Source organism: Spartinivicinus ruber, from assembly GCF_011009015.1.
GTDB lineage: Bacteria > Pseudomonadota > Gammaproteobacteria > Pseudomonadales > Zooshikellaceae > Spartinivicinus > Spartinivicinus ruber.
This window is the reverse complement of sequence record NZ_CP048878.1, coordinates 1,525,001-1,640,343: the sequence shown is the minus strand read 5'-3', so window position 1 is coordinate 1,640,343 and position 115,343 is coordinate 1,525,001. Positions and strand designations below refer to the sequence as shown.

At 39.2% G+C, this 115,343-nt stretch carries 89 protein-coding genes, 3 tRNA genes, 2 rRNA genes and 1 pseudogene (1 of these 95 cut by a window edge); 52 read left to right on the top strand and 43 right to left on the bottom strand.

Going from position 1 to position 115,343, the window contains the following annotated elements; translation table 11 throughout:
- Positions 1-119 precede the first annotated feature (119 nt).
- A complete protein-coding gene (locus tag G4Y78_RS07825) occupies positions 120-995 on the bottom strand; it encodes a LysR family transcriptional regulator (protein WP_163832499.1) in 876 nt (291 codons plus the stop codon).
- Between the two features lie 201 nt (positions 996-1,196).
- On the opposite strand from G4Y78_RS07825, the gene G4Y78_RS07820 reads away from it, so the two are divergent.
- The 5 genes from G4Y78_RS07820 (at position 1,197) to G4Y78_RS07800 (ending at position 6,141) form a co-directional block, all read left to right on the top strand.
- On the top strand, positions 1,197-2,195 hold the full coding sequence (locus G4Y78_RS07820) for a YeiH family protein (protein ID WP_163832498.1): 999 nt from the start codon (positions 1,197-1,199) through the stop codon (positions 2,193-2,195).
- 220 nt (positions 2,196-2,415) lie between these two features.
- Complete coding sequence (locus G4Y78_RS07815; RefSeq protein WP_163832497.1) at positions 2,416-2,757, top strand: hypothetical protein; 342 nt, start codon at positions 2,416-2,418, stop codon at positions 2,755-2,757.
- 154 nt (positions 2,758-2,911) lie between these two features.
- Positions 2,912-3,232: a DUF3095 family protein gene (locus tag G4Y78_RS31650; RefSeq protein ID WP_163836407.1), complete on the top strand. Its 321-nt coding sequence runs from the start codon at positions 2,912-2,914 to the stop codon at positions 3,230-3,232.
- 303 nt (positions 3,233-3,535) lie between these two features.
- Positions 3,536-4,135, top strand: a complete 600-nt coding sequence (locus tag G4Y78_RS07805; RefSeq protein ID WP_163832496.1) for a hypothetical protein — start codon at positions 3,536-3,538, stop codon at positions 4,133-4,135.
- Between the two features lie 170 nt (positions 4,136-4,305).
- Entirely contained in the window at positions 4,306-6,141 is a 1,836-nt protein-coding gene (locus G4Y78_RS07800) for a GspE/PulE family protein (RefSeq protein ID WP_163832495.1), read from the top strand.
- Positions 6,142-6,248: 107 nt separating this feature from the next.
- Here the strand turns inward: G4Y78_RS07800 and G4Y78_RS07795 are convergent, their stop codons facing one another.
- Entirely contained in the window at positions 6,249-20,273 is a 14,025-nt protein-coding gene (locus G4Y78_RS07795; protein ID WP_163832494.1) for a non-ribosomal peptide synthetase, read from the bottom strand.
- A gap of 884 nt (positions 20,274-21,157) precedes the next feature.
- Between G4Y78_RS07795 and G4Y78_RS30780 the strand changes: the two genes are divergently transcribed.
- From G4Y78_RS30780 to cheD, 3 genes are read left to right on the top strand one after another with little or no spacing between them, the layout of a single operon-like run.
- Positions 21,158-21,454: a hypothetical protein gene (locus G4Y78_RS30780; RefSeq protein ID WP_222937660.1), complete on the top strand. Its 297-nt coding sequence runs from the start codon at positions 21,158-21,160 to the stop codon at positions 21,452-21,454.
- A 12-nt stretch (positions 21,455-21,466) separates the two neighbouring features.
- Positions 21,467-22,003: a CheR family methyltransferase gene (locus G4Y78_RS30775; RefSeq protein ID WP_222937726.1), complete on the top strand. Its 537-nt coding sequence runs from the start codon at positions 21,467-21,469 to the stop codon at positions 22,001-22,003.
- A 10-nt stretch (positions 22,004-22,013) separates the two neighbouring features.
- Positions 22,014-22,649: a chemoreceptor glutamine deamidase CheD gene (cheD, locus tag G4Y78_RS07785; protein ID WP_163832493.1), complete on the top strand. Its 636-nt coding sequence runs from the start codon at positions 22,014-22,016 to the stop codon at positions 22,647-22,649.
- Here the strand turns inward: cheD and G4Y78_RS31515 are convergent.
- Complete coding sequence (locus G4Y78_RS31515) at positions 22,646-23,293, bottom strand: CatB-related O-acetyltransferase (protein WP_408022093.1); 648 nt, start codon at positions 23,291-23,293, stop codon at positions 22,646-22,648. The two genes, cheD and G4Y78_RS31515, sit on opposite strands and share 4 nt — an antisense overlap.
- A gap of 129 nt (positions 23,294-23,422) precedes the next feature.
- On the opposite strand from G4Y78_RS31515, the gene G4Y78_RS07775 reads away from it, so the two are divergent.
- From G4Y78_RS07775 to G4Y78_RS07745, 7 genes are all read left to right on the top strand, one after another.
- On the top strand, positions 23,423-24,289 hold the full coding sequence (locus G4Y78_RS07775; RefSeq protein WP_163832491.1) for a DMT family transporter: 867 nt from the start codon (positions 23,423-23,425) through the stop codon (positions 24,287-24,289).
- A gap of 348 nt (positions 24,290-24,637) precedes the next feature.
- Entirely contained in the window at positions 24,638-25,012 is a 375-nt protein-coding gene (locus G4Y78_RS07770; protein ID WP_163832490.1) for a DUF2750 domain-containing protein, read from the top strand.
- A gap of 364 nt (positions 25,013-25,376) precedes the next feature.
- Positions 25,377-25,868: a formate dehydrogenase subunit gamma gene (locus G4Y78_RS07765; protein WP_163832489.1), complete on the top strand. Its 492-nt coding sequence runs from the start codon at positions 25,377-25,379 to the stop codon at positions 25,866-25,868.
- Entirely contained in the window at positions 25,865-27,478 is a 1,614-nt protein-coding gene (locus G4Y78_RS07760) for a formate dehydrogenase beta subunit (protein WP_163832488.1), read from the top strand. The genes G4Y78_RS07765 and G4Y78_RS07760 overlap by 4 nt, the downstream gene beginning before the upstream one ends.
- A 2-nt stretch (positions 27,479-27,480) precedes the next feature.
- A complete protein-coding gene (gene fdhF, locus G4Y78_RS07755) occupies positions 27,481-30,324 on the top strand; it encodes a formate dehydrogenase subunit alpha (RefSeq protein WP_163832487.1) in 2,844 nt (947 codons plus the stop codon).
- A 27-nt stretch (positions 30,325-30,351) separates the two neighbouring features.
- Positions 30,352-31,263, top strand: a complete 912-nt coding sequence (gene fdhD, locus G4Y78_RS07750; RefSeq protein ID WP_230425711.1) for a formate dehydrogenase accessory sulfurtransferase FdhD — start codon at positions 30,352-30,354, stop codon at positions 31,261-31,263.
- A 60-nt stretch (positions 31,264-31,323) separates the two neighbouring features.
- Positions 31,324-31,554 carry a formate dehydrogenase subunit delta gene (locus tag G4Y78_RS07745; protein WP_163832486.1) on the top strand — a complete coding sequence of 77 codons (231 nt, stop codon included), beginning with the start codon at positions 31,324-31,326 and terminating at the stop codon, positions 31,552-31,554.
- A gap of 244 nt (positions 31,555-31,798) precedes the next feature.
- Here the strand turns inward: G4Y78_RS07745 and G4Y78_RS30770 are convergent, their stop codons facing one another.
- Complete coding sequence (locus G4Y78_RS30770) at positions 31,799-31,960, bottom strand: RNA polymerase sigma factor (protein WP_222937659.1); 162 nt, start codon at positions 31,958-31,960, stop codon at positions 31,799-31,801.
- 545 nt (positions 31,961-32,505) lie between these two features.
- On the opposite strand from G4Y78_RS30770, the gene G4Y78_RS07740 reads away from it, so the two are divergent.
- Entirely contained in the window at positions 32,506-33,549 is a 1,044-nt protein-coding gene (locus G4Y78_RS07740; RefSeq protein WP_163832485.1) for a lipid A deacylase LpxR family protein, read from the top strand.
- A 55-nt stretch (positions 33,550-33,604) separates the two neighbouring features.
- Here G4Y78_RS07740 and G4Y78_RS07735 read toward each other — a convergent pair whose 3' ends face one another.
- The 3 genes from G4Y78_RS07735 to G4Y78_RS07725 form a co-directional block, all read right to left on the bottom strand.
- A complete protein-coding gene (locus tag G4Y78_RS07735) occupies positions 33,605-34,345 on the bottom strand; it encodes a substrate-binding periplasmic protein (protein ID WP_163832484.1) in 741 nt (246 codons plus the stop codon).
- A 93-nt stretch (positions 34,346-34,438) separates the two neighbouring features.
- Positions 34,439-35,584 carry an IS4 family transposase gene (locus G4Y78_RS07730; protein WP_163830996.1) on the bottom strand — a complete coding sequence of 382 codons (1,146 nt, stop codon included), beginning with the start codon at positions 35,582-35,584 and terminating at the stop codon, positions 34,439-34,441.
- Between the two features lie 197 nt (positions 35,585-35,781).
- On the bottom strand, positions 35,782-36,651 hold the full coding sequence (locus tag G4Y78_RS07725; protein ID WP_163832483.1) for a PEP-CTERM sorting domain-containing protein: 870 nt from the start codon (positions 36,649-36,651) through the stop codon (positions 35,782-35,784).
- 880 nt (positions 36,652-37,531) lie between these two features.
- On the opposite strand from G4Y78_RS07725, the gene G4Y78_RS07720 reads away from it, so the two are divergent.
- The 3 genes from G4Y78_RS07720 (at position 37,532) to G4Y78_RS07710 (ending at position 41,184) form a co-directional block, all read left to right on the top strand.
- The gene (locus G4Y78_RS07720) at positions 37,532-38,980 is read left to right on the top strand and encodes an FAD-dependent oxidoreductase (RefSeq protein WP_163832482.1); all 1,449 of its coding nucleotides are present in this window, start codon (positions 37,532-37,534) and stop codon (positions 38,978-38,980) included.
- Positions 38,981-39,144: 164 nt separating this feature from the next.
- Positions 39,145-39,585, top strand: coding sequence for a hypothetical protein (locus G4Y78_RS07715; RefSeq protein WP_163832481.1), 441 nt, complete (start codon positions 39,145-39,147; stop codon positions 39,583-39,585).
- A 21-nt stretch (positions 39,586-39,606) separates the two neighbouring features.
- On the top strand, positions 39,607-41,184 hold the full coding sequence (locus G4Y78_RS07710; RefSeq protein ID WP_163832480.1) for an aldehyde dehydrogenase family protein: 1,578 nt from the start codon (positions 39,607-39,609) through the stop codon (positions 41,182-41,184).
- 160 nt (positions 41,185-41,344) lie between these two features.
- Here G4Y78_RS07710 and upp read toward each other — a convergent pair whose 3' ends face one another.
- A complete protein-coding gene (upp, locus tag G4Y78_RS07705; protein WP_163832479.1) occupies positions 41,345-41,971 on the bottom strand; it encodes a uracil phosphoribosyltransferase in 627 nt (208 codons plus the stop codon).
- Between the two features lie 402 nt (positions 41,972-42,373).
- Between upp and G4Y78_RS07700 the strand changes: the two genes are divergently transcribed.
- The 6 genes from G4Y78_RS07700 (at position 42,374) to G4Y78_RS07675 (ending at position 48,462) form a co-directional block, all read left to right on the top strand.
- A complete protein-coding gene (locus G4Y78_RS07700) occupies positions 42,374-42,928 on the top strand; it encodes a hypoxanthine-guanine phosphoribosyltransferase (protein WP_163832478.1) in 555 nt (184 codons plus the stop codon).
- Positions 42,929-43,137: 209 nt separating this feature from the next.
- On the top strand, positions 43,138-43,428 hold the full coding sequence (locus G4Y78_RS07695; protein WP_163832477.1) for a PA4642 family protein: 291 nt from the start codon (positions 43,138-43,140) through the stop codon (positions 43,426-43,428).
- A gap of 223 nt (positions 43,429-43,651) precedes the next feature.
- A complete protein-coding gene (locus G4Y78_RS07690; RefSeq protein WP_163832476.1) occupies positions 43,652-45,187 on the top strand; it encodes a lipopolysaccharide biosynthesis protein in 1,536 nt (511 codons plus the stop codon).
- 4 nt (positions 45,188-45,191) lie between these two features.
- Positions 45,192-46,109: a hypothetical protein gene (locus G4Y78_RS07685; RefSeq protein WP_163832475.1), complete on the top strand. Its 918-nt coding sequence runs from the start codon at positions 45,192-45,194 to the stop codon at positions 46,107-46,109.
- Positions 46,110-46,207: 98 nt separating this feature from the next.
- Entirely contained in the window at positions 46,208-47,293 is a 1,086-nt protein-coding gene (locus G4Y78_RS07680) for a sugar-transfer associated ATP-grasp domain-containing protein (protein WP_163832474.1), read from the top strand.
- The gene (locus G4Y78_RS07675; protein WP_163832473.1) at positions 47,290-48,462 is read left to right on the top strand and encodes a hypothetical protein; all 1,173 of its coding nucleotides are present in this window, start codon (positions 47,290-47,292) and stop codon (positions 48,460-48,462) included. Before G4Y78_RS07680 ends, G4Y78_RS07675 begins: the two co-directional genes overlap by 4 nt.
- A 66-nt stretch (positions 48,463-48,528) precedes the next feature.
- On the opposite strand, the gene oppF is transcribed toward G4Y78_RS07675, so the two are convergent.
- From oppF to G4Y78_RS07635, 8 genes are all read right to left on the bottom strand, one after another.
- Positions 48,529-49,533 (bottom strand): murein tripeptide/oligopeptide ABC transporter ATP binding protein OppF, encoded by a 1,005-nt coding sequence (oppF, locus tag G4Y78_RS07670; protein ID WP_329604966.1) that lies wholly within the window; start codon positions 49,531-49,533, stop codon positions 48,529-48,531.
- On the bottom strand, positions 49,533-50,531 hold the full coding sequence (gene oppD, locus G4Y78_RS07665) for an oligopeptide ABC transporter ATP-binding protein OppD (RefSeq protein WP_163832471.1): 999 nt from the start codon (positions 50,529-50,531) through the stop codon (positions 49,533-49,535). The genes oppF and oppD overlap by 1 nt, the downstream gene beginning before the upstream one ends.
- A 102-nt stretch (positions 50,532-50,633) precedes the next feature.
- Positions 50,634-51,542, bottom strand: a complete 909-nt coding sequence (oppC, locus tag G4Y78_RS07660; protein WP_163832470.1) for an oligopeptide ABC transporter permease OppC — start codon at positions 51,540-51,542, stop codon at positions 50,634-50,636.
- Positions 51,543-51,569: 27 nt separating this feature from the next.
- Positions 51,570-52,493, bottom strand: a complete 924-nt coding sequence (gene oppB, locus G4Y78_RS07655) for an oligopeptide ABC transporter permease OppB (protein WP_163832469.1) — start codon at positions 52,491-52,493, stop codon at positions 51,570-51,572.
- Positions 52,494-52,573: 80 nt separating this feature from the next.
- Complete coding sequence (locus G4Y78_RS07650; RefSeq protein ID WP_163832468.1) at positions 52,574-54,202, bottom strand: ABC transporter substrate-binding protein; 1,629 nt, start codon at positions 54,200-54,202, stop codon at positions 52,574-52,576.
- A gap of 467 nt (positions 54,203-54,669) precedes the next feature.
- Positions 54,670-55,698: a sugar-transfer associated ATP-grasp domain-containing protein gene (locus tag G4Y78_RS07645; protein WP_163832467.1), complete on the bottom strand. Its 1,029-nt coding sequence runs from the start codon at positions 55,696-55,698 to the stop codon at positions 54,670-54,672.
- A gap of 72 nt (positions 55,699-55,770) precedes the next feature.
- Positions 55,771-57,588: a GNAT family N-acetyltransferase gene (locus G4Y78_RS07640; protein ID WP_163832466.1), complete on the bottom strand. Its 1,818-nt coding sequence runs from the start codon at positions 57,586-57,588 to the stop codon at positions 55,771-55,773.
- Positions 57,589-58,017: 429 nt separating this feature from the next.
- Positions 58,018-59,349, bottom strand: coding sequence for an FAD-dependent oxidoreductase (locus G4Y78_RS07635; protein ID WP_163832465.1), 1,332 nt, complete (start codon positions 59,347-59,349; stop codon positions 58,018-58,020).
- Between the two features lie 697 nt (positions 59,350-60,046).
- Between G4Y78_RS07635 and G4Y78_RS07630 the strand changes: the two genes are divergently transcribed.
- From G4Y78_RS07630 to G4Y78_RS07620, 3 genes are all read left to right on the top strand, one after another.
- On the top strand, positions 60,047-61,549 hold the full coding sequence (locus G4Y78_RS07630) for an adenylate/guanylate cyclase domain-containing protein (protein WP_163832464.1): 1,503 nt from the start codon (positions 60,047-60,049) through the stop codon (positions 61,547-61,549).
- Positions 61,549-62,631, top strand: coding sequence for a hypothetical protein (locus tag G4Y78_RS07625; protein WP_163832463.1), 1,083 nt, complete (start codon positions 61,549-61,551; stop codon positions 62,629-62,631). Before G4Y78_RS07630 ends, G4Y78_RS07625 begins: the two co-directional genes overlap by 1 nt.
- Positions 62,632-62,765: 134 nt before the next feature.
- Positions 62,766-63,347 (top strand): YajG family lipoprotein, encoded by a 582-nt coding sequence (locus G4Y78_RS07620; protein WP_163832462.1) that lies wholly within the window; start codon positions 62,766-62,768, stop codon positions 63,345-63,347.
- A gap of 102 nt (positions 63,348-63,449) precedes the next feature.
- Here the strand turns inward: G4Y78_RS07620 and hemH are convergent, their stop codons facing one another.
- From hemH to hemA, 6 genes are all read right to left on the bottom strand, one after another.
- Positions 63,450-64,487, bottom strand: coding sequence for a ferrochelatase (gene hemH / locus G4Y78_RS07615; protein ID WP_163832461.1), 1,038 nt, complete (start codon positions 64,485-64,487; stop codon positions 63,450-63,452).
- 20 nt (positions 64,488-64,507) lie between these two features.
- Positions 64,508-65,719 (bottom strand): Na+/H+ antiporter NhaA, encoded by a 1,212-nt coding sequence (nhaA, locus tag G4Y78_RS07610; protein WP_163832460.1) that lies wholly within the window; start codon positions 65,717-65,719, stop codon positions 64,508-64,510.
- A 214-nt stretch (positions 65,720-65,933) separates the two neighbouring features.
- Positions 65,934-66,707, bottom strand: a complete 774-nt coding sequence (locus G4Y78_RS07605; RefSeq protein WP_163832459.1) for a HesA/MoeB/ThiF family protein — start codon at positions 66,705-66,707, stop codon at positions 65,934-65,936.
- A 78-nt stretch (positions 66,708-66,785) separates the two neighbouring features.
- Entirely contained in the window at positions 66,786-67,643 is an 858-nt protein-coding gene (gene prmC / locus G4Y78_RS07600; RefSeq protein WP_163832458.1) for a peptide chain release factor N(5)-glutamine methyltransferase, read from the bottom strand.
- A 10-nt stretch (positions 67,644-67,653) separates the two neighbouring features.
- Positions 67,654-68,739 carry a peptide chain release factor 1 gene (gene prfA, locus G4Y78_RS07595; RefSeq protein WP_163832457.1) on the bottom strand — a complete coding sequence of 362 codons (1,086 nt, stop codon included), beginning with the start codon at positions 68,737-68,739 and terminating at the stop codon, positions 67,654-67,656.
- Positions 68,736-70,073 (bottom strand): glutamyl-tRNA reductase, encoded by a 1,338-nt coding sequence (gene hemA / locus G4Y78_RS07590; RefSeq protein WP_329604952.1) that lies wholly within the window; start codon positions 70,071-70,073, stop codon positions 68,736-68,738. The genes prfA and hemA overlap by 4 nt, the downstream gene beginning before the upstream one ends.
- A gap of 413 nt (positions 70,074-70,486) precedes the next feature.
- Between hemA and G4Y78_RS07585 the strand changes: the two genes are divergently transcribed.
- From G4Y78_RS07585 to G4Y78_RS07540, 10 genes are all read left to right on the top strand, one after another.
- Positions 70,487-72,211 carry a tetratricopeptide repeat protein gene (locus G4Y78_RS07585; RefSeq protein WP_163832456.1) on the top strand — a complete coding sequence of 575 codons (1,725 nt, stop codon included), beginning with the start codon at positions 70,487-70,489 and terminating at the stop codon, positions 72,209-72,211.
- 117 nt (positions 72,212-72,328) lie between these two features.
- Positions 72,329-72,955 carry a lipoprotein insertase outer membrane protein LolB gene (lolB, locus tag G4Y78_RS07580; protein ID WP_163832455.1) on the top strand — a complete coding sequence of 209 codons (627 nt, stop codon included), beginning with the start codon at positions 72,329-72,331 and terminating at the stop codon, positions 72,953-72,955.
- A complete protein-coding gene (gene ispE, locus G4Y78_RS07575) occupies positions 72,952-73,809 on the top strand; it encodes a 4-(cytidine 5'-diphospho)-2-C-methyl-D-erythritol kinase (protein ID WP_163832454.1) in 858 nt (285 codons plus the stop codon). Before lolB ends, ispE begins: the two co-directional genes overlap by 4 nt.
- A 33-nt stretch (positions 73,810-73,842) precedes the next feature.
- Positions 73,843-73,917, top strand: a tRNA-Gln gene (locus G4Y78_RS07570).
- Positions 73,918-73,982: 65 nt separating this feature from the next.
- A complete protein-coding gene (locus tag G4Y78_RS07565) occupies positions 73,983-74,924 on the top strand; it encodes a ribose-phosphate pyrophosphokinase (RefSeq protein WP_163832453.1) in 942 nt (313 codons plus the stop codon).
- A 186-nt stretch (positions 74,925-75,110) separates the two neighbouring features.
- Positions 75,111-75,734: a 50S ribosomal protein L25/general stress protein Ctc gene (locus G4Y78_RS07560; RefSeq protein WP_163832452.1), complete on the top strand. Its 624-nt coding sequence runs from the start codon at positions 75,111-75,113 to the stop codon at positions 75,732-75,734.
- Between the two features lie 30 nt (positions 75,735-75,764).
- A complete protein-coding gene (pth, locus tag G4Y78_RS07555) occupies positions 75,765-76,343 on the top strand; it encodes an aminoacyl-tRNA hydrolase (RefSeq protein WP_456242956.1) in 579 nt (192 codons plus the stop codon).
- Between the two features lie 21 nt (positions 76,344-76,364).
- Positions 76,365-77,456 (top strand): redox-regulated ATPase YchF, encoded by a 1,092-nt coding sequence (ychF, locus tag G4Y78_RS07550; protein ID WP_163832450.1) that lies wholly within the window; start codon positions 76,365-76,367, stop codon positions 77,454-77,456.
- 133 nt (positions 77,457-77,589) lie between these two features.
- Positions 77,590-77,666, top strand: a tRNA-Met gene (locus G4Y78_RS07545).
- Positions 77,667-77,705: 39 nt separating this feature from the next.
- Positions 77,706-77,780: transfer RNA gene (locus G4Y78_RS07540), tRNA-Gln, on the top strand.
- Between the two features lie 15 nt (positions 77,781-77,795).
- Here the strand turns inward: G4Y78_RS07540 and G4Y78_RS07535 are convergent.
- Together G4Y78_RS07535 and G4Y78_RS07530 are read right to left on the bottom strand one after the other, a co-directional pair.
- A complete protein-coding gene (locus G4Y78_RS07535; RefSeq protein WP_163832449.1) occupies positions 77,796-79,697 on the bottom strand; it encodes a PKD domain-containing protein in 1,902 nt (633 codons plus the stop codon).
- Positions 79,698-80,718: 1,021 nt separating this feature from the next.
- A complete protein-coding gene (locus G4Y78_RS07530) occupies positions 80,719-80,892 on the bottom strand; it encodes a hypothetical protein (protein ID WP_163832448.1) in 174 nt (57 codons plus the stop codon).
- Between the two features lie 611 nt (positions 80,893-81,503).
- Between G4Y78_RS07530 and G4Y78_RS07525 the strand changes: the two genes are divergently transcribed.
- From G4Y78_RS07525 to G4Y78_RS07505, 5 genes are all read left to right on the top strand, one after another.
- Positions 81,504-82,178 (top strand): UPF0149 family protein, encoded by a 675-nt coding sequence (locus G4Y78_RS07525; protein WP_268935059.1) that lies wholly within the window; start codon positions 81,504-81,506, stop codon positions 82,176-82,178.
- Positions 82,168-84,684, top strand: a complete 2,517-nt coding sequence (locus G4Y78_RS07520; RefSeq protein WP_163832446.1) for a YdbH domain-containing protein — start codon at positions 82,168-82,170, stop codon at positions 84,682-84,684. Before G4Y78_RS07525 ends, G4Y78_RS07520 begins: the two co-directional genes overlap by 11 nt.
- A 2-nt stretch (positions 84,685-84,686) precedes the next feature.
- Positions 84,687-84,875 (top strand): YnbE family lipoprotein, encoded by a 189-nt coding sequence (locus G4Y78_RS07515; protein WP_163832445.1) that lies wholly within the window; start codon positions 84,687-84,689, stop codon positions 84,873-84,875.
- A 9-nt stretch (positions 84,876-84,884) separates the two neighbouring features.
- Complete coding sequence (locus G4Y78_RS07510) at positions 84,885-85,220, top strand: YdbL family protein (RefSeq protein ID WP_230425710.1); 336 nt, start codon at positions 84,885-84,887, stop codon at positions 85,218-85,220.
- A 1,033-nt stretch (positions 85,221-86,253) separates the two neighbouring features.
- Positions 86,254-86,646: a hypothetical protein gene (locus tag G4Y78_RS07505; protein WP_163832444.1), complete on the top strand. Its 393-nt coding sequence runs from the start codon at positions 86,254-86,256 to the stop codon at positions 86,644-86,646.
- Between the two features lie 137 nt (positions 86,647-86,783).
- Here G4Y78_RS07505 and G4Y78_RS07500 read toward each other — a convergent pair whose 3' ends face one another.
- Positions 86,784-87,428 carry a hypothetical protein gene (locus tag G4Y78_RS07500; RefSeq protein WP_163832443.1) on the bottom strand — a complete coding sequence of 215 codons (645 nt, stop codon included), beginning with the start codon at positions 87,426-87,428 and terminating at the stop codon, positions 86,784-86,786.
- Between the two features lie 31 nt (positions 87,429-87,459).
- Positions 87,460-88,419 carry an LpxL/LpxP family Kdo(2)-lipid IV(A) lauroyl/palmitoleoyl acyltransferase gene (gene lpxL / locus G4Y78_RS07495; protein ID WP_163832442.1) on the bottom strand — a complete coding sequence of 320 codons (960 nt, stop codon included), beginning with the start codon at positions 88,417-88,419 and terminating at the stop codon, positions 87,460-87,462.
- A gap of 1,262 nt (positions 88,420-89,681) precedes the next feature.
- Here lpxL and G4Y78_RS07490 point away from each other — a divergent pair.
- On the top strand, positions 89,682-89,819 hold the full coding sequence (locus G4Y78_RS07490; RefSeq protein ID WP_163832441.1) for a hypothetical protein: 138 nt from the start codon (positions 89,682-89,684) through the stop codon (positions 89,817-89,819).
- 48 nt (positions 89,820-89,867) lie between these two features.
- Here the strand turns inward: G4Y78_RS07490 and G4Y78_RS07485 are convergent, their stop codons facing one another.
- From G4Y78_RS07485 to G4Y78_RS07475, 3 genes are read right to left on the bottom strand one after another with little or no spacing between them, the layout of a single operon-like run.
- The gene (locus G4Y78_RS07485) at positions 89,868-90,650 is read right to left on the bottom strand and encodes a TatD family hydrolase (protein ID WP_163832440.1); all 783 of its coding nucleotides are present in this window, start codon (positions 90,648-90,650) and stop codon (positions 89,868-89,870) included.
- Between the two features lie 5 nt (positions 90,651-90,655).
- Positions 90,656-90,913, bottom strand: coding sequence for a hypothetical protein (locus G4Y78_RS07480; RefSeq protein ID WP_163832439.1), 258 nt, complete (start codon positions 90,911-90,913; stop codon positions 90,656-90,658).
- A 12-nt stretch (positions 90,914-90,925) separates the two neighbouring features.
- Entirely contained in the window at positions 90,926-92,767 is a 1,842-nt protein-coding gene (locus G4Y78_RS07475) for a Na/Pi cotransporter family protein (protein WP_163832438.1), read from the bottom strand.
- A 254-nt stretch (positions 92,768-93,021) separates the two neighbouring features.
- On the opposite strand from G4Y78_RS07475, the gene ppk2 reads away from it, so the two are divergent.
- From ppk2 to G4Y78_RS07455, 4 genes are all read left to right on the top strand, one after another.
- Positions 93,022-93,891 carry a polyphosphate kinase 2 gene (gene ppk2, locus G4Y78_RS07470; protein WP_222937658.1) on the top strand — a complete coding sequence of 290 codons (870 nt, stop codon included), beginning with the start codon at positions 93,022-93,024 and terminating at the stop codon, positions 93,889-93,891.
- A gap of 125 nt (positions 93,892-94,016) precedes the next feature.
- A complete protein-coding gene (locus G4Y78_RS07465; RefSeq protein ID WP_163832437.1) occupies positions 94,017-94,478 on the top strand; it encodes a hypothetical protein in 462 nt (153 codons plus the stop codon).
- Entirely contained in the window at positions 94,468-95,076 is a 609-nt protein-coding gene (locus G4Y78_RS07460) for an SCO family protein (RefSeq protein ID WP_163832436.1), read from the top strand. Before G4Y78_RS07465 ends, G4Y78_RS07460 begins: the two co-directional genes overlap by 11 nt.
- On the top strand, positions 95,073-95,546 hold the full coding sequence (locus tag G4Y78_RS07455; RefSeq protein WP_163832435.1) for a copper chaperone PCu(A)C: 474 nt from the start codon (positions 95,073-95,075) through the stop codon (positions 95,544-95,546). Before G4Y78_RS07460 ends, G4Y78_RS07455 begins: the two co-directional genes overlap by 4 nt.
- A gap of 48 nt (positions 95,547-95,594) precedes the next feature.
- Here the strand turns inward: G4Y78_RS07455 and G4Y78_RS07450 are convergent, their stop codons facing one another.
- Both G4Y78_RS07450 and G4Y78_RS07445 read right to left on the bottom strand, forming a co-directional pair.
- Positions 95,595-96,341: a DUF975 family protein gene (locus tag G4Y78_RS07450; RefSeq protein ID WP_163832434.1), complete on the bottom strand. Its 747-nt coding sequence runs from the start codon at positions 96,339-96,341 to the stop codon at positions 95,595-95,597.
- Between the two features lie 89 nt (positions 96,342-96,430).
- Positions 96,431-98,014 (bottom strand): peptide chain release factor 3, encoded by a 1,584-nt coding sequence (locus tag G4Y78_RS07445; RefSeq protein WP_163832433.1) that lies wholly within the window; start codon positions 98,012-98,014, stop codon positions 96,431-96,433.
- Between the two features lie 1,142 nt (positions 98,015-99,156).
- Between G4Y78_RS07445 and G4Y78_RS07440 the strand changes: the two genes are divergently transcribed.
- A complete protein-coding gene (locus G4Y78_RS07440) occupies positions 99,157-100,056 on the top strand; it encodes a DUF2167 domain-containing protein (protein WP_163832432.1) in 900 nt (299 codons plus the stop codon).
- 170 nt (positions 100,057-100,226) lie between these two features.
- Here the strand turns inward: G4Y78_RS07440 and G4Y78_RS07435 are convergent.
- The 4 genes and pseudogenes from G4Y78_RS07435 to G4Y78_RS07420 form a co-directional block, all read right to left on the bottom strand.
- Positions 100,227-101,163 (bottom strand): annotated as a pseudogene (locus G4Y78_RS07435) (IS1595 family transposase).
- 219 nt (positions 101,164-101,382) lie between these two features.
- A complete protein-coding gene (locus G4Y78_RS07430) occupies positions 101,383-102,129 on the bottom strand; it encodes an ankyrin repeat domain-containing protein (RefSeq protein WP_163832431.1) in 747 nt (248 codons plus the stop codon).
- Between the two features lie 236 nt (positions 102,130-102,365).
- On the bottom strand, positions 102,366-102,686 hold the full coding sequence (locus G4Y78_RS07425; RefSeq protein ID WP_163832430.1) for a hypothetical protein: 321 nt from the start codon (positions 102,684-102,686) through the stop codon (positions 102,366-102,368).
- 141 nt (positions 102,687-102,827) lie between these two features.
- Entirely contained in the window at positions 102,828-103,700 is an 873-nt protein-coding gene (locus G4Y78_RS07420) for a sugar phosphate isomerase/epimerase family protein (protein ID WP_163832429.1), read from the bottom strand.
- Positions 103,701-104,169: 469 nt separating this feature from the next.
- Here G4Y78_RS07420 and G4Y78_RS07415 point away from each other — a divergent pair, with 469 nt between their 5' ends.
- Together G4Y78_RS07415 and G4Y78_RS07410 are read left to right on the top strand one after the other, a co-directional pair.
- Positions 104,170-105,276, top strand: coding sequence for an ATP-binding protein (locus tag G4Y78_RS07415; protein ID WP_163832428.1), 1,107 nt, complete (start codon positions 104,170-104,172; stop codon positions 105,274-105,276).
- A gap of 57 nt (positions 105,277-105,333) precedes the next feature.
- A complete protein-coding gene (locus G4Y78_RS07410; protein ID WP_163832427.1) occupies positions 105,334-105,900 on the top strand; it encodes a response regulator transcription factor in 567 nt (188 codons plus the stop codon).
- Here G4Y78_RS07410 and G4Y78_RS07405 read toward each other — a convergent pair.
- Positions 105,872-106,537, bottom strand: a complete 666-nt coding sequence (locus G4Y78_RS07405) for an energy-coupling factor ABC transporter permease (RefSeq protein WP_163832426.1) — start codon at positions 106,535-106,537, stop codon at positions 105,872-105,874. The genes G4Y78_RS07410 and G4Y78_RS07405 overlap by 29 nt on opposite strands.
- Before the next feature lie 228 nt (positions 106,538-106,765).
- On the opposite strand from G4Y78_RS07405, the gene G4Y78_RS07400 reads away from it, so the two are divergent.
- Positions 106,766-108,328, top strand: a complete 1,563-nt coding sequence (locus G4Y78_RS07400) for a SulP family inorganic anion transporter (protein WP_163832425.1) — start codon at positions 106,766-106,768, stop codon at positions 108,326-108,328.
- Positions 108,329-108,358: 30 nt separating this feature from the next.
- Here G4Y78_RS07400 and G4Y78_RS07395 read toward each other — a convergent pair whose 3' ends face one another.
- From G4Y78_RS07395 to G4Y78_RS07365, 7 genes are all read right to left on the bottom strand, one after another.
- Complete coding sequence (locus G4Y78_RS07395; protein ID WP_163832424.1) at positions 108,359-109,081, bottom strand: hypothetical protein; 723 nt, start codon at positions 109,079-109,081, stop codon at positions 108,359-108,361.
- Between the two features lie 106 nt (positions 109,082-109,187).
- A complete protein-coding gene (gene rimI / locus G4Y78_RS07390) occupies positions 109,188-109,637 on the bottom strand; it encodes a ribosomal protein S18-alanine N-acetyltransferase (protein ID WP_163832423.1) in 450 nt (149 codons plus the stop codon).
- 42 nt (positions 109,638-109,679) lie between these two features.
- Entirely contained in the window at positions 109,680-110,540 is an 861-nt protein-coding gene (locus G4Y78_RS07385; RefSeq protein WP_163832422.1) for a uracil-DNA glycosylase family protein, read from the bottom strand.
- Between the two features lie 21 nt (positions 110,541-110,561).
- Entirely contained in the window at positions 110,562-112,109 is a 1,548-nt protein-coding gene (locus tag G4Y78_RS07380) for a 2-isopropylmalate synthase (protein ID WP_163832421.1), read from the bottom strand.
- A gap of 386 nt (positions 112,110-112,495) precedes the next feature.
- Complete coding sequence (locus G4Y78_RS07375) at positions 112,496-112,753, bottom strand: hypothetical protein (protein WP_163832420.1); 258 nt, start codon at positions 112,751-112,753, stop codon at positions 112,496-112,498.
- A 169-nt stretch (positions 112,754-112,922) separates the two neighbouring features.
- Positions 112,923-113,038: ribosomal RNA gene (rrf, locus tag G4Y78_RS07370) — 5S ribosomal RNA — on the bottom strand.
- Between the two features lie 154 nt (positions 113,039-113,192).
- Positions 113,193-115,343, bottom strand: a 23S ribosomal RNA gene (locus G4Y78_RS07365); it runs 740 nt beyond the window's last position.

Here is a 115,343-nt window from a genome sequence, read left to right as displayed (position 1 = left end):
TTGTTGGGTTGGATTGATAATTGGCTTCCTAATGGTAAAACACTAAAACTTATCCATTCATACCGCCCCCTTTAAGGTGAACAAAGTTCATAAAGATATATAGATAACGTCACCATTAACTAAGCATTCTTTTCAAGAAACTTAATAAACCCCTGGGCAGGTGTATTTAAATAATTATTTTCGCTACTAAGTAATGAAAAACGTCGGGTTAAGTCCAGCGGTGTTTTTAGCACAACTAATTGCCCAGCAGCCACTTCATCCGCTATAGCCAATTGAGAAAGACAACCAAGCCCTAATCCTGCTTTAACTGATTGTTTAATTGCCTCATGCCGGGTAAGTTCTAGCCCTAGTGTTAGCTGTACACCAATTCGCTCAACTGCTGCATCAAATACTGCTCGCGTACCAGAACCTAGCTCGCGCAAAACCCACGGCTCACGTTGTATATTCTTAATAGTTAGTTTACCTTTTTTAGCTAGTGGGTGTTCCGGATGACAAAATACTGCCAGTTGATCCTGACGCCAGGGTTTTATTGTAAGACACTGATGAATAGCAGGCCCTTCAATTAAACCAATATGAGCCTGACCTTTATCTAATTTTTCAATCACATCCTGAGTATTGGCTATTTTCAGTTCAGGCTTAACCTGTTTATGAGTGGCTATAAATTCAGCTAGTAATTTAGGCATTAAAAACGAGGCAATGGTCTCGCTGGCTACTACCCGTAAAACCCCTGTTATTTCGCTGGTTGGTACCGTCTGCAACTCATTAACCATATCGGTAATTTGGCGGGCCTTGACTAACACATCCCGCCCAGCATCGGTAATCACCAGCTCCCTCCCTATCCGACTGAATAAGGGATAGCCCAACGACAGCTCTAGCTCTTTCAATGCTTGGCTAGCCGCAGATTGGCTCATGGCTTGCTCATCAGCCGCTGCCGTTAATCGGCCAAGTCGAGCAGTTGCCTCAAATAAACGCAGTTGTCTTAACGAAACACTCATAATGACTCTAGACTATAATTGTTCGGTTTATCTTATATATTATATTAAAAACATTCATTATTCTTATATTTATACAGAGCATAAAATCGTAGTTCAGTATTTAGCTAAACAGTAGAAACTTATCGCCCCTTAGATAGAAACTGTTGTGAAAGGTAAAGCGTCTAGTAATTTTATGACGCTCTCGATATTGAGGTTGTTACAATGCCAGTTGCTCTCCTACTCCCCTTACTTGCTATCACAGCAATTGGGCTTGCACAAACCAGTTTATTCAGCCAGCTTGGCTTAAGTGCCCTACCTTTAGCTATTATTTTAGGTACCACTATTGGCCATCTTCCCCAGCATCAGCCCAACTCACAAGCGTTATTATTTATTAAATTTTGCCAACAAAAATTGCTTCGATTAGGCATTATTTCATTTGGTTTCAGTTTAAGTTTTCAGCAAATTATTGCCGTTGGTTGGCAAGCATTACTATTGGATATATTTATTATTTTAATTATTTTCAGTATCGGCTCATTTATCGGTATCAAACTGTTTAAACTGCCCCGTGATATGGCAATTTTAACTTCTGTTGGCAGTGCCATTTGTGGTGCTGCCGCTATTCTGGCAACCGAAGCATCCATTAAAGCCCGACAGCAACACGTCACCATTGCGGTTGCCACTGTAGTTTTATTTGGCACCTTAGCCATGTTTAGCTACCCCATTATTTATCAATTTTCTGGCACATCAGAACAAGCATTTGGTATTTACATTGGCAGCACCGCCCATGAAGTAGCCCAAGCAGTAGCGGCTGGTCAAACCATTAGTCAAAATGCCATGCAAACAGCGGTTGTCGTCAAACTTATCCGGGTAATGCTACTGGCACCCTTTATCCTGATGCTAACTGTTATCTTAGGTAAGCTTGATAAAACAACAACTAATAATATGTCTAGTAAAACTAAAATTACCATCCCATGGTTTGTTTTAGGTTTTATTGTAACAGCAGGTATCAATTCTTATGCTACAATCCCACCATTCGTTCTTGGCACTTTCCAATTAACCAGTCAGTTTTTATTAGCAATAGCCATGGCAGCCTTAGGTATGCAAACCCACTGGAAAGCAATTAAATCCGCTGGTGCCAAGCCTATATTGTTAGCACTTATCTTATTTATATTATTATTAGTGGGAGGTTTTTACTTAAACCACATACTCATTGACAGCTAGAGATAACACCGTACTTACTACATCATCCTGACTACAGATAAACTAATATTTAATTATTCGCGATTAAGAAATAGAACATGGAGTAAAAGTGATACAGGTTACTTATACTCCATATTATTTATTCAAAGTTTGTCTAAAAACTGTGCACACTTCCTTTTAAAGATCAATCAATAAAGTACTATTAAAACCAAAAATAACAACTTCCAAAGGGACTAATGGAATGCACTTCCCCCCTACAAAAAGCCAATTACTCAAGAGAAAACCTAGTTTACTTAGAATTTTTATTTTAATTAGCTGCGCTTTTACTAATATAACTTCATTCTCATGCTTTGCCCAACCAGCTCTCGAATACACCTTCAACTCCGCTAAGGAGCAAGAAAATAAAGCCCCTACTAATGATAAGCTTCCCAAAAAGCCTAAAATCACCTTACAATTAGATAATTCTCCTATCGATATCAACGAGCCTTACTCATTAAAAATAGAAAGTGAACAAGCAAACAGAATAGAAAACAACCTTAAAGAGCCAGGCTTAAAGGTTAATATCACTATTTGGTTTGATTAAACCTAAGTATTCCATCCCATTATCCCATTCACACATAGACTTCCAATAGACTAAATTAAGTTATATATACCCATAGTGCGGTAATCGAGTGGCTTACCTGTTGAGAGGAATAACAATAAGTTAATATAAACTTAAACTAAATTGATAATAATCCATACAACCAGAATGCCAAAGTCATTACCTGACTTTTTATCAAGATTTACCTTCATTTACAAAGTTTTCTGATTTTATTAGTACCAACCATTTTTCACCAGCCCCCGATAACTGGCTGATTATAATCAGTGATGTTGTTGATTCATCTACTGTTATGACCAATGGACAGTATAAAGAAGTCAACATGGTGGGAGTCAGCTGTATTACTAGTGTGCATAACGCTCTGCTTACAAATAAAATTTGTGACAAATTGACAAAGATAATTCACCAGTTGCCTTATACTTGTCACATAACACCGATGGCAAATTACATAACTACTTGATAAAAATAGGGGTTTATCTTATGCAATCACTTTAGTAAGGGCTGTCTCACATCATGAAAACCAATCTATGGGCTTATCTGCATACCATAATAGATAAGAGCTTTGTTCTAAAACTAGTCGATATCAATACTTACCAGCACCTTCTGAAAACAGGTTAATTTCTTTCACTGAATGAAATTCAAGGTGTTGCTGATTCATATTACTATTCCTCTGTTATTGTATTAAGTATATACTCAAGCTAATACTCCTTAACTCAATAAAGGATATACAGCTAAGCGGCTGCTCAAGGTATAACTAAAGAACATGGATAGTCAATATAATACAAACTATTTTATAGACTACTGGTATAAGCAGTTTTATGTATCACAAAGAATAAAAAAAATTAACAAACTTGCAATATATTCAATAAAAAAGTCTCTCAAAAATTTATTTATATATAGCGACATTTACTTTGAAAGAATATCAACAAATCATTACAATATTTTTATTAGCCTTGTGGATAAAAATAATGAGTCAACGGAGCGACCAATCAAGTTTTCACTCTCTTTATTTGAAGAAATTAAAGTCAGCAAGTCTATTAATCAAAAGCCAATTAACTTAAACCCCGACCATGCTCTGCCCTCTACAGAATATTTTAACTTTGCCCAATTAGAAGACACTCTTTCTTCCAACTGCTGTTTACTCAAAGTTTATGCTAATGAACTGTGTGAAAATGCCATTGATGATCTGCATTATTTTTCATCGTTAAAATTCAACGATACCAAACAAATAGAAATAAAAATAGTTGACATGATTACCAAACAAATGTATGACTTTCTTAATGGAATAACCCCTCCAAGAGGTAAGGTGGAGTCTCCTGAAGTATTAAATGTATCTGCACTGCTTGATGAGGTTGAACTATAAAGTTATAAAAAACTAACTTATAGAAGCCCTGGTAATCAGAAAAGCAGCGTAAAATATCAAAGCAGGAATATAAGTTAAAAATAGAGGCTTTCAATATTAACTGCTATCTTTCTATTACTCATAATCTTTATCGCATCATAAGCAGTAGTATGTAGTTGGGGAGTGCAGTAATGACCAATGAAGAATTAGAAGCAGCCGTTATTGATTATATTACAAAAAATAATATGATATCCCCTTCCAAGCTTATTCAGGCAAAAATCATTACCAGCTATTCAGATAACTTGATTTATGAAGTACTTCATGATCTCAATTTGCTAACGGTTGAACAGCTAAATGAGGTACTATCTGAAGTGACTGGCTACCCTGTAACCGATCCTCTCTATGAGATTACACAACGCACTATTCCAGAAGAGTTATTTAATTTATTCTCCAATGAATTAGTACTTAAAAATATCGTATTTCCGTTTAAGCTTGAAGACGAACATGTCCATGTAGCCATGTCTAATCCAACAGATAATAAGCTGGTAGAAGAGTTAGAAAAAAGCTGTGGTAAAGCAATCAAGCGCCATGTCTGTTATTTTAAAACCATTCTTCGGGCCATTGTCAGACACTATCCTTATGCTGAAGGCAAAGATTTTAATGATGTTATTGAAGAAACAATTGACGAAGTGACAGGCAAAAAAGACATAGAGCCTCATGTGAGTATTTGGACTGAGCCTCTTGGCCAGGCACTACAACGAGAGATTTCACTTTTCACTAAACAGGCAGAAGTACCCAAAGTAGGTGAAATTGGTGTTTCTATTTTAATCCAAAAAATCTTTGACTATGCCATCTATATTGGGGCAACTGATATACATATTGAACCCTACGAAGATGCGATTAAGGTTAGGTTAAGAAAAGATGGTATTTTAGCAACGCAGTGGTATCTACCTAAAATCATTCAGTCACGTTTTTTTAATCGATTAAAGGTAATGGCCAAGCTACAACCAACATTAAAAACGCAAGCACAAAATGGCAGCTTCACCTATGAAAATGTCGTGGATACTGGAGTAGATATTCGAATTGCAACAGTGCCCAGCATCTATGGGGAAAGATTTGCACTGCGACTTTTAGACAAAAATAAGCGTATTCTGTCTCTAACTGACCTTGGTATGAGTGAGGAAGAATATGATAAACTCATTGTTCATTTAAACTCCAAACAAGGGCTAATTTTGGTTGTAGGTCCTACAGGGAGTGGTAAAACTACCACTATTTATGCTGCTTTAGAATATTTAAATAGAGATGACTGCTCAATAATGACCTTAGAATCACCTATTGAATACCAAATGCGCGGCATAAATCAAATTCATGTAGATTTTTTCAAAAACTATAGTTTTGACGATGCTTTTGAAGATGTGCTAAGACAGGATCCGGATATTATTCTATTAGGTGAAATTCTTGATCAAGCATCTGCAGAAACAGCTATTATGGCTGCAGCAACTGGTCACCTAATCTTTTCAACACTTCATGCCACCTGTTCAGCCTTCGCTGTACCACGTTTATTATCATTAGGTGCTACAGCATCTATTCTTTCAGATGTATTGCAAGTCGTACTAGCTCAGCGACTAATCCGTGTTTTATGTCCTCATTGCAAAAAGCGTGATTCTTTAAGCAAAAAACGACTCAAAGTATTAGGATTAACTGAAAGCCAACTAGGAGGTGGACGTTACTTCGTATCCAGCGGCTGCGAGAAATGTAATCACCGAGGTTATTATGGACAAGTAGGCGTCTTTGAGTTACTGATTGTAGATGAATACATTAGGGATATGATTTTAAAAGGAAATACGGGCATGGAAATTTATCACTATGCCATCAAACAAGGAATGACTCCTTTATTTACAGATGCAATGAATAAAGCCAAAGCAGGCATAACTTCTTTAGATGAGGTTGTCTATCGAATACCTACAGAGCCACGAGTCATTATAGATATCAATAAGCCAGCAAAAAGCCATTTGCGAAGGGCTTGACCTAAATATTTACCAGCATACCTTAAGCTTGATATTTGGAAATTATTTGGGCATAAAAGAAGTTGAAAATAACTTCCTTTATGCCCCGTATCTAGAGATTAGTTCACCTATTCATTAATAACGTCAATTACCTCTATAGTTTCAACCATTTCAGCTAATAAATTAATGTACTGGCTCAACATGGTATCCGTCACTCTTGAAATATTGACATCCTGTTCGATAAGTACTTTCTCAGTTAATTCCTGATTAATAGCAAAACCAACTGCTTTATTCGTACTATCAAAAATACCGTGTAAATAGGGTGCAACAGGTAAATGACTATTTTTATTAGCCGCCTCCTTAGCAATGGCTAACCATTGCTGCCAACTTACCTGACTTAGAGCCGTATTCTTAATTAGCACTTGGTTCCAATCAACTACTTGATTACCTATTAAATGAAAAATTCGTTGCTCTAACCTTTTCCTACTAACTAAATTAATGACTGCATCAGCTACTGTATCAACCGTAATTAAGGTTTCTTCAAATGAGCTATCAGGAACAACTGACAATAACATACAAGAGCGTAAATAACGGCCTATTACATCTTCAGGTGCACCTTGTCCAGTATTACTATCAGCTGCCACTCGACCTAATCTAAAAATCAATAAATCCAGTCCTTTTTGTTGAGCTGCAAGTAATAGATTTTCAGCTACCCATTTCGAAGCACCATATCCCGAGTGTGCTAACTGTCTTTCATTTTCAATAGAAGTTACTTCTGAAACCTGATCCCGACCTAGTTGGCTACTAAATACACCAGTTGTTGAGATATAAGTAAACCGAGTATGACACCCTTTACTAGCTAGCTCCATTAAAGATAACGTTGCATTAACATTAGCAGGTTTCAGCTGCTGGTAGGGCAATAAATGATTAACCCATGCACCATTATGAATAATTAAATCAATCTCTTCTACCAATGCTTCCCATAAGTGCTCCGCTAATCCTAACTTATCCTGATTAAGATCACCTAATATAACAGTAATTCGTTCATTATAGGCACTTTCCCATAATCCATATTTTTCTAGGTTTTGCTTAATCCTTATATAACCTACATTGATATCGCTAGCTCTTACTACACAATAACAGTTTGCCTGCGACCACTGAGTAAGTACTTTATTTAATAGATAGGCACCAACAAAGCCTGTCACACCAGTTAGCAAAACATGATTAAAATTACCAACTGAGTGATTAGGAAGAACAGTAAAATCTGGTACTGCTGCTACTAAATTATCCTCAATTTTTACCTGTTGATACTCAAGAGAATTTTTCCTATTTTCTTGATCTTTTTGCTGTTTGTTAGTGCCTTCAATAAAATAAGCTAATTCCCTAACCGAAGGGTTAGCAAATAATTGCTGAATAGTCAGTTTAAACAGTAACTGTTTATTAATTGCAGCAACCAGTCGCACAGCTAGAATTGAGTGGCCACCTAAAGAAAAGAAATCATCCGTAACACCAAATACTTTATTCACATCTAACACTGTTTGCCAGATCGTCAACAACTGTTGCTCTAAGCGTGATTCGGCACTTTCTATTACAAGCTGACTAATAGCAAAAACAGGATCAGGTAATGCTTTTCGATCAACCTTTTGGTTAGGAGTTAATGGTATCTGATCAATCACTAGAAAACAGCTAGGAATCATATAGTCCGGTAAGCGTTGTTTTAAATAAACTTCAAGCTCTCTTTGCAACATTTTCTGACAAGTTATTATCTGCTGATATGATTCATTATCAACAGCATCATTCATAACCAAGTAAGCAACTATTTTCTTTTCTTCACCTTCATTACCATGGATCACCACAACGGTATCTGTCACCCAGTCATGTAAATTAAGTTGAGTTTCTATTTCACCCAGCTCTATCCGGTAACCTCGTATTTTAACCTGATTATCTATTCGTCCTAAAAACTCTAAATTACCACCAGGTAACCAGCGCACCCTATCTCCAGCACGATACATTTTTGCATTTGAATTTCCATCAGGATCTGTGAACGGATCCATAACAAACTTTTCTGCTGTTAACTCTGACTTACCTAAGTATCCTCTTGCAACCCCTTTGCCACCAATATACAGCTCTCCTGGTACTCCAATAGGCACTAGTGATTGATATTGATCCAACACATACAACTTAGAGCCTGATGTATTAATACCAATAGGAACTGAATGATAATTTATATTATCTGGAACAACATAATAGGTCGATGCAATTGTTGCTTCAGTCGGTCCATAAATATTAATTAACTGGCAGTGTAAATTAGCTTTACTCGTTGCCCAGGCTCTAGCGAAATCAGCAGGTAAAACATCTCCTCCAACAATTACATTTCGTAGTTTGGATTGTTGCCAGAATTCAATATCATTAATATAAGGTAGTAATACTTCCTTTGCATATAACGGTGGCAAGTCAATATGAGTTAATTCATCCTGTAACAATAGCTTAGCAAACTCTTTATCAGTGATTAGCCCTTTATCATGTAGATACAATGTGGCACCAGATACGAGGCTTACAAAAAACTGCTCCGTTGCAGCATCAAAGCCAATATTAAAAAACTGTAATACCCGATCCTGTGGCCAAACCTGATAAACATTAATAACTTCCTGAATATGGTCAACTAACGAATGATGTTCCACCATCACACCTTTGGGTAAACCAGTAGAGCCAGAAGTATATATTAAATAAGCCAAGTGATTATTCGTTACATTAATAGTTTCAAGATTAATATTAGTTACCGGTAAAGCAACAACATGCTGCATGAGAAATTCTTCATCAATACATACCACGTTTTGACTATTACAACCAAGTTTCTTCGATAATAACTTAGTGGTAATCAACTGCTTTGCAGTTGAATCTTCTAACATATAATTTATACGATCATCGGGATAAGTAGGATCTAAAGGTAAATAAGCGCCACCAGCTTTCAACGTTGCGATAATTGCAATCATTAAATCAATTGATCGTTCCAAGCAAATAGCGACTATATCATCAGGTTTAACCTCTAGTTCCAGAAGATAATGAGCCAATTGATTAGCTTTGCTATTTAATACTGAGTAAGTTAATGTCTGACTTCCACAAACAATAGCTATTGACTGTGGATATTGGTCAGCTACTTGCTCGAATAGTTGATGAATACAAGCATTACTTTCATTGTTAGGCAACAGCGCTTGTTGCTGGTTAATATTAATGAGTTGCTGTTCTTCATAATTAGTCAGTATAGGTAACTTAAAAACTGCTTGACCTGGCTTTGTAGTAGCAAAGGTCATAATCTTTTCAAACCGGCGAGCTAAATTTTCAATAGTTTCGTCAAGAAATAGATCAGTATTATACTCCCAACATAAGATAAACTTGCCCTCTTTTTCTATTACATTTAACGTTAAGTCAAACAATGAGGTAGATAATGCCAATGGTTCACTAGTTATTGTTAATTGATTAAACTGTAATTCATTTCTATGATTGTTTTGCAACGCTAACATTACCTGAATAACAGGGTGATAACTCAAGCTTCGACTTGGCCGTAAAGTTTCAACTAAATGATCAAATGGTACTTGCTGATGAGCATAAGCTGCTAATGCTGTTTGTTTGCATTGACCTAACAACTCATTAAAACTGAGTTCTGCAGATACATTGCAACGCAAAACTAATGTATTGACAAAAAAACCAATTAATGCAGAGACTTCTGCCTGTTCACGATTAGCTACAGGCGTACCTATCACAATATCACTTTCACCACTATAACGACTTAGTAAAGTGGCTAATACAGCGTGAAGCCCCATAAACAATGTGGCGCCCTGCGTTTGACATAATGCTTTAAAACGCTTAGCCAACTCTGCATCTATCTCACAAAAATGGTGTTCACCATTAAATTGTTGAACAGCTGGTCGAGGCTTATCTAAAGGTAAACTATGTATTTCAGGAATACCCGACAGCTGCTGCTGCCAATAAGTCAGTTGTTTTTCAAGTACTTCGCCTTGTAACCATTGTCTCTGCCACACAGCATAGTCACCGTACTGAATGGCTAATTCAGATAATTCCATGGCCTTTTCTTGACTTAAATTATTATATTGCTGATTTAATTCATCAATTAAAACACCAACGGACCATCCATCAGACGCGATGTGATGCATCGTCATTAATAATAAATTTTCATCATTGGACACTCTGATTAGATGTACCCTTAACATTAAATCCTGGCTTAAATCAAATGGTGCTTTATGCAACTGCTCCTTTAATGAATTAATCTGTTTTTGTTGTAAATTTTTAGACTGATATCTCACATCCGTTATTGGTAAAGACCAGTCTTCCGCTAAAGTTAATACAACCTGTGCAGCTTTACCCTCATGTAAACGAATAACAGTTCTCAAGCTTTCATGGCGAGTTAACAATGCAATAAATGCCTGGGATAATGCATCACTATTCAAGTGGCCAGTGATCTGATAAATAAAGGGTATATGATACTGCTGACTGCCCTCTTCCATTTGGTCAATAAACCATAACCGTTGCTGGGCATAGGATAAAGGTAAAGGTTGTGACCGGTCGACAGGCTTAATAACTGGCTGCTCACTCACCTGTGCTTGTTCAATAGCTTTGACCAGTGATCCGAGTGTAGGGGTAGTAAATATATTTCTTACACTTATATCCACATTAAACATTTGACGTATTAAACCACTCAAACGAACAGCTAATAATGAATGACCACCTAACCCAAAGAAGTTATGGTTTAGACTGATTGTATCGTCAGTTCCTAATACCTTCTGCCACAAACCAGCTAGGGCAATCTCTAACTCAGTTGTCGGCTCAACAATAGAGGATTCACCCTGATAAACTGGGCTAGGTAAAGCTTTTCTATCAACTTTCCCATTAGGTGTTAGGGGTAGTGACATAACCTCCATTAAGGTTGCAGGCACCATATACTCAGGTAACTGCTCAGATAGCAACTGCATAATGTCAGGCTTAATCATTTCAAAACTATGAGAGGTATCAACAACAACGTACCCAACCAATCGTTTATCAACTAGCTGATCTTCACGAGCAATGACTACAGTTTCTTTTACTCCTTCATGGTTTAATATCAGGGCTTCAATTTCTTCCAACTCAATACGAAATCCGCGTATTTTTACCTGGTGATCAATTCTTCCCATGAAAGCAAGGTTGCCATCGGGTAGCCAACGCACTAAATCACCTGTTGCATATAATCGAGTTGATGGATCATTATTAAATGGATGCTGAATAAACTTTTCTGCTGTCAGCTCAGGTCTATTCAAATAACCTCTAGCAACCCCAACACCACCAATATAAAGCTCACCAGCAACACCAATTGGTACTGGTTGTTGAGCTTTATCCAGAACATAAGCCTCTACCCCAGTAAAAGGTTTGCCAATATGCATTACTGAATCATTTTCGGTAATTTGAGCAATCGTTGCGCAAATAGTTGCTTCAGTCGGTCCATAGGCATTAAGCAAAATGCGCTCTTTAGACCATTGTTTGGCTAAATCTAACGGACAACTATCCCCTCCAATAATTAAACATTTTAGCGACTGCCAATTATTTTCATTTAACAAAGGCAATACCGCTGGCGGTAATAAAGCATGGGTCAACTGAAAATTAGCGACTTGTTCAGATAGTGTCTCCAATGAAACAATCATCGCCTGTGGAAATAAATATAAGGTTGCACCCGACGTAAGCGCCATACTCCATTCCCAGGTAGCAGCATCAAAACTAATTGAAGCAAATTGTAATACCCGACTAGTGGTTGATAACTGCAAATTTTCCTTTTGGCTTTGGAGAATATTTACCAAACCTTTATGATTAACTAATGTACCTTTTGGTTTCCCTGTAGAGCCAGATGTATAAATCACATACGCCAAGTCAGCTGCAGCTACATTTACTTTTTCATCAGTAATGTTGGTAACAGGACATTTACCTAGTTGATCAGTAACTTGCAAATCGTCTATATAAATAATATTTGACTCACTAATTTGTATCTGATCAAGAGGTATAGCATCAGTTAACATTTTATTCATCAGAATAAACTTAACTTTACTATCTTCAACCATAAATGATAAGCGCTCGAGTGGATAGTTTGGATCTAGTGGGACATAAACACCACCCGCTTTTAAAATACCTAAAATCGTCGTAATCAAGTCTAAAGAACGGGTTAAACAAATCCCCACAAACGTACCAGGGGTAACACCTCTTGCCATTAAATAATGGGCTAGTTGATTGGCTTTTTCATTTAATTGCTGGTAGCTCAGCTGTTGAGCTTCAAACACCACTGCAGTTTGCGTTGGCGTATTATAAGCTTGCAGTTCAAAAAGATGATGTATACCATTATTGCCGCCCAAAATTTTGGTATTAACAGTCGTACAAACCGTTCTAGAATAGTCAGCCAGTAGCTGTTCAGTTTCCTGTTTAGATAATAATGGCAACTGCATTACTGGCATATCAGGTGTGATAATAGCCTGCTCTAATAACTTAACAAAATGCTTAGCAAACTGCTCAATAGTGCTACATTTAAAAATTGCTGTGTTATATTCCCAGGTTAAAACAAAGCTATGTTCTCTTTCCTCCGCTACTAACGTTAAGTCAAACTTAGCCACAGGAAAATCAGGTCTAATTAATTCTGCTGTAATGTTATCTAATTCCGGTGCTACCTGCTCATTATTCTGTAAAGCCAGCATTACTTGAAATATTGGGTGGTAACTTAAACTACGTGACGGTTTTAGTCGTTCCACTAAATGATCAAAGGGCACTTGCTGACGAGTATAGGCTGCTAATGCAGTCTGTTTAGATTGTATTAATAAATCATCAAAACTTATTTCATCAGACAAGTCACTACGCAATACTAGCGTATTAACAAAAAAACCAATCAGCGTAGCAACCTCTGATTGTTCCCGATTAGCTACCGGAGTACCAATAACAATATCCGTTTCACCACTGTAACGGCTAATCAAGGATGCCAATACTGCATGCAATCCCATAAATAGAGTAGCCCCCTTAGCCTGACATAAGGCCTTAAACTGCTTGATTAATATGGGGTCTAACTCATACACAAAATGGCTGCCACGATACTGCTGTACAGCTGGCCTTGGATTATCTAATGGTAAATTATGTACCTCAGGAATACCCTGTAACTGCTGTTGCAAATAGTCTAATTTTTCCTCTAACAATTGACCAGATAACCAGTTCCTTTGCCAAACAGCATAATCACCATATTGAATGGCTAATTCAGGTAAGTTTTTTTCTACTGAATTACCTTTGCAAATATTAGCATACAATTGATTAAGCTCATTCATTAGCACTCCCATTGACCAACCATCAGAAGCAATGTGATGCATATTAATTAACAGTAATGCTTCCTGGCTTTTTAGCTGTACCAAATGAGCACGCAACATTATATCATGACTTAAGTCATAGGGAGTTTTATGTATTTGTTGTTTGATTTTTTCAAGCTGCTTTTGTTGTAGCGCATACGATTGGTCTCGTAAATCCGAGCTCACCAGTTGCCAGTTTTCTGGTAATGCTTGCACATACTGTCGAGCCTCACCATTCATAAGTTTAAACACTGTTCTTAAACTTTCATGGCGCTGTAAAACCTTCCTAAATGCTAGTGATAATGCCTCTTTATTTAAAGGTCCAGTTAACCGGTATAAATAAGGCATATGATACTGATCACTGCCTTCTTCCATTTGATCTATAAACCACAACCGTTGTTGTGCATAAGATAGTGGTAATGGTTCCGACCGGTTAGTTTTATGAATAGTGACATGATTATCTGAATTAATTAATTGAGTTACGCTTCCCTGCTCAAGGCTCGTAGCTAATCCATCCAAAGTAGGAAATGCAAAAATATCTCTAACACTCACTTCCAGCTTAAACTGCTTGCGGATTAAACCTGCTAATTTTACAGCTAATAGCGAATGTCCGCCTAATCCAAAAAAGTTATCTATCAGACTCAACTCCTCATTTATACCAAGCACTTGTTTCCACAACTGTGCTAGTGCTATTTGTGTAGGACTAACTGGTTTAATAAATGCAGCATCATTACGATAATCTGGTTTAGGTAATGCTTTACGATTAACTTTTCCATTAGTAGTTAAAGGTAACTCTGTTAATGCCACCAATGCAGTAGGCACCATATATTCAGGTAATTGAGAGGCCATCTGTTTGCTTAACTGTCTTTTGAATACAGTAAAGTTGATGGTTGGCTCCGCTACAATATAAGCAACTAGTCGTTTATCTCCTGGTCGATCTTCCCTGGCAATCACTACAACTTCTTGTACTTGCTCACAAGCTGCAATTAATGCTTCAATTTCCCCTAACTCAATACGAAATCCACGTATTTTTACCTGGTGATCAGCTCGCCCAACAAAGGCTAAATTACCATCAGGCAGCCAGCGCACTAAATCACCTGTACGATATAACCAGGCATGAGGATCACTGTTAAATGGATGTCGTATAAATCTTTCTGCGGTTAATTCTGTCTGGTTTAAATAGCCTTTGGCCAATCCATCGCCCCCAACATAAAGCTCACCAATAGCCCCTGTGGGTAATAAATCAAGTGCATCATTTAATACATATACATGAGTGGCGCTAATCGGTTTGCCAATAGGCAATGCCTGGTTTTGATTAAAATCACGTGGCACCGAGTAGCAGCAAGTAAACGTGGTATTTTCTGTGGGACCATACCCATTTATCACCTGAATATTGGGATAAGCCTGATAAAGCTGATGAACCGACTCAGGTGAAAGCACATCCCCACCAGCCAGCAAATATTGCATTGAATTGAGTGGCGTATCTACCTGCTGAACAAAATGGTCAAATAAACCTGCTGTAAGCCACATAGTATTCACTTGATACTGGTTGATCATTGATTCTAACAGCTTAATATCAACCATCTCTTCACTATAAAGCACTACTCGACCACCGTTTAATAATGCCCCCCATAATTCAAATGTTGCTGCATCAAATGCGATTGAAGCACATTGCATGGTGACTGTTTCAGGAGATAAAAATGGCAATGCCTGGTTATTAATAACTAATCTAACCACCCCTTTATGTCTAACTAAGGTGCCTTTAGGCTTACCTGTTGAACCAGATGTGTAAATAACATAAGCAAGCTTGGTTATTTCCGAAATATTCGTCAGATTATGTCCAGTGTATGCTTGAATGATTGGCCAGTCTGTATCTATGTAAGTAATCAAACCAGTATAATCAGGAAAATGATTTAATAAATTACGTTGTGTAATCAATAAAAGTGGATTACTGTCTTCTAATATATAATCCAAACGTTCTTTAGGGTAACTGGGGTCAAGCGGAAGATAACTACCACCTGCTTTTAAAATAGCTAAAATACTGACTACCATATCAATAGAGCGTTCAACACATAGTCCTACTAAAGTTTCGGTATCAACACCGCTAGCCCGCAAATAATGAGCAAGTTGATTTGCCCTCTGGTTAAGTGCCTGATACGTTAATTGCTCACCTTCAGCAACAACCGCAATAGCTTCCGGCGTCTTTAATGCTTGCCGCTCAAATAAACGATGAATAGTTTCGCTTGCCTGACAAATAGACTGACTATTACTCCATTGTGTTAATAAACGTTGCTGTTCATCCTCGCTTAATAAGGACAACTCTTTAAATGGACGATCAGTCGATAATACTAGCTGTTCAATTAATTGATTAAAATGACTTGCTAGTTGCTCAACTGTATTATGATTAAATAAAGCTGTGTTATACTCCCACCATAAAGCAAACCCCGATGAGCTTTTTTCAACATTTAACATTAGATCAAATTTAGCCGTAAATAATTCAGGCTTGAGTAATTCTGCCTGTACCTCTGTTAACTGTAATTTGGCTTGTTGGTTATTTTGTAACGCTAAAACAATCTGAAATAATGGATGATAACCCAAGCTGCGAGCAGGCTGTATGTATTCTACAAGAGTGTCAAATGGCAATTGCTGGTGAGCATAAGCAGCTAATGCCGTTTTTTTAGTCTGATCCAATAATTGTTTAAAATTAATATCACCGGACAAATCTGCTCGTAATACCAGGGTATTAACAAAAAAACCGATTAATGGCGCAACTTCAGCTTGCTCCCGGTTAGCAGCAGGCGTACCAATTACAATATCCGATTCACCACTATAACGGTTAATTAATATGGACAATACCGCATGTAAGCCCATAAATAAGGTCGCTTCTTGATCTCGACAGATGGCTTCAAATTTGTCCGCTAAGGCAGCAGGAATAATCTGCTCAATTCGCTTCCCTTGATACTTTTGTACAGTAGGCCTTGGCTTATCTAATGGTAAGTTATGTACCTCTGGTACTCCTGCCAGCTGTTGTTGCCAATAAGCCAGCTCTTTTTTCAGTCGTTCTGCTTGCAACCACTCCCGCTGCCAAATAGCATAGTCCCCATATTGAACTGTCAGTTCTGGCAGGGGATTATTTTGGTTTTCTATAAAACTATTATAAAGGTGGTTTAATTCTTTAATTAAAATTTCTGCAGACCAACCATCAGATGCAATATGATGCATTGTTATTAACAACAGTGCTTCATCATTTATCAATCTAATTAAATGTGCCCGCAACATTAAGTCCTGACTTAAATCAAATGGTAGCTTATGCAACTGTTTCTTCAAAGTATCGAGCTGTTGTTGTTTTTCTTCAATGGTTGCCGTTCGTAAGTCAGTGACAGTTAACTGCCAATTTTCTGGTAATGTTTGCACATACTGTCGTGCTTCATCATCTAGCAGTTTAAAAACTGTTCTTAATGATTCATGGCGCTCAATTAACTTGATAAAAGCTTGAGATAATGCCTTTATATTTAAGTTGCCAGACAAATGATAGGTAATTGGTATATGATATTGCTGACTGCCCTTTTCCATTTGGTCAATAAACCATAAGCGTTGCTGCGCGTAGGACAAAGGCAAAGGAGCTAAACGATCAGTAGCATTAATTCTAGATAATACTGTTGTGTTTGTTGCTGTTATAATATTAGCCAAAGCACCAAGGGTTGGCTGGGCAAAGACTGTTTCAATGCCAATATCCACTTGGAACTGATGGCGTATTTGACTGGCTAGTTTTACTGCCAATAAAGAGTGCCCACCTAAATTAAAGAAATGATCATGTAAGCTAAGTGGTTGCTCAATACCCAATACCTGTTGCCAAATTAATGCCAGAGATTTCTCTACCTCACTACTTGGCGTCACCATATTATTAACTAAGTTGTAATCAGGCTTGGGAAGTGACTGATGATCAATCTTGCCATTTTCAGTTAGAGGAAACTCGGTTAAAGCGACAATAGCTGCAGGTACCATATATTCTGGCAATTGGTTTGCCAAATGCTGCAACAGTTCTGTTTCGAGGGAGCTATTTGTATTCGCCGTTACAACATAACCAGCTAAACGTTTATCCCCTGGCTGATCTTCGCGAACTAAGACAGTTGCTGTTTTGACCTGTTCATGTTGCTTTAATAAGCTTGCTATTTCATCAAGCTCAATTCTAAATCCACGGAGTTTTATTTGGTTATCAATACGTCCTAAGAACTCCAAATTACCATCTGGCAACCAACACACTAAATCCCCTGTTCTATACAGCCGCTCATTTTCCACAGAATTAAATGGGTTATTAATAAATTTTTCAGCAGTTAATTCTTGCCTGTTTAAATAACCTCGAGCAACTCCAAATCCACCAACCAACAATTCACCCGCAACTCCAACAGGGCAAAAATTATTGTGCTTATCTACCACGTAGGCGCTGGAATATGCCAAAGGTATACCAATAGGATATGACTGCTGCTGTCCCTGTATTTCATACCAAGTACTAAACGTTGTATTTTCTGTTGGGCCATATACATTTAATAAATGCGCTGGCTTACCATTATCTAGAACACGATTAACATGGGTGACTGAGGCCGCCTCACCACCAAATATTAAATATTTTAATTGGCTAAATGTATCAGGCTGTTGTTCGACCACTGCATTAAAAAGCGCCGTTGTCATAAAAAGAGTCGTAATATTATCCCGACTTAACTGTGCTTTAAGTGCTTCAGGTAGTAGTAACACAGACTTACTGATATATACCAATTTAGCTCCATTTAATAAAGCCCCCCAGATTTCGAAGGTGGCTGCATCAAAAGAATGGTTAGATGCTTGAGCAATAACATCTGTTGGTGATAGTGCTACATAGTTAGTTGCTTTCACCAGACGAATAATACCTGCTTGTTCAACACACACGCCTTTAGGCTTACCGGTAGAACCAGATGTATAAATGATGTAAGCAAGACTATTTAAACTATTAGAAACCTGTAGGTTAGTCTTGGCGTAATGCTTAAGTTTTGGCCACTCAATATCAAGACAACATATTCTGCCATTAAAACCAGGTAATTCCGCCAATAAGTTACTATGGGTGAGTATTAATATCGGCCGACTGTCTTCTAATAGATAGGCTTGTCTTTCTTTAGGATAACTAGGGTCAATTGGTAAATAAGCACCACCTGCTTTAATAATAGCCAACATTCCAATGACCATATCAATAGAGCGTTCAACACACAGCCCCACCAAAGTTTCGGCTTGAACCCCATGCTCAACTAAATAGTGAGCCAACTGGTTAGCTTTAGAGTTGAGCTCATAATAAGTCAGTTGTTGTTGACCAAATACAACAGCTATTGAGTCAGGTTGTTTATCAACCTGCTCTTCAAATAAAGTCTGAATCTGCTTATTATTAAAAATACTTTGTTCTTCACTCAAAACTTGTTTTGGTTGAGTCCAAGATTGGATTAATTGCAGCTCAGAGGCACTAATCACTTCAATATCACTAGTAAGGCAATCAGTTTTAGTAACTAGCTGCTGTAAAATATGGATAACTCTCTGAGCAAAAAGTGTTGCTTCCTGCTCATCCATATAATCATTCCGGTAGATAATTTTTAGCGTTAACGGTTGGTGTTGACCAAAGTCACACCAAAAAACATGTAGAGGCAATGATTTTTTTCGACTAATTACTTGTTGAACAGTCGATTCAAGTCCATCAAACTCTAATTGATAATCAAACTTGCCGTAGTTTACTGCAACGTCAAATAACTCATAACTTTGACCAAATTTTTCAATCATCTGTCTTTTTAAATGAGCTAATGGGTAGCGTTGATGAGGAAAGTCTTGTTTTCGGGTGTTTTTTATTTCTGCTAATAAAGCATCTATTGGTTTTGAATCACCCATTTGGTAGCAAAAAGGTACCAACGAAGTAAACATGCCTACTGTTTTTTGTTGCTTTTTACTCAGTCTGTTATGTAATGGTATACCAAATACCAGTGGCTGTTGAGCTGTTATACGATCGAAATAAATAACCAACGCAGCAAGCGTCATTTGCAATAAACTGATATTAGCTGTGCTTCTAAATTGCTCCAGTTGCTCTCTATCCTGCTTAGCTATTTCAATATCAATCGTTTCACTAATAAACAATTGTTGACTATATTTTTTCGCAAGCAACTTCTCGGGAACAGTATTAAACTTATTCCTCCAATAAACTGTATCCTGCTGATATTGACTAGAATTATAATAAAAATGGGACTCTTTGATTGAATCCAAGTATGCAAACAGATTATGCTGTAGATCGCCGGCAGGCTTGCCTTGTACAAGACTTGTATAGAGTTTAGCCACTGTTTTACAAAAAATAGCTATACCAAAACCATCGATTAAAATATGATGAAAACGTGAGCACCACCAATATTCCTGATCAGATAGCTTCAATAAATAAAACTCATATAAATTACCGGAAAGCAGTTCAAAATTGGTATCAAACTCGTCTCGAATAAACTGTTTAGCCTTATCTTCTGGGAATTTTTCTCTACTAAAGTCTAATTGATTACGATAATCTATATTAATCAAAGGATCTTTATATAAATATGGGTTTCCCTCATCCTCGCTAACTTTAAACTTAAATATATCTAAACTCTCAACTACGAAAGTTATTGCTTGCATTAAAAATTCAGGCTTAAGTTGACCATTTATTTTTACATTACTACCAATATTCCATTGAGTAGTCTTGGGGTTTGCAATTTGATCAAAAAATACTTCTTCTTGAGAAAGGTGTAAATTAATACAAGCAACCATTTCATTTCCTTGATTTATACTAACACTACAACAGGTTTTAAACTGGATTTCTTTGCAATAGTTTCTTAGTGACTATTTACATAGAAATACACAAAGCCTCCACTTCACTTGATAGCAAAGATGACTCCATGACTTACCAGACAATTGTCTAACAGTGAGGTTTTTGTCTATTTTCGGCTTTATTCGACAATTAGTAAATTGATTTATTCAATATTATTTAAAAAAATATGTATTGCTCAACATCAATAGCAAACATTTACTTTTGGCCTTGGTTATGACAATCCTATAAAACAACAAAAGAAAATTTTCTTTTTTAGGAAAAACCACAAACAAATATATCAATTAAGTTGTTAATTTCCTGATATTTAACTAAAAAATATCGTATATTAGCTATTAAGCTAAGCTTTGACACAAATTAAATGACTATTTATCATAAATTGGTTTTATGTTGATTTAATAAGCTATTGTTACACTATTGTGATCAATCGTCATTAACTGTGCAACTCTACAACCTATTAAATATACCCAAGTGAGGAAGCCTTTAAGTGACGACACCCCCATAACCCTATAGATAATAGGCAGACAGGGTGACAGTTAAATGATCCTCGGCAATTGCCCCGCATTGCGCTAATATATGACATCCATGTCATAATACTTTTAACTGCATTCTCATTATCCTTGGTAATCAGAAATGAAGATAACAAAGCCTAAGAATCATTCTTGAATGGGTATACCCCACTTATAATATCTGACTAATATTCATACCTATAAATATACTGTCATAAAGATACTACACTACATGCTATATCTTAACTTTATAACCTATACTCAAAAAACCTAGATATAATGCCCTATCATCGCCATTGTTATTACGTTGCAACAACATGACAATTAACACTAAAAATGATTATTTAAGCCGCGAATTTCCTATGAGCGATAATGACTTCGCTTTCATTCAGACAATCGCTTATAATATTACTGGGATTAAATTGCGTGAGCATAAAAGAGACATGATTTATGGTCGTCTTGTTCGACGTTTACGCTCCCTAAAGTTACAAACATTTTCGCAATACTGTGACTTACTTAAGAAAGAAAACAATACAGAGCATAAAGAGTTTGTCAACGCCATTACCACTAATTTAACTTCTTTTTTCCGTGAGCCACATCATTTTGAATTTTAAAAAAAAACAGCAATTCCTGAAGTCATTCGTCAACACCAGCATGACAAGCGAGTTCGTATCTGGTCTGCAGGGTGCTCCACCGGTGAGGAACCATACTCCATTGCTATCATTATGCGAGAAATGATCAACCCTAACTGGAATACTAAACTTTTAGCTTCGGATTTAGATTCAAATGTACTTAATCATGCTAAATCAGGTATTTACCGGAAAGACCAACTTAAAACGGTTAGCGAACCAAGGTTGAAAAAGTGGTTCTGTGATAGAACTAATGATAACCAAGTAAAAGTGAAAGATTCTTTAAAAAAAATAATAACATTTAACCAATTAAACCTACTTCACGAATGGCCAATGCGTGGCAAATTCGACATTATATTTTGCCGTAATGTCATGATTTATTTTGATCAGGAAATCCGCAAAAGGCTAATTAATCGATATGCAAAAATACTACAATCTAATGGTTACCTTTTTATTGGACACTCTGAAAATTTACATAACAATAATAGGTACTTTAAACCATTAGGCCGCACTATATACCAACAGATCAACTAGAGATAGTAGTATGAATATGCAGCCTCAATTACCTAATCCTTTAATAGGGTTTGAAAATATTAACCGATATTGGGACAAACGCTGGAATATCCCAACAGCAAAAATATTACCCGGACAATTTTATGTTAGCACGCATGGTGAAATGATTTGTACAGTACTTGGTTCTTGTATTTCTGCCTGTATACGGGATATAAATATCAAAGTTGGAGGTATGAATCATTTTATGCTACCGTCACCAGGTGATTTAAGTGGTGAAACATCCAATGCGACTGAGACTAACTCATCAATGCGTTATGGTAATTGGGCAATGGAATATTTAATTAATGAAATTCTCAAGCATGGTGGCAGTAAACGAAATTTGGAGATTAAGCTTTTTGGTGGTGGACAAGTTTTGCAAAATATGACCAATATTGGTAAACGCAATATAGACTTTGTTAAAAGTTATCTCAGCAATGAAAATCTCCAAGTCATTGCTGAAGATTTGGGGGATATATATCCGAGAAAAGTCTTGTATTTTTCAGACTCTGGCTCTGTCAAAATGAAAAAGCTGCGCTCCTTACACAACAATACTATTCAACAGCGTGAAGCTGAGTATATTCAATCAATAAACTGTAAACCTACACAAGGTGATGTAGAACTGTTTTAACCCTCTATACTTTTCTCTTTCTCATAAGCTATCAAAGCAGATTCAAGTTGCTCAATATTATCAGCACATATCCATTGCTGCACTGCATTAAATTTTTCTTCAGGCCAGTCATAAATTTTTAAGGCTAACAGGCGTTCGATAATAACTTGAGGAAAGCGCATCTTAATGACTTTAGCTGGGTTGCCTGCCACTATAGAGTATGGAGATACATCTTTTGTCACCACTGCATTAGATGCAATAACAGCCCCTTCACTAATTTTCACACCAGGCATAATCATAGCACGCATGCCAATCCATACACCATCAGCTATTTTTGTATCACCTTTTCCTTGGTAAGCATCAATAATATTGTCACCAAAAGGATACAGGCTAAACCAATCCACTCTATGGGTATGATTTCCTCCCATCAAGATAACCGCTTCTGCACCAATACAAACATAGTCACCAATATATAGTTGATCATTTTTCCACTGAGGTTTCCAAGTAGCCCGACTATATGCATCACCGTACAAATAACGTACAGCAGACTCTTCAAAACCACCCGTCCAGGCGTCACTATAGTAACTGTGTGTTCCTTTAATATGAATATTTGGGTTTGTCACTGATTGGTGGAGATATTCAACTTTTGACCAGTGTTTTCCCATTGGTATTTTATTAGTCATAGAATTAACCCTTATTAATGTTTGTTAGCTTTTCAGGCAAAGCTATGTCTTAAACAGACATGCACTATACCTTTGTTTTCGTATAGAAAGCTTTTCATTTTAAGTGAGCTTATGAAAACCAGATCATGGCCATTAGGGGCCTTTTACATCTTATTTGCTGCAATCACATTTGCCTTTCAACCAGTGTTTGCTTCAGTAATATATACAACAGGAGCAAACCCGACAGGGCTCTTATGGATAAGATTTATAGGTGCAGCCGCCTGCTTACTAATGGTTCTTCACCTACAAAAAAAACCTATGAACAAGCTTTGCTGGCCAAGTATATGCCTTGGCTTTGTCTATGCTACAATTGCATTATGTTACTTCTCAGCCATGCAATACGCTTCAGCAAGTTTAGTGGCTATTCTACTATATCTATTTCCAGTTTTTGTAATAGTAATCGCTAGGTTTTTGTTCAAAGAACTACTAACAAAACTAAAAGTCACAGCTTTAGCCATTGCTCTTATAGGGGTGTTTTTTGCAGTAGGTAGAGTGCCAGAAGGAAGCCTATTAGGTATTTTACTAAGTTTAGCTGCTGCGCTTGGCTATGCAGTTTATATTATATTATCCAATCACTATTTAACCAACAAAGATGTTATCACTAGTACTACTTACATTTTTATCGGTGCAGCATTAACGTACACCATTACAGCCTTAATAACCAGCGAGGTTAAACTACCTCAACAAAGCAGTGGCTGGCTAGCAACAGCAGGTTTGATTATTTTTAGTACAGTCATTCCCATTCTTGCACTTAATTTAGGTAATATGATAATTGGCGCTTCAGATACTGCTATCCTATCTACGCTAGAACCTATAGTCACTATTATCCTTGCAGTATTAATCTTAAATGAAGAGCTGAACTTATATCGAGTGGCTGGAGGCCTTATGGTCGTAACAGCAGTGGTGATTATTAGTCGAGAGAAATTAGCAACTATGTAACCCTCCGTCAGCCCGACAACCATACACCCAATATATGAATATTTTTCATAATATTTATGTATTGCCTGAGACTACTATACCAATTTATAGTGAACACACGACAGGTAATGTTATTAGCAAGTACTGTCGGCATTTAACAGCATTTATAGCAGCACTAATCATTCACTTCAACATTAGTTTTGCGTTGTTTAAAGCCAACTGACTAACCAAATCTGTTGTATTAACTCAATAGTTTCTTTGAGTTATTTTATTTCTATTAATCGGCTGTAAAGTGTTTCTATATATTAGTCCTCTAACTTTATGGGGCTGACATGCTCCATTTTTTAAATTGTATAAATGGGGTTATCTATGCGGTCTCCATTAACTGATGAGTTAAATAAAATAACAACCTTATCTCGCTTGAGACGATATCAATATTTCATGAAGGAGGTAGCGATCAATAAAGAAGTTTGGACTTTATACAAAGGCCATTGGGCTATAAACTATGCCAGCGGTTATCAATTATTTCCGCTTTGGCCAAATGAATCTTTTGCACTTGCTTGTGCTATTCAAAATTGGCAACAATTTAAACCTATTAAATTTAGCTTAGATATATTACTAACTGATGTAATTGAAATGCTTGACAAACACTTATTATTTCCATGTATTTTTGACACTCCCTTTGAGCAAGGCAGCGTTATTAATACACAATTATTAAAAGACGACTTACTCAATGTTCCATAAAAAACTGTTTAAATATAAAAATAAACTAAAATTCAGCCTAATATAGGTCGCCCATTATCTGTTATTTTTAAGTTTAACAACGATATTGTTCTAGTAATTGCTATTTTTATTTTAGGTCGTTTCAATTGGTATGTTTTTCATTATCACCCAATAAATGCAAATGATTATCAAATCAAACTATCACCAAACGTCAGGTTAAATAAACAAATCATAAGTGTCTTAATTAACTATTGTCATGTCTTAAACGGCTATGCAGGTTTGCATAGTTGCCGTTTACCCTTCCAAGATTGAAAAACAATAACAAACCCTTGAGTATCAATGGGTATGCACCAATGAACGTGGTTTAACCAAGGTGAGGAACAGAATGCAGGGTAACTCTAGCTGGGACCGGCAATTAGTTGAAAAGTCGATTGACTCATTAAAAGACAAACCCGGTGCGTTGCTACCTATTTTGCATAGCATCCAGGATCAATTGGGCTATATTCCTTCCGATGCCGTGCCACTGATTGCTGACAAGCTTAATCTATCTCAGGCGGATGTCCATGGAGTGATTAGCTTTTATCACCACTTCCGATCCAAGCCTTGTGGCGAGTATGTTATTCAGGTTTGTCGTGCTGAAGCCTGCCAGGCCATGGGTAGCCGACAACTAGAACAAACCATCAAGCAAACCCTAGGTATTAATTATCACCAAACCACACTAGATGGCGTTTTCACACTAGAGCCAGTTTATTGCCTGGGTAACTGTGCTTGCTCTCCATCAGTCAGGGTGAATAATGATATCCATGGCCGAATGACAGCCACTAAGTTCAACCAGTTAGTTGATAAAATGCAAACCGTTGCTGTGGAGGTCCAATGACCACATTAACTCAAACAACTACAGCAACTTCGCAACCAACTGGTCAGCCCTCCTCTATTAGAGTATTTGTGCCCTGTGACTCTACTGCAGTTTCTGTTGGTGCCGATCAGGTAGCTGCAACTATTCAAGCACAAGCTGAGGAATATCAATCTAATTTTCAGTTAATACGTAATGGTTCCAGAGGGTTATTTTGGCTAGAACCTTTAGTTGAAGTGGAAACCGCTGATGGCCGAGTAGCCTATGGCCCAGTTCAACCAGAAGATGTTACTTCATTATTTGAGTGCAATTTTTTATCAGGTGATCCACAACACCCTTTGTATTTAGGCTTAACTGAAAAAATTCCTTATCTATCAAAACAGCAGCGATTAACCTTTCAGCGCGCAGGCATAATCAAACCCGCCTCCATTGAAGATTATACAGCTCATCAAGGCTATATCGGTTTAAAAAAAGCTTTGGAAGTTGGCCCACAAGCCATTGTTGATGAGGTAAAACAGTCAGGTTTACGTGGGCGTGGCGGTGCTGCCTTCCCTACAGGCATTAAATGGCAAACGGTATTAGACACCCCCGCTGAGCAAAAATATATTGTCTGTAATGCTGATGAGGGTGATTCTGGCAGCTTTGCAGACCGACTAATCATGGAAGCAGATCCATTTTCATTAATCGAAGGGATGACCATTGCTGGTATCGCCGCAGGGGCAAGCCAAGGCTATATCTATTTACGTTCAGAATACCCCCATGCCAACCAAATGTTGAATAAAGCAATAGCTGTGGCCTATCAACACGGCTATCTTGGAAGCAATATTTTAGGCAGTGATTTCAGCTTTGATTTAGAAGTACGCTTAGGCGCAGGTGCCTATATTTGTGGTGAAGAAACCTCGCTACTGGAAAGCTTAGAAGGCAAGCGTGGTTTAGTCAGAGCCAAGCCCCCTATTCCTGCTATTGAAGGTTTATTTGGCCAACCCACTATTGTTAACAACGTGTTATCCCTCGCGACTGTGCCTATTATTTTAGAAAAGGGGGCAGCTTATTATGAGCATTTCGGTATGGGCCGCTCTCGCGGTACGCTAGCTTTTCAATTAGCAGGCAATATCAAGCAAGGTGGCCTGATAGAGCTAGCTTTCGGCATCAGTTTACGTGAGTTACTGGAAGAGTACGGTGCTGGCACATTAACTGGTCGCCCGATAAAAGCCGTACAAGTAGGTGGACCATTAGGTGCCTATTTGCCTGAGCATCAATGGGATACCCCTTTAGATTACGAAGCTTTTATGGAAATTGATGCAATGGTAGGTCATGGTGGCATTGTCGCATTCGATGACACAGTTGATATGCTAGAACAAGCCCGTTTTGCCATGGAATTTTGTGTAGAGGAATCCTGCGGCAAGTGTACACCTTGCCGAATAGGCTCCACCCGTGGTGTAGAAGTCATCGATAAAATTCGTGCAGGTGACAATACCCAGGCCAATGCCGTATTACTGACAGACTTATGCGATACCATGACCCATGCCTCACTCTGTGCCATGGGTGGAATGACCCCTTACCCAGTAATGAGCGCGCTTAATCATTTCCCCGACGATTTTCAGCCGACTAATACCAAAACGGGAGGCTGCTGAACATGTTAGAATATTTTGATCCCAATAAAGATTATGGCACTCCCCCCAAGCTATCCGAAAAACGAGTTAGTTTGGTGGTAGATGGCGTTTCTGTTACCGTACCTGAAGGCACATCCATACTAAGAGCAGCTGCTGAAGTTGATATTAATATCCCAAAATTATGTGCTACCGATTCACTGGAAGCATTCGGCTCTTGCCGTTTATGCGCTGTGGAAATTGAAGGCCGTCGTGGTTACCCAGCCTCTTGTACAACACCTGTAGCCGAAGGTATGGTGGTTAACACCCAAACGCAAAAGCTCGCTAAATTACGCCGTAACGTGATGGAGCTGTATATCTCTGATCATCCCCTCGACTGCCTCACTTGTCCCAGTAATGGTGACTGTGAATTACAGGATATGGCAGGGGATGTTGGATTACGAGAAGTGCGTTACGGGTTTGATGGCGATAATCACTTAGCTGCCGAAAAGGACACTTCTAACCCTTATTTCACCTTTGATCCCAGCAAATGTATTGTCTGCTCTCGTTGTGTCAGAGCTTGTAGCGAAGTGCAAGGTACTTTTGCCCTAACTATTCAAGGCCGCGGCTTTGAATCAAAAGTCTCACCTGGGCAAAACCAGGCCTTTATGGATTCAGAATGTGTCTCCTGCGGCGCTTGTGTGCAAGCCTGTCCCACTGCTACCTTAATGGACAACAGTGTTATTGAGCATGGTCAGCCAGAACACAGTGTAGTGACAACCTGTGCCTATTGTGGTGTCGGCTGCAGCTTTAAAGCCGAAATGAAAGGTACCCAAGTTATCCGGATGATGCCGTATAAGGGGGGCCAAGCCAACCAGGGGCACTCTTGTGTTAAAGGTCGTTTTGCCTTTGGTTATGCTACCCATAAAGACCGCATAACTACCCCAATGATTCGCGAGTCAATCGACCAGCCATGGCAGCAGGTCAGCTGGGAAGAGGCACTGCAATTTGCAGCTGACAAACTGTCTTCCATTCAACATACATACGGTCGCGGTAGTATAGGGGCCATCACCTCCTCTCGTTGTACTAACGAAGAAACCTTCTTAGTCCAGAAGTTAGTGCGTGCCGTATTTGGCAACAACAATGTGGATACCTGTGCCCGGGTTTGTCACTCCCCAACTGGTTATGGGTTAAAAATGACCTTAGGGGAATCTGCCGGTACCCAAACCTTTGCTTCAGTTAAATATGCCGATGTTGTCATGGTAATTGGGGCTAACCCCACAGATGGCCACCCTGTATTTGGCTCGCAACTGAAAAAACGGTTAAGGGAAGGCGCAAAGTTAATTGTAGTGGACCCGCGTCAGATTGATTTGGTAAAAAGCCCCCATATCCAAGCAGCCCATCACCTAAAACTAAGGCCTGGCACAAATGTAGCGTTTATTAATGCAATGGCCCATATCATTTGCACAGAAGGACTACATAACCCATCGTTTATTGCTAAGCGCTGTGATACAGAGGCATTTAAACAGTGGCAAACATTTATTAGTAATGAGCGCCACTCACCAGAAAACACCCAGGATATTACCGGCATTCCCGCCGAAGAATTGCGTCAGGCTGCGCGGCTTTATGCAAAGGCCAATAATGGTGCGATTTATTATGGGTTAGGGGTTACCGAGCATAGCCAAGGCTCTACCATGGTAATGGGCATTGCCAACCTGGCAATGTTAACAGGTAATGTAGGCCGTGAAGGAGTGGGGGTTAACCCATTAAGAGGCCAAAACAACGTGCAGGGCTCCTGCGATATGGGCAGTTTCCCTCACGAATTACCCGGCTATCAACATGTATCAGATAATACAGTTAGACAACAGTTTGAGCAGGTCTGGGGGGTTACTCTCGATAATGAGCCGGGCTTACGCATCCCTAATATGTTTGACGCCTCAATTAATGGTGAATTTAAAGCCCTTTATTGCCAGGGAGAAGATATTGCTCAGTCTGACCCCAATACCCACCATGTAGAGGCTGCATTAAAAGGCTTAGAGTGTCTGATAGTGCAGGATATTTTCCTAAATGAAACCGCCAAGTTTGCCCATGTATTTTTACCCGGTGCATCTTTCTTAGAAAAAAACGGTACCTTCACTAATGCCGAGAGACGGATATCAAGGGTACGTAAAGTCATGCCACCTTTAGCGGGTAAAGAAGACTGGGAGGTCACTGTAGCATTAGCCAAAGCACTTGGTTATGAGATGCAGTATAACCACCCATCAGAAATAATGGATGAGATTGCCTCACTCACGCCAACTTTTACTGGTGTTAACTATGAAAAGCTCGACAAGCTGGGCAGCATTCAGTGGCCATGTAATGAGTCCGCGCCCACTGGTACTCCAATTATGCATACTGATGCCTTTGTGAGAGGTAAAGGCTGGTTCGCTATCACTGAATATGTGGCCACTGAAGAACGTGCTAGCCGGAAGTTTCCTTTATTGCTCACTACTGGTCGTATTCTTAGCCAATACAATGTTGGCGCACAAACCCGTCGCACAGAAAATGTCTCCTGGCACCAGGAAGACCTGTTAGAAATACATCCACATGATGCCGAAGATCGTGGTATTAATGAGGGTGACTGGGTAGGCATCAAAAGTCGTGCAGGTGAGACAGTATTACGTGCCAAAATCACTCAGCGCGTTCAACCTGGTGTGGTGTACACTACTTTCCACCATCCAGCCAGTGGTGCCAATGTAGTAACCACAGATAACTCAGACTGGGCCACCAACTGCCCAGAGTATAAGGTAACTGCGGTGCAAGTTAGCAAAGTAGCCAAGCCATCTAACTGGCAGCAGCAGTTTCAACGTTTTACTGAACAACAACTGGAGTTTTTACCAACAAATTCATAAAAGTAAGGCTTTAAGTGGTGTTTTAATTTGAGCAACTTGAATAATAAATTATCTGTTGTAAGTTTGAGCAAAGTCAACAAAGCCTTGGAAAGCCAATGGCAAGATGATTTTTCACTGGATAGCAGTTTGATAAACAGTGAGCTAACAGACTACACTCTCAGCCACCAGACAATGGAAATTACTGAGTGGCAGCAGGGCTGTATACAACAGTTTGAAGATGAAGTTGCGGCGGAAATCCCCATTGCCATGAGCTACAATGGGATATCTCATGCAGTAATGATGGTAACACCACAAGATTTAGAAGATTTTGCTTTAGGCTTTAGCCTGTCTGAAGGGATTGCAGACAAAGTTGAAGCTATATACGACATTAACATTATTAACCACTCACAGGGACTTGAAGTGGCGATAAACCTTGCCTCACAATGCTTTAACCAATTAAAGCACAAACGTCGCCAACTTGCCGGCAGAACCAGTTGTGGGCTTTGCGGTGTTGAGTCACTAGACCAAGCTATACAGCAAGTTAAGCCTCTTACTCCCCAACCATTACCAACACATAATTCAATACAAGTTGGTTTAAATACTTTAGCCCAACATCAACATTTACGTACTTTAACAGGTGCTGTTCATGCCGCAGCCTGGTGTGACCTTACTGGAAACATACAGCTGGTGAAAGAGGATGTTGGTCGACATAATGCTTTAGATAAGTTATTAGGTGCACTAGCACGGTCCAGTATTAATACCACCACAGGTTTCGTACTTGTTTCTAGCCGTGCCAGTTATGAAATGGTTCACAAAGCTTGTCAGCTTGGTGTTTGTACGTTAGTTGCTGCCTCTGCTCCTACATATTTAGCCGTTCGTCAGGCAAAGTACGCAGGATTGAATTTAATTGCTTTCGCTCGCGGCAATCGGCATGTAATCTATAACCAAGCATATAAATAAAAATAACAACTACAAATTAAATTGCTAAATAATACTTAAATCAATTATGGAGCACTATCAATGAGTAACACTCATCTCGAAAAGCTAATTAATATGGCCAACCATATTGCTGCCAATTTGTCTCACCAGCATGCCCCAGAACAGGCAGCAGCTGCCGTGGCTAACCACATCAACCGGTTCTGGGCAAGACCAATGAAAGACCAAATCATTCAAGGTTTGCAAGAGCGTCAGTCAGAGCTTGAGCCCATAGCCTTAAAAGCAGTAAGACAACTGGCAGAACAAGTGAATTAACATCAAAAAGCAACTAATATAAAAGAAAACAGATCCATTTATGGTTGCAGTAACCCACTAGCTTGCTGTCCCAAGTCGCCTACATACTAAATGGAATTAAGGGCAGCAAGTTAGCCTGTTTAGTCCCTCCCCTTCCCACTTACTTGAAAGCAGTCACGCTACCGCAAGCTGCTTGAGTTTACTCAGCCCAAGCTGAATATGTTTTCTTACTGTAGGCTGGGCAGGGTTAAGCCGAAAGGCAATTTCAGGGTACCTCCCCTTCAATAAACCGATAGACAAGGACTGACTTTAAGTTTTCTGGTAACCTATTAAGACATTGCATAACTTGTTCATAGTTATCATTTTGAATAGTAAAATCTTCTAAATCCTCACTGCTATTGGTAACAAAGAGCAGCATGTCTGGCAAACATAATACCTGTTTAACTAATGTCGATTGGCGTTGATTGTTTCTATATAGGTCAATACATTAAAACTCAACCAAGGACGGATATTTTTAATATTACAGCTTATAACATTTTTTTGTGATTATGAGTTTATACTCTTCCCATAATTTCAAAAAAGTATTCAATGATAGACAAAAATTGAATTCACTTGCAGTTGCTACATACTTATTACTCACAATGAATACCATTTTTTTGGCATCAAATTATTCACGCAAATAAACACGACAACTTTAGTATTTTTCGAACAACATTCAATTATTTTTTATTCAAATACATAAGCTTAGCAACAAAATAAAGTAGCGATATATCACATTAACAGTCACTAGCACCACAAACATTATCTCACTGGATTATCTTACCAATAAGTGACGACTATACAAAAAATAGTTTATGTAACAGAAACATCCATATAATATCTATCGAATATAGTTTCTCATCTACTTATAGTATTTATATAACGAGCTTCTCTACTATACTAGTTAGGATTTTAACAACAGAAGATTTAAGTATGCCTTTCTGTAACATTAATAAAATATTACTGGTAACAGTCACTCTATATTTATGCTTTTTTTCAAAAAAAAATTATGCAGAGTCAGAAAAACTATGGACGGGCAACTTTTATTTTGAAAATGACTTATTTGCTGAAACAGATCAAAACTATACCAACGGCACCAGATTTTCTTTAGTTTCTCCTAATTTAAAAAGTTTCGAGGAAGATGAACAATTTCCTGACTGGTTTAGTTACATCAACCAGCAACTAACTTTCTTTCACCCTAAAATGAAAGTTAATCATAATATTGTATTATCTTTTGCCCAAGTCATGTATACCCCTGAAGATATAGCGCGAAAAGACCTAATCAACGATCAGCGTCCTTATGCAGGGTGGCTTTATTTTGGTGCCGCTTATCACGCTCGTTCAGAATATCAATTAGATACTATTGAACTGAATTTTGGTGTTGTTGGCCCACTTTCTTTTGCCCAAGAAACTCAAGACTTTATCCATGATTTAAGAGGATTTGACAAGTTTAATGGTTGGGATAATCAGTTAAAAAATGAACCAGGCTTTATTGCGCTTTATGAACATAAGCATAAATTTATTTCACAAACAGCTAATTATGGTATAGGTTACGACGCGGTATTACACGCTGGTGGTGCTTTAGGTAATGTATCAACCTATTTAAATGCTGGTTTTGAGGTTCGTGGTGGTTGGAAAATTCCTGATGACTTTGGCACTTCGTCAGTACGACCTGGAGGAGATAATAGTGCTCCAGGTAAAGGCTGGAAATTAACAGATGGATTCGGCATCCATCTATTTGCTTCCGTTGACTCTCGCCTGGTAGGTAGAGATATTTTTCTTGATGGCAATACCTTCAGAGATAGCCATTCTGTTGACAAAGAGCCATGGGTTGCGGATGCTTCTATTGGGCTCAGTGTTACTATAAAGAATGTAAAATTATCTTTTGCCAAAGTATTTCGCACTAGAGAGTTTAAAAAACAACCACACTCTCACAGCTATGGTTCTTTATCAGTATCTTTTTGGCAACTATTTTAATTGTTAGTTTAAAGCTTCACTAATCTAATAAAGCCCTTTGAACCAAAGGCTAGTATTATCTAATACTATTAAGAATTTCTTTATAACGTCCCTTTTCTTTCAACATACTTAGGCCTTTATTAAAGTCATTAACAATTTTTTTGGCTTTTTCCTCACCTAACTTCTTAGGGACTATCAAGTATGTAGGGCTTGTATTTAGTATTTTGGGATGATGTTTTATTTTAGCTGCTTTATCAGCTGGAAAGTTGGACTTTATGATTGAGTAGCCTACATTGATTTCAATTGGAAAAACCTCTATACGACCGGCTAATAGTTTCTTAATATTTTGCAAGTCACTCGTGATAGTACTTACTGAAAATACAGAGTTCTTAACTGCAGTATCAAATTCTTGGCCATAACTATATCCTGTTGTAATTCCTACTTTATATTTTTTTAAGTCAGCTAGTGTTTCCCAATTAAACACTGTTCCTTCTAAATACAGAAAGACAGTCTCATTATCTATGACAGGATCAGAGTAATAAAAATCTACTGTTCGATCATCATTCTTTGCCCAAATAGCACTGGCTTGATATTCAGCGTCTTTAGCAACTGAGTATGCTCTTTTCCAAGGAAAAAATTTAAATGTCACATCATGCCCTACATTACCAAATGACTCTTTAACAATTTGGAGGCCTATTCCATGGTTATTAGCTTTCGAGTCTGTGAAAGGTGGCCACTCTCCTGTAGATATAGAAATCGGTTCAGCTGAAGTTAAAACTGGTAAAAAAATTAGCCAGGTCAATAATATTTTATACATTTTAGTAGCCTAATGAAAGTAATTAGCTTATCTTACAGTTTAATTTACCGCTGATAATATTCAAATATATGTGCTATCACTGCTGTCCCACATTTACAGCATCCTCATTTGCTTATGATCATCTGTATTATTCGGTGGTGAGGGTGTAAATAATGCTTTAAGCTCTCTACGCTCAAACAAAGTGAGTTGCATGAGTCGAGCTATTTGAGTGATCGATAGTGTTATTCCATGAGAAAATTTTAGATAAGCGACGAGCAAATAAGCACACATGGCTACCCATATCTGGGTTAACACGGCATTTTTAGAGGTACCGACAAACGATTTTATCTTTAGGTTTTGCTTTATCCACTTAAAAAATAGCTCTATTTTCCAGCGTTCTTTGTAAATAGCTGCAATGGTGCTGGCTGCGAGCTTACTATTATTAGTTAAAAAGTAATATTGGTTGCCAGTCTCTGGGCATTTAAAACCGATACGACGTAAATGACCTTTATAAACAGCCCCTTGTTGGCTAGTCAACTGAATGTGCTGATCAGAAGTGACTGTACTGCTATTGTCGGTAGGCTGGCGCTTTAGTACACGGTATTTGGCTTGCTTTTTTAGTCGGGTTACAAAGAAGATTCCTTGCTCATTTAAAGTATTAAACCAGCGATAATCAGTGTAGCCACGGTCTACAGCAAGAATACTCCCCTTGGGGAGATCAAGGCTGCGTGCTATCTGTATTTCATGACATTTCCCTTCAGTAATACTCATAAATGCAGGCAAGTAGCCATTATGATCAAACCCAACATGTAACTTGATAGCACCTTTACTTTTTCGAAAATCTGCCCAAGGAAACATGGATAAACACAAGTCGATCACTGATGCATCAAGAGAATACAATGGATTTTTAAAACGAAACTTATGCCCTGGCCGATGATGATGACATTTATTTAATAACTTATAAAACAAGGCTTCATAAAGCGTAGCGGGTTGCTGTTCATTGACACGGGCCAAACTACTTCTGGTGATATTTCCAATACCATGGTGATAGCGTTTATGCTGCTGAATCGATAGGTGATCAATGATGTCACGCAAACTATTGCGACCTGAGAGTTGACCAAATAATAGCGCAACAAACTGCCCCCACCGAGTCATTTTACGTAGCCGTTGACCCGTATGATGCTGATTGGCTAGTGATTCAAACTCATGTCTAGAAAGCAACTGAAGTATTTGGTGCAAGATTGTGTTACGATGAGCCAAGGCTTAAATCCTCTGGTTTTGCAGTGTTTGGTTGCACTCTCATTGTAACAACTTATGGGGACTTAAGCCTTTTTTGTTTCAATCTTATGGGACAGCAGTGATGTGCTATCTACTTTCTACAAACTCTTAAATTCAACTTCACAAACAAAAAAGCGCAGCGTAAGCTGCGCTTTGAGTAGTTAACTTCTGCTTTGAAGCTAGCTTAACAATCTTCTCCTTGCTGCCATGCCTAACAACCCTAGTCCTAATATACCTAAGCTGGCAGGCTCAGGGACATACATCAACTGAGCAAAGGTATATAGAACTGTTTCTTCACCTTCCATTGTAATAAACATTTGATCCATTATAGCATTAGCAAAATCACCAGTAGGATCATTTATGGTATTAAAGATCGTCAGCATATAAGCTTCGCTATCAATAATCAGTTTAATTTGAATGGGTAGTGGAATATCTCCTAATAAAAATGCTGTGAATGCATCATCACATGGGTTTGGATCTCCATAGGGACATGGAGATGCATTATTGAGTGTTTCATCAAAGACGAAATTAAATAAGCTCAAGATAGAGTTGGGTATGTCTGCACCCGGCAACATTGCTGGTGTATCAGGGCTAGCCAATACCATTTCAGCTACTTCACCTAATGTAGGGCTACCAGGCAGTTCTTTATATCTTCCCTCACCAAGCGAGAACATACTACTTAAATTCAAACCACCAAATATTTGCCCACTAGCCAAAGTTGCTACTGGTGTTTGCAGCACCATATTGTTATGGGTAATAGTTGACAGTAATGCTGGGCTACCTGCAGTAGTAATATCCACTGATTTAATAGTATTTAGGGTTAAACTACTGGAAGTACCCCCTTCATCAGACCAGACTAACTCACTTTCAAAAGAAGCGCCTAAGTCTGTATTAGTAGCTACAATAGGAGCACCATCAGTGTCTAATACATTTTGAAAAATACCAGTGCTAGGAATTAAGTCAAAATGCAATAAAGATGCAGAAGCTGTGAAAGGTGCTAACAAAGTAGCTGAAAATAAAGCTGTTTTAGCAAAAGATTTCAAGTTCATTAGGGTTTCCCTCAAGGATATTAACGATAGCTTTTCAAGCCGCCTACGTGCATTCCTTATTGCATGTAGGGTACCAACCCTAAAAACTCGTGTTATTTCAACACATTATATTGATTTAATTCACAAGCATTACATTGCATGTAAAATATATAAACAAGATTTATAGTGATACAAAACAGTTGGTGGCTGTTTTATCAGTCTCACTACTTACTCTTGTTAGCACTGGAAGCTACTACACCAGACCAAGTGTTTTGACTAACAGTTACTTTTTAGTTATCAAGCAATGTATCTTGACTTTTCCTGCTGATGCTGCCAGGAAGTTATTCTCTTAAACTTCAAAAATCTCGCCCCAGAACCATCATGCTAAAAACTGCAACAATAATATAACATATTGGCGATTAATAATTTATCAGTGACAACTAAGATGGATGGATAGTTATTTGGTTTTCAGATATTTATTTTTTGAGAAAGTATAACTTAACCCAAGATATAGTTTTACCAATATCCTATTTTCCTTATATAAAAACAGGGTTTTAAAAATATGAACTAATAGCCTCATTAAATTAATGTATTGCCATTTTACTGATTTACTTTAGTCCAAAAACGCAATGGACGTTTATACGCTTTTCTATTTTCCTTGCTATTTTTAGCCATATCTGTTGAAGTAAGTTTAATATATTCGAGTTTAAAAAGTTTTATGACAGATAGATTACAGTAAACTTAGCTATAGATGATTCTGACAACAAACTAAAACATTATATAAAATTGTCATAAGTTATATTCTATTTTAAGTCTTTATGCACAATAGTATTATTTAATCAATTAAACTACAGTACCAGTTTTGTAGTCTGTTAATGACAGAATAAGAACAATAAATCCCATGAACAAACTATATGATTTCGCCATCATTGGCACTGGAGCTGCTGGCAGCACGCTTAGTTATTTTTTAAGCAAGTCTGGCGCTAGTGTTTGCTTGCTAGAAGCAGGTAAAAATACTCCTGTAGGTCAATACCCAACCAATGAATTACATGCTAACAGCCAATTATTTTGGCAAGGAGGCATGGAACTAAATAAGCAAGCGAATATTTTATTTTTAAGGGGCAAAGTGGTTGGTGGAGGCACTATTGTCAATCAATGTTTACTTGACCGCTTTGACCGAGCTGCATTTGATCACTTTAAACAACATTCAGGCATTAACTGGTTTACGAGTCAAGAATTCAATCAACATTATAGCCAGATAGAGCAACACATTAGGCTTGAAGTCATTCCTCAGCAGCATTGGAATGGTAATGCCCGCCTCTATGCAAAAGGGTTTGAGCATAATCATTTAGAATATGCACCACTCAGGCGTGGTCAAAGTCAGTGCCATAACCATAACATCAATGATTGTATTGTTTGTTTAGGCGGCTGTAATCGTCAGTCTAAGCAAAGCATGGTGGTTACATTTTTACCTAAAGCATTACAACAAGGTGTTCATTTAATAGATCAATTCCATGCACAACAAATCATCTACGGCAAACCACAAGTTGTTATTTATGGGCTTCAAGCCAATCAACCCATTCAGGTCAGAGCCAAACGTGTAATTGTTGCTGCTGGTGCTCTAGGCAGCTCTGAACTTTTATTAACATCTGGTTTCGGCCAATCCTTGCCTGCGTTAGGAAAAGGCTTTTTTTGTCATCCACAATATATGCTTTTCGCCGACATGCCAGACCCGGTGGATGCCCATAAAGGTGCTTTTCAAGCATTAAAGTCTGCAGATCAAAGGTTTCGTCAACAGGGCTTTAAGTTAGAAAATGTATTTGGAGGCCCGATTGCCATTGCTATGATGAAATCAGGCTATGGAATTTCTCACCATCAGTTTATGCAGCGTTATCGTCACTTAGCTTGTATCGAAGTCGCCATTCGGGACGAAAACCCTGGCCAGATAAAACTAACCCGAAAAGGACAACTGAAAATTTATAAAACTCTATCTGATCTTGACAACCAAAAGGCCATGGCAGGTATGGAGCAAGTGTATAATATTTTTGCTAGCCTCAACCCCAATGCAATTTATAAACCTCATATGCCAATCGGGTTACATTTAATGGGAGGCTGCGCTATTGGCACTAACCCCAAACATGCTGTTATTAATGAAAATTTCCAGCTATTTGGTTACGATAATATTCATGTTGTAGATAGTTCCGTATTTCCCTGTGCACCGGGTATAAATCCGTCCTTATCAGTTATGGCATTAGCCCATAGAGCTAGCCAAACTATTTTAGACTTAGCAGGCTTTACTCCTGTTGCAATTCACACTAAAGAAGCACCCTGGTTTGAGAACGCTTTATAAGGGTATATATAAGTTAAACAAGCTTAATATATACCATTCATGATTTATTTTTAAGTGCAAATTAAACAGGTATATACTCTCAGCGAAGGGTACTGGTAACAAAGTCTAAAAAGCATTCGTGAAGAGTATATCCGTAAAACTTTCTGTATAAAAATACAAGTACAATGAAGACTATCATTTCTCATCAATTATCAATTCGGCAACTTAGCGCACTACAAAAACTTGGTGATATTTTTGCTCCAGGCTATGGACAATTACCTGCATTTAGTGATACAGGTTGCCTACATCATATTGACGAAGTACTAAGCTTCACTCCTACACAAAATGTAAAAGATTTAAAAGTCTTATTAAGCTTACTATCGTTCGTACCAAGAAACTTTATTCCACAGTTTATAGTATTATTGGACACTTTCAGCAATGCCCCTGGTTTTATTGGCCAGCAATGCCGTCTAGGATTCTGGGGACTAAAAGGTCTTATTTTCAGTTTATATTATAGTGATCTTGCTGGTCCTTATAGGAATACTAGCGGAGTTCATGATGCGATTGGCTATCACATCAATTGCCAGCCAATCACCCGGCAGCACCCTGAGAAAAACTTTCTATAAAAACCATCAGGAATATTGCTTATGTCACCTAAACCTCCCTCTCAACAGCAAACACATCAGACTGACGACTACCTAAAATTGAGAAAGTCAATTACAATTCAAGAAGCTTCTGACTCTCAAATTAAAAAAATCTACCAAATACTAAGATCCTCCCAAAAAGATTTACAACAATTTTCTGTTAGTCAACGAGCAGCAGAAATTGACAAAATTATTGGTTATATAAAAGCAAATAAAGAAGCAATTTGCACTAGAATTGTTACAGATACCGGCAAGTCCAGGACAGACGCTCTTGTTTCAGAAGTACTGGGAGTTTTAGATAACTTACACTGGAATAAAGCCAATGCCCATAAAATTCTTAAACTTCGTAAAGTATCAACACCAATATCATTACTCGGTAAAAAGTCTTATATTCAGCAAGAGCCTTATGGTACAGTTTTAATTATTGCCCCTTGGAATTATCCTTTTCATATTGCTATGACATTTATTACCGGGGCATTTTTAGCTGGAAACAGTATTATTTTTAAGCCCTCTGAACATACTCCCCTTACTGGTTTGATTGAAGAAATTTGTGCTATTTCTCCATTATTAAAGCAAAGCCTAAAAGTAGTTTATGGCTCAGGCGTTACAGCAGAAAAGCTGATTGATGAAAAACCCAATAAAATATTTTTTACTGGTAGCACTCGCACTGGCAAAGCCATTCTAAAAAAAGCATCCCAATATATCATTCCAGTTGATTTAGAACTGGGGGGAAAAGATGCTATGGTCGTCTTCCCTGATGTCGATATCAAACGTACAGTAGCAGGCGCTTTATGGGGAGGCTTAACAAATGCCGGGCAATCTTGTACATCAGTAGAACTGCTTTGTATTCATAAGGATATTTTTGAGCAATTCATTGAGCAACTCACAACCGCAGTACAGCCACTAGTGATTAATACGGGCGATCAGGGTGATGCAGACATAGGAGCCATGACAACTGATTTTCAACTAGAGATTGTTAAGCAGCAACTGGACGACGCAATTGAAAAAGGCGCAACCATTATTGCTGGTGGTAATACTTTTAATGAAAAAGGTCGATTTTTCCCGCCCACATTAGTGAGTAATATTTCACCAGAAATGAAATTATATCAAGAGGAAACCTTCGGCCCAGTCATCGCATTGTTACCATTTGATGACGAGAAGCAGCTAGCCACAGAACTTAACCAACTGCCTTATGGTTTAAGTGCCAGTATATGGAGCCGTGATATTGACAGAGCAAGACGACTGGCCAATGCAATTCAAGTGGGAGCAGTTTCAATTAATAATGTCATGTTAACCGAGGGTAACCCAGCATTACCATTTGGTGGTGTCAAACAAAGTGGTTTTGGCAGAGCCAAAGGTAAAGAAGGTCTGCTGGCTTTCACCAGAAGTAAATCTATATTAATTGACAAACAATCGAGCAAAATTGAACCCAACTGGTTTCCTTACACACGACAAAAGTATCAGTTATTTCAACAATTAATTGATGTTTTATTTACCCCTTCTTGGATCAAACTCATTAAACTGGCTAAAACAGGTTTGGCCCTGGAAAAAGAGGCACAACGGGATAGAGGTAATCAATAAATTGCAAAAAAATGACTGGACAATAGTTATACTCTTCGCGAATGATTTTTAGGGTTTGTTGTCATTACTAAGCATCAAGGGAACGTGCACGAAATAACTTCCACCTAAGAACAAAAAGCTGGCAAGTTATTTCGTGCACACCCCTTATAAAGCCTACAGTTTATTTAGTACCAAAAATTTTATCCCCAGCATCCCCTAATCCTGGGATGATATAGCCATTTTCATTAAGCTTCTCATCAATGGCTGCAGTAAAAATTTCAACATCAGGATGCGCTTCAGTGACTCTTTTTATTCCCTCAGGAGCAGCAACTAGCACTAAGACCCTGATTTCATGGCAACCGGCTTTTTTTAGCATTTCAATAGCAGCTACCATTGAACCACCTGTTGCTAACATTGGGTCTACTATCAAAGCCATCCGTTCATCTATATTACTCACCAGCTTTTCAAAGTAAGGCACAGGTTCTAAGGTTTCTTCATTACGATAAAGCCCTACCACACTGACTTTTGCATTGGGAATCAACTCCAAAACCCCATCCAACATGCCAAGGCCTGCCCTTAAAATAGGCACTACCGTAATCTTTTTGCCTTTTATTTGTTTTACAGTGACCTTTCCTGCCCAGCCTGTAATTTCTTTATCTTCTAATGGTAAATCTTTAGTTGCCTCATAAGTAAGCAAGCACCCAACTTCACTTGCTAACCCACGAAACCCTTTGGTGCTAATTCCCTCTTTACGCATTAAACCAAGTTTATGCTGTACCAAAGGGTGTTTAATCTCATGAACTTTCATGATTTACTCTGCTTGTTATTAGTCAATTCGTTTATCATGCATTGTATTGCCCATACTTTAAGTGAGGTTTACCCCTTGCTCAAGTTTTTGATAACTTTCATGACATCAATATCATATAGACCCACAGCGAAGAGTGTACACATACGACATTTAGCAATTTAATTGCTCAAAAATCACCCAGATCATATATTTAGCTAAACCAAGAAAAAGCTTGCTCAAATGGCTAATCCTTAGTATGGTTGCGCCCTTTATATCTAGTATAAGGTCCCTTACAAAGGTAAAATTACCCCTTTTGACAAGTACATTATACTAGAAGAGATTTCACCAGGGCCCTTGGTTTCTGGTTTAACGATTTGGTTATTGTATTACATACTTACCCAACGCTTAGTGAGGTCCCCATTCATGCCTGTTGATCTTGACCATATTAAAGAGGTGTATGCTGAAGCTGACTGTTTATACGACAATACAGAAGTTGAAGCAGCCATCGACCGCATGGGACAAGCTATCACAGCTGATCTAGCTAACAGTAACCCACTGGTTTTCTGTATTATGAATGGTGGCTTAGTCACCAGTGGCAAACTCTTGACCAAGCTGAACTTTCCTCTGCAAATAGACTATATCCATGCTACTCGCTATCGGAATGAAACACGAGGAGGCGAATTAAACTGGCTGGTAAAACCAAATACTGAAATGAATGATCGGAACGTTCTGATCATTGATGATATATTGGATGAAGGTCATACCTTAGCAGCCATTGTTGACTATTGTCGAAAAGCTGGTGCTAAGTCAGTAATTACAGCTGTTCTGGTCGAGAAAAAACATGACCGTAAAGGGGTTGAACTTGACGCTGACTATATTGGCTTACAAATTGAGGATCGCTATATTTTCGGCTATGGGATGGACTACAAAGGTTACTGGCGTAATGCACCCGGTATTTACGCATTAAAAGGCCACTAAACTAAACACACTGTACCTATACCACTCTTCGCCTACCGTTTAAAATATGACTTGAGCCATAGCTTGGCTATTATCTCAAGTCGTATACTACCTCTTAGTCCTGTTCATCCAATGATGGCTTAGAAACACTTAAGAATATTTCTCAAGTGTTCCTTAGTTATTTTAAGCCTGATAAAATCTAGTTTTGTATTTAAGTCGGTGTGTTCATAATGAAAAAAGACAAGCAAAAAGTAATTGGTGAAGAAGTTTCTGATGAAAGACTAAAAGACCTTTTAACTCTTAAATCTCACGATGATGTAAACAACGACTATCATATCCTCACCAAAGCTTATCGTGCTTTACGCGAAGATGACTTTGCTCGTTTCCTACAAATTTTTATTACCGCAGGGCATGACATTAACGCCACCAGTAAAGAAGGTGAAACATTCCTAGCCACTATCAGTAGCCACCAACAAGCAGAACATTATATCAATACTTTAAAACAAGCTGGCGCACAATAAATAATAGTAATAACCTTCTAATAGTTATATAGGCGTGAAAGACTACTCCTCCTTACTGATTAGTAAGGAGGTAATAATGTTATTAGTTAGTACTTCAGTTGTTACTTAGTTTTAAAAGTCCTATCAAATAAAAGTAAGCGTATGATATATTGGCCTTCCAAACTCGGCTTACTATTAAAACTTTATGACGCAAGGGCACCTATAAACTTAGAGGTGCCCATGAATGATTCATTTAATGGACGACTCTAGTATAACTAAAAAAATGGGCATTGGCGCAGTCTGGATGGTTTTCCTAAGGCTTTGCGTTCGCTTGTTAAGCATTATTAGCCTGTTTATTATGGCAAGACTGCTTGTTCCTGAAGATTATGGAATTGTGGCACTTGCGATGAGTTTTTATGCCATTTTGGATGTAATCACGACCTTTAACTTTGACCTGCCATTAATACAAAATCAACACGCGACTAAAGAAGATTACAACACGGCCTGGAGCCTGAATATATTAATGGGCTTGTTTATTGCGATAGGCCTACTAATAGGCAGTCATCCGATGGCAGCTCTATTTAATGAACCCCAACTCACCTCAATTTTTCCATGTTTAGCAGTGATGGCTATTTTACAAGGGTTTACCAATATTGGTATTGTCAATTTCCGCAAAGAGCTAAAACTGAAAAAAGAGTTTCATTTTGAATTCAGTAAAAAGATTCTGTCTTTTATAGTAACCGTCACAGCAGGTGTTTTACTAAAATCATATTGGGCTTTAATTCTTGGCATGATTACTAATAGCTTAGCAGGCCTTCTCCTCAGTTTCATCATGAGTGACTATCGCCCATCCCTATCTCTAAAAAGCTGGCGGAGTTTATTAAATTTTTCAAAATGGATGTTATTTACAAACATTCTCGGTTTCACCAATAACCGCCTGATGATGCTAATTGTCGGTAGCTCATTAAACACAAAAGTGTTAGGCAACTACTCAATGATGAAAGAAGTGGCTGATATCACGACAGTTGAGTTAGTACTACCCATCCAAAAAGCGCTATTTCCAGGCTATTCAAAACTAACAAATGATAGACATCAATTAGCGCAAGTCTTTCTTAATAGCATTTCAATGATTGCATTTTTTGGTGTTCCTATTGCCGTTACCCTTGCCATTTTAAATGAATATTTTGTTATCATTTTATTAAGTGACAAATGGCTCAGTGAATCGTGGATGTTAAAGATTTTTTGCCTTTCTGGAGCATTTTCGTTAGTTACCGGAGCCACTTTTTCAATTTATTATGCTCTGGCAAAGCCACAAATAGTCACCGCTATCTTGTTCATACAAGGAGTAATCAGAGTTATCTTATTCAGCTACTTTATTACTCAAAATCAAATATTAGAAGCTTTACTTAGCATTCTGGCAACTGCAATTTTTGGAACCCTGTTAAGCCTAGTCACTAGTTGTCGATTACTCACTTTACCAATACTACAACTATTATGGCCACTGACACGTACTGTTTTAGCGGCAATTTGTCTGACGGGTTGTTTATTGCTGTTAAACGCATGGTTTCCACTGCATGATAACTTTTTTATCAACTTACTAACGATGTCGGTAATGGCCATTATCGGCTTGGCCATTTATAGTATCTGCCATTTTAGTTTATGGTATTTCACTTATCCTCTACAAACAGCTTCCTCTGCATCACAACCAACTGGCGCAGAAGCCATTATTATTCAGTTAGTTAAACCTAAACTATCAGCACTAAAATTAAAACTTAGTTAAAATAATGCAAAGTCAACTAAAGGCTTGTTTAGAAAAAATACAACAAAAAACTCCAGATATTCTTATAACTTATCCTTTAGAATCTACAAGACAAATATTACAGCAATTACCCCATGAAGCACCCTATACTTACCTGCCTGGGAGTGTCACGAATTTGTGGAAAAAAATTCATGATAACTTTAGTGTAAACACCCTTTCACTTTACCAACATACATTATTACTTTACCTAATCCAAAGATTTAATACCCAGTCACTTAAATTCAAGGTCAGTCCTGCTATTATAAAAAAGTTCACATACAGCTTTCATCGGATTATCAATATCTCATCTGATCAAAAGCGCATATATGATTGCTATTTAAAAGACCTAGCGTTATGTTCTGGCCGTATATTTCCCGCAGGTGCACGCTTGGTTGAGCCTTATTCTTCTATTCAGCGGGCTCTTGTAATTAGTGGTGGATTTAGCCAGGCACTCAAGTTTATTAATATGCAGGCTCATACTCGATCCCTCAAAAATTTTTTTAGATTACATACTCACCTTGAAGAGCTGGAAGAATTTACCCCAGAGGGTTGGCAAAACACCTGCCTACTCCTAGCAGACATGCTTATTTTAAACCCACAAATTAATGGTTTAATAGGTGGTAGCTGGTTTTATGATCCAGCAATAAGCAAAATAAGCCCTCATTTAGAATATGTACAACAGTTGATTATCAAAAATGGTGGCTTTAGCTTTTATGCCGAAACAGAAGGAGAAAACAGTGATAGCTTGATAAAATCAAATAAGCGTCGACAGGCATTTAATAATGGACAATATACACCAAAATGCTACGTTATTATCTGGCCAAGGCAGGCTTTACTCAAGTGGGCAAAAAAATTACAAAACACTCAAAAAACCTTAACAAACCAGCTTGTAACTTTAGATTAAGCAAGTTGTTCACCAGCCTCTAGTCTCTCATGAATTAATAAAGCCTCGGCATTAAAACAAAGAAAAAACTTTTTATTATCTATTCAAAAGGATCTTGTATGATTTCCGTTAAGGGAAGTTTACTCAGCAGATTACAGCAAACTATTGTCCTTTTTCGACAAGAGGCTCACATCACCCAAAAGCCTTTGCTGAGCTTGCTTACAGACGCACTGCACATTTACTTTAGCCATGGAATAGGGCCTAACTATTATTTACTTGCTGGCATGGCACGAAACGACTTCCCATCACAACAACGCGATGCACATCTTTCCAGTAAAGAATATACTGCTGTGCTGGATATACTGAACCCGCCAGAATACCGAAAGCTAACACAAAGTAAACTTAATGAAAAAGCTTTGTATCAATTTTTAAAAATTCCCACAGCAGCATTTATTGGCTATTACCACCCAACCAAAGGCTTTGACACAGATGATAATCCTTTAACAACATTTGAACAGTTTCGTCAATTACTCGTAAGTAACCTAGATAATACATTGTGTTTCAAACCTATTGAAGGCTGGGGTGGTCACGGGTTTATTGCTTGTCATATTAAAGTAGTGAATGGTGAAATAAAGCTAAAAAAAATATTTTCTGAAAAGGAATTTACTATTGAAGAATTTACTCAATACTTAACTAATAATATTAGTAAAACAGATTTACTTATTGAAAAGTACATACAACAAAGTACTGCTTATGCCAAATATAACGATAGCAGTTTAAACACAGTACGAGTATGGGTATTAGAGAGCAGAGAAATCGAAGTTATTGGTGCTTATTTTCGAGTAGGACGGGTAGGCTCTCAGGTTGATAATGGAGATAGTGGTGGCATTATGTGTCCTGTTAATATAGATACTGGCGAAATTCAACCAGGGCTTATTACCAATACCCCTGTCCGCAATAACTTCTCATCCCACCCAGACAATGGCACTTTATTAGCTGGCTATATCTTGGATAGATGGCATGAGATTGTAACGTTTTCTTGTGAAGTACTACGTAAGTTACCTAACTTACAGTTTGCTGGCCTGGATATAGCAATGACTGAGAACGGGCCGGTACTGGTAGAAACCAATGTATGTCCTGACAAAGATGGAGCAGCCTTTGCCAGAATTCCCTCTATAAAATGTAAGTTGGCAATCGACCGATGAATAAACAGTTAATCATTTCCAATTATATCAGTCAAGATTTAGGCACAACCATTCGCCATTCAGCTACATTGAATGATGATGAAATTTGGTTTGAAATACCTAAACACGTTTCTCCCACTTTACCTGGAGAAATGTTCTTAGGCGCAGCACTATTAGAAGCAATGGTTAGTCAACAGGATATTACTATTGCTTCACCGTTAAAGATATCTCCATTATTATTTAAAAAAGTTTATGAGATTCAACAAGTTTATCACTGCTGGAACCCCAAGCTACAACCCGTGGCTATCAATGCGGCTATTTACGAAGATATAACTAATAAACCCAAAAATCAGAAATCCGGTAGCTTTTTTTCTGGTGGGATTGATAGCACTTTCACCCTAATTTCACATTTTGATGAAATTGACTATCTTATTTTCTTAACTGGGTTTGATCAATTTGATCCGGTTGACCAGCATAAAGCTATTATCAAAAAGCTTAATAATATAGCTCAAAAACACAATAAGTCTTTAGTTGTGATAAAGAATAACGTTCGTGAATATATAAATGAAAAGAAAATTTCTAATGAGTTTCAGCATGGTATTACCATGGCCTCACTTGGAATCAGCCTGCCACTATCTAAAGTATTTATTCCCTCTTCATTTACTTATAACACACTATTCCCTTGGGGATCCCACCCTATAGCTGACCCAATGTGGAGTACAGAATCAGTTAGTATCATTCATGATGGACTACAAGCTACTCGAGTTGAAAAAACATTAACTATTATAGAGCAAAAAAAATTTCATGATGATTTGCAAGTATGCTGGAAATATGTCGATCGTAATTGTGGTCAATGCTCAAAGTGTATAAGAACATTATTAGTATTTAAGTTAACTAATAAAACCACTAGTGCTTTTCCTGATGTTAATATAATTAATCAGCTCAAGTATCTAAAACCCAACAATATAGTTGCTGAAAATTTTGTTCGAGAACTAATTGAGTTAAGCCACAAAACGAATAATCAACAGATAGAAATGAAGTTAAAACGGATAATGTGGCTTTACTTAGTTAAGTTACATAGCTATAAGTTAGCTCATCTTTTAACATTCAATTTAACTAAAAAAATAATGGAGCGATTTTCAACTGCTCCATGGCGCAGCTATCGAGTAAGAATTGAATGGATTGGTTAAAGAACAGAGGAAATAACCCGAGTATATACTCGGGTTATTAATATCTATAAAAATTATTGCTATTACTTAACAGCTACCATCTACTACTTTTAAGCAAGACACCTGATGATTGCTACCAAATGTTTGTAAAATAGGTCGTTGCTGTTGACAACGAGCTTCTGCTATAGGACAGCGAGTGCAAAAAACACACCCCTTTGGTGGATTAATCGGAGATGGTAAGTCACCAACTAAAATTTGCGCCTGTTTATTTCTTTCCTTTTCTGGGTCAGCAAGTGGTACAGCCGATAATAGTGCTTGGGTGTAAGGATGCATAGGATTAGTGTAAAGATCTTTACTACTCGCCAGCTCCACCACATTCCCCAAATACATCACCATTACCCTATCACTAATATGCTTAACTACACTTAAATCATGAGCAATAAATACTAGAGAAAGCTTCATTTCCCTCTGAAGTTCTTTTAGCAAGTTAACCACTTGGGCTTGAATTGATACATCTAAAGCACTCACAGGCTCATCACAAACTACCAGTTTAGGCTCTAAAATTAATGCTCTGGCAATACCAACCCGCTGACATTGACCACCAGAAAACTCATGGGGATAACGGTTCACCACATTCGGTAATAGCCCTACCCTATTCATCATGGCTTTAACTTTTTCTTCTACTTGCCTTTTACTCATATCCGGGTAAAAGGTTTGCAATGGTTCAGCAATAATTTCGCCAATAGTCATTCTGGGATTAAGAGAAGCCAAAGGGTCTTGAAAAATAAACTGTAAATCTTGTCGCTTTTCCCTTAACGCCTCCTGATTTAACTGAGTAAGATCCTCTCCTAGCCATAATACAGAACCTGAATGGGATGGAATTAAACCAATCAACGCCCTAGCTAAACTAGATTTACCACAGCCAGACTCGCCAACAACCCCTAAGGTCTCACCTTCATAAATATCAAAACTAACGCCATCTACCGCTTTTAAAGTAGGTTTTGGCTGCCAAGGCCAACCGCCTTTATTGTCAACTTTAAAGTGAACTTTAAGGTCTTTGACTTGTACGATTACTTTTTCCGACGCTGCCATCATGCCATCACCTCCTGCTGATTATTTTTTTGCTGCACAGCCTCTTGTTGTAAATGACATGCCCGTTGCCGATAGCCATCAAAAGTCTTCAGTTCAGGTGTCGTATGCCTACAACGATCGAACACATAACCACAACGGTCTTGGAAAGGACAACCTTGGGGTAAATTTAATAAATTGGGTGGATTACCAGGAATGGTTGGCAGCTCATCCTGGTCTGCGACCAAGTCAGGTATCGATGCTAACAAACCTTTCGTGTAAGGATGAGTAGGCTTATAAAATACGTCATTCACTGCACCATATTCCATAGTACGCCCAGCATACATCACAAGTACTTTATCACACAGACCAGCGACCACTCCCAAGTCGTGGGTGATCATAATAATAGAAGTATTAAACTCCAGCTTCAACTCGTTCAATAAAGTTAAAATTTGTGCCTGCACTGTAACATCAAGCGCAGTAGTAGGCTCATCTGCAATTAGCAGTTTAGGCCGGCACAATAGCGCCATTGCAATCATGACACGTTGACGCATACCCCCAGAAAATTCATGGGGGTACATATCTATTCGTTTATGTGCTTCTGGGATATGAACAGCCTCTAGCATCCTTATCGATTCTGCCCTGGCAGATTTTTTATCCATTCCTTTATGTAAGATCAATACTTCAGCTAATTGTTTTCCCACTTTCATATAAGGGTTGAGCGATGTCATTGGGTCCTGAAAAATCATTGCAATTTGTTCAGCCCTGACCTTATTTAATTCTGCATTAGTCAATTGCAAAATATCTTTACCATTAAATAAGGCTTTGCCTGAGGTATAGCCATTTTTTGCAAGCAATCCCATTAAGGCAAAAGCCGTTTGGCTTTTACCTGAGCCAGACTCACCCACAATTCCTAAAGTTTCACCTTCAGATAGTGAAAAGTTCAAGCTATTTACTGCTGTTACCATTCCATCAGGTGTTTCAAACTCTACCCGTAAATCTTGTACATCTAATAAACTCATGCCACCTTCCTCTCGCCTTTGAAACACCAAGGCTTTTCCAAAAATAAAGCAAGCTGTTTAACAGATTGCCCAGAATTTTTGATATCCAGTGAAACTTCCGGGCTAGCGATCCTTAGGATCCAATGCATCTCTTAATCCATCACCCACAAAGTTAAAACAAAACAGAGTCAGTACAAGAAAGCTGGCAGGAAATAGTAACTGCCAGGGAGTGATGTCCATAGTTTTCGCCCCTTCAGAGATAAGTGCTCCCCAACTGGTTTGCGGCTCCTGAATACCTAACCCTAAGTAACTTAAAAAGGATTCAAACAAAATCATGCTAGGCACTAATAAAGTGGCATAAACCACAACCACACCCAACACATTAGGCACGATGTGTCGAGTAACAATTTTGTTGGTTCTAACACCACAAGCATGAGCTGCCTCAATAAATTCCTTGTTTTTAAGGCTAAGAGTTTGTCCTCTGACAATCCGGGCCATATCAAGCCAAGATACCATGCCGATGGCAACAAATATCAAGAGTATATTTCGGCCAAAAAAGGTAACCAATAAAATAACAAAAAACATAAAGGGGAAAGAACTAAGAACCTCTAAAGTACGCATCATAAAACTATCCAGCTTACCTCCAACAAAACCGGAAATAGCACCGTACAGTGTACCTACAACAACAGCAACCAGGCTGCCCATTACTCCAACCATCAGAGATATTTGCCCTCCCATCATAACCCTTACAAATAGATCACGACCAAGAGGATCGGTACCAAAATAATGACCACTTTCAACTGAAGGCGCGGCATTCATTGCCAGCCAATCAGTGTCATCATAAGCAAATTCACTTAATAGTGGCCCTACAATAGTTAGAATACTGATCAGCAACAAAATAACTAAACTGGCTATTGCCGCTTTATTTGAAATAAAGCGACGCCAGGCATCTTCCCAAAGACTACGGCCTTTTATATCTGCTTCCGTTGCAGCCTGCTGCAACGACTCGATTTTTTTTGTTAAAGCAAGCATGGCTATCTCTCATAGTATTTTATTATTTTAGGAATAACGTATTTTAGGATCTATAACGGCATACAAAATATCTACTATCGCGTTAAACATGATAGTCAGTACCCCAACGACTATTGTCAGCCCCATTACCATAGAGTAGTCACGGTTAAGTGCTCCGTTAACAAACAGTTGGCCTATACCACCCAGACCAAAAATAGTTTCGATGACTACCGAACCGGTAATGATCCCAACAAAAGCAGGCCCTAAATAAGACACCACCGGCAGTAGTGCTGGGCGTAGCGCATGCTTAAAAATAATTTGGCTAGCGGGTAACCCTTTCGCTTTAGCCGTACGAATAAAATTACTATGTAACACCTCAATCATACTACCCCGCATAATCCTGGCGATAGCAGATATATAGTGAGTAGACATGGCAATTACGGGCAATATTAAGTATTTAAAGCCACCATCATTCCAGCCACCTGCTGGTAATATTTTATAAGTAATGGAAAAAATTAGAATTAATAATGGTGCTAATACAAAGCTAGGAATAACAACACCCGTCATTGCAATAGTCATACTGGTATAATCAATCCAGGTATTTTGCCTTAACGCAGCAACCACCCCAAAGGCAATACCAAATACTACTGCCACAACAAAGGAAACAAGTCCTAACTTTGCCGAAACAGGAAAACCTTGAGCTAACAATTCATTGACAGTAAAGTCTTTATATTTAAAAGATGGGCCTAAATCACCTTGTAATAAATCACCTAAATAGATGAAATATTGTTTCCATAAGGGCTCGTTTAGATGGTACTTAGCTTCGATATTGGCTAATACCTCAGCTGGCAAAGTGCGTTCCGAAGAAAATGGGCTACCTGGTGCGGCATGCATCAAAATAAATGAAACTGTAATTAATACCAATAGGGTAGGTATCGCGACACCAAACCGCCTAATAATTAACTTAAGCATTGCTACTCTCGCTCATTTATTATTATGGCAAAATCCCTAGCATTGTTTTAATACCAGGGAATTAGTAATTTATTATGTGGCTATTTTTGAGCGATTATATAAAAGTCTCTTGTATACAAAGAGCCTGTCGCACTTACCTGATAGCCTCCAACATAAGGCTTAACTAGGCGCGGAGTAACATATTGATAAATGGTAGCAACAGGCATATCTCTAGTTATTAAAGCCTCTGCTTTAGTGTAGTATTGTGAGGGGTCATCAGCCGTTTTAGCCTTCGCTAAAAGTTGGTCATATTCCTTATTGTTATATTTAGAGTCATTCAGTGCATTATCAGTCGTTAACAAATCTAACATGGTAGAGGCTTCATTATAGTCGCCTATCCAACCAGCCCTAGCCACTTCGAAATTACCTAATCGTTTATTATCCAGATAGGTTTTCCATTCTTGATTTTCTAGTGTTACTTGAACACCAAGAGACTTCTTCCACATTGAAGATATAGCAATTGCTAACTTCTTATGGTTATCATCAGTATTGTAAAGAAGAGTAAGTTTGAGTGGGTTATTTTTATCATAACCTGTTTCTTTAAGTAACTTAATGGCTTGATCCAGTCTTTCCTTCTGAGTCATTTTGGAATAGGGATTAGCTGGTGGAGTAAAACCATCAACATTGTTTGGAGTGAAATTAAAGGTTGGTAACTGACCCTGACCTAAGATTCTATCAGTAATCACTTCTCTATCAATTGCTAAAGATAGCGCCTTTCTCACTCGAACATCATCGAAAGGCTTTTTACGCGTATTAAATACATAGTAATAAGTACCCACTTTTCCGGTTACTTTTACCTCATCAGGTATTTCTTTTTGTAGTCGCCGAAAATGCTCCAGTGCAATTGAGTCATAAGACATATCAATTTCACCTGCACGGTAGCGATTAAGTTCAGTATTATTTGATTGAATTGGTAAGAAGGATACCTGGTTAATTACTGTTTCTTTGTTATTCCAATACGCTTTGTTACGCTCAAGAATAATACGCTCGTTTACTACCCATTCTTTTAGCTTATAAGCACCGTTCGATACCATATTACCTGCTAACGTCCATTTTTCTCCATATTTCTCAACTGTTTTACGATGAACAGGAAAAGTCGTGTAGTGACTCATCATTTTGACAAAGTAAGGTAGTGGCTTATTGATTGTTACCTCAAATGAACGATCATCAACTGCACGCACACCAAGCTCAGAAGGCTTCTTCTTTCCTTTAATAATCTCTGAAGCATTCTTAATTTCAGCCAACTCAATATACCAGGAATAGTTAGATGCCAATTTAGGGTCTACAGCCCTCTGGAACGCAAACACGAAGTCATGGGCTGTTACTGGCTCACCATTAGACCATTTTGCATCTTTTCTTAGTTTAAAGGTATAAACTGTCTTATCTTTATTAGCTGTCCAGCTCTCAGCAACCCCTGGCACAGTGCCCTTTTTTGGATCATCGTTAACCAAACCTTCAAACAGATCTCGAGCAATGTTGCCTCCTGGCACCCCTTCAATCCGTTGTGGGTCAAGGGACGCAGGTTCAGTCCCATTGCCACGCACAAGTGTTTGTTCTTTAGCAAGTTTGACCCCCGCAGGCACCTCTGCAGCCTGAATAGAAGTAACACCCAGTAGACCTGCCAATAAAGAAGCAGAAATAGCCGACAAAGCAAGCTGTTTAGTTTTCATACTGACTCCTAATAGTTAAGTACTTGTTTTATTTGTATTTTATTTTATTGGTCATTAGTCACTCACTTATTATACTTCCTGCATATTATGGACAGACCAATACTTTCCTGTATTAAACTATTTTTACAACAGAAAAAAAAGTTTACATTACGATAGTTAAATTTTAGCCAAAAATAAACAAATTGTTACATTATACGCGTCCTACTTTTGTACTAAACAGAAATTGTCTATCAATCGAACATTTATTTGTGAGATTTATCAATACAGACTAATAAGACGGGATGGAGGAGTAAAGTGCTATTATTTCACTATCAAGAAATATGCCTAATAACTCAAATTCAGGAATTCCAACAACCAAACCTGTACTGTATTAGGTAAAAAACATTATTACTAACGGCAAAGAAAAGTTGAGAGATAATACAAATTATAAAACAGACAAAAACAAAGACGTTTTTTCGGATAACAGCCTACCCCTCTAAAAACGCTTTCAGTCCTGTCTGACGATAACCATTGCCATACTTCTGATTCACATAAACAGCCATGAATGAGTTCACTTCAACTATGACAGGGCCATTTGGGGTAATAGCCACATCCCACCCTAAAAATTGTGGGCGTGGTAGGCATGAATGGGCTAATTTCACTGCCTCTATAGCCTCTTGATAAAATGGAATAGTTCTACCTGTTAAATTAATGCCTGAACCTGGATGGCATTCGAAGGCTTCATCTCCATGAACTGAGTAGCCTTTACTTAATTTTCCATCAGCACTAATATGACAGCCAATACCACCAGCTCCCATATTATCAATCATTGAGCCAGCAGTCCCAAACTTCATCATTCCATCTAACAATATAAATTCACCTTTTTCATTAGTGGCAGTAAGAATTCTTGCTGTGTTTACAGACGATGCATTCACTTGTGCCAAGGTTTGATGTTGAACTATCAGTTCTTGAAATACCCAGTCACATTTTGAAAAATATTCATATTGCAAGTCTTTTATGGTTTTATGTTTGCCCGACCGAAGCTTTACCATTTTTGCTTGTTGATCATATTCATCAACAATATCAAATCCATCACCATGTCCTCCAGCCGCAGGTTTGATAACAAATGGGTATGCTATTACCTCTAAAATATCCCTAATCTCTTTATCCACCAAAATCTGTTCATTTAAATGAAATACCGATGATCTTGGCCCCATAAAGCCATAGGTTTTTACATGAGGGATATTATTTGCTTTCCAAACACAAGCTTGAATCCATTTATCAAACTCTACAATACCCGTGCTCCTTGGGTTTACTCGCTTTTCAAAGTTTGAATATTCCCGATAAGTAATTAAATCAGCCGGTATTTTTTGTAACAGTGGGTAAGTAAGGAACTCTTTAAGACCAAACCCTTTAAAATAACAAATAATGAATCGCCACAATACATAGAAAAAGTTCACCCTATTTTGCTTTGAAAAAGCATTCAAGCTTGAGGTGACTTCGAATATTTTTACCACAATCATTTACCTCCAGTCAGAACATTACATCAAAGCTTAAAGTTTCAAGCTATGGGAGGGACATACACATCCCTAACTTTCCTTAACGGTTCGCCCTCCTAGGAAACAAAGATATTTAAAGCGTTTTTGTTCCTGAAAGCCAATCTTATCTGCCATCATGACTGGTATTTTATTTGTTGGCTCAATAGCCTGATAAATATACTTTAACTTGAGATTATTCATTGCATAGAGAATACAAGCATTTAATACCTCTCGATAAAAACCTCTCCCCCTGGCCCTTGGTGATGTATAAACATTATAGATAACTGCCGATCCCTCAGGGTAATGAAAATGTCTTTTAACTAAGGGGAATAAAGAAGTCTTTGCTTCAGGTATTAACCAAGCAAAAGCCAATATTTTCTGATTATCCACAACACCAAACATCAGCTCACCTTTTCTCAAGCGGTGCTGAAAATCTCGCTTTAACTCTCCAACATTTTGCCATTCTTCCCATGCTTCAAGGTATTGTAGATCTTCCTCAAAAAGCTGTCGTGCTGGTAAGACATTCTCAAATCTATTTTTTTCTTTATCTAATACTAATCGGTATACAGCTAACTCATTATGCTGAAAAATCCATGAGAATATAGGTTGCTTTAATACTTTACGAAAAAGTTTGATTCCTGAAAAATAAACTGCTCCCACACGTCCACTTCGAATAAGCTCCCATTTTTGTATCCAAAATAATTTTTTATCACCAGGAAAAAGTAAGTCATGATAAAGTGTTGGGTTAAAGTACAAATAAAAAAAGGATAATGCTGAATTTACCTTTTTCCATGCAGAAAACTCATTGCTTTTCAATACAGATACGACATATCCCAAATCGGCTGGATAATCCCAGCGACATCGAACGGAAGCATATCTTTCAGGTATTTTAGACACTTCACCAAAGTGGCACTCTGCCAAAAATCTGGGAAAGTCTGCACCAGCAAACAACGCTAAATGCATAGCAGCCCAAATGCGTGCATTGACCTCCATAAAGTAAAACTGACCTGTGGTTTCATCCAATCGATATTCCACCATAGCAATTCCTTGCCATTTCAACGCTTTTAGTTTGGAAAGCGCATCTGCTTCCATTTCTGCATGATCAATAACCGATCTAATACTGCCTAATCCACCTGTGTAGGGAGATTCTCGATCACAAATATTCGTTAAGGTTGTAACAACCTCACCCTTCCACATTAAAATATTAACGCCAGCTCCTTTTCCTGGCGCAAATTCCTGAATTAAAATGTGTTTGTGTGTATCTAAAAAAGACTGAACAACATTAATAACCTCTGCATAGGTTTGACATCGCCGAACCTCACTCGCATTTTTAATTGGTTTCTCTCTGGTAATCAAATCGACTTCATCAACTTTCACAAAACAAGGGTATTTAAAACAAGCCAGCTCAGTCTCTGCTATCAACTCTTCCCTACAAGAAATGACTCTCGATTTAGGTAAACTTTGATCAAGCCCACAACTCATAAAGTGCTTGATGGTTTGTGCTTTACTAAAAGCCCTTTTTAGAATTACTTGGTCACAAGGAATGGCAAATAGATGTTTGAAAGAATCCCAATCAGGTAGCAATGCCAGGATTAACGGCTCACAAGGCATCACCAATTCAATACTATTACGATTAATATATTTCGCAAACCAGTCAACAAATCCTGCAGAATGAAATTCTGGCGCAACAGCTACTTCAGATACAAAGTTAGAATAGAACCCTAATGCGCGAGATTGAGAGGAAGCTACAAAAACTTTACAGCCTGCTCTACCAAGTGAACGAATTGCTGCAATATTACCTAATGCTTGTCCAGGCAGTACCAACACTCTTTTACCTGACAACACATTAGGTATATCCTGAAAATCCATATAAAGCTAACCTCGCGTCTAAATTATCTGCTACTACATAATCTATAATAAAGACTGGTTTGTTTGGTTGGGAATTTGTTACTGATGAATTTTAAGTGAATTCAAAGTTTAAACTTTTATTTGAACTGACAAGATGGACCAAAAGCTGTCACAATAAAGCAGCAGAATAAGTCCTAACAAACTTAACAAAAAACTACTTTTAAATTTTTTATTTGCTAAAGCTCTCAATTAATCCAATACACTACTAGCTTTATTAGCTGACATAAATTAATACAGCAAGCACGACACGTAAGTAACTACTTAAGGCGATAGTAATAATGAAGTATATTCGTCATGTCTTACTTTTTTAGGTGTAGAAATAAACAACGAAGGAACTCAGCCTACAGAAGTCCACATTCCTAGCAGAGATTCTATAGGCCATATCAGTTATTACAATAAAGCCTCTTTAAACGCCTTTTCGTCAAAGTGACATTCTAGGTGTTTAACAATTTCCTGAATATCTTTTTCCGCATTATCTAAGCAGCTGGTGCCACCAGGAGAGGGTGTCATGTTGAAGATAATACCCGGTTTAGAGATTTTGGCCTCACCCATCAACAGCTGTTTTTTCTCTTTATCAATCAGCTGAGGTCTAACCCCACCAAAGCCCTTAGCAAAACGTACATCCTTCAGCTCAAGGGAAGGTACAATTTTGCGCGCATCTTTCAAAAACAATCGACGACGCAAGTAAGGCACTTCAAACAAGATATTTTTCAGAATGTAATTGCGAATGTCTTTAACTTTGAATAAATCCCAAAATACTTTAAACACAGCACCATCTAAGCGCAGTACTCTAAAAAACTCTGGAATTGTCTTGTAATTAAAGCGTTCAAGCATCGGCAATAATAAGGCTGTTGGCCCAAACCGGGTTTTACCTGGCACCAGCACATCCGGGTCACCATGAATCGCTGCAAACGGTAGCTTATCGTTTTGAACAGTATAAACCTTGCCATTAAGTACTTTAGGTGTGAAATAGAAGCTACCTGCCATTGGCATGCAAGAGAAGTTCATCCCATAACCCATTTGTTGGGCTAATAATAAACTATGGCCACAAGCACACACGACCACAAAACGGGCTTCAAAGGTGCCTCGGTCAGTCACAACCTGGTGGTTATCACCTATTTTTTTGATTTCTGTTACCTTAGTGCCTAAGCGGATATCAATATCTTTCTCTGTGTCTTCCTGTGTTTGCTTAACAAATGACTTTGACAAAGCAGCAAAATCGATCGCCGTATATTCATCCGTAGCAGCTAATGCAACCACCTCTTCTGGACGGTCAACCCCATTAACTTTAACTACATTAGGCTCAAGTTCAGCTATCGCGTCTTTGTCCAACAGCTTCAGGTTAGGAAACAGCTCTTTAAACACTTCGTAACGCTGGCGTAAAAAGTTGGTTTCCTTTTCGCCAACTCCCAAAACCATTTTGGGGTATTTGAATATTATTTGGTCACGCTCGTCTTCAGGCAGCTTAGATGCATAATTGCGCACCATATCTGCAGCCCGCTTAACAGTAGTTGCCTTTTCTAAGGTGTAATTGGTTTCAATATCACCACAGTGAATAGTTTGACTGTTATTACTGCCTTTAGAGCTAACTTGAGCTAACTCGTGATATTTTTCAACCAGGCAAATGCTCTTTAGGTCAGTAAACTTTGCTAGCTCATACAGTAATGCGGTTCCTGAAACACCACCACCGACAATGAGCACATCGTACGTCTTTACTGTCATAACGGGTATTGCTCTCTAAGGAGTAATAAGGTTAATTAACAACTCTCCTGACGCTGCTTCCCGGTGAATAGTTACTGATAAACCAAAGCAGTTATCAGCAGCCAAAGTCATTAATCCCAGAGCATCGTCAGCGTCTATTTTTCATCCAAGCAATAGCAGTATATACCTGCTTGTTGAGTTCATCCGGCCCAGTTTCCTAGGAATACCTGTCAACTTTGCTACAAAAACTGAGCAAATAACAAGAACAGGCACTTACTAGCTTTCACCAGACCAATACTCACGGGGCAAACATTATAGCTAATTTTTTTAATAATGGGCTGGTATAATTATTTTTTACAAAAATGTTGCCCATAATTTGAAATGATAAATTTAACCTTAGGAACACTTGAGAGCTAAATAGAAAGTTTTTGCCCCAAAATCAAGTTAGCTATCGAGTGCTTCTTACTTCACTAAAGGCTATTGAAAGATTCATCAGTTTCTAAACAATACTGACAAATCTTTAAAATTTTTGAATGTGTTCGCTCTATTTCAGCAGCAACAAGCGTGCTTAGCTCGTAAAATGTAGCCCAACTTGCAAATAGTTTGTGACACCAGTAGTTTACTGATGCTACAAACTTGCAGCCAGGCATGTAACAAAACCCTAGAACCGTCCTGGCTGGGCTTTAAGGGAATCTTTAAGAGGCTATCAACTCATTTCATGCCAGCAACTTCTGCTCACCAAACCTCCAGTCGATCATTATTTGGCAATATGCGCCCAAGGGTGCCTATTGCCTATAAGCTCGCACTGATTCTTACCATCACAGTAACCATTGGCATGGTGATACTTGGTAGCATCATTACTACAAATCAATATCATTTGATGAAAAGCCAAGTTGATGACTTTGGTACAACAATTGTCAACCAGCTTGCTGCTGCTGCTCAAGAACCTGTATTTACAGATGATGTCGTAGGTTTAAAAGTGCTCGCCAATAATCTTAGCAGCGAACCTGACATTAAAGGCGTTGCTATTTTCACTAACACCAGCGACGTATTAGTGAAACAAGGGGTGATTACCTCGGTACCAGTTGATGGTAATAATACAACACTTGAAGCCACTGAACTGTCAGATGGCACCTATCGCCTGGAGTGGAAACAGCGTACCAGTAGACGCAAATACATTGATATGGTCTCTTACATTAGCCCAATTCAATTTCAGGAAGTCGTTGCAGGCTATGCCATGGTCAGCTTTAGCCAAGTAAAGATGTTAGAGGTAGCTCGCTCCTCAGTGAATGGCATTATTCTAGCCACAATTATCCTATCTATCGTTATGAGCTTCATTGCAATTGGTATGGGCAGGCGCTTGTCCCGCCCCATTCATCACTTGATGGATGTAGCAAGTGATGCATTGAATAAAGGTGATTATAAAAATAGTCGTATCAGTGAAGATGAGCTGGGTTTCTTACTAAAAAGTCTTCAGCAACTTGGTCAAGGAATTGACCAGAAGTCTCAGCTCGAAGATGTCTTTGGCAAAGTGATGGCCAAAGACGTTGCTAAGCAAATGTTGAATAAATTGGAAGACGTTGAAATTGGTGGCCACCAAGTTGAGGCCACTGTTATGTTTGTTGATATTGTGGGCTTTACCAGTCTTTCTGAAAAACTCACGCCACCAGCTGTCGCCATGTTTTTAAACGAGTATTTCAGCTACTTTTTCCATTGCGCTAATGCATTTAACGGCATTGTTGACAAGTTTATTGGGGACTGTGCCATGATTGTATTTGGCACTCCCAAAAGTGATCCAGATCATCGCTTTAACGCAGTTGCTTGCGCAGTCACTATCCAACAGCTGGTATTAAAACTCAACCAAGAACGAAAACAAAAAGGGCTGTTTCCCGTTAACGTTCGCATTGGCTTGAATGATGGTACGATGCTGGCTGGCTTTTTAGGGGCAAAGGAGCGCATGGAATATACAGTAATCGGTGATGCTGTAAATATTGCTTCCCGCTTATGTGATAAAGCAAAGGCTGGACAAATCATGATTCCTGCTTCCATTCACGATCATTCATCCGTAAACTCTAAAATCATTTGTCAACATCATGGCAGTTTGTCTGTTAAAGGCAAGTCTGCAACCATTGATACCTACCGGGTAAAAAACTTACGCCCTAAATACCAAGGGGCTGCCAAAAAACTCTTGTATAACATGCTAAAGGGGCTCGCCAACTGATGAAGAAACAGATTGCCAATCGTTGTATTTTAGTTATCAGCCTTTTCATGGCAGGCTGCCAACTAAATAAAGGCGTTCTGTTACCTTCAGTTTCTATTCCTCCTGCAAAGCTCGCGCAAATGAATGATGTTGAAGAGCTCAAAGAAAAAGCCGAACAAGCTGTTCAACAGCAACAATGGAGTGAGGCACTAGCTTATTATGAACGGGCAAAAAACTTACAACCTGACGACTCAGCACTACAAGCAGCTTACCAAAATACCCTGAATCAACGGAATATTCACGTTACCAAACTACAAAACCGCCTTTTCTTATTACAAGCTTCCGTATTGAGTGAAGAAATTAAACTACTACAAGGTATGGCTGCTGCAGACCCAAATAACCCGACGGTACGAGCTAAGTTACAGCAGTCAATGAAAAAGCAAGGAGAGTTACATCGTTTCTTAGTTGAGTGCGCAGAAGCAGCTATTTCAGTCGCACGCCCGCGACGGGGTAAAGAATGCCTGGAATTGGCTAATAAATTACCCTATAAAAGCGCCGACACAGAGCACTTAGCGCTTATCAGCAACACTCTGGATGAGCTAGCTAAAACTCAAAAAAATACCAAGTCAACAAACCTTCAAAAAACGAAAACAACACTTGAAAACAGTTCAAGTCCACTCGTTACCAATAGTCAAACTTTAAGCAGTTTGAGCAACCCCAAACTACTGGCACTAAAAAAAGTTAAACGAATTGAGCTATCTGAAAAGTTTAATGAAGCTGTCCAGCATCAGCAGTTTAAAGAAGCACAACAACTGCTAACAGAAATCCAACAAACACAACCCTTCTACCGTACACGCAAGCAGCACAATCAACTTAAACAAGCCATTAATCAATATGTAAAAAAACAAACCCAGAAAGGGATTGAGCTATATAGCACAGGAGACCCTGAAGGTGCACTTGCTATCTGGCAGCCGCTGACAGAACTCATGCCCAATGACGAAGAGCTAAACAACCATATCAGTAGGGCAAAGCGCTTTATTAGCAAGCTCAATCAGCTGCAAGAAAACGAAAGCACTAACAGTAGCCCAACTAAAACGCAATAGCTCTGTCTATAGATATTAAATACCTTTAGAAATGTAAAAGATCTTAATTTCTAGAGGTATTAATAAGCCTTTTTGAACTGATAGGTTAAAATAAAGCCCAAGCTCTGTAGTGAATTTCTAGCAACAATGAGTCTATGATGATAAAAAAAATTGTCCATACTGCCTTATTATCAACACTTATCATAACCAGTGGCTGTGCCTTAAGCCCACAGCAAGTTGAGGTTTCACCTCAAGTCACACTACCCGTTAAAGTGCCTGTGGTGAAAAACACAGTCAATGTATCTGTTGTTGATGACCGTTTAAGTAAAGTTTTAGGAACTCGTGGTGGTATATACGATAAAACCAGCACATTAACCATCAAAAATGATATTACCCTAGCAGTAAAGCACGCTGTTGAGCAAGCTCTACTAAAAATGGAAATGCAGCTTGATCCAAATAACCCAGCAGTTCGTTTTACCGTCTACATTGATAAAATTGATTACAACACCCCCGCACAAAACTATGTAACAGAAGTTAATATTGACGCTGTTGCCCGAGCAGAGGTTAAATTTGGAGACCGCGTTTACCATGGTCGTTATCAGTCCACAGCCAAACACAAAGTGGTAAAAGCCCCTTCAGAAACTAAAAATGAAGAAATCGTCAACGGTATTGTTAATAACGTATTAGACCGGATGTTTAGTGATCAGGCATTAATCAAGTTCCTGAGATCGGGTTAAGTTGGTTACACCTAAAAAGCAAATTGCACTTTTTATTTTCAAGATACCCATCAAAAATGCCCATAAACTGGGCATTTTTGTATTCTGCTTTAATAAAACTACTTATTGATCCAACTGCGGGTAATTATCCCATGGCTGACTCACCCAGTCAGCTAATACACTCACCCATTGTTCATGGTCATTTAAACAAGGGATTAAGGTTAACGACTCCCCTCCTGCTTCAATAAACATCTCTTTACCCTGAATACCAATTTCTTCTAAGGTTTCCAAGCAATCCGCTACAAATGATGGGCATATAACCAACAGTCGTTTCACCCCCTTTTGAGCCAGCTCTACAAGCTGATCACAGGTATAAGGAGTTAGCCATTTATCTCGTCCAAGCCGAGATTGAAAAGCCACTGAATACTGCTCTTTCCCTAAGCCTAATTTATTAGCTAATAATTCAGCTGTTTTATACACTTGAGCCCGATAGCAGGTTTGGTGAGCTTGATGAGGCTGCTGACAGCAATCTGGTTTGGCTAAACAGTAGCTACCTGTAGGATCATCTTTATGCAGGTGTCGTTCAGGTAAACCATGATAACTAAATAGTAGGTGACCAAAATCCTCATTAAGGAAAGGTTTCGTTACTCCTTCCAACGCTGAAATATACTGCTCATCATCAAAAAACACAGGCAAATGCCTGATATTAAGGCTTAAGTGATGTTTTTTCAGCACATACTTAGCTTGTTCCAGGCAAGTTTTTACTGTAGACATCGCATAATGGGGATAAAGAGGCACCAGTAGCAGTTCATCTACACCTGCTTTAGCGAGTTGCAAAATGGCTTTTTCCATCGCTGGTTCACCATAGCGCATAGCAAAATGCACAGGGGCATCAACCTGTAACGCCAATTTATCCGTCAAACGCTGGGTTAACACCACCAGTGGAGAACCTTCAGACCACCAAATGCTCTTATAAGCTTCTGCTGACTGCTTTGGTCGCGAAGGCAACACCAAGCAATTAACAATCAACCACCGCAGCCAACCAGGTAAATCAATTACATAAGGATCCATTAGAAACTGATTCAGATATTGTCTAACATCCCTTTCCTCAGGCGAAGCCGGCGAGCCCAAGTTGACCAATAATACAGCTTGGTTTTTCATCGAATGTTGTACCTTAGAGGCTATTTATTAACTGGTGCTTGACTAGCAGGTGCGTTGCTTTTAGCCAAAAATCGGAATATCACATATCCCCAGACGGCAGACACAACCGAACCTAGTAAAATACCAATTCGATCTGTTGTTAAATAATCAGGGCCAGCATGCTCAAAAGCCAACGTACCAATAAACAAACTCATGGTAAAACCAACGCCACATAGCACAGCTAATGCATAAAGCTGTAACCAGCTGGCATGAGTAGGTAATTTACCCATCCCTAGCTTTATTGCTATAGCAGAAAATAAAAATACCCCTACTTGCTTACCAATAAATAAACCAGCAATAACCCCTAAAGGCACTGGGTTGCCAATTAACTTCACATCCTCCAATGATAAACCAACACCGGCATTAGCAAAGGCAAAAATGGGTAAAATAGCATAAGCCACCCAGTGGTGAAGTTCATGCTCAACCACTTTGAGTGGTGAGTGCCCAGGTCTCTTCTGGCATTCCATGGGAATAGTAAATGCCAGTAGAACCCCTGCAAGTGTGGCATGTACTCCTGACTTCAGTACACAGATCCACATAATAATACCAACCACTATATAGGGAGTTATTTTACTGACTTTAAATCGATTGAGCGCTACCAGCACAACAAAACAAATCCCAGCTAAAGAGGCAGACGTAACAGACAAACCTGCCGTATAAAACAAGGCAATGATGATGATTGCACCCAAGTCATCAATAATTGCTAAAGCCATTAAAAATACTTTGAGTGATGGTGGAACCCGACTCCCCAATAAAGCCAAAATACCTAGTGCGAAAGCAATGTCTGTTGCTGTAGGAATCGCCCACCCTTGTATTGCGGTGCTATCCCCCCAGTTAAACCAACAGTAGACCAGTGCAGGAACAACCATTCCCCCCAAAGCTGCCACTGCAGGCAGGGCAATTTTGGCAGGACTTGCTAACTCACCTGCAATAAACTCCCGCTTTACTTCTAGGCCAATTAATAAGAAGAATACCGCCATTAAACCATCATTAATCCACAACAATAGCGGTTTATCTATTTCCAGCGCACCAACCTTGACACCAACAGGAACAGATAAAAACAAGTCATAAAGACCGACAAGAGGTGTATTTGCAAAAACCAATGCCAGTGCAGTAGCAATCATTAATAAAATTCCACTGGCTGATTCTTTCTTTAAAAAGTCTTTAATATCGTCTGATAGTTTAAAATGCATTTAGTCTAGTTACCTATTAAAACCTTAGGAAAAATATCTAATACTGCACATGATAAGCAAGGGTGCAACACTAAGCAGTAGGTGTAGTATCAGAATGTACCAGTTTCCGCTGAATAAATTAAATATACTAATTTAATCCAAGTAATTTACAGAATCTTTTAGAATTGAGAAAAAACCTCTCAATCAAGCCTCAAAGTGTCACTATAGCTGAGCACTAACAAGGCTTTGCACAAATGGGACAGGCTGGATCTGCGGCCATTTTAATGGATCTAAACTCCATTGTTTTACCATCAACCAACAATAATGTTCCCAACAGTGGCTGACCGATATTTGCAATCACTTTTATTGATTCCACCGCTTGGATAGTGCCAACTAACCCAACTAGAGGTCCCAACACTCCCGTTTCAGCACAACGCAACTGGTCTTCACCTTCAGGAGAATACAGACAACGATAGCAGGGGGAATTGTGCTGTCGACTATCAAATACGGTGACTTGCCCTTGAAAACCAATTGCTGCACCTGACACCAGTGGTCGTTTTACCTGAACACATGCCGTATTAATCGCAAACCGTACAGCAAAATTATCGGTTGCATCAATTACTAGATCAGCTTCAGTTATCCATTGCGGCAGGTTGTCCTGGCTAGCTTTTGCAACAATAGGCGTTAATACGCAGTCAGAATTCATTCCACTTAAGGTTTCAGCCAGCGCTTCTGCTTTAGGTTTACCAACAGACGCTTGGTTATAGGCAATTTGCCGCTGTAAGTTCGTCAACTCAACCTGGTCAAAGTCCATTAACAACAGTTCACCCACTCCAGCCGCCGCTAAATACATCGCAACCGGACAACCTAGCCCACCAAGCCCCACTATTAATACTTTAGCTGCTTTAAGTAATTGCTGACCTTCGATATCCAGCTCTGGTAGCATAATATGACGGCTATAACGCAATAGTTCCTGGTCGGTTAGCGTTTTACCTGTTGTCGATACCATGTGAGTTCTATCCGTAAAAATGATGGTTAGCGCATTCAATAGTAATGAGAATATAATTCTCCTGTCACCTTGAAAACCCTATCTATTAGGACAAGCTCGGCGAGCAAAAGTAATTCGATCGTTTTGTCCCAGATCTTGCTGACATTGAATATCCTGGTAACTGAGTCCAGATAAAATTTCTGCAACAGCTGTCGCCTGATCATAGCCATGCTCAAAAAACAGATAGCCACCAGGTTTTAAATAATTAAGAGCACCTTGGGCTATTTCGATAATAGCAGCTAACCCCTGCTGTTCTGCTACCAATGCAGACTTCGGCTCAAACCGAACATCTCCTTGCTGTAAGTGTGGGTCATTTGCAGGAATATAAGGAGGGTTGCTTACGATCAAGTCAAATGGCTCAGCGTTTTCTGGCAAGGCTTCAAACCAATTTCCGGTAAAGAACTGAGCATTATTTAAACCTAATCGCTTACCATTTCGTGTTGCCAGCTCAGCCGCCTCAGACAACAAATCAACCCCGATTACTTGCCAATTTGACCTCTCATAGGCTAAAGCCAATGCAATCGCACCAGTGCCCGTACCCAAGTCAATCACACGTAACGGTTGATTTGCATCAGCAACCGCCAACACCTGCTCCACCAATACTTCAGTATCAGGGCGAGGTATAAGGGTGGTTTCACTGACTTCCAGATCAAACTGCCAAAAGCCACGGGTTCCAACAATATAGGCAACTGGTTTGCCTGTTAAGCGCTGAACTAAGTACTCGTCAAACGTCGTTTGCTGTTCAGCTGTGAGTTGTTGATCCGGCCAGGTAAATAAATAGCTACGAGGTTTTTGCAGCACATTACAAAGCAGCTGCTCTACATCTTCCTGGGGGGATGGGCTGACACCAGCCAGCTGAGAGATAGCCAGCCGTAGCAGCTCATTAATAGACTTCATTAGTTAACCATTACTCTTCTGACATTTTGGCTAACAATTCTGCCTGATACTCTTGAATCAGAGGGTTAATCACCGGGCTGACATCCCCTTCCATCACTTCAGGCAGTTTATATAAGGTCAAGTTAATCCGATGATCAGTGACCCGGCCCTGAGGGTAGTTATACGTTCTGATTCGTTCAGAGCGATCACCACTACCCACCAAACTCTTCCGTTGATCAGCTACCTGTTGCTGAGCGGCATCTTGTGCTGCTGAGTTTAACTTTGCAGCTAACAAAGACATCGCCTTCGCCCGGTTTTTATGCTGAGAACGCTCATCTTGACACTCCACCACAATACCTGTTGGCAAATGAGTGATCCGAATGGCAGAGTCCGTTTTGTTTACATGCTGTCCACCTGCACCAGAAGCCCGATAAGTATCAATACGCAGATCGGCTTTATTAATTGCAATATCTTCCACTTCATCCGGTTCAGGCATAATGGCAACAGTACAAGCAGAAGTGTGGATACGGCCTTGAGATTCAGTTTCAGGTACACGCTGCACCCGGTGAGCACCCGACTCAAATTTTAATTTACCGTAAACTCCGTCACCCACAACCCGACTGATGATTTCTTTAAAACCACCATGCTCCCCCTCATTAGCACTGACAACTTCTACCTTCCAGCTACACCGCTCAGCATAACGGGAGTACATTCGGAATAAATCACCAGCAAAAATTGCCGCTTCATCACCCCCTGTTCCGGCACGAATTTCTAAAAAGATGTTGTGAGAATCGTTGGGGTCTTTTGGCAGCAATAAGGTTTGCAGCTCCAAGTCAAGCGATTCAATAGTTTCATTGGCTGTAGCAATTTCATCTTCCGCCATGATTTTCATTTCTGGGTCATCACCCACTAGCCACTGCTCAGCTTCAGCGCGATCTTCTTTAGCCTGTTGATAACGAGCAAAGGTTTTTACTACTGGCTCAATCTCAGCGTATTCCTTGGAAAATTTACGAAACTTGTCTTGGTCAGTGATGACTTCAGCATCACTTAACAATGCAGCCAGCTCTTCATAACGCTCAGTTAGGTTTTCTAATTTCGCTAATATTGATGGTTTCATGACTTCTTATCAGTTAATTGATCAAGCTCAAAAAGCTGTTTTGCCCACTCGACTCGCTCTAGCTGGCCTGCCGCACCCGCCTGCTTAATTTGAACACTGGGGCCATGCAATAGTTTATTAGTCACAGCTTTAGCAAATCGAGCTAACACTTGTTCTGGATCGGCCCCATTTGCCAGTTTTTTTCTAGCTTTAGCTAGTTCTTCCTGGCTAAGCAGCTCTGCTTTAGTACGAAACTGCTTGAGTACTTCCACTGCGGTTAACTCTCTCATTCGGCTCATAAAAGCAGCAGAACCATTAAGTACCAGGTTTTCTGCCTCTACAGCTGCTGTTTGACGGTTTTTTAAATTCTCTTCAATGACTTCTCTTAAGTCATCAACGGTATATAAATAAACATCAGCCAAACTGCCAACTTGTGGCTCAATATCTCGTGGTACCGCAATATCAACCATAAAAATAGGTCGGTGTTTTCGTAACTTAAGTGCTCGCTCTACAGCTCCTTTACCTAAAACTGGAAGCTGACTAGCTGTAGATGCAATAACTATATCGGCATAGGGCAGTAAGTCAGGTAAATTACTCAGGCTAGCTGATGATGCTTGAGTAAACTGATTTGCTAATAATTCTGCATTGGCCAACGTTCGGTTAGCTATGGTCAATCCTGCAATGCCAGCCTCAGACAAATGCCGAGCAACCAGTTCAATCGTTTCGCCTGCACCAATTAACAAAGCTTGGCTTTGGCTAATATCACCGAAAATCTGGCGTGCTAATGCTACCGCAGCATAGGCGACAGATACAGGGCTTTCACCAATAGCGGTTTGACTACGTACTTGTTTGGCAGTAGCAAAGGTACTTTCAAACCACCGGCTTAAACTAGAGCCAACAGTGCCTGCCTCTTGTGCTTGCACATAGGCTGCCTTCAACTGTCCTAAAATTTGCGGCTCACCTAGCACCATTGAATCCAATCCACTAGCGACCCGCATCATGTGCTGAATAGCTGATTCATCCCAATACTGATAACTAGCACCAGCAATATCAGCAGGCGCCAACTGTTGATAATCAGCCCACCAGTCAAGCAATGACTGCTCATGGTCTGATGTTATTTCACAGTAAATCTCAGTACGATTGCATGTAGAAAGAATGGCGACCTCATTAACCGATGCAAGCTGCTGAATACTTTGCAGAGCATCTGCTAGGTGTTCAGGGGCAAAAGCCACTTTCTCTCGAAAAGCGACTGAGGCGGTCTGATGATTTATGCCAAGCGCAAGAAACCCCATAATCAAACTATCAATATCACCATTACTATCAGCAGGCTGGAGCAATACACTATCTACATCCAATAATGTTACTCCCCTTCAAACAGGCTGGGAATTTTCCTACTAATACAGCTTAAGTGCAAATATCCCTTTAATAGTTAAAATTTATCCACTCTTTTAGGATACTTTTTAACGAGAAAATACAGTTTCCCTACAAAAAACATGCAACAAGGGTATATAAGGAACAGGTTTGTCGCTAATCTTGTCTACAGTAATAGTTAGAAATGCAGGTGCTATTACTAAGCATAATATTTGATTACTTAATCACCTGTTTTAGGACAGTTGAAGTGCATTTACACCACTATATTATGAGACACCACCTTCATTTCACACCAAGGTCATAGCGTATCCATTCAAGATACTTTAGAGTTGGGCAATTCGCTTTTTTGCCATTGATAGGCAACGGGCTAAGTATTGTTACCAGGTAATGCAAATAGATGAATAAGCACTTTTCCTTCAAACACCTTCTTGCTTCTGGGCTAGTTATCAGCTTATTGGGTTGCTCAGGCATGCAAACCAGCAGCACCAATACTGATAACACAACAACAGAGCCTGCTTCAGCCGAAGCCACTATACCATTCAGCAGAGATACACTCTATGCACTACTGGTCGCAGAAGTCGCCGCCAACCGAGGCCAGCTGGACATCACCTTAGGCAACTATCTGCGCGAAGCCCATAAAACACAAGACCCTGGTGTTGCAGAGCGTGCCTATCAAATTTCTCAATACCTAGGCGAACCTCGCGGCGCATTAATTGCGTCAACCATTTGGGCTAATAATGATTCAGATAACCCTCAAGCAATTCAAGCTAATGCTATTGAGCTTGGCAAAGCAGGTAAGCTCAATGAAGCTGCTGAACGGATGAAAGAACTACTAGAAAAAAATGGTGATACTAAATTCGATATCCTTGCCATCAATGCCATTAATTTAAACCAGGCAGATCGCGACAAACTGCTAACCACCTATAACACTATTGCTAAAGAGTACCCTAGTAACCTTGAAATAAAGTTTGGGCAAGCCACTCTACTCCATCAAAGTGACCGCCATGATGAAGCTCTGCCACTTGCTAATCAAGTCATCTCAAAACAACCCGACAATATCCGGGCACTTATTCTTAAAGGCAGGTTACTATCCGCTTTAAAGCAGGAGCAGCAAGCCCTTAGCTTTCTGTCGAAGCAAGTAAACAAACACCCAGATAGTCGCCGCCTGCGATTACTTTATGCTCGTTTACTGATTCAAGCTGAACAGCTACCCAAAGCCAAACAACAGTTTGAGTACTTAGTTGCCCAAACGCCTAATGATGACACACTGCTCTATTCATTAAGCATTATCAGCTTTGAAAGTAAACTCTACGATCAGGCTAAGAGTTATTTTCAAAAACTGCTAGCTACCAATAAACGTAATGATGTTTCTCATTATTATTTAGGTGTAATTGCCGAGCAACAAAACAACGCCCAAGCTGCAATCCATCATTTTGAGCAAATAAAGCCTGGACAGTATTTATTCGATGCCTTTAAGAAAATTGCCCTACTTCTCACCAAACAAGGCGAAGCAGCAGAAGCCAGAAAACGACTCAAAGAAGCTCGTCAGGCCTACCCGAAATTTGCCCCAGAGTTTTATATTATTGAGTCTGAGGTGCTTGCTCAGCAAAAACAGTATCGTAGTGCACGTCAGCTGTTGAACAGTGCCCTGAAAAAGCACAAGTCGCACATTCGACTGCTTTATGCCAGAGCCATGATTTCAGAAAAGCTCAATCAAATTGATAGTCTGGAAAAAGACCTACGTAAAATCCTATCAATTAAACCTAATCATGCACTTGCCTTAAATGCTTTAGGCTACACACTGGCTGATCGCACTAGTCGCTACCAAGAAGCTAAAGAACTGATCGCCAAAGCTTATCAATTAACACCTAATGACCCTGCAGTTGTGGACAGTATGGGCTGGGTTGAGTTTAAGCTTGGCAATTTACCCGATGCCCTTAAATACCTAAAACAGGCTTATCAGGCCTTTCCTGACCATGAGGTCGCTGCCCATCTTGGAGAAGTTTTATGGGTCAGTGGCAAGCAAGAGGAGGCCTTATCCATTTGGAATAGTGCGCTGAAAGAGGAGCCTACTAGCGAAATCATTAAGAAAACCATGCGCCGCCTAACAGGCCAGCCTTGACATTTTTGTGTTCCCTTGCAGACTTATCGCCAAGTACTGCAAGGACTGTATTTGTTTGAACCACTTGTCCTTTGCCGCATCAGAAAACTTATCACAATTAAGCACAGTGAAAACTTCGTGAATAAAAGAGCCTTTATATTCTTAGTCAGTTGTTTATGGTTACCTGGTTGTAGTTGGTTGCCACAAATTCCTGACCCTTTTGCTGACAAACCACCTGTAGTGAAAGACCAAAATGCTAGCTGGAAAAAACACCTCGCCTATATCAATAGCGTTCAACAATGGCAACTTAACGGCAAACTAGGCATTAGAACCCCAGATGATTCCAACAGCGCGTATATTGACTGGCAACAGCAAGATAAAAAGTACATGATTTTACTTTCTGGTCCATTAGGTCAAAGCATTGCAAAACTCAACGGTGAGCCAGGCCACGTTGAACTCAACACCGCTGATCGTGGTCGTTATTTCGCTAATACACCGGAGCAGTTAATGCGCAATGAGCTTGGCTGGAACCTCCCTGTATCGAATCTTAAGTTTTGGATTAGAGGTATTCCTGCACCACAAGGTAACCAAACGATCAGCCTTAACCCCCAAGGTTTACTTGCTAAACTTAAACAAGCTGACTGGACTATTCATTATGATCGCTATCAGCAAGTTGGCGAAACTTGGCTCCCAGGAAAAGTTCGCTTTTTTAGTAAGCAATTAAAACTCACCTTTGTAATTAAAGATTGGCAACTGTCGCAATGACTCAGCAGTTAAGCAATATTCGACTACCATCGCCAGGCAAGCTGAATTTATTTTTACACATCACTGGTCGGCGAGCAGATGGCTACCACCAATTACAAACCTTATTTCAATTTATTGAGCTGGCTGATGAGTTAACTTTTTCTTTTCACCCCTACCCAGAAATTAAATTAGTTAGTGACCTCCCCTTCAGTTCTGAAGAGAACCTTGCATATAAAGCGGCTCTCGCCTTGCAACAAACGGCTCAAGTCAATCAAGGTGTTACTATTCAACTGGATAAAAAATTACCGATCGGCGGTGGGGTGGGTGGAGGTAGCTCTAATGCTGCCACAACCTTACTGGCATTAAATCAGCTATGGCAACTTAACTGGCCAATATCCCAATTGGCTGAGTTGGGCGTAACCCTTGGAGCAGATATACCTATTTTCATTCATGGGCATGCCGCTTGGGCAGAAGGGATTGGTGAAAAACTAACACCTGTCACACCAGATGAGCTTTGGTACTTACTCGTGATACCACAATGCCATGTCAGTACAGCAGAAATTTTTAACCACCCTAACCTGCCAAGAAGCACGACTCCTGTTACCTTCCAGGATTTTTTAGACAATCGTTGCCATAATGATTGTGAGTTTTTAGTAAGAAATTTATATCCTGGGGTTGATAAATGCTTCCGTTTTCTGAATAATCTCGGCCCCGTAAGGATGACAGGCACAGGTGCTTGTTTATTTGTACCTTTTGTACGTCATTCAGATGCAGCGAAAGCCTTTGACGAATTACCTAATGGTATGCAAGGCTTTATTACTAAGGGTAGCAACCAGTCAATGTTACATCGATGCTTGCAAAGCCTCTCGAAATAGCATATAAAACGCACCCAGCCAATCGAATGCAATTGGGGTGTAGCCAAGCGGTAAGGCAACGGGTTTTGATCCCGTCATGCGCAGGTTCGAATCCTGCCACCCCAGCCATTAATAATTCTCATTCCTCAAAAAAACGTCCAAACTCACCTAAGCCCACAAAAAAGGTAATTACCGTGTCCAAGATGATGGTGTTCGCGGGTAACTCCAACCCGGGTCTCGTACAAAAGGTTGTTGACCATCTAAACATCCCTATGGGTAGTGCATATGTTGGTCGATTCAGTGATGGCGAAGTGGCAGTAGAAATTAATGAAAATGTTCGAGGTAAAGACGTTTTCATCATTCAATCTACCTGTGCTCCCACCAATGATAACTTAATGGAGCTGATTGTGATGGCTGATGCCCTCCGTCGCTCTTCAGCCCAACGTATTACAGCTGTTGTCCCCTATTTTGGCTATGCAAGACAAGATCGCCGCCCACGTTCTTCTCGCGTCCCAATCAGCGCGAAAGTGGTTGCCGATATGATGGCGGCTGTCGGTATTGATCGAGTCTTAACAGCTGACTTGCATGCAGACCAAATCCAGGGGTTCTTTGATATTCCTGTTGATAACATTTATGGCTCACCCATTTTGCTGGATGACATTGAAAACCAGCGCTTCGAAAATATTATGGTAGTTTCACCTGATATTGGTGGTGTGGTGAGAGCCAGAGCTGTAGCCAAACGCCTCAATGCTGACTTATCCATTATTGATAAACGACGCCCAGCTGCGAACCAAGCTGAAATTATGAATATTATTGGCGATGTTGAAGACCGCACCTGTATTCTAGTGGATGACATGGTCGATACTGCTGGAACTCTGTGCCAAGCGGCCAAAGCGCTGAAAGAACGAGGTGCTTCAAAGGTATATGCATACTGTGTTCACCCAGTTTTATCTGGTCGCGCTTTAGACAATATCAACCACTCTGAGCTGGATGAGCTTGTCGTCACCAACACTATCCCATTGAGTGATGCCAGCAAAAACTGCGCTAAAATTCGCCAGCTAGATATGTCTCCACTCATAGCAGAGTCAGTACGGCGGATTTCTAACGAAGAATCAATTAGCGCAATCTTTCGTTGATCTCAAAAAGTTAAACATAAAAAAGCGGTCAATTTGACCGTTTTTTTATGGCTGCTTAACTTGTCTTTGCAGACAGTAGCCAAAAAATGCGCTATTATCCGCGCCTGCTTGTAACAAGCAGTTTTTTTAACCATAACTCTTGATTGTTTGGTCGCAAAACAACCCAGGGTTTTTTAGGAGATTCACATGTCAAACGAATTTACTTTAGCTGCAGAAAAGCGTTCCGACATAGGGAAAGGTGCGAGCCGCCGCCTACGTCGTGAAGCTGATAAGGCACCAGCTGTTATTTATGGTGCTGATAAAGCCCCTGAAAGCATTACTATTCTGCAAAAAGACATTTTAAAAGCGCTTGAAAATGAAGCCTTTTATTCTCACATTTTGACTTTAGAAGTTGAAGGTGAGAAGCAAGAGGTTATCTTAAAAGACTTGCAGCGCCACCCAGCTAAAGACTTTATCCTACACGCTGACTTCCTACGTGTAACTGCTGACCACAAACTAACTACTCACGTGCCTTTACACTTCATTAATGAAGATAAATGCGCTGGTGTTAAGAAAGGTGGTGTTATTACTCACAGCGCAGTTGAAGTTGAAGTACGCTGCTTGCCAGCTGATTTACCTGAGTTCATTGAAGTAGATATGACTGACTTTGACTTAGGCCAAATCATTCACTTATCTGACTTGAAACTACCTCAAGGTGTTGAGCTGGTTGAATTAGCACATGGTGAAAGCCATGACCAGGCTATTGCCAACATTCAAACACCTCGTGGTGGTGCAGACGAAGAAGCCGAAGAAGGCGAAAGTGAAGCATAAGCCGTGGCTAAAGCGACACAAAATGAGTCCATCCAACTCATAGTTGGATTGGGCAACCCAGGTGCTGAGTATGAAAATACTCGGCACAACGCAGGTGCAATTTTTGTTGAAATGTTAGCGCGCCAATATGGTGCCAACCTCCGTAGTGACAAAAAGTTCTCAGGTGAACTCGGTCAGATTACTATTGGCGGACAAGCTATCCGACTATTAATCCCAACCACCTATATGAATCTGAGTGGCCAAGCAGTTGGAGCACTGGCCAATTTTTACAAGATCCCTCCCCAAGCCATTCTGGTTGCCCATGATGAGCTTGACATCCCTCCTGGTACTGCACGCTATAAGCAAGGTGGTGGCCACGGCGGCCATAATGGTCTGAGAGATATCATCGCCAAACTAGGCAACTGTCGTGATTTTGCTCGTTTGCGAATTGGCATTGGCCATCCAGGTCATAGCAAGCAAGTGGTTAACTTTGTATTAAGTAAACCACCTCAAGCTGAGCAGCAACTCATTGATGATGCTATTAATACAGCAATTGATACCATTCCCGAGGCACTAATTGGCTCCTGGTCTACCGCTGTACAACAATTGCACTCGTTTAAAGCTAGCTAAATTTAAACAGGTTTACACACTATGGGTTTCAAGTGCGGTATTGTTGGCTTGCCTAACGTTGGCAAATCCACTCTATTTAATGCATTAACCAAAGCAGGAATTGGCGCAGAGAACTTCCCCTTTTGCACCATCGAGCCAAATGCTGGTGTAGTGCCTATGCCAGACCCCCGTCTCGATAAACTAGCTGCTATTGTCAATCCACAACGCGTTGTACCAACTACAATGGAGTTTGTTGATATCGCTGGGCTGGTAGAAGGTGCCTCGAAGGGTGAAGGTTTAGGTAATCAATTCCTAGCCAATATTCGTGAAACAGATGCGATTGCACATGTGGTCCGTTGTTTTGAAGACAGTAATGTAGTCCATGTTAGTAGCCAGGTAGACCCTGCTGCTGATATTGACGTTATTAATACTGAGCTAGCCCTGGCTGATCTAGAAAGTGTTGAAAAACAACTACAGCGCGTCGCTCGGGTTGCTAAAAGCGGTGATAAAGAAGCGATCAAACAAAAAGCTTTGTTGGAAAAATTGATTCCACACCTTAATGAAGGACATCCAGTACGATCTCTAGCACTAACTGATGATGAGAAAGCAGAAATCAAGCAGTTTCACCTGCTTACCACAAAGCCAGTTATGTATATTGCTAATGTGGATGAAGATGGCTTCGAAGACAACCCTCATTTAGATACAGTTGAATCAATTGCTGCTCAAGAAGGTGCAGTGGTTGTCCCCATCTGCAACAAGCTGGAAGCAGAAATTGCCGAACTTGAAGATGAAGAGAAAACAGAGTTCTTAGCTGACTTAGGCATGACTGAAGCTGGCCTGGATCGAGTCATTCGTGCTGGCTATCAGCTGCTGGGCTTGCAAACCTACTTTACTGCTGGGGTTAAAGAAGTCAGAGCCTGGACAACTAAAGTGGGTGCTACTGCTCCACAGTCTGCAGGTGTAATTCACACCGATTTTGAAAAAGGATTTATTCGTGCAGAAGTCATTAGTTATGACGACTTTGTTACTTATAATGGTGAACAGGGTGCAAAGGAAGCAGGCAAATGGCGTTTGGAAGGGAAAGATTACATCGTAGCTGATGGTGATGTTATTCACTTCCGTTTTAACGTATAAATTTTATTTCAACTAAACTGGCTGGAGAGTATAAAAAATATCCTCCAGCCGGTTTATTTTTTTAGCGTTTAAATTTTTCAATATAAAGGGTTGACAACTAAGTCCTAAATCCTGAAAATACGCCGCACTTCCTGGCTACGTAGCTCAGCTGGTTAGAGCACAGCATTCATAATGCTGGGGTCGGTGGTTCAAGTCCACCCGTAGCTACCAGTTTTTAAAGGAGTCAGCCGACTCCTTTAATTTTCCTAATGGGGTGTCGCCAAGCGGTAAGGCAACGGGTTTTGATCCCGTCATGCGCAGGTTCGAATCCTGCCACCCCAGCCATTATTTACTAACGAATTACTTCCTTTCTCCTATACCAGATTCAGTAAAAATGTTTTTCCGGTCTAAGCGAAAATTAGTTACTTCTCCTAAATTACTTTCTTGATAATCTGCAGCCAAAGTTACTCCATTAAAGTTAGCGTAAGCATGAAGCCCTACAAAATATTCTGTTTGCTGGGTTACTGCACTAACTTTACAGGTTTCATTATTACCATAGTAATATGGACGACAAGTGTATTTAGACAAACTTGGCTTACTTCCCACATTTACATATAAATCGCCATCCCCAGTTCCACCTGAAGTTTGAATCACTAAGTTTTTAGCACCTGCTGGCACGGTAATTTTATAGTATTTCCATTCTCCCTTATTTGCCCCCACATTGGTTACCGGCTTACCTTTAACTAATACCCCTACACCACTATTGTCGGATACTTTTACTTGTTTTTGAGTCTGATCAGTTAATCCATCATTATCCGTTACGGCTAAAGTGGCTGTATAACTACCTGCTTTCACATATTTATGAGTAGGATTAGCCGCAGCAGAAGTATTACCATCACCAAAATTCCACTGATAGCGAGTAATATTTCCATCAGGGTCTTTGCTCGTACTGACAAATTTAACAGTTAAGTCTGTCACCTGATAATTAAACCCTGCAACAGGAGCTTTTTTAGTGGTTCCGCCGTTATCGCCATCTGGAACTTTTCCACCAAAATAACCAGAAACTTGCGGCCAAATTTTACTAATTTTTACCCCCTGATTCGGGCAGCCACCATAATGGTGTAATCCAATTGCTTTATTAGTATCAGCTGCCAATACAGGCGATCCTGAGCTACCACCAATAGTGTCGCATAAATACCCTAAATCGGTTCCTGTACCTCTGCCATTTGCCGAAGGTACATCCACTCGACAACGATTTCCTGTGTTTTTATCGCTCTCTACAGCTAGCTCCTTAGGATTCCCTGAGCCATGTTGAGCAATATAAATTCTCTCTTGATTGGTGGGCTCACTAATATCTAACCCATAATAACCAAAGCTTTTTACTGCACTGAAGTTATCAATAGAGAATAAAGTATAATCAAGCGTGTAATCGGTTTTCAGCATGTCCTTACCCGATACTTTAGTAGTGGTCGCCATATTACCGCCACCACAAGCAGTACGCTGATAATTAAACCAAACTTCTGAGGCAGCCACCTTGCTTTGAGTACTCATACAATGATTATTGGTAAATACATGGTTATTAGCCCCCACTCGCCAAGCAGTACATAATGAGCCACCCATTACCAATCTTGCTACTGGTCGAGTTCGCTCAAACTCTACTGGGAAAGAATCCTTATAACAAATCGCATCTTTCCGTTGATTAGTACCACAGGTTGAAAAAGAGCTATCAATTAATGATTCAATCACTGCTTCTGGAAAGCCCTTTAAATAAGAGCCAATAATTAGTTGATTTGTTTGGGTATCCCACTCAACTTGTCTATTATTATGAAACTCTACAATTGCCGTATCCCCATTAACAGACATACTAGCCCAGGAGTTTTTACCATCTTCGCCAGCGTCTGCATCAAAAGTAAAGCTATCTCTATGGGTATTACTATAATGGTAAACTTCAGTGCCTGAAGGGTTAGAGATCGTGACGTAACTACCATCAGGAATATTAAAGTGTTTAAAGTGTACTTTAATAAAACTCGCATTAGGTTCAGTAATTATCAGCTTAGCATCACCTAACACTGTTCTGGAAAGCATGACATCTAGTGGTTTTTCCACTTTATCTGCAATTATAATGGGTGACGGATTGAAAAGGTTATTGCTATCAATAACTTCTTGACTAGCCTGTGCATGCAATAGTGGCGCAACACCAAGAACCCCTATAACCCCTAATGACACAACCCAAGCCGGATTTTTTTGATTGGCTATTTTCACGATCATCCTCCATGATATCCAGTCAAGCGTATAACCTTACAACTAATGAGTAGTTATCGATAAAATACTCGAGCATTTTAGCATAACAACTCATAGACACAGTTATACAGCACTCTTTTAGCTATATTCCCCGTAGGTACAATTAGTTAAAAGTACTTTTATTTATATCTATACAACTTTTTCAACTTTATCTTTCACCTGGTAAAGTATAGTGTGGTTATTATTAACAAGCGGATACACATTGATCATTTTTAGCTTTAAGCAGAAAAATAATATAGCTTTATACTAGCCAAAATAACCTAATATCTTGATAACAGAGGAAATACCAAGGTTCATTATCTACACGCAAAATAAGGTAATAGTTTCACACATACACTTTCACCAAGAAAAAATTCATAATTAATAGTAAATTGAAGGCAAAAACAAAGAAAGAAAGGAAAAATAGAATTTTTACTCGAGAAGTAGATTTATCAAAAATGAATGGCAACTCTATATTTTACTAAGCCAATACTTTCTTATTGGTTATTTCTACTAGCAACACCCACGACAAAAGAATACTTCTACTAAATAGGTTTTAAAAAAGGCAAATTTTTAAAAACCAATAATTCACTTAGTGTACGATTTATTTATTACTTTATAAGACCATTTACACCCCACTGAAGAAGCTTTACTACTTTAACTTTGAACTATAAATGCTCATTTATCAACCAGACTTAGCTCAAATAAAATACGATTAATCTACTTTACATATAAAGCAAAAGGTATACATCAGACAAAAAGCAATCTAACAAAAAGGTATTGAAAAGAAAGTTCTCTTATTTCTTTAATAAGAAATTATATGAACAATAAAAGACAGCAATAACAGTCAATCACTTTAGAGGTAAAATAGGTAGAAATACACAAAAGATTGTTAGAAAATAACAGACATCAGCAAGTGATCTGCTAATAAAGTAACATCATTAGCAGACCACTCAAACTTGGTTATTTATTGACATCTCTACTTTCAATTGCTTAGTCAACTTTAATGAGTCCTTAATGATACTTCCTGGCTTTTTGCTAACCGTCGCTTAAAGCCTTCCATGGTACGACGAATTCTGTGCAATCCCACAGGCTCTCGACCTGACTGATTTATTGGCTGATATTCGACTACAGTTATTTTATTTGGGTCTAGGTAATCAGCTTGTAGCCGTTTCATTATTAAGCTCCTTAAGTAATATTTTGGGACTTTTCTCTTATTTACTAGCAACAACACAGCCAAAATACATCCCATTTACGAAAAATAGTTCACGCTTTCCATATAAAAAATAAAACACTTATAAATCAATAAGATAATTTCTATTACAATTAATTGCTAAGTAATTGCATTATGAAATATATAAATACTTAGCAGTTATTCAGAAAATAGCCACCGTTCGAAGTATACTTGTTTGTTATTAATGATTATCAGTAATTTCCATAAGGCACTAGATGACATTTTTTTGAATTTGTAGTCAATTTCTTGCCGCTATTCACAAAACACAATGACGCCACTTGAATTATCTTCGACTATAGCCAAAGCGAATGGTATGGAGTTTTCGATACATAAATCTGCGGTCCTATAACATCACACACTAAGATGAAGTGGTTACTTTGCTTTAAATCTCTTGTCTTATCTTTTCCAGAACTCACTTTGTGTTAACTGAAACATCAATATAGATTATTTTATTCTATTTATATTAGAATACGATCTAACGGATACCCTTGATAACCCGAGCCTTGACCACAACCCTACGAAAATTAATAGCCCGTTGAGTACCACTACTGTCTATGCCTTTCAACAATAACAAACCACTTTTATCATCACTATCGTCCCCAGAGGTTCAACTAGCACAGTATTTATCTCAACATGAAGGCAGCATGAGTCAATCAGAACTAGAAGGCTTCTTATTCGCTATCAGCTGCTGCCCTAGCAGCCGTATTGGCAACAGCTGGCAGCATCAGGTACTTCCAAATCTACAAATCCAAGAACACCCCTCAGAAAACTGTCAACTGACCATGATTTTAGGTGATCTATTCCTGCTTACTCAGCAGCAAGTAACTAACCTAACCTATCAACTTCCTGTGAGCTGTATTCCCGACGTTAATCCTATCGATAACTTTGCCCCTGCTTCAACCTTTCATCAGTGGAGCCTAGGATTCATGAATGGTTATCTATTAACCTACGATCTCTGGCAAAGCTTTTTAGTAACAGAAAATCACCAAGAGTTTAATACAGCTATTTTTATCTTAGGCTTCTTTGCTAACCGAACAATAGCCGAAGAAGTATGTCAAGAAAATAGCTTAGGGGAATTCACTAAATTTTGCCTGTTATTATTGACTAAAATACCAGAAGCAATCGATACGATGAATCAATTTTGCCAGGGGCTGCATCATGCAATCATTAACACAACAGCTCTAGAGCAACAGTTATCAGACAGTTCAAGATTGATAGATGATAGTTAAAGCCATTAAATGGCTGTTGATTTTGTTGACACTAGTATTTAGCTTGGTTTTAACTGCTTGGCTAACAACCCCTTTTTGGCTTGAAAAACTGATTAATTATTATATTGCAACCTATGGTCTGCATTTTCAAAGCCAAAAGATCACTACTCGCTGGCCTATTCAAATTCATATTACCGACATAAAGTTATCAAACGCTGACAGTCAATCATTAATCAAAGCTGAACACTTTACGCTTTCTCTATCATTTTTAGCAAAGAGTCAGTCACCCATAGAACTAGGCCTTTCTATAAACAACAGCGCTGTTTGGTTGGAACGATTGAAAAATCTCAATATCGCCAAAGACAATAGTACAACGCCTGTCTCTTTAGCCATCAAGAAAGTGCTTAAGGTTCCAATTAGCTGGCATATTAATAACGCTAAAATACATAGCCCCCAGAATCCAACAACATCCTTCTTCAGTTCACTTGAGCAGTCCTCAATAGGACCACATTTAAGGCTAAGTTTACAACATAACCAACAGTCAATATTGACCGTTAATTCCAAGTGGCAAGTAGCTATCAATCAATTAACAGGTAAAGCTAGTCTCGCACCATCCCCCTTTATTAAACTACTAGGACTAAATAAATCATTACCTTTTATAATACCAGACAACAGTCAACTAACCGCTGATATAAAGCTTAATTTGCCCGACTTGTCTAACCTAACGGTTGATGATTTAGACTTTAGCTTTCTAAGAACAGCTCATTTTAAACGAATTAATGGCTATGGTTCAATCCAATATCAAGCAGTTTCTCCACAGGGGAAAATAGCGATTAATACTAATTGGAAACAACAACAGGGCAACTTCACCGCTCAACTAATTCCTATTATTCTATGGAACCACTCAGCGATACAATCCAGCTCAAAGCGTCAGAAAAAGAGCAATGACAAGACTGATGTTAATAGCCAGACAGCCATGCTACCGAAGCAAATTACCTTTTCCTGCCACACTCCCCTAGAGCTTACCTATCACTATCACCAACAACAAACTAATCTGACAGGTGAATGCCAAACAAAACTGCTCCACTCGCAATACCAATTACATTTAATTAACCAGATCGAAAGCATTAATCACCTCTCTCAGTGGTACATTTATACTAAGCTTGATGGTCAGTTAGCTCCCACAACAGAAGCGGTTAATCAACTAAACAGCCAGCTCAATGTAAATGTTCAACTAACAGCTAATGGCATTCACTTCAAGTTAATGGATAATGCGACAATTTCTTTAACCCAGCCTCAATTAAAACCTTATGCAGCAAATGCTGTGCAGCTGTTAGTTAGGCAACTATCAGCTGATATAACCGACTTAAACAAGCCAGTCAACAGCTTAAAACTATCCTCTCTTTTTGATATAGCTGTTAATCAGCCCACCTTTTCAAATCAGGTAATAAGTCCAAGAGTAATCAGCCAACACCAGCTAAAAATTGATAAGCAATTAACCAACTATCAAGGTGACTGGCAAATTGGCCTCTATGCCAATCTTTCAAATAAACTGCAATGGCAGTTAGCAGACAAATTAGCAACCATTAACTGGGATTTAAAAGTAAAAAATCTCTCACAGCTCACCAATCAACTAGCCCCGATAATACCCAACTGGCCCAAACAGCTTTCATTCCAAAGCGGCCAACTAACCAGTACTTTCACTGGCAAGATACTCTTCAAGCCTTTGCTACTATCAGGCAAAGCCCTAACTAAAATAAATCAAATCAACCTGTTGTATGAAAAAACTAAACTGCAAAACATTAATGGTGAGTTACAGCTTAGTGTAAAAAACAATCACGTAGTGTCCACTAAGTCGAGGGAAAACAAGATTAAGGCTGAATTAGTTGATGTTGGGATTCCTATTGAAACGGTATCAACACAATTGCAGTTTAATAGCCATCTAAACCAACCCGCTAAAACTAAACTGCACCTAAATCAACTGCAAGCCAAATTACTTGGTGGCAGCATAACAGCCCCTACACTCAACCTAATACCTTTTTCAAACCAGCAAATAACCCTATCAGTCTCAGCTGTGGATTTAGCCAAATTAGTTGCTTTAGAGCAACAGCCAACTATTACAGCATCGGGAAAAGTTAATGGTGTGCTACCGATTGAAATTATCAAGAATAAGCCTAGTATCAGCAATGGAACACTCCAGACTTCAGGTACTGGTTGGATTAAAGTGAAACAACCCACCATGGCTAATAACTTGTCAACTTCAAATGAAAACCTGAAACTCGTCTTTTCTGCCCTTACCAACTTTCAATATGATCAGCTTGCAAGCAATGTTAATCTAGCTCCAAACGGGGATTTAGTTCTAACTGTAAGACTTGCAGGAAAAAACCCTGACTTTTACCAGGGAAAACGCATACACTTTAATTATAAACAGGAAGAAAATATCTATTTGCTGATTAAAAGTCTTCAATTAGGTCAAGATATTGGCGAAAATGTTACAAAAAAACTCCAACGTCCTTCCAGGGATTGACTATGCAAATTAAGCTCAGCTATCTTCCAAGCTTACTACTATTGCTTACCGCTTGTACCCCAAAAGTAGAAGTAACGGCTCCTGACAAGCCAATAACCATCAACCTTAATGTAAAAATTGAGCATGAAATAAAAGTGAAGCTTGATAAAGAGCTTGATAAAGTGTTCAGCGATGATAGTGAGTTATTTTAGGAGGCAACCATGAATAAAGCCAAAATGAAATTACCTCTGTTATGCACGCTACTGGCTGTATTATTCACGCCACTTAGCTGGTCGCTTGATTTAAGAGAAGCTAAGGAACAAGGGCTTATCGGTGAACAACAAGATGGCTATTTAGGCTTGATTGTGAATCACCCTGAAGCTAGCCAAATCGTCAAACAAATTAATGCTAAAAGGAAAGCAAAATACCAGCAACTTGCTACCCAAAATGGTGTCTCATTACAAGCCGTCAGCCAGCTTGCAGGGCAAAAAGCAATTGAGAAAACACCTACTGGGCAATATGTCCAATCGGCCAATGGCAGGTGGATCAAAAAGTAAACTGACTAACCAGCCTTATTAGCCAAGATACATAAGTGTTACTTACCAGGTCCACTAAACTTCATACTGAGTAACACTCAAAGCTGGATATTTTTTATTCATCTATATAAGAAAATACTGCTTAAATAATTACCTGCGTGCCACCTGAATATATCAGTAAACTGCTATCCCCCATCAGTACAATGAAACCATAGTGATGGTAAGGCATCTTACGCCTACCTCATTTATATCAGGTTAGTTATTATACAGCACCATTATAAAGCACACACTTTTCATAAAGTTTAGAGATGAACTAAACATTTTGTCTGCTAGTGAGACAGTCTACTTACAGAACTATGAACTTAGCAGTATACAAGCAAAATAAGGTGACATCTTCTTCTCTATAATTGCCAACAAGCAGCGGTTATTAATTCATATACAAGTCGATGTCAGCCAATTACTTGGCATATGCAAAGTATTGAGGTAGTATTTCAGGAAGTGTCTTTAGTCTCGATCAATTAATACATCTTAATTTCCGTTCCTTTAAAGTACCCAGCGTACTTTCAAAGGTCGAGACAGTGGTGGTATTTAATAAAGGGAATCAGCCCCTAGCGGTATTGGGCTTATTTTGCGTTCAGCTACTTACCTGGCAGTGACCTCTATTGTAGGGATATGCTTTGTAAGTAGAAAGCTTGGCAAGTAAAGATTTGCATGCAAATGTAATAAGCAAGCAAAAATAGTAGCTTACCAAGATCCCAAAGCGATTAAATTTGAATAAGACATTTCGAAAAATTAAAGTTTATCCTGCTGGCCTATAAGTCAATCAGACCTGGCCAGACAAGTTGGCACTATGGCTAAAGCAACTGCGGCCAAACATAAAGGTACTGTACTGCAACGAAATCAGTAGCGTTGCCTACATTAGTGTCATATTGGATTACGATGCATCATACCCTTTAGCGGGTATATTTATGAAATGTCGTTATTTATCCTTTTATTTACGTTAGCCACAGACTGACAATGAATTATTGAATATAAATACTGAAGTGAGAAATAAATGAGAAAATACGTTTGTATACGCGCACTAAATTTAAGAGATGCGAAGCTGGGCCTATCCAACCAAGGTGCCACTATAGTAAGAAGCAACGTAGATCAAGTAGACCCGGCTTTTCGTAATCTGGTTTATGGGATGGAAGCTAAAGGCCTGAAAAATAAGATTGATGAATGCCCATTGTTCTGCTTTTTAATTGAAGATAAAAAGGATATCGATTTTAACCTATTTAACGAAGTAGAAGTTTCTTTCCCTATGGAATGGTTTGAATCTGCAAAATCAACCGTACGTCATCTAACTGGCCTTGCTTATTGCGAAGCAACTAGTGAACTTGCTAATGGGCTTGAGTTAAAAGATCAAAACCGTAAAATAGTCTATCAACGCCCAAAAGCCGTTTAAAATATACACACATAAAGTATTTAACACTTCAAAAGCAGAACAAAGCGATACAGTCATCTCAATAGCCATTTTAGCTGTGGCTACAGCATACTATTACACCAAACCGTTGTACTAACGAGATGACTGAGCTACCTTAACTATATTGTAAATACGATGCTAGCTAGTACATTGCTAAACGTTTCCGGATCTAATCCATAATTATAAATTTTTAACAAAATATCGGGGTTTGTTGCTACTGTCACAAACACCATATCGGTAATCGGACCAACCTTTACCTCAGCATGATATAAATCAATTCCGCTTTTTTTACTTATATAAAAATTACCTGAATTAAAGTAATTTCCTTTATTTGTTAATGCTAAACGCCAAATATAACGCTCATAATAGCCAGTCGGCTCAGGTTGTTGGGCAGTTTTTAAAAACATTATTTCCGGATAGTTACTTACCCGAAACTGACTTTTAGAAAAAGCCCTTGGTATAGCCAGTACAAAATCTTTTTCGGCTACTTGTTCAATCAATATTCCTGTTTGATTTTGATAAACAATTTGTTTTCTTATCAAAGTTGACTGATGCATTTCACCATAAACAGGCACTTTTAGTTTAAAAGCAGGGGTTTGAATTATTTCTGCTTGCTCTAGACCCATCAAGATTGGATATGGCTTAAACACAGCCACCTCATTACAAACCACAGACTGGCAATAGTCATTTTTTTCTAATAACGAAGGGATACCTACACAGGCTGGCAACGAGGAGCTCAATACCAATATTCCTAAATACTTCAAATAAGTGCTTTTCATAACATAAACCAATCCATCAGTAGATTTTAGCCTCGCCGGCAGGTCTATTCTTAAACCGGCGATGAAGCCAAAGATACTGCTCAGGATGCTGTTTAATATGGCCTTCAATCAAAGTATTTATTTTTGCTGTATCTGCAACTGGGTCTTCAGAAGGAAAGTCATCCATTGGTAAGGTACATTTTATATGATAACGCCCCTGCTGATCTCGATGGTAAAGTATCATCGCCACCTTAACCCCTGTCTGTCGGGCAAAGTCAGTCGGACTAGTAATGGTAGCGGCTTGTACTCCAAAGAAGGGAACAAAGACACTTCGTTTTAACCCCATATCATTATCTGGCAAAATAATCCCTAATTCACCCTTCTGCAAAAAATAAAGCAAATCTTTGACTTTTTTTCGAGGAATAAAACGCGCTTGATATTTCTGTCGAGACTTACCGCTTACATACTCATAAACAGGATTATCATGAACACGATAAAGTAAATTATAAGATACCTGCTGGCCAAATGCTCTAGCCACCATTTCTACTGACGTCATATGCAATCCACACAGCAAAACACCTTGTCCTTGTGCCAGCAGCGCTCGTATATTATCTACTCCTTCGATCGTGTAAAGTTGTTTTATTTTCTCTTCACTACTCCACCAGACCAATCCGGGTTCAATAATTGCAAAGCCCACTGCTTCAAGATGACGCTTTAATAATTGTTCACGCTGTTTTGGTGATAGTTCAGGAAAACAAAGCGCCAGGTTTTTCCTCGCTATATTTAAGCGTCTTCCTCCTATTTTGTATAACAAACGGCCTAGCAAAATACCAATCTTATTTAACCAGGATAAAGGAAGCTTTGCCAACAACCACAAAATACCTATTACTAACCAAATTCCCCAGTACTTAGGGTGAGCTAGCGGCCATTTAAAACTATAGCCATGTAAATATTCTTTTTGATTTACTGGTTGTTCAAATTGATTATATTTGCTCAATTTTGCTCTCTTATTATACTCTTCACAAATGGTTTTTAAGTTTATTAAACCGACCTACCCTAAAATCATCTTATTTATAAAGTAAACTACAACAACCGACTAAGTTACCAACCTCATAATGTTAAGCAACACCCCATAGGCAAAAGCAAGAAACAACAATAGACACAGCCAATAACTACAAACAAAAAAACAATTATTCTTGTTTTACTTATCTACCGGCTTCTGCGCAACTGTATTCGACCAATTAATTACTTCACAACGATATAAACACTGGATGCAATTCTAAAGGATAAGAAGTTGCTGAGATTATATACCCATTACAATTTCATTACCTATTGCTACGCAGCCTGGCTTTATCATGTTAAATACTGCCAGAAAATTGGCACTCAATAATAACCCAAAGCCCATAACTGAGCACTCTCTTTGTCCAATACAAATGACATTTATCATCCATTATTCCCACTCACTCAAATAACAACAAGTTTGTTAGAACTCACCACCAGTATAATTTTTCCCTCAGATACTGAGCCAAAAAGGCTAGACTATAAACAAAAATGATAATAATTATCAGCAAGTGATGATAGCCTACCAAACCCTGAGTGTTAACTCTTCAGGCAAGATTGAGTATTAGCGAATCTATTCTCTTCACATCTGCACTGATTTGTTTGACTATAGAAACTTTGTGAGTAAAAACTAATCGTTTTCTTTCTGGTCAAATAAAGTAGAAGGTGTTTAATTAATAGACATACTCACTAATAGTTAAGAACGCAACATTAGCTCTACTACTAGCAAAACGTGTTTTAGTTGGAGGAAGTTACATGCATTGCTTCAAATCTGAGTTAGAAAACATGTTAGGCATTCTCTCTATACCCTATGCTATGTACTTACTTTACAAAATTCGCCAAGAAGAAAAAGTATTATTGGGTGGCAAATAGGTTAGACTTGTACTCATTCACTATCACTTCTTGAAAGCTATTCTGTCTAAAAAATGCTTTTTTTGTTCGGTTTGGTAATAGTTAATTACCAATAAGCCCTTCACCTCTCTTTAAATAGTAGAACGCGATTAAAATACTACTAATGTTTTGCTGTTATCGACAAAAATACTATAATTACCAATATAAATAGAATATTAGTCTCATAACTAAGAGAGGAAGCGCTGTCAAGTAAACTAGTTAAAGTATTACAATCTAAAACTAGGTTAGAATATTAAACCTATTATTTGGTTTAGTGCCAAGTACCTGTGTGATAATAGGAGTCAGCGTATGAATAGCAAGCCTAAGCTCGCTGCCAGGTATGTTAAGTCAGAAATTGACAACGTTTTTGGTATTTTGTCATTACCCTATGCGTATTTCTTAGCTTACAAATTAGCAAAAGAAGAAAAAAATTTAGTAGGGAAATAACTTTTTTCCCCTACTTATTATGCACAACAAACATGATGAAAAACTTAGCTACTTAATTTTGAGTACAAGTTTAGTGTTTAATGTAGTTTGTTGAGCAACTTGTTCGAGGCCCACCTGTCTTAAATCTGCTATTACTTTGGCAATCCGAGGCAAATTTTCAGGCGAATTACAACCTTCTTTGACAAAACTAGGCAACATATCAGGCGCATCCGTTTCAAGCACTATACTTTCAAGTGGCAAGCAGACAACCAGCTTACGCAGCTTACTTGCCCTTAAATAGGTCACAGCACCACCAAATCCCAGTTTAAAACCTAGTTCAATAAACCGGTGTGCCTGTTGCTCACTACCTGCAAAAGCATGCACAATCCCCCCTTCTTTAAACTTAGTCTGTCTTAATAACTTTAACACTTGATCATGGGCCTTTCTTATATGTAGCACAATGGGTAAGCATGCTATTTTTGCCACTGCAATTTGCTGCTGCAACAATTCATACTGTTTATCAAAACTCGTTTTTTCAAGCATAAAGTCCAGTCCAATCTCACCAACAGCTACTGGCTGATATTGAGATAAGGCAGTTTCTAGTTTTATTAAGGCATTCTGATTATGCTCAGCAAGAAAATAAGGGTGTAAACCAAATCCATAGGTCAATGTCACCCCAGCATTTTGATTTTTCAATAAATCCAACTGACGCCGCCAACCTGCTTCACTGACACCAGGCACAAATATAGAGTTAACCTGCATCTGCTTGCAGTTACTCAAAACTTGTGACCGATTATGGTCAAACTCGTTAAAGTCAATATGACAGTGGCTATCAAAATAGTTTATTAACACAATAGCTAATTACTCTTTTTCAACAATTTAAGTTCATCAAGCGCTTTATGGCGCTGCTTTTTAATTATCTCTAATTCTTCCTCTAATGCTTCTCTACGTTTTAAATTGGCTTCCTCTGCTAACTTTTCTTTGAGCTGATTCTGCTGTTCTTTCAATTTTTTTAAGATCTTTTTAATCGAGTGATACTGTTCAGCTTTTTCTCTTGGTGAACTAGCCAAAAATGCTTTTACTTTAGCCAACCACCGCTTAGCTTTACGCTTCATCTTGAACTACCCTCATCGCGGCGCTCTCTTTAGTATCTCTTGCAATTCTGAACGATCCAACTCAATTTCACCCTTCAATATCAACAGCTCTGCAGCTCCCTGACTCATTGCGATTACCGCACCTTCGACTAAATGTCTGCAAATATCATAGACATAGCTATTATCATTTAGCAATGAACTAGCTATAAAAGGATCAATCGCCTTATTCCGAATCAGCTTCTCTAAGGTACCACTCGTCGCAATATCCTGCTTCTCAATTTCCAACTTGATCATTTCTGCCTGACTTAAAAACTTTCGACTGGCCTCTAGCTCAAAATTCTGATTTATCAATCGTAATACATCCGCTATTTGAAATCGGAGTCTATCATATTGCTCTCTGGCAACCTTATTGTCAGACAGACCATAGACAATTAAGTTCTTTGATAAGTGTTTTGCATCTTTGACAGCATCAATTAAATGACGGGCTGCTAGCATTAAAGCAATAGCCTGATTACCCTGCTCAGTGGTCATATAACGGCGACTATCACCAACAAAGCGAATAATATCTGAATAAATACCTTTTAAAAAACGTTGATAAACATGTTCTACTGTCCATTGCTGTTGGCTCATAGGCGAATTCTTGATTATTTTTTCCAGACTATGACTAGATTTAACGTCTGCACTTGCTAATTGAATTGCATAGCAAATCACCTCAAACGTACTATTAAAAAGCACCAGAGACTCTTTTCTTAAAGCACTGATTGCAGTATCGGCATAGCGCACCGAAGCTGGATTTAAATAATAAGCTCTAACAACTGGAAGTTCTGCTTTCCCACTTAAATCAACTTCTATAGAAACCTTTTCAGGTAACCACTTCACTAACTGACTTTCTAAAATACCAACAAAGGGCAGTAATAAAAACACTCCTATTAAATTAAATATGGTATGAAATAAAGCTAGTCTTAAAGTGTAGTCATCACTGCTAATCATTAGCCAGCTGGCAAGTAGATTAGCGCAATAGGTCACTTGTTTAATAAATAATAGAGTTGCTATACCCGTAAGCAAATTAAAAATAACATGTGCTAACGCCAGGCGTTTACCCTGAACATTAGCTCCCATTGCACCCATAATTGCTGTGAAGGTAGTCCCCACATTGGCGCCGATGGCAATAGCTACAGCATTTTCATAATTTACCTGGGCAGAAGAAAGTGCCGTAATAATAAGCAATAGTGTTGCATGACTAGACTGCATTATTACTGTAGCAATAATACCAACTACAGTATAAATAATTAACCCCTCAACACCACCAACAGCATATTGAGCAAGCTCAAACCCTATTCTAAATGCTTCAAATCCTTCCTTAATATAATGAATTCCGAGAAAAATAAAACCTATGCCCAATAAAATATAACCTGTACCTTTTCGATAACTGCTTTTTTGAATCAAAAACAACAAGCCAAAAACCAGCATCGGCATGGCATAAGCTGAAATATTCACTTTTAAACCAAATCCAGCAATTAGCCATGCTCCAGTGGTTGTGCCAAGATTTGCACCAAAAATAATCCCCAACCCTTGTCTTAGTCCTAACAAGCCTGAACTTATAAAAGAAATGGTTAATATGGATACCAGTGAACTGGACTGCATCAGGGTAGTGGCTATCACACCAAAGCTAAAACTTTTCCATAACCGGTCAGTTGCTACATTCAGAATGTTTTCAATCAAACCACCCGTGAATGCATTAAACCCCTTCTCAAGGGATATCATGCCGTATAAAAATATCGCTAACCCAGCCGCTATGGTTTGAACATCTTTACTTAGCCAAAAACCGTAGCTTAGAACAACAATAAGAATTGGTAGTGCTAGCTTTTTTATCATCTTGACAAAGTTAACGACTGATCTTGCCAAACTCCCTGGCGGAAGCTACAGGTAAACTATGGTATAAAGGGTATTCTAATGCTGCATACTGGAAATAAGGAATCAATATTTAGAAGATGCAACACTTAATAGAGTATAGCCAAAGCGAATGATTTTTAGGGGCTAGCTTACTAGTGTGAAACTAGCCCCCTAAAAATCATTCTCAAAGGGTATAGAAGGCTTGTAAACACACATACCAATAATAAGAGGAGTATATGAGTAACCCCATGCCACCAAATGATGCAACGGCTAGCAAACACTATTTATATCGCAATATTGATATCAATAAGCCACTTGATGATAAAGCACATAAAAAGATTAAAAAGCGTTATCGCAAAGCATTGCATAAACTGCAAGCGGAGCTAGTCAAACTACAAGAGTGGGTGAGAAGCAATGATTTAAAAGTGGTTGTTATTTTTGAAGGCCGTGATGCTGCAGGTAAAGGAGGCATTATTCAACGGATTACAGACTATCTAAGCCACCGAGTTTGTCGTGTAGCAGCCCTGCCAGCCCCCACCGAACGAGAAAAAACCCAGTGGTACTTTCAACGCTATGTGGCCCACTTGCCTGCGGCTGGCGAAATCGTATTATTTGATCGCAGTTGGTATAACCGAGCAGGTGTCGAGAAAGTGATGGGTTTCTGTACCGAGGAAGAGTATTTAGAATTCTGTCACTCTTGCCCCGAGTTTGAACGCATGCTAGTTCGCTCAGGGGTCATTTTGATAAAATATTGGTTTTCAGTGAGCGAAGCAGAACAAATGCGCCGTTTTGAAGCCCGCATTAACAACCCGCTTAAACGCTGGAAACTCAGTGCCATGGATTTAGAGTCCCATCGACTCTACCATAAATACTCCGAAGCTAAAGACAAAATGCTAGCTTATACCGATATCAAGCAAGCTCCTTGGCATGTGGTAAATGCAGACGACAAACGACGTGCAAGACTCAACTGCATTGCCCATCTACTCAGCCAGATTCCATATCAAGACATACCGCAAGAGAAAGTATCCCTTCCTAAGCCTGAAGCCGCGAAGCTATACGTCCGTCGCCCTTATGATGAGCAAACTTTTATCCCTGAAACCTATTGATTACCTAAATTGAGTTATGCGGCAAAATGCCGCAACTACCCCCCTATGCCAATTTATCCATAACTCTTATAATAAGCAGCTTACCTGTTTAACCAGTACTCAGTAATTTAGTCATTTTAGTTATAATGAAACTTTCTCCGCCTAAAGCGATGGTCACCATCATCAGTCTTGCTTGTTTGCTTATGCTCTTGATTTATTTACCAACAATGCTGGGGTCGAATACACCTATTACTGAGTATATTTACTGCTCACCACAGCAGAACAACTGCATCAGCCAACAATCACCTCTGGGGGATCTTAAAATGCAGATTACTCCTGCTGACTTACCCTACGACCAACCTATTGAAATAGTCATCAGTAATAACAATCCCAATATCCAACAAATCAGCTTGCAATTGAAAGGCCGTGATATGGAAATGGGCTTATTACCCGTAATGCTCACCAGTATCCAGTCTGGCACCTACTCAGGCACCACCGGATTAAGCTATTGCACCCTAGGTGACAAAATGGTCTGGCTAGCAGAATTAACTGTAGTGACTCCCCAAAGTAACTATCGACTCATATTTGAGCTTAATAATGAAGTATAAGTCTTATGCCATATTGTTGGTCATCTTGATTCTGATAATATTATCAGGCCGCAACCCAACGGAACCCACCACAACAAATAGTTCATTAGCACCTGACAAAACTGCACCGAATTTTACCCTACAATCTAACCAGGGACCTGTTAGCTTGACGGACTTTCAAGGGAAAGGGGTGATATTATTTTTTGGTTACACCAACTGCCCAGATGTCTGCCCAACAGGTTTAAGCACTTTAACTCAGGCACTTAAACAATTACCTAAAGCCACTCAACAACAGTTACAGCCTATTTTTATTACTTTAGACCCAACAGTTGATACACCTAGCCGACTATCGGAGTATCTACAATATTTTCACCCTAATTTCATTGGCCTAAGTAGTAATCAACATACCCTTCAACAGGTCACACAGGACTACCATGTAATTTACAAACGTCAACCTCAATCTAATAGCGAATTTGACTTTATTCAACACACAGCTTATTTCTATCTTATTTCACCAACAGGAAATTTAAGTCAATACTTACCCCATCAGTCGTCGATAACAAGTTTAAAAAAAGCATTATCTATGCTCGTGAAAACCAAGCAAAAGGAACTTATATGAAAACACTTATTTCTTCAGCCTTACTGTTAAGCAGCTTATTTATTGCAACCCCAAGTCTTGCGTGTGATGATCACAAGCTAGAAGTTTCCGGCTCCTATGTTAGAGAAATGCCCCCAGCTAGCAAAAATACAGCAGCTTATATGCAACTAAAAAACACCACGGATAAACCGTTAAAACTGCTTGAAGTACAAAGTGATATCGCAAAAAAAATAGAGCTGCATAACATTGTCAACGTTGATGGTGTTTTGAAAATGCAGCCACAACCTTATATTGAAATAGCCGCTAATGACACACTAACACTAAAACCTGGCGGTTATCATGTAATGATCATGGGGGTAAAAAAGCAACTAAAACAAGGTGAAGACGTTAAAATGACATTAAAATTTGAAGGAGGCATGACCAAAGACTTAACCGCCCCCGTGAAGTCAATTGTACCAAAATCAGCTAAAGCAGGACATTCAGGAACTTAAAGTAAATATCCCCATGATGGGGTGCAACAGCACCCCAGTCACTATTATTTAGTTATTGGTTTCAATACCAAATACAGATTTATACATCACACCAATTGCGATAGCAGCAAATGGCAGAGTCCAAATCAGCCCAATCCCCAGCGGAATAACACTAACCATTATAATAAGTAATAATACAATAAATGTACCAAAAATCGTAAACCAGTGTTTGGTTATTGCTTTACGAGAGGTTTCCAACGCTTGCCAAGCCCCCATTTTTCGATCAACAACCAATGGCATTCCTAACATATAAGCAATCGTCAAATAAATACCTGGGATGATTAACAGTATAAAACCTATGTAAATAATAATCGCGTTTAACAGTGAAAAAATAGTAATAGGAATGACCTGCTTGTAGCAACTCAGCCCATCACTAACATTCAAGTTTAACCCTGCTGCCCTGCGTATTCCCATATAAATCACACCAGCATAAAGGGGCATGGTAATTGGCATCATTATAAAGCCACTACCAAATGATAACATAAAGCCAGTTGTAAGATCTCCCGCCTCCATCGCGGCCTGCCCATCTAAGCCCGTTAGCTTATTAATAAATGTTACTAGAAACATAATGGCTATATAAATCAAGCCAAAAAGAAAAAACTGCAGCTTTGCACCACTAACCAAGTCCCAAGACTCTTTCAAAATACCGCCAATGGTGATTTGATAATTACCGGCCAAGCCTTGTTCCAGGTTGCCCATTTGGATTTCTACAGGCTTATCTAATTCAGATTTAGGTGCAGCGTATGGATCGCTCATTTGCTTTCCTTTACATATTTTAAAAAAATATTGGCATTAACTTTTTAAACTAAATCAATCCCCTAAAATGTTATTTAGGGGATTAGTAATTAGTGTTCCCTGGTGGCTCTAAACCCTACTTCAGGATAGCGCTCTTGTGCTAAAGATAAATTAACTCGTGTTGGTGCTAAATACGTTAAATATCCACCACCATCTATAGCCAAATTATCTGCACATTTTCGCTTAAACTCTTCTAGTTTTTTTGCATCAGAACAATCGACCCAACGAGCAGTTTGCACTGTGATAGGTTCATAAATACACTCCACCTTATACTCTTCTTTTAATCGGTGCATAACTACATCAAACTGTAGTACACCCACTGCACCTAATATTAGATCGTTGTTATTTACAGGCATAAACAATTGGGTAGCCCCTTCCTCCGACAACTGTTGTAAGCCTTTTTGCAACTGTTTTAGCTTAAGTGGGTCTTTTAAACGAACTCGCTTAAATAATTCTGGTGCAAAATGTGGAATACCTGTAAAGCGCATTTCTTCACCCATGGTAAAAGTATCGCCGATTTGGATGGTACCGTGGTTATGTAAACCAATAATATCACCCGACACCGCTTCTTCTACCTGAGAGCGATCCCCTGCTAAAAACGTCACTGCATCAGCAATTTTCACATCTTTACCGATACGCACATGACGCATTTTCATACCTTTAGTGTATTTACCCGAACATACCCGCATAAAGGCAATTCTGTCCCTGTGTTTAGGGTCCATATTTGCTTGAATTTTAAATACAAACCCAGAAAATTTACTTTCATCAGCAGGAACCGTACGATCTTGGGTTTCCCTATTTTGTGGTGCAGGCGCCCAGTCCACAAAATAATCCAGCATTTCCCTTACCCCAAAGTTACCGAGTGCAGTACCAAAAAATACCGGCGTCATCTTGCCTGCCAAAAAGGCTTCTAAATCAAACTCATGGCTGGCACCACGGACTAGCTCAATTTCTTCCAGTAACTCATCTACAAGGTCTGCCCCTAACCTGTCTCGTGCTTCAGCAGAGTCTAACCCTTTTATTTGAATATCATCAGGAATGGTATGACCTTGCCCTTGGGTGTATAAATGAATGGTATCGGTATATAGGTTATAAATACCTTTAAAGTTTTTCCCCATCCCCACTGGCCAGGTAACAGGCGCACATTGAATTTTTAGGATGTCTTCAATCTCATCCAAGACCTCAATGTGATCCCTTACTTCACGATCCATTTTGTTGATAAACGTAAAAATCGGGGTATCCCTTAACCGGCACACTTCCATCAATTTGATCGTCCGGTCCTCAACCCCCTTGGCACCATCAATCACCATCAAACAGCTATCGACAGCCGTCAAAGTACGGTAAGTATCTTCAGAGAAATCTTCATGCCCTGGGGTATCCAGCAGGTTCACCATTCGCTCGTTGTATGGAAACTGCATCACCGAGGTCGTTATCGAAATCCCCCGCTGCTGCTCCATACTCATCCAGTCAGAAGTAGCCGCCCTAGAGCCTTTCTTACCCTTAACAGTCCCTGCCATCTGGATTGCATTTCCAAACAACAGCAGCTTCTCAGTAATCGTGGTTTTACCCGCATCAGGGTGGGATATGATCGCGAACGTTCGCCGCTTGTTAATCTCTTTCGTCAATTCAGTCATAGTGGCTTTACGCCCATTTCACAGCAAGTTACTAGAAAATGGCGCAATTATAATGGCTTTTAGCAAAACGCGCAGCTCTTGCCCAAATATTTCATCAGATATCAAAGATTCTTAGCATCCTGAAATGTGATAACCAGGTTTGACTATTAACTTCAATAGACATAAAAGTGCTGAAAGCCTTGATATAAGCAGGCTGGTATCTGGTGAAATATGCAAACTAAGCTCTCATGAGCAGTGTAAGAATGTACCTGCCCCGACTTCAAACACCCTCTCAAGCTAGACCATTACATAATAGTAAAATGAGTGTAATGCTTACGAAACAGAGATAAGACATAACAGGAACCTACCTGTCTTTGAGAAAATAGTAAAAAATCACTTGTTTATATCTACATTCCTCCTCCTACCAGCGGAATCACTCATTGGTGGACACCTCAGACTTTCCTCACTATATCTCTAGCCTCATATGCAATGATTTTGTTCCCTCGTTTAGTCGCTCACGAAAGATATGAAAAAAAAGAAGTCGTTATTTTCACTGGTTGGTTTGGGCTAATATTATCATTAATTGCTTTAGCATTTTTTATTCTTGGGATAGTATTTTAAAAGTCTTAGACTGTTAAGAGTTTTAGCTTAAGACTCCTTTATTTACTTACACAAATATTTTCTTTAAAAAGAACATCCTAAAAAAGAAACATTTTATTTTTGAATAAACATATATCAATTAAAGTAATTGTTTGTCAGCTAATAGAGTAATTTGCAACGATTGAGTTACTACTTTATTTTGCATTTAACAGTTTACTGCTGATTATTTCATCATTTTCAATAACAGTAATAAATCCAAAATCTTACCCTTCTTACTGAGTACTAGCAGCCTCTTTAAACATCACACTTTATTAGTGACTTAATACCCATTATAATACTGGTCATTTTCCAACCAGGAATTGAACCACCTGATACAAAACAAGGCTTTAGCAACCCTCTTGACTAAATGGTATTTACTCTATTGGCTTACACGGTTAAATAACACCAGTAACCTAGATATGCTCTAGTAACTGATACTAATTATCATTTAAAGCAAGCGAGCAAGTAAAAAAGCCCAATATCAGGTTATTTAACAGACATTTGTAATAGGCAGTAATTGCATTATGACAATCACAGTAAAAACTTTTCTTAGCTTTTTAATTTTAGTCTTATCAACATTTTCTTTTGCCAACGGTAAAGAGGAGTTATCTCCAGAACAAGAAAAGTATGTTGCTTGGGCAAAAAATATTTGGGAATCTCTTAACAGACAAACAGGTAAAGTTAAATTACCTGGTGCCTCAGCCACTTTAAATGTACCAGAGGACTTTTATTATCTGAATCCCCAGGATGCAGAAAAAGTTTTAGTCGAAGTTTGGGGCAACCCCCCTGGCCAAACCACATTGGGCATGCTACTCCCTGCTGATATAACTCCTTTTGATAGTGGCTCTTGGGCAGTGACTATTGAGTATGAAGAAGATGGCTATGTGTCAGATGAAGATGCCGATGATATTGATTACACTAAGCTGCTTCAGCAAATGAAGCAGGATACCCGGGCAGCCAGTGAAGAACGAGCTAAGCAAGGTTATGAGTCCATCGAGTTAATTGGTTGGGCTGCAAATCCCTACTATGATAAAACATCTCATAAACTCCATTGGGCAAAGGAAATTAAGTTTGGTGATGGTCAAGATGGCAATACACTTAACTACAATATTCGTGTGCTAGGTAGAAAAGGCGTATTAGTACTGAATTTTATCGCCGGCATGGAACAGAAACCTTTGATTGAGTCCAAATTAGATTCTGTATTAGCCCTAGCAGAATTTGATCAAGATGCCAAGTATAGTGACTTTAATCCTGATATTGATAAAGTTGCTGCGTATGGCTTAGGTGCCTTAGTTGCTGGAAAGGTTTTAGCTAAAACTGGTTTGCTTGCTGCAGTTTTATTATTCCTTAAAAAGTTTGGTGTTTTTATCCTGCTAGGTATTGGTACTTTATTTAAGTCTGTTTTTTCACGAAAAAATCCCTAGTATAAGGCGGGATTTAAAAAACAGTGCTCTATTCATTGGTAGTAGAGCACTGTTTTTGATTATTTAAACAAAACAAGCTCAACTATACATTTTAATGGGAGCCTCTAAAAATTTAAAAATAATCCAAGTTTTTTATATGATAGCTTAAATTTTCCTAATTATCATCATACCTAAGCTATATTTAGTAGCTTACCTGGTAGTGGAGGTGTTCTCAGTGCTACAAATGCTAGCCTAGGAATAAATTCTACTAAGCTAAATCTTCGATTAAATCGATACTGAAATTCAGCAAGATAACGTTGTGCATATTTAGCGCGAATAGCATGAATAAGTACTACGTAAAGCACTTTTTAAGTTTCCAAGGATGGTGTTAACCCAATAAAATTCAGGTTCCTCTACTGATGCACGACCACCACCGCATACAATTTTATCATGAAGACAACCTGCTTCTATGACACCATTAAAACAGGCCAGTCCATCGGAGATTACGGTACTGCCCTTGGCCAAATTCTGCCTACTCCAAGCCGTTATCTCTTCTTTATTAAACCCTTTTAAAATGCTCAGTTTAATTCGTGTCGGTTGACCTTGTTTTGTTGTTTCTACGGCTGCTACAAAAGGTATTTTCCCATCTGCTCCCCTACCTCTTTTGCAACCTGTACGCTCACCACCAAGATAGGCATCATCAATTTCAATAAAACCCGACAATTGCTTGGTGCCTTCTCTTTCTTGCATCACTTTCATGAGCTTATGTTTCATTCTCCAGGCAGCTTGATAGGAAATACCTAAATGGCGATGTAATTCTATGGCTGATATACCTTTTTTGTCTTGGGAGATCAAATACATCCCTTGGAACCAAGTCTTTAATGGTAATTTGGTTGATTCAAAGATAGTACCTGCAGTTACAGATGTTTGCTGGTGACATTTATAGCACTGCTGAAGCTTTCTAGTAGTGAGTTGACAGCATTTGTCGTATCCACAATTGGGGCACTGAAAACCTTCTGGCCATCGCAATTTGTATAAGGTATTAAAGCATTGTTCTTCTGTACCATATTGTTTGAGAAACTCGTTTAAACTCAGGCCTTTTTGAAATTGAACTTTGTTGATAGCCATTATTTATACCTTCTCAATTAAGTTTCCATGCTGTTCAAATATACAGCAGTTAATGGCTTAGGTATAGTGATAATTAGGTAAATTTTTAAAGGCTCCCTAATTATGAATTATAGTTAAATGTATACTATGTCTGGCTAGCCCATCTTAGTTATCTATTACCACAATCTATATACAACAAGCTTATCAAAGTTATACGAAACCAAAACTCTTAATAAAAATTTACTCTGCTTCTACAGTTTGAGCCTGATTAGAAAAGTCATACTCTTCTTCTACTGTTGGTTTTGCAAACATATATTTTAGCTTTCTCAGCCAGTTACCATCATAGCGTTTAATCATTTTATAGATGTCTTCATGGTCACCTTCTTTAGCTAATATAGCTGCTGTTTTTCCATTGTGGTTTTTTAGATCTGACTTAACTTCTCTCATTAATAATGATTCTACTATGCTTTTATACCCGTGCCTGGCAGCAAACATAAGTGCTGTCCAGCCATGTTTATTTTGCATATCAGGATCAACACCTTGAGATAAAATCAAATCAAATAAGTCCCTATCACCAGAAAAGGCAGCTGTCATTAAGGTGGTGCCACCAAAATACGTGCGTATGAAGGGGTTGGCTCCTCTAGCAAGGAGCAAGCAAACAATTTCAATTTGCTTTTTTCTAATCGCTTGATAAATTGGGGTTCCCCCTTTATTATCTTGCTGATTAATTTTAGCTCCGTGCTCAAGTAATAGATTAATAATCTTACGATTGCCTTTTTTAACAGCTATATCTAATACTGATTGAGCTTTATTACAATAGTTTGGGTTTGCTCCTTTAGATAACAATAATTTTACTGTGTCAACTCTGTTTTTACATACTGCATGCATGAGTGGTGTATAACCACCACCATCTTGTAAGTCAAGGTTTCCTCCACGGGAAATCAAGAACTCAGCAATAGCACAACTTCTCTCTTCTACTGCAGCCATTAGGTAAATCCCTCCTTGTATATCTCTTACACAACAGATAGGTTTTCAAAATAATTTACACAACCAGTTATTCCTAGTTGGTAGGACTCAAACTTAACCTAACGGAGGCAACCATAATGCCAACATTTTTTTTTATTCTTTTCAGTAAGTTAACAAAGCCAACAATATGAATTGTAAAATTTTAAAAGAAAAAACCAGCCTTAAAAAATTATGAATAGATATTTATTACATTTAAATTAAGGGCTTGAGAAATTATCCCTCAACCAATCAAATACTTCTTCTCGTCGTTGTTTTTTACGAGGCAAATCTTTTCTAATCATATCCTCTAAAACATGTAAGTACATTTTATAAGATTTTCGGTCACTTAGTTGTTTATAAGTTTTTTTTGAGGTTTTTAAATACTCAAGTACTTTCTCTAACATTGGAACAACCTCTCCCGCTTCATTACGGTAGAATATGGTTTTATCTGGTTTACCAATAAACTTAGATATACTGTTGTTTGTAGTATGCTCTGAGTATACATATTTGAGATCTTCGCTTTTAACTCTAATACCCATAACAACCCCCTTATTCAACTAACTAATCTATAGGCAAAATTTATACCTATTACTACTAAAGCCTGTAACTCGTTGAGTTATAGACTTTAATGGCAATTTAATTGACAGGGTACTGAATGATGCCTTTTACATTAGTGATCACTAAAGCGCCATACATTTATCCAAAGATTGTTTAACAGAATGAAGGGCTTCCTTTAATGGCATTTTTCTTATTGTATCGTTCCAAGGCTCAACAGCCACTGGCCCATCATATCCTTTATTTTTTAATACCTGTACAAAGCCAGCAATATCTGTCACCCCCGTTGCTAATGGCAACTCCCTGGTAAACTCAGGCATGTTAAATAAATTATATCCCTGCAGTGCATCATTCAATTCCACATAAACTAAGTAGTCTTTATCAAGATGCTTTAAGTCTAACAATCCGGCACCACTATATTGCCAGTGATGCACATCCAATTTAAACCCAGCATAACCATATAAATCTGCACTGGCAATAAGCGCTCTAACACCATCGATAGTATGAATAAAATCATAAGCAGTTGCCAACCTTGTTTCAATAGGCCCAATAAACTCAAAGCCTATCTTAATGTTATGCTCAATTAAAATTGGCTTTAACTGCTTAAGTCGTTTGACCATTAGCTGAAAATAGTCATTAAATGGTAAATTGTTTGAAAAAGGGGGAATATAAAAAAGCGCTATTTCACTACCTATTTGATGAGCAAAAGCGGCCTGCTCTGCAAAGTCATGTAGACTACTCAAATATTCCTTTTCTGAGTGAAAGCAATACATATACGCATCTAAACTAAATGCAGCAGGCCGAAGTTGATATGCTGCTAGCAATTGTTTTACATCTGTCACCGTCAATTGCTCTTGAATAAGACGTGTAATATCTAAGTTAACACCCTCAAATCCATAGTAGGATGCTAATTTGCAAGCCTTTGCCAAGTCGTGAATGACATGGCCCAAATTGCCACAATGAGTAATATCATCTGTTGTATTAAGTACTGAATACATGGGCTATCCTTAGAGTGTCCTACAAGGATGAATAATAATTATTCTCATTTAAATGATTAGTATATCTATTTGATAACCCTATGCAAACCTGCGACACTCTGTCACATAGGCAACTAACTGCTATATCAGTACACTTAGCCCTGTAACAACGTTCTATGCTTGAGCCTTTAAACAGGCCCTAACTTTATGTAGTGTGCAAACATTACATATTTAACGTTACTGTTATTAGGCGGTTTTTCTCCTAACTGAGTTATACTCTTCAGGCTAGAGATAGCTGCCGATTTTTTTAGTAGATATGATTTTTTTCTCTCAAGCTCCCCTAAACCTCTCAGTTTCTAGGCAAAACTTATTTCGCCTTGGAATGATACGCACTGTTTTTTTATGCAGCCTATGCGTTATATTGCTATTAGCAACTATTTATACCTCACTTGCAATCAATACTCTGTTGGTTGTAGGTGTGCTATTAGTAATGGGAGTAGTTAATGTTTTTACCTATTGGCGTTTCCGACAGCTAACCCCAGTGAGTGAGTGGGAGTTTTTTACCCAGCTGCTTTTTGACTGTTTTTCACTAACATTACTGCTTTACATTAGTGGTGGAGCAAGTAATCCTTTTGTGTCTTATTACCTGATACCCATTATTATTGCAGCGGCAACATTAGCTTTACCCTTTACAATTGCTATTACTTTAATTTGTTTGAGCTGTTATACCTTATTGCTGTTTTTCTATCAGCCCTTGCCACAACTAATCCCTTTGTTTGATAACAGTACCCAGCAGTTTCATATGATTAACCTACACGTTGTGGGCATGTGGCTTAACTTTAGTTTAAGCGCACTGCTTATTTGTGGATTTGTAGTAAGAATGGCGCAAACCCTTCGCCAACACCAGGCTCAACTGGCAAAAAAACGAGAGCAGGATTTACGCAACGAACAACTATTTGCGGTAGGAAGCCTTGCTGCTGGTGCTGCTCATGAGCTAAATACACCACTTAACACCATGTTACTGCTGGTTAATGAAATGAAGCAGGATTATCAACAACATCCGGCACTTTCAGACGATCTCAGTTGTTTAACCAACCAACTCAATCAGTGTAAACAAAGTTTGAATACTCTTATTACAGAGGCCCAAGTCAGTTACTGCCCGACTCGCCAATCAATTAATAAAATTATCAACCAGCTATTAGAACGCTGGCAGGTAATCAGGCCAGAAATATTACTTGAGTTAGACACCACCAGATTAGCTGATTCCCAGGTGTTAACAGATGCTTCCTTGCCCCAAGCATTACTCAACCTATTAAATAATGCTGCCGACCAGTCTCAACATAAAATTGAGTTTTTTGCTGAAACAACCTCCCAACATATTAAAATCATCATTAGAGATTTCGGGCCAGGGCTGGATATGGCTAACCTGGAAAAGCTCGGCACTCCTTTTTACACTAACCGACCAGATAAAGGGCTAGGCCTTGGTTTGACCCTTAGCCAAGCATCCATTGAGCGGCTAGGTGGATCAGTGACGTTACTCAATCATATTGAGCAAGGCACTGAGACTCATATCCGTTTACCCCTTGCCAAAAATTGAGTTATCAACTGTGTTATAGTAGTGCGCTTCAATTCCTCTAGTAGCTTTTGCATTGCCATGAAAAACAAACAGCCGATCCTATTAATTGTTGATGATGACTCTGCCTTGCTTCAGGTGATGGCGCGAGCCATGCGCAAAAGGGGTTATGAAGTTATCACTGCCAATTGTATAGAAAACACCAAAAAACTGTTGCAGCAATTCACACCAGCTTTCGCCATTATCGATCTCAAATTAGATCATGAGTCTGGGCTTGATGTTATTACTGTAGTAAGCCAACAAGCGCCAGAAGCAAAGGTATTAGTCTTAACCGGTTATGCTTCAATCGCCACTGCAGTAGCTGCAGTTAAACTGGGTGCCCATAATTATTTGTGCAAACCCGCAACTGCTGAAGAAATTGAAGTCGCATTAACTCAACAAGAAGCCACTCCCCAACCCGATAACAGCTTTAAACCCATGCCTATTGAACGGTTAGAATGGGAGCATATTCAAAAAGTTTTGCTGGATCATCAGGGTAACATTTCAGCCACCGCAAGAGCTTTGGGCATGCATAGACGCACCTTGCAACGAAAGCTACAGGTGGGAGAGCGCAAAAAAACTAACGATGCAAATATTTCTGCTGATTAAAAGTAATAACCCAGTCTGGCTTAAATACTGTTATAGCCGATACGACCATGCCATTGATAACAGCTTCAGGTAATATAATTAGCGGTACATAAGGCAGGTAATCAGCCCAGTTGCCTGGAAAACTAAAGCTATCACTTCCCCAAAGTACGGCTATTACTGCCAGAATAACCAGCAAGGTACTAAATAAAGTACCAACAAAACCGATCCCAAAAATATAAGTAAATATATTACGTGACTGAAAGTGTTCTATCCATTGATAAAACAGTTGCATTGCAATCACAGGTACTACAATCATAACCAAACCATTTACTCCTAAGCTTACCCAATCAGCTTGCTGAAATAGCGTTATAAGAAGCAATACAATAAAGCCACTCATAATAGCCCTTGGCCAACCAACAATAAGCGTAGCGGCAGACATACCTAAAAAATGCAAGCTCATGCCTATCGGAAAATCTCGATGAGTCAGCCATAACAAACTCAAACAAAAAACACTAGCACCCAGTCGATGTTGTAATGCCGAGTCCCTTAAAATAGTAGAAAAGTCCATAAATACCAAGGCAACCAGTAAGATAATACTAAGCAGTAACAACGAACCAAAAACTTGAAGATCTGTTAATAAAAAACCAGAGAAACTCAAAACTGTACCTTACAATATAAAATAACAACTCACAGCCAAGTTAAGAGAGTCGGGTTGTAGTGAAAATACTGACTCTTTAATACCCAATATATGGTAATATCCGGCACCAATTTTGGGTACAAAAATAAGCCCAACCCTTACTAACCTTCTAGCCTGGGTGTTTCATAAACTTGCAAAAACATGACGTTATAAAACATTCCAGCTCGTAGTAACTGATGAAGTAACCTGATGATAGATCTTATCACGCAAAAAACCGCATCTTTAAAAAATGATTTACTTTCCGGCCTTACCGTCGCATTAGCTCTGGTACCTGAAGCCGTGGCCTTTGCCTTTGTAGCAGGGGTGGAACCTTTGGTGGGACTTTATGCAGCTTTCATGGTGGGCTTAATCACTTCTTTAATCGGCGGTCGTCCAGGGATGATTTCTGGTGCCACTGGTGCACTTGCTGTTGTTATGGTCACCTTAGTGGCTGAGCACGGCGTAGAATATTTATTTGCTACTGTGCTATTGATGGGACTGATCCAAATACTGGCCGGTATCTTAAAGCTGGGTAAATTTATTCGTATGGTACCCCACCCAGTCATGTTGGGCTTTGTTAACGGCCTTGCCATTGTTATTTTCTTAGCTCAACTGGGTAATTTTGGAAAAAATAGTGGCGAAGGTTGGTTAGCAAATACAGCTTTAGAAGGCAGTGTCATCGATGTTGCCTGGATGCAAGGCCCTGAACTATGGATCATACTTGGTTTAGTGGCACTAACGATGGCCATTATATTTATCTTACCCAAACTCACCAATGCAATTCCTGCCTCTTTAGCCGCTATTGTTACGGTTTCACTGATTGTGATCGGCTTTGGCATTGAGACTAAAACCGTAGGTGATGTTGCCTCCATCGCTGGTGGTTTACCTAGCTTCCACATTCCAGTGGTGCCATTTAATTTTGAAACCCTTTGGATTATTCTGCCCTACTCAATAATTCTGGCTGCTATCGGCTTAATTGAGTCTTTGTTAACGCTCAGCCTAATTGATGAAATTACTGAAACTCGCGGAAAAGGTAACCGTGAATGTATTGGTCAAGGCGTAGCAAATACTGTAACCGGCCTTTTTGGTGGTATGGGTGGCTGCGCCATGATCGGTCAAAGTATGATTAATGTAAACTCTGGCGGCCGTGGTCGTTTATCGGGTATTACAGCTGCTTTATGTTTATTGGCATTTATTCTGTTCGCCTCATCGTTAATTGAGCAAATTCCTATCGCAGCTCTTGTAGGTGTCATGTTTATTGTAGTCATTGGCACCTTTGAATGGACTAGCTTTCGGATTATTCGCAAAATTCCCAAGTCAGATGCCTTTGTTCTTATTTTAGTGTCAGGGGTTACCGTTGCGACAGATTTAGCAATAGCGGTAATTGTGGGTGTGATTGTTTCTGCCTTAGTATTCGCCTGGGAACATGCCAAGCATATTTATGCTGAACCTAGCGAAGAAGGTGAGAGCAAAGTTTACGCCTTAAGAGGCCCATTATTTTTTGGCTCAGTCTCTCATTTTAGAGACATTTTTCACCCTAAAACAGACCCTGACCATGTGGTAATCGACTTTCAGCACTCTCGGGTATGTGATCACTCTGGTATTGAAGCCATTGATGCATTAGCCGATCGCTATCAGGCTGCAGGTAAAGTGTTACATTTACGCCACCTCAGCCCAGAATGTATAGAGCTACTGGAAAAAGCGAAAAACCTGGTTGAAGTCGATGATATGACTGACCCTCACTACCATATTGCTACAGATAAATTAGCCTGATCTGTGTATATCCCCTACCGGCTTTACTTATTAGCCGGTAGGCTTATGAGAGCCTAGAGGATTTCTTTGGTTGCAGGTCGGAGCCATAAATATATAAACCACTAAAACAATAAAACCTAACAATACCAAACTAGCAAACAATTCCAGACTGTCTCGATAGAGAATATTCCAACCACCAACCAATAATCCCGCCCAACCAAAACAGACAATTAACCACCCTGACCAGTGGATAAAACGACAGGCTAAACCTAATACAGCAAGGACTACTACGATACTCATCCATTTAAACCAAGTACTGATAATCAATACCTGCAACCAGCCTTGTAACTTAGATGCTCCCGTATAACCAACTGCCACTAAGTGAGAAAGTTTAAGCAAAGCAATATTTTCAATAAAATCAGTTGCTAAAATAATGAAGGTTAACCCTATACACCAATAAGTTAAACTTGCTAACAGCGGCTTATGTAACCACAATACGGCAGCTAAAAGCCCGGTATAAACAACCATAAAAATAAAATCAATATAATTACCCCAATCCATTGCCCTTACAATTTCATCTCGTTGTTCAACATCATTACCAAACATATGAAATAGTTCAGTAGGTGTTTGTGCAAACTCAAATGCAATGACGGGGGTTTTTACACCAGGGTAAGTCCAAGGCAATTCTGCGGGAAATATCAAGCGAAGCAGCAACCCCATAAACAGAGTCATAGCCCCTAAACAACGCGCAATTGATAGTAAAGTCCATGGCATATTAAATCACTATCTAGTGTACATCGATATATTCATAATTTTTACATACACATCCCTTGTTATAACATCAAATAACCTTTTTTTTTATTAGACAACCAGTTATGGCTTATGTATTAGCACCTATTGTAAATTGCTTAAGGCTATATGACATAACTAAAGCATCTTCTCGTCCATCAACAGCTGGATAATAGTTTTTTCTTAATCCAATCTCATCAAACCCAATACGTTTATATAACTTAATTGCACTTAAATTAGATGATCTCACTTCCAGGAACATCACTTCTGCTGACAAGTCTCTTGCCCTTGATAAGAAATAATTCAGTAAATATTGCCCGTAACCATTTCCCTGATATTCTGGAGCAACGGTAATATTTAACAAATGCGCTTCACCCACAGCTACCGAAAAAACACCGTGGCCAATTAGCTTATCTGCTTTTTCCATTACCCAACACTCGTACTCAGACTTAAGGCAGTCTTTAAAAATACCTTTACTCCAAGGATGCGAGTAAGATTTGCACTCTACCTTCACAACTTCATCTAAAAGTTTAAAGGCCATAGGCATTACTTGTAGATCATCAGCTATCATATATTGAAATGTTTATTGCCAGTCTATATCGGTAACTGCTACAAGATCTTTCCAAGCTTCTTTTTTACACTGAGGTAGACGTAAAATTTCATTTATACTATGGGTGACAGCAATCCATTGTTCACCTTGCTGCTGCGTCCCACGCCATGAGTCAAAGTCTTGCTCTAAGCCTAACCCAAACTTTGCTGCAGCTGGCCCCATAAATATCACTAGTTTTTTATCTGAAAGATCTAACTGCTCTCGCAAATAAGCTTTTACTGCCGCCTTGGCGATTCGTTCAGATTGATCAATAAATGGTTGATGGGTAAAGGGCCACTTAAAGCTTTTAGCTTCTTTAACTGCATCATTGATTTTTAACGCAACAAGCAAATTGTTCATTAATGAATAATGTAAAGCCGATAATTCATTAACCCCACTATAAGGCAGCTCTGTAATTAATAAGACTTGCTCATTAGGTTCAAGGCAAACTAACTGAAAAAAACAGGGTTCTTTTTTGGTAGTTAAGAATACCGCCGTACTTTGCTCTGTTTCTTGACTTGGTTGCTGCGTAATATTCGCTGCGTTCGCTGTTGATTGATGGTCCTTGCTTTTGTCAATTAACGACTCTCGTATTTGCTGCTTTGCCACTTTAGGTTGATCAGAAAAATGTTTCTGCAAATCAGAGGGCAAGTTTTCTCGGTCAAAATGAAGCTGACTACCACTTGTTTCTTGAACTGTTAAAGACGCAGCTGAACGGGCATCTACTAAATCTTGGCTGGTTGTTTCAGGCCAGTGATAATCTGGTGTAGGCAATGCACCAGGTAACTGATAACGCGGGAACCATAATGGAACTCCCATCGCTTCCAGATAAGCCTGACGCTGCTGCTCTAACATAAAGTTACCTCTTGAGAAAATTTAGACATTTCCAGCCTGAGGGTGGGCTTTATTAATGCCTGCTTCTAATAAATTAAGGGCGTTAATGTAAGCCTTAGCAGAAGCAATGACAATATCTGTGTCAGCCCCATTGCCATTAACGATTCTTCCTCCACGTTCCAGTCGAACAGTTACTTCTCCCTGAGAGTCAGTTCCACTGGTAATTGCATGAACTGAATATAATTCAAGGGAAGTATTAGACTGAACAATCGATTCAATTGCTTTAAACGTAGCATCCACAGGACCACTCCCTTCTGAAGAAGCATTTTGTTCTCTGCCATCAACTGATAGTGTCACTTGCGCTACAGGTGTTTCACCTGTTCTTGAGCAAACCTCTAAGGTTTGTAGCCTGTATTTTTCAGCAATTTCAGAAGCCCTGGTATCGCTGACCAAAGCCTGTAAGTCTTCATCAAATATTTCGTGTTTCTTATCAGCAAGCTCTTTAAAGCGAGCAAATGCTGTATTTAATTCAGCTTCTGAATTAAAGTGTACACCTAATTCTTCCAACCGCCCTTTGAAAGCAGTACGACCAGAGTGCTTACCTAACACCATTTTATTGGTTTTCCACCCTACATCCTCTGCCTTCATGATTTCATAGGTTTCACGGTGCTTCAGCATGCCATCTTGGTGAATCCCAGACTCATGAGCAAATGCATTAGCTCCAACAATCGCTTTGTTAGGCTGAATTGGAAATCCGGTAATGCTTGAAACTAACCGAGAAGTGGACACAATGTGTTTTGTATCAATGTTGGTTTCAACGTTTAAAACATCCTGACGGGTTTTAATTGCCATCACAATTTCTTCAAGTGAAGCATTTCCAGCCCTTTCCCCCAAACCATTAATAGTGCACTCAACTTGTCTAGCACCATGAGCAACAGCCGCTAAAGAATTAGCCACCGCAAGTCCTAAATCATTATGACAATGAACCGAAAAAATGGCTTTATCAGCATTTGGGATACGTTCAATTAACTGCTGGAAGGTTTCTCCAAATTGATGGGGAATCGCATACCCTACCGTGTCAGGGATGTTAATCGTTTTTGCACCCGCATTAATGGCAGCTTCAATAACTTTGCATAAAAAGTCTAACTCAGATCGTCCAGCGTCTTCACAGGAAAACTCAACATCATCAACCAAGTTACGAGCACGCTTTACTGCATGGACAGCTTGTTCTAATACCTTTTCTGGCTCCATTCGCAGCTTATATTTCATATGAATAGGAGATGTTGCAATAAAAGTATGAATTCGTGGTGCAACCGCATTTTTCAGTGCTTCACCAGCCCGGTCAATATCTCCATCCAAGGCCCGGGACAAGCTACAAATACTGCTACCTTTAATAGCTTCAGCAATTGCTTTAACTGATTCAAAGTCACCAGGGCTTGCCATAGCAAAACCTGCCTCAATCACATCCACTCGCATTTTCTCTAAGGCTTTAGCAATTCGTAGCTTTTCATCCTTGGTCATTGAAGCACCAGGGCTCTGCTCACCATCACGCAATGTCGTATCGAATATGACAACTCGATTATTGTTCATAGTTAAACACTCCAAGTTAGCCCATCAGTGGCTAATTAGAATTACTCTAAAGATTAGATAGGGAAAGTATTGATTTATTAGAAATATATGTTGATTATCTGCCCTAGGGCAGAAGGAGAGTACTTATAGCAGGATAAAAAAGCAGCTTAATCAGTGCTTGGTTGCTCTTATTATTAGTTAAAAAGATCATGGTTGGTAGTCTGCTAATAACCTTATTCAACTCAAGTTCAATGCTTTAAACACTCCATTTTATTTGGGTGCTTCATCAATAATAGTACTCTTAATAAAGGAATGTAAAGGTGGCTAATGTCGTATTATATAATACTGATTATTAAACCATCTTTCATCCCCCTGCTCCCAGTGATGGATTAATCCTATGCTCTCCTCTAATAGTATCTTACTCCAGGCAGGGTTATTTTTAAGACTTCTTTAATTCGATCATCTGTTTCTTCTTTAGCAGCAAGTACAGATTTAGACTTAAATAGAGGAGGTAACGAGCTAGATGAGGCCTCACTCAAAGATTCCTGTACATCATCAGCACTGATTATTTCTTCGCTAATCGACATATCTAACAGTGACTCTGCTCCAACAGTAGGTATAGAAATCAGATAAACCAAACAATATTGAATTAGCTGCTTTCTCATAAGGCCTTCAAATTTACAAATAAGACAATCATATTATTGTTTTATATATAAAAAGTCTAAGAAATAAAAAATTCCAACTAAGCAAATAATCAAGTGGCAGCAAATGTTTCAAACCCTACAAAGCAAAAAACCCCCAACACGAAGTGCTGAGGGTTCTCTTAAATAAGGCGCTTGACGATGACCTACTCTCACATGGGGAGACCCCACACTACCATCGGCGCGGAGCGGTTTCACTACTGAGTTCGGGATGGATTCAGGTGGTTCACACTCGCTATAGTCGTCAAGCAAAACTGGCATTTGGAACTGTTTTGCTTAGCTTGTTTTGTAATCTGAATTCTGCTTTGTCTTGATTGTAATACTCTATTACGTTCGATGTATTTCTTCGTTGTGCTTGCCTGTTTCGCTTTGATTTGTGTTTCCCAAATCATTTTGGCGTTATATGGTCAAGCCTCACGAGCAATTAGTACGGGTTAGCTCAATGCCTCACAACACTTACACACCCCGCCTATCAACGTCGTCGTCTTCAACGGCTCTTCAGGACCCTCAAGGGGTCAGGGAAGTCTCATCTTGAAGGGGGCTTCCCGCTTAGATGCTTTCAGCGGTTATCCCGTCCGAACTTAGCTACCGGGCAATGCGTCTGGCGACACAACCCGAACACCAGTGGTTCGTCCACTCCGGTCCTCTCGTACTAGGAGCAGCTCTCCTCAAACTTCCAACGTCCACGGCAGATAGGGACCGAACTGTCTCACGACGTTCTAAACCCAGCTCGCGTACCACTTTAAATGGCGAACAGCCATACCCTTGGGACCGGCTTCAGCCCCAGGATGTGATGAGCCGACATCGAGGTGCCAAACACCGCCGTCGATGTGAACTCTTGGGCGGTATCAGCCTGTTATCCCCGGAGTACCTTTTATCCGTTGAGCGATGGCCCTTCCATTCAGAACCACCGGATCACTAAGACCTACTTTCGTACCTGCTCGACATGTACGTCTCGCAGTCAAGCGCGCTTATACCTTTACACTAACCGCATGATGTCCGACCATGCTTAGCGCACCTTCGTGCTCCTCCGTTACTCTTTGGGAGGAGACCGCCCCAGTCAAACTACCCACCACACACTGTCCTCGATCCCGATCAGGGACCAGAGTTAGAACCTCAAACATACCAGGCTGGTATTTCAAGATTGGCTCCACGATGACTAGCGTCACCGCTTCAAAGCCTCCCAGCTATCCTACACAAGTAGGCTCAAAGTCCAGTGTGAAGCTGTAGTAAAGGTTCACGGGGTCTTTCCGTCTAGCCGCGGATACACTGCATCTTCACAGCGATTTCAATTTCACTGAGTCTCGGGTGGAGACAGCGTGGCCATCGTTACGCCATTCGTGCAGGTCGGAACTTACCCGACAAGGAATTTCGCTACCTTAGGACCGTTATAGTTACGGCCGCCGTTTACCGGGGCTTCGATCAAGAGCTTCGCCGAAGCTAACCCCATCAATTAACCTTCCGGCACCGGGCAGGCGTCACACCCTATACGTCCACTTACGTGTTTGCAGAGTGCTGTGTTTTTAATAAACAGTCGCAGCCACCTGGTATCTTCGACCGGCTCCAGCTCCATTCGCAAGGAATTTCACCAGCTCCGGCGCACCTTCTCCCGAAGTTACGGTGCCATTTTGCCTAGTTCCTTCACCCGAGTTCTCTCAAGCGCCTTGGTATTCTCTACCTGACCACCTGTGTCGGTTTGGGGTACGGTTAATAATGACCTGAAGCTTAGAAGCTTTTCCTGGAAGCATGGCATCAATTACTTCCTCATCCGAAGATGAGTTCGATATCGGCTCTCAGTATTAGCACCCCGGATTTGCCTAAGATGCCTACCTACAACCTTAAACCTGGACAACCATCGCCAGGCTAACCTAGCCTTCTCCGTCCCTTCATCGCAGTCATTACTAGTACAGGAATATTAACCTGTTTCCCATCGACTACCACTTTCGTGCTCGCCTTAGGGGCCGACTCACCCTGCGCCGATTAGCGTTGCGCAGGAAACCTTGGTCTTCCGGCGAGGGAGCTTCTCACTCCCTTTATCGTTACTCATGTCAGCATTCGCACTTCTGATACCTCCAGCAGACCTCCCGATCTACCTTCGCAGGCGTACAGAACGCTCCTCTACCACCCTAACCTAAGTTAGGATCCGCAGCTTCGGTGTCTAGTTTGAGCCCCGTTACATCTTCCGCGCGAGCCGACTCGACCAGTGAGCTATTACGCTTTCTTTAAAGGGTGGCTGCTTCTAAGCCAACCTCCTGGCTGTCTGGGCCTTCTCACATCGTTTCCCACTTAACTAGAACTTTGGGACCTTAGCTGGCGGTCTGGGTTGTTTCCCTTTCCACGACGGACGTTAGCACCCGCCGTGTGTCTCCCGGATAGCACTCTACGGTATTCGGAGTTTGCATGGGGTTGGTAAGTCGGGATGACCCCCTAGCCCAAACAGTGCTCTACCCCCGTAGGTGTTCGTCCGAGGCGCTACCTAAATAGCTTTCGAGGAGAACCAGCTATCTCCGGGCTTGATTAGCCTTTCACTCCGATCCACAAGTCATCCCCTGGC

Excerpts from the sequence above, each read along its gene's own strand:
- G4Y78_RS07380 (WP_163832421.1), bottom strand. The coding sequence starts at position 112,109 with ATGAACAATAATCGAGTTGTCATATTCGATACGACATTGCGTGATGGT.
- G4Y78_RS07770 (WP_163832490.1), top strand. The coding sequence starts at position 24,638 with ATGCGGTCTCCATTAACTGATGAGTTAAATAAAATAACAACCTTATCT.
- G4Y78_RS07510 (WP_230425710.1), top strand. The coding sequence starts at position 84,885 with ATGAATAAAGCCAAAATGAAATTACCTCTGTTATGCACGCTACTGGCT.
- G4Y78_RS07765 (WP_163832489.1), top strand. The coding sequence starts at position 25,377 with ATGCAGGGTAACTCTAGCTGGGACCGGCAATTAGTTGAAAAGTCGATT.
- oppC (WP_163832470.1), bottom strand. The coding sequence starts at position 51,542 with ATGCTTGCTTTAACAAAAAAAATCGAGTCGTTGCAGCAGGCTGCAACG.
- ychF (WP_163832450.1), top strand. The coding sequence starts at position 76,365 with ATGGGTTTCAAGTGCGGTATTGTTGGCTTGCCTAACGTTGGCAAATCC.
- G4Y78_RS07410 (WP_163832427.1), top strand. The coding sequence starts at position 105,334 with ATGAAAAACAAACAGCCGATCCTATTAATTGTTGATGATGACTCTGCC.
- G4Y78_RS07740 (WP_163832485.1), top strand. The coding sequence starts at position 32,506 with ATGCCTTTCTGTAACATTAATAAAATATTACTGGTAACAGTCACTCTA.
- G4Y78_RS07440 (WP_163832432.1), top strand. The coding sequence starts at position 99,157 with ATGACAATCACAGTAAAAACTTTTCTTAGCTTTTTAATTTTAGTCTTA.
- G4Y78_RS07825 (WP_163832499.1), bottom strand. The coding sequence starts at position 995 with ATGAGTGTTTCGTTAAGACAACTGCGTTTATTTGAGGCAACTGCTCGA.
- G4Y78_RS07560 (WP_163832452.1), top strand. The coding sequence starts at position 75,111 with ATGTCAAACGAATTTACTTTAGCTGCAGAAAAGCGTTCCGACATAGGG.
- G4Y78_RS07605 (WP_163832459.1), bottom strand. The coding sequence starts at position 66,707 with ATGGTATCGACAACAGGTAAAACGCTAACCGACCAGGAACTATTGCGT.
- G4Y78_RS07735 (WP_163832484.1), bottom strand. The coding sequence starts at position 34,345 with ATGTATAAAATATTATTGACCTGGCTAATTTTTTTACCAGTTTTAACT.
- oppD (WP_163832471.1), bottom strand. The coding sequence starts at position 50,531 with ATGAGTTTATTAGATGTACAAGATTTACGGGTAGAGTTTGAAACACCT.
- rimI (WP_163832423.1), bottom strand. The coding sequence starts at position 109,637 with ATGGCCTTTAAACTTTTAGATGAAGTTGTGAAGGTAGAGTGCAAATCT.
- cheD (WP_163832493.1), top strand. The coding sequence starts at position 22,014 with ATGAATATGCAGCCTCAATTACCTAATCCTTTAATAGGGTTTGAAAAT.
- G4Y78_RS07415 (WP_163832428.1), top strand. The coding sequence starts at position 104,170 with ATGGGAGTAGTTAATGTTTTTACCTATTGGCGTTTCCGACAGCTAACC.
- ppk2 (WP_222937658.1), top strand. The coding sequence starts at position 93,022 with ATGAGTAACCCCATGCCACCAAATGATGCAACGGCTAGCAAACACTAT.
- G4Y78_RS07715 (WP_163832481.1), top strand. The coding sequence starts at position 39,145 with ATGAAGACTATCATTTCTCATCAATTATCAATTCGGCAACTTAGCGCA.
- ispE (WP_163832454.1), top strand. The coding sequence starts at position 72,952 with ATGACTCAGCAGTTAAGCAATATTCGACTACCATCGCCAGGCAAGCTG.
- G4Y78_RS07700 (WP_163832478.1), top strand. The coding sequence starts at position 42,374 with ATGCCTGTTGATCTTGACCATATTAAAGAGGTGTATGCTGAAGCTGAC.
- G4Y78_RS07585 (WP_163832456.1), top strand. The coding sequence starts at position 70,487 with ATGAATAAGCACTTTTCCTTCAAACACCTTCTTGCTTCTGGGCTAGTT.
- G4Y78_RS07445 (WP_163832433.1), bottom strand. The coding sequence starts at position 98,014 with ATGACTGAATTGACGAAAGAGATTAACAAGCGGCGAACGTTCGCGATC.
- G4Y78_RS07675 (WP_163832473.1), top strand. The coding sequence starts at position 47,290 with ATGAATAAACAGTTAATCATTTCCAATTATATCAGTCAAGATTTAGGC.
- hemH (WP_163832461.1), bottom strand. The coding sequence starts at position 64,487 with ATGAAAAACCAAGCTGTATTATTGGTCAACTTGGGCTCGCCGGCTTCG.
- G4Y78_RS07525 (WP_268935059.1), top strand. The coding sequence starts at position 81,504 with ATGCCTTTCAACAATAACAAACCACTTTTATCATCACTATCGTCCCCA.
- G4Y78_RS07720 (WP_163832482.1), top strand. The coding sequence starts at position 37,532 with ATGAACAAACTATATGATTTCGCCATCATTGGCACTGGAGCTGCTGGC.
- G4Y78_RS31515 (WP_408022093.1), bottom strand. The coding sequence starts at position 23,293 with ATGGGAAAACACTGGTCAAAAGTTGAATATCTCCACCAATCAGTGACA.
- G4Y78_RS07465 (WP_163832437.1), top strand. The coding sequence starts at position 94,017 with ATGAAACTTTCTCCGCCTAAAGCGATGGTCACCATCATCAGTCTTGCT.
- G4Y78_RS07395 (WP_163832424.1), bottom strand. The coding sequence starts at position 109,081 with ATGCCATGGACTTTACTATCAATTGCGCGTTGTTTAGGGGCTATGACT.
- G4Y78_RS07695 (WP_163832477.1), top strand. The coding sequence starts at position 43,138 with ATGAAAAAAGACAAGCAAAAAGTAATTGGTGAAGAAGTTTCTGATGAA.
- G4Y78_RS07625 (WP_163832463.1), top strand. The coding sequence starts at position 61,549 with ATGAAGAAACAGATTGCCAATCGTTGTATTTTAGTTATCAGCCTTTTC.
- G4Y78_RS07710 (WP_163832480.1), top strand. The coding sequence starts at position 39,607 with ATGTCACCTAAACCTCCCTCTCAACAGCAAACACATCAGACTGACGAC.
- G4Y78_RS07460 (WP_163832436.1), top strand. The coding sequence starts at position 94,468 with ATGAAGTATAAGTCTTATGCCATATTGTTGGTCATCTTGATTCTGATA.
- G4Y78_RS07685 (WP_163832475.1), top strand. The coding sequence starts at position 45,192 with ATGCAAAGTCAACTAAAGGCTTGTTTAGAAAAAATACAACAAAAAACT.
- G4Y78_RS07450 (WP_163832434.1), bottom strand. The coding sequence starts at position 96,341 with ATGAGCGATCCATACGCTGCACCTAAATCTGAATTAGATAAGCCTGTA.
- G4Y78_RS07475 (WP_163832438.1), bottom strand. The coding sequence starts at position 92,767 with ATGATAAAAAAGCTAGCACTACCAATTCTTATTGTTGTTCTAAGCTAC.
- nhaA (WP_163832460.1), bottom strand. The coding sequence starts at position 65,719 with ATGCATTTTAAACTATCAGACGATATTAAAGACTTTTTAAAGAAAGAA.
- G4Y78_RS07375 (WP_163832420.1), bottom strand. The coding sequence starts at position 112,753 with ATGAGAAAGCAGCTAATTCAATATTGTTTGGTTTATCTGATTTCTATA.
- G4Y78_RS07815 (WP_163832497.1), top strand. The coding sequence starts at position 2,416 with ATGCACTTCCCCCCTACAAAAAGCCAATTACTCAAGAGAAAACCTAGT.
- G4Y78_RS07400 (WP_163832425.1), top strand. The coding sequence starts at position 106,766 with ATGATAGATCTTATCACGCAAAAAACCGCATCTTTAAAAAATGATTTA.
- G4Y78_RS07745 (WP_163832486.1), top strand. The coding sequence starts at position 31,324 with ATGAGTAACACTCATCTCGAAAAGCTAATTAATATGGCCAACCATATT.
- G4Y78_RS07515 (WP_163832445.1), top strand. The coding sequence starts at position 84,687 with ATGCAAATTAAGCTCAGCTATCTTCCAAGCTTACTACTATTGCTTACC.
- G4Y78_RS07775 (WP_163832491.1), top strand. The coding sequence starts at position 23,423 with ATGAAAACCAGATCATGGCCATTAGGGGCCTTTTACATCTTATTTGCT.
- G4Y78_RS07385 (WP_163832422.1), bottom strand. The coding sequence starts at position 110,540 with ATGTTAGAGCAGCAGCGTCAGGCTTATCTGGAAGCGATGGGAGTTCCA.
- G4Y78_RS07650 (WP_163832468.1), bottom strand. The coding sequence starts at position 54,202 with ATGAAAACTAAACAGCTTGCTTTGTCGGCTATTTCTGCTTCTTTATTG.
- oppB (WP_163832469.1), bottom strand. The coding sequence starts at position 52,493 with ATGCTTAAGTTAATTATTAGGCGGTTTGGTGTCGCGATACCTACCCTA.
- G4Y78_RS07640 (WP_163832466.1), bottom strand. The coding sequence starts at position 57,588 with ATGGATTTTCAGGATATACCTAATGTGTTGTCAGGTAAAAGAGTGTTG.
- upp (WP_163832479.1), bottom strand. The coding sequence starts at position 41,971 with ATGAAAGTTCATGAGATTAAACACCCTTTGGTACAGCATAAACTTGGT.
- G4Y78_RS07690 (WP_163832476.1), top strand. The coding sequence starts at position 43,652 with ATGATTCATTTAATGGACGACTCTAGTATAACTAAAAAAATGGGCATT.
- G4Y78_RS07820 (WP_163832498.1), top strand. The coding sequence starts at position 1,197 with ATGCCAGTTGCTCTCCTACTCCCCTTACTTGCTATCACAGCAATTGGG.
- G4Y78_RS07680 (WP_163832474.1), top strand. The coding sequence starts at position 46,208 with ATGATTTCCGTTAAGGGAAGTTTACTCAGCAGATTACAGCAAACTATT.
- prmC (WP_163832458.1), bottom strand. The coding sequence starts at position 67,643 with ATGAAGTCTATTAATGAGCTGCTACGGCTGGCTATCTCTCAGCTGGCT.
- G4Y78_RS07760 (WP_163832488.1), top strand. The coding sequence starts at position 25,865 with ATGACCACATTAACTCAAACAACTACAGCAACTTCGCAACCAACTGGT.
- G4Y78_RS07530 (WP_163832448.1), bottom strand. The coding sequence starts at position 80,892 with ATGAAACGGCTACAAGCTGATTACCTAGACCCAAATAAAATAACTGTA.
- G4Y78_RS07630 (WP_163832464.1), top strand. The coding sequence starts at position 60,047 with ATGCCAGCAACTTCTGCTCACCAAACCTCCAGTCGATCATTATTTGGC.
- G4Y78_RS07490 (WP_163832441.1), top strand. The coding sequence starts at position 89,682 with ATGAATAGCAAGCCTAAGCTCGCTGCCAGGTATGTTAAGTCAGAAATT.
- G4Y78_RS07800 (WP_163832495.1), top strand. The coding sequence starts at position 4,306 with ATGACCAATGAAGAATTAGAAGCAGCCGTTATTGATTATATTACAAAA.
- G4Y78_RS07425 (WP_163832430.1), bottom strand. The coding sequence starts at position 102,686 with ATGGGTATTAGAGTTAAAAGCGAAGATCTCAAATATGTATACTCAGAG.
- G4Y78_RS07430 (WP_163832431.1), bottom strand. The coding sequence starts at position 102,129 with ATGGCTGCAGTAGAAGAGAGAAGTTGTGCTATTGCTGAGTTCTTGATT.
- G4Y78_RS07455 (WP_163832435.1), top strand. The coding sequence starts at position 95,073 with ATGAAAACACTTATTTCTTCAGCCTTACTGTTAAGCAGCTTATTTATT.
- G4Y78_RS07635 (WP_163832465.1), bottom strand. The coding sequence starts at position 59,349 with ATGACAGTAAAGACGTACGATGTGCTCATTGTCGGTGGTGGTGTTTCA.
- prfA (WP_163832457.1), bottom strand. The coding sequence starts at position 68,739 with ATGAAACCATCAATATTAGCGAAATTAGAAAACCTAACTGAGCGTTAT.
- fdhF (WP_163832487.1), top strand. The coding sequence starts at position 27,481 with ATGTTAGAATATTTTGATCCCAATAAAGATTATGGCACTCCCCCCAAG.
- G4Y78_RS07480 (WP_163832439.1), bottom strand. The coding sequence starts at position 90,913 with ATGAAGCGTAAAGCTAAGCGGTGGTTGGCTAAAGTAAAAGCATTTTTG.
- G4Y78_RS07805 (WP_163832496.1), top strand. The coding sequence starts at position 3,536 with ATGGATAGTCAATATAATACAAACTATTTTATAGACTACTGGTATAAG.
- G4Y78_RS07505 (WP_163832444.1), top strand. The coding sequence starts at position 86,254 with ATGAGAAAATACGTTTGTATACGCGCACTAAATTTAAGAGATGCGAAG.
- G4Y78_RS07795 (WP_163832494.1), bottom strand. The coding sequence starts at position 20,273 with ATGGTTGCTTGTATTAATTTACACCTTTCTCAAGAAGAAGTATTTTTT.
- G4Y78_RS30780 (WP_222937660.1), top strand. The coding sequence starts at position 21,158 with ATGACAATTAACACTAAAAATGATTATTTAAGCCGCGAATTTCCTATG.
- G4Y78_RS07420 (WP_163832429.1), bottom strand. The coding sequence starts at position 103,700 with ATGTATTCAGTACTTAATACAACAGATGATATTACTCATTGTGGCAAT.
- G4Y78_RS07520 (WP_163832446.1), top strand. The coding sequence starts at position 82,168 with ATGATAGTTAAAGCCATTAAATGGCTGTTGATTTTGTTGACACTAGTA.
- oppF (WP_329604966.1), bottom strand. The coding sequence starts at position 49,533 with ATGGCAGCGTCGGAAAAAGTAATCGTACAAGTCAAAGACCTTAAAGTT.
- G4Y78_RS07725 (WP_163832483.1), bottom strand. The coding sequence starts at position 36,651 with ATGAACTTGAAATCTTTTGCTAAAACAGCTTTATTTTCAGCTACTTTG.
- G4Y78_RS07620 (WP_163832462.1), top strand. The coding sequence starts at position 62,766 with ATGATGATAAAAAAAATTGTCCATACTGCCTTATTATCAACACTTATC.